This is a genomic window from Bradyrhizobium sp. ISRA430, assembly GCF_029909975.1.
Classification (GTDB): domain Bacteria; phylum Pseudomonadota; class Alphaproteobacteria; order Rhizobiales; family Xanthobacteraceae; genus Bradyrhizobium.
Map to the genome: position 1 here is coordinate 4,072,374 of NZ_CP094516.1, position 115,343 is coordinate 4,187,716.

General features: G+C 63.0%; 94 protein-coding genes and 12 pseudogenes (2 of these 106 cut by a window edge). 46 read left to right on the forward strand and 60 right to left on the reverse strand.

The window, feature by feature from the left end:
• From MTX21_RS19415 to MTX21_RS19420, 3 genes are all read left to right on the forward strand, one after another.
• Positions 1-653 carry the 3' portion of a TIGR01620 family protein gene (locus MTX21_RS19415; RefSeq protein WP_280966360.1) on the forward strand. 376 nt of this gene lie to the left of the window's left edge, so the window shows 653 of its 1,029 coding nt (coding positions 377-1,029); the start codon falls outside the window, past its left edge; the stop codon is at positions 651-653.
• Positions 654-1,119: 466 nt separating this feature from the next.
• Positions 1,120-1,281: a caspase family protein gene (locus tag MTX21_RS40095; RefSeq protein ID WP_348637484.1), complete on the forward strand. Its 162-nt coding sequence runs from the start codon at positions 1,120-1,122 to the stop codon at positions 1,279-1,281.
• A complete protein-coding gene (locus tag MTX21_RS19420) occupies positions 1,278-1,589 on the forward strand; it encodes a hypothetical protein (protein ID WP_280966361.1) in 312 nt (103 codons plus the stop codon). Before MTX21_RS40095 ends, MTX21_RS19420 begins: the two co-directional genes overlap by 4 nt.
• A 105-nt stretch (positions 1,590-1,694) precedes the next feature.
• Here MTX21_RS19420 and MTX21_RS19425 read toward each other — a convergent pair whose 3' ends face one another.
• Positions 1,695-3,266 carry a glycosyltransferase family 39 protein gene (locus MTX21_RS19425; RefSeq protein ID WP_280971104.1) on the reverse strand — a complete coding sequence of 524 codons (1,572 nt, stop codon included), beginning with the start codon at positions 3,264-3,266 and terminating at the stop codon, positions 1,695-1,697.
• Between the two features lie 319 nt (positions 3,267-3,585).
• Here MTX21_RS19425 and MTX21_RS19430 point away from each other — a divergent pair, with 319 nt between their 5' ends.
• From MTX21_RS19430 to MTX21_RS19445, 4 genes are all read left to right on the forward strand, one after another.
• Complete coding sequence (locus MTX21_RS19430; RefSeq protein WP_280966362.1) at positions 3,586-5,319, forward strand: adenylate/guanylate cyclase domain-containing protein; 1,734 nt, start codon at positions 3,586-3,588, stop codon at positions 5,317-5,319.
• A gap of 137 nt (positions 5,320-5,456) precedes the next feature.
• Positions 5,457-6,662, forward strand: coding sequence for a molybdopterin-dependent oxidoreductase (locus MTX21_RS19435; RefSeq protein WP_280966363.1), 1,206 nt, complete (start codon positions 5,457-5,459; stop codon positions 6,660-6,662).
• Positions 6,663-6,674: 12 nt separating this feature from the next.
• Positions 6,675-6,998, forward strand: a complete 324-nt coding sequence (locus MTX21_RS19440) for a cytochrome c (RefSeq protein WP_280966364.1) — start codon at positions 6,675-6,677, stop codon at positions 6,996-6,998.
• A 207-nt stretch (positions 6,999-7,205) separates the two neighbouring features.
• Positions 7,206-7,406, forward strand: a complete 201-nt coding sequence (locus MTX21_RS19445; protein ID WP_027527932.1) for a cold-shock protein — start codon at positions 7,206-7,208, stop codon at positions 7,404-7,406.
• Between the two features lie 171 nt (positions 7,407-7,577).
• Here the strand turns inward: MTX21_RS19445 and MTX21_RS19450 are convergent, their stop codons facing one another.
• A complete protein-coding gene (locus tag MTX21_RS19450) occupies positions 7,578-8,039 on the reverse strand; it encodes an Lrp/AsnC ligand binding domain-containing protein (RefSeq protein WP_280966365.1) in 462 nt (153 codons plus the stop codon).
• Positions 8,040-8,154: 115 nt separating this feature from the next.
• Here MTX21_RS19450 and putA point away from each other — a divergent pair, with 115 nt between their 5' ends.
• From putA to MTX21_RS19465, 3 genes are all read left to right on the forward strand, one after another.
• The gene (gene putA / locus MTX21_RS19455; protein ID WP_280966366.1) at positions 8,155-11,154 is read left to right on the forward strand and encodes a bifunctional proline dehydrogenase/L-glutamate gamma-semialdehyde dehydrogenase PutA; all 3,000 of its coding nucleotides are present in this window, start codon (positions 8,155-8,157) and stop codon (positions 11,152-11,154) included.
• Positions 11,155-11,266: 112 nt separating this feature from the next.
• Positions 11,267-12,472: a CoA transferase gene (locus MTX21_RS19460; RefSeq protein ID WP_280966367.1), complete on the forward strand. Its 1,206-nt coding sequence runs from the start codon at positions 11,267-11,269 to the stop codon at positions 12,470-12,472.
• Between the two features lie 141 nt (positions 12,473-12,613).
• Positions 12,614-13,261 (forward strand): glutathione S-transferase family protein, encoded by a 648-nt coding sequence (locus tag MTX21_RS19465; RefSeq protein ID WP_280966368.1) that lies wholly within the window; start codon positions 12,614-12,616, stop codon positions 13,259-13,261.
• 122 nt (positions 13,262-13,383) lie between these two features.
• Here the strand turns inward: MTX21_RS19465 and MTX21_RS19470 are convergent, their stop codons facing one another.
• Together MTX21_RS19470 and MTX21_RS19475 are read right to left on the reverse strand one after the other, a co-directional pair.
• Positions 13,384-14,934 carry a hypothetical protein gene (locus MTX21_RS19470; protein ID WP_280966369.1) on the reverse strand — a complete coding sequence of 517 codons (1,551 nt, stop codon included), beginning with the start codon at positions 14,932-14,934 and terminating at the stop codon, positions 13,384-13,386.
• Between the two features lie 93 nt (positions 14,935-15,027).
• Positions 15,028-16,071 (reverse strand): hypothetical protein, encoded by a 1,044-nt coding sequence (locus tag MTX21_RS19475; protein WP_280971105.1) that lies wholly within the window; start codon positions 16,069-16,071, stop codon positions 15,028-15,030.
• 291 nt (positions 16,072-16,362) lie between these two features.
• Between MTX21_RS19475 and MTX21_RS19480 the strand changes: the two genes are divergently transcribed.
• Together MTX21_RS19480 and MTX21_RS19485 are read left to right on the forward strand one after the other, a co-directional pair.
• Entirely contained in the window at positions 16,363-16,734 is a 372-nt protein-coding gene (locus tag MTX21_RS19480; RefSeq protein ID WP_280966370.1) for a Crp/Fnr family transcriptional regulator, read from the forward strand.
• Entirely contained in the window at positions 16,731-17,543 is an 813-nt protein-coding gene (locus MTX21_RS19485) for an MBL fold metallo-hydrolase (protein WP_280966371.1), read from the forward strand. The genes MTX21_RS19480 and MTX21_RS19485 overlap by 4 nt, the downstream gene beginning before the upstream one ends.
• Before the next feature lie 225 nt (positions 17,544-17,768).
• On the opposite strand, the gene MTX21_RS19490 is transcribed toward MTX21_RS19485, so the two are convergent.
• The 7 genes from MTX21_RS19490 to MTX21_RS19520 form a co-directional block, all read right to left on the reverse strand.
• A complete protein-coding gene (locus MTX21_RS19490) occupies positions 17,769-18,266 on the reverse strand; it encodes a TPM domain-containing protein (protein ID WP_280966372.1) in 498 nt (165 codons plus the stop codon).
• Between the two features lie 2 nt (positions 18,267-18,268).
• Positions 18,269-19,153, reverse strand: coding sequence for a YgcG family protein (locus MTX21_RS19495; protein ID WP_280971106.1), 885 nt, complete (start codon positions 19,151-19,153; stop codon positions 18,269-18,271).
• A gap of 180 nt (positions 19,154-19,333) precedes the next feature.
• Positions 19,334-19,942 (reverse strand): LemA family protein, encoded by a 609-nt coding sequence (locus tag MTX21_RS19500; protein WP_280966373.1) that lies wholly within the window; start codon positions 19,940-19,942, stop codon positions 19,334-19,336.
• 272 nt (positions 19,943-20,214) lie between these two features.
• The gene (locus tag MTX21_RS19505) at positions 20,215-22,536 is read right to left on the reverse strand and encodes a xanthine dehydrogenase family protein molybdopterin-binding subunit (protein ID WP_280966374.1); all 2,322 of its coding nucleotides are present in this window, start codon (positions 22,534-22,536) and stop codon (positions 20,215-20,217) included.
• Between the two features lie 128 nt (positions 22,537-22,664).
• Entirely contained in the window at positions 22,665-23,747 is a 1,083-nt protein-coding gene (locus tag MTX21_RS19510; protein ID WP_280966375.1) for a trypsin-like peptidase domain-containing protein, read from the reverse strand.
• A gap of 208 nt (positions 23,748-23,955) precedes the next feature.
• On the reverse strand, positions 23,956-24,831 hold the full coding sequence (locus tag MTX21_RS19515; RefSeq protein WP_280966376.1) for a dihydrodipicolinate synthase family protein: 876 nt from the start codon (positions 24,829-24,831) through the stop codon (positions 23,956-23,958).
• A gap of 110 nt (positions 24,832-24,941) precedes the next feature.
• Positions 24,942-25,907, reverse strand: a complete 966-nt coding sequence (locus MTX21_RS19520) for a VOC family protein (protein ID WP_280966377.1) — start codon at positions 25,905-25,907, stop codon at positions 24,942-24,944.
• Positions 25,908-26,112: 205 nt separating this feature from the next.
• Here MTX21_RS19520 and MTX21_RS19525 point away from each other — a divergent pair, with 205 nt between their 5' ends.
• Positions 26,113-26,979: a S1C family serine protease gene (locus MTX21_RS19525; RefSeq protein WP_280966378.1), complete on the forward strand. Its 867-nt coding sequence runs from the start codon at positions 26,113-26,115 to the stop codon at positions 26,977-26,979.
• Complete coding sequence (locus tag MTX21_RS19530; protein WP_280966379.1) at positions 26,976-27,347, forward strand: helix-turn-helix transcriptional regulator; 372 nt, start codon at positions 26,976-26,978, stop codon at positions 27,345-27,347. Before MTX21_RS19525 ends, MTX21_RS19530 begins: the two co-directional genes overlap by 4 nt.
• A gap of 12 nt (positions 27,348-27,359) precedes the next feature.
• Here the strand turns inward: MTX21_RS19530 and MTX21_RS19535 are convergent, their stop codons facing one another.
• The 4 genes from MTX21_RS19535 to MTX21_RS19550 form a co-directional block, all read right to left on the reverse strand.
• Positions 27,360-28,436, reverse strand: coding sequence for a HAMP domain-containing sensor histidine kinase (locus tag MTX21_RS19535; protein WP_280966380.1), 1,077 nt, complete (start codon positions 28,434-28,436; stop codon positions 27,360-27,362).
• The gene (locus MTX21_RS19540; RefSeq protein WP_280966381.1) at positions 28,423-29,115 is read right to left on the reverse strand and encodes a response regulator transcription factor; all 693 of its coding nucleotides are present in this window, start codon (positions 29,113-29,115) and stop codon (positions 28,423-28,425) included. The genes MTX21_RS19535 and MTX21_RS19540 overlap by 14 nt, the downstream gene beginning before the upstream one ends.
• Positions 29,116-29,207: 92 nt before the next feature.
• On the reverse strand, positions 29,208-29,810 hold the full coding sequence (locus MTX21_RS19545; RefSeq protein WP_280966382.1) for a hypothetical protein: 603 nt from the start codon (positions 29,808-29,810) through the stop codon (positions 29,208-29,210).
• 167 nt (positions 29,811-29,977) lie between these two features.
• Positions 29,978-32,314, reverse strand: a complete 2,337-nt coding sequence (locus tag MTX21_RS19550) for a Tex family protein (protein WP_280966383.1) — start codon at positions 32,312-32,314, stop codon at positions 29,978-29,980.
• Positions 32,315-32,613: 299 nt separating this feature from the next.
• Between MTX21_RS19550 and MTX21_RS19555 the strand changes: the two genes are divergently transcribed.
• On the forward strand, positions 32,614-33,729 hold the full coding sequence (locus tag MTX21_RS19555; protein ID WP_280966384.1) for a ring-opening amidohydrolase: 1,116 nt from the start codon (positions 32,614-32,616) through the stop codon (positions 33,727-33,729).
• A gap of 98 nt (positions 33,730-33,827) precedes the next feature.
• On the forward strand, positions 33,828-35,297 hold the full coding sequence (locus MTX21_RS19560; RefSeq protein ID WP_280966385.1) for an amidase: 1,470 nt from the start codon (positions 33,828-33,830) through the stop codon (positions 35,295-35,297).
• 41 nt (positions 35,298-35,338) lie between these two features.
• Here the strand turns inward: MTX21_RS19560 and MTX21_RS19565 are convergent, their stop codons facing one another.
• Complete coding sequence (locus tag MTX21_RS19565; RefSeq protein WP_280966386.1) at positions 35,339-35,656, reverse strand: hypothetical protein; 318 nt, start codon at positions 35,654-35,656, stop codon at positions 35,339-35,341.
• Between the two features lie 147 nt (positions 35,657-35,803).
• Here MTX21_RS19565 and MTX21_RS19570 point away from each other — a divergent pair, with 147 nt between their 5' ends.
• On the forward strand, positions 35,804-36,715 hold the full coding sequence (locus MTX21_RS19570) for a hotdog domain-containing protein (RefSeq protein ID WP_280966387.1): 912 nt from the start codon (positions 35,804-35,806) through the stop codon (positions 36,713-36,715).
• 94 nt (positions 36,716-36,809) lie between these two features.
• Positions 36,810-37,175, forward strand: a complete 366-nt coding sequence (locus MTX21_RS19575; protein WP_280966388.1) for a hypothetical protein — start codon at positions 36,810-36,812, stop codon at positions 37,173-37,175.
• A 109-nt stretch (positions 37,176-37,284) separates the two neighbouring features.
• On the opposite strand, the gene poxB is transcribed toward MTX21_RS19575, so the two are convergent.
• From poxB to MTX21_RS19590, 3 genes are all read right to left on the reverse strand, one after another.
• Positions 37,285-39,021, reverse strand: a complete 1,737-nt coding sequence (poxB, locus tag MTX21_RS19580; RefSeq protein WP_280966389.1) for a ubiquinone-dependent pyruvate dehydrogenase — start codon at positions 39,019-39,021, stop codon at positions 37,285-37,287.
• A gap of 80 nt (positions 39,022-39,101) precedes the next feature.
• The gene (locus tag MTX21_RS19585; RefSeq protein ID WP_280966390.1) at positions 39,102-39,734 is read right to left on the reverse strand and encodes a 2-dehydro-3-deoxy-6-phosphogalactonate aldolase; all 633 of its coding nucleotides are present in this window, start codon (positions 39,732-39,734) and stop codon (positions 39,102-39,104) included.
• Positions 39,735-39,747: 13 nt separating this feature from the next.
• Positions 39,748-40,662 carry a 2-dehydro-3-deoxygalactonokinase gene (locus tag MTX21_RS19590; protein ID WP_280966391.1) on the reverse strand — a complete coding sequence of 305 codons (915 nt, stop codon included), beginning with the start codon at positions 40,660-40,662 and terminating at the stop codon, positions 39,748-39,750.
• Between the two features lie 216 nt (positions 40,663-40,878).
• On the opposite strand from MTX21_RS19590, the gene MTX21_RS19595 reads away from it, so the two are divergent.
• Both MTX21_RS19595 and MTX21_RS19600 read left to right on the forward strand, forming a co-directional pair.
• On the forward strand, positions 40,879-41,976 hold the full coding sequence (locus MTX21_RS19595; RefSeq protein WP_280966392.1) for an LLM class flavin-dependent oxidoreductase: 1,098 nt from the start codon (positions 40,879-40,881) through the stop codon (positions 41,974-41,976).
• Between the two features lie 57 nt (positions 41,977-42,033).
• Positions 42,034-42,588: a flavin reductase family protein gene (locus tag MTX21_RS19600; RefSeq protein WP_280966393.1), complete on the forward strand. Its 555-nt coding sequence runs from the start codon at positions 42,034-42,036 to the stop codon at positions 42,586-42,588.
• Between the two features lie 184 nt (positions 42,589-42,772).
• Here MTX21_RS19600 and MTX21_RS19605 read toward each other — a convergent pair whose 3' ends face one another.
• From MTX21_RS19605 to MTX21_RS19625, 5 genes are all read right to left on the reverse strand, one after another.
• Entirely contained in the window at positions 42,773-44,641 is a 1,869-nt protein-coding gene (locus MTX21_RS19605; protein ID WP_280966394.1) for a sigma-54-dependent Fis family transcriptional regulator, read from the reverse strand.
• Between the two features lie 147 nt (positions 44,642-44,788).
• Entirely contained in the window at positions 44,789-48,094 is a 3,306-nt protein-coding gene (locus MTX21_RS19610) for a carboxyl transferase domain-containing protein (protein WP_280966395.1), read from the reverse strand.
• Positions 48,095-48,106: 12 nt separating this feature from the next.
• On the reverse strand, positions 48,107-49,828 hold the full coding sequence (locus MTX21_RS19615) for an AMP-binding protein (RefSeq protein WP_280966396.1): 1,722 nt from the start codon (positions 49,826-49,828) through the stop codon (positions 48,107-48,109).
• 168 nt (positions 49,829-49,996) lie between these two features.
• Positions 49,997-51,679 carry a cache domain-containing protein gene (locus MTX21_RS19620; protein ID WP_280966397.1) on the reverse strand — a complete coding sequence of 561 codons (1,683 nt, stop codon included), beginning with the start codon at positions 51,677-51,679 and terminating at the stop codon, positions 49,997-49,999.
• Between the two features lie 157 nt (positions 51,680-51,836).
• The gene (locus MTX21_RS19625; protein WP_280966398.1) at positions 51,837-52,436 is read right to left on the reverse strand and encodes a TetR/AcrR family transcriptional regulator; all 600 of its coding nucleotides are present in this window, start codon (positions 52,434-52,436) and stop codon (positions 51,837-51,839) included.
• 195 nt (positions 52,437-52,631) lie between these two features.
• On the opposite strand from MTX21_RS19625, the pseudogene MTX21_RS19630 reads away from it, so the two are divergent.
• Together MTX21_RS19630 and MTX21_RS19635 are read left to right on the forward strand one after the other, a co-directional pair.
• Positions 52,632-53,010, forward strand: a pseudogene (locus MTX21_RS19630) (tautomerase family protein).
• A gap of 113 nt (positions 53,011-53,123) precedes the next feature.
• Positions 53,124-53,477 (forward strand): hypothetical protein, encoded by a 354-nt coding sequence (locus MTX21_RS19635; RefSeq protein WP_280966399.1) that lies wholly within the window; start codon positions 53,124-53,126, stop codon positions 53,475-53,477.
• A 32-nt stretch (positions 53,478-53,509) separates the two neighbouring features.
• Here MTX21_RS19635 and MTX21_RS19640 read toward each other — a convergent pair whose 3' ends face one another.
• A complete protein-coding gene (locus tag MTX21_RS19640; protein ID WP_280971107.1) occupies positions 53,510-54,043 on the reverse strand; it encodes a 2'-5' RNA ligase family protein in 534 nt (177 codons plus the stop codon).
• 281 nt (positions 54,044-54,324) lie between these two features.
• Here MTX21_RS19640 and MTX21_RS19645 point away from each other — a divergent pair, with 281 nt between their 5' ends.
• From MTX21_RS19645 to MTX21_RS19655, 3 genes are all read left to right on the forward strand, one after another.
• A complete protein-coding gene (locus MTX21_RS19645; protein WP_280971400.1) occupies positions 54,325-55,554 on the forward strand; it encodes a tyrosine-type recombinase/integrase in 1,230 nt (409 codons plus the stop codon).
• Entirely contained in the window at positions 55,529-56,200 is a 672-nt protein-coding gene (locus MTX21_RS19650) for a helix-turn-helix domain-containing protein (RefSeq protein ID WP_280966401.1), read from the forward strand. The genes MTX21_RS19645 and MTX21_RS19650 overlap by 26 nt, the downstream gene beginning before the upstream one ends.
• A gap of 445 nt (positions 56,201-56,645) precedes the next feature.
• The gene (locus tag MTX21_RS19655) at positions 56,646-57,134 is read left to right on the forward strand and encodes a hypothetical protein (RefSeq protein ID WP_280966402.1); all 489 of its coding nucleotides are present in this window, start codon (positions 56,646-56,648) and stop codon (positions 57,132-57,134) included.
• A gap of 246 nt (positions 57,135-57,380) precedes the next feature.
• Here the strand turns inward: MTX21_RS19655 and MTX21_RS40100 are convergent.
• Together MTX21_RS40100 and MTX21_RS19660 are read right to left on the reverse strand one after the other, a co-directional pair.
• Positions 57,381-57,557: pseudogene (locus tag MTX21_RS40100) on the reverse strand (transposase); the annotation flags it as partial.
• Complete coding sequence (locus tag MTX21_RS19660; RefSeq protein ID WP_280966403.1) at positions 57,472-59,013, reverse strand: PAS domain S-box protein; 1,542 nt, start codon at positions 59,011-59,013, stop codon at positions 57,472-57,474. The pseudogene MTX21_RS40100 and the gene MTX21_RS19660, both read right to left, overlap by 86 nt.
• A 977-nt stretch (positions 59,014-59,990) precedes the next feature.
• On the opposite strand from MTX21_RS19660, the gene MTX21_RS19665 reads away from it, so the two are divergent.
• The gene (locus MTX21_RS19665) at positions 59,991-60,719 is read left to right on the forward strand and encodes a hypothetical protein (protein WP_280966404.1); all 729 of its coding nucleotides are present in this window, start codon (positions 59,991-59,993) and stop codon (positions 60,717-60,719) included.
• A 23-nt stretch (positions 60,720-60,742) separates the two neighbouring features.
• Here the strand turns inward: MTX21_RS19665 and MTX21_RS19670 are convergent, their stop codons facing one another.
• The gene (locus MTX21_RS19670; RefSeq protein WP_280966405.1) at positions 60,743-60,901 is read right to left on the reverse strand and encodes a hypothetical protein; all 159 of its coding nucleotides are present in this window, start codon (positions 60,899-60,901) and stop codon (positions 60,743-60,745) included.
• A 306-nt stretch (positions 60,902-61,207) separates the two neighbouring features.
• The gene (locus MTX21_RS19675) at positions 61,208-62,797 is read right to left on the reverse strand and encodes a hypothetical protein (RefSeq protein ID WP_280966406.1); all 1,590 of its coding nucleotides are present in this window, start codon (positions 62,795-62,797) and stop codon (positions 61,208-61,210) included.
• A gap of 258 nt (positions 62,798-63,055) precedes the next feature.
• Between MTX21_RS19675 and MTX21_RS19680 the strand changes: the two genes are divergently transcribed.
• Positions 63,056-64,390, forward strand: coding sequence for a hypothetical protein (locus tag MTX21_RS19680; RefSeq protein ID WP_280966407.1), 1,335 nt, complete (start codon positions 63,056-63,058; stop codon positions 64,388-64,390).
• Here MTX21_RS19680 and MTX21_RS19685 read toward each other — a convergent pair.
• From MTX21_RS19685 to MTX21_RS19715, 7 genes and pseudogenes are all read right to left on the reverse strand, one after another.
• Positions 64,387-64,791, reverse strand: coding sequence for a hypothetical protein (locus MTX21_RS19685; RefSeq protein WP_280966408.1), 405 nt, complete (start codon positions 64,789-64,791; stop codon positions 64,387-64,389). The two genes, MTX21_RS19680 and MTX21_RS19685, sit on opposite strands and share 4 nt — an antisense overlap.
• A gap of 447 nt (positions 64,792-65,238) precedes the next feature.
• The gene (locus MTX21_RS19690) at positions 65,239-67,560 is read right to left on the reverse strand and encodes an AAA family ATPase (protein WP_280966409.1); all 2,322 of its coding nucleotides are present in this window, start codon (positions 67,558-67,560) and stop codon (positions 65,239-65,241) included.
• A gap of 238 nt (positions 67,561-67,798) precedes the next feature.
• The gene (locus MTX21_RS19695; RefSeq protein ID WP_280966410.1) at positions 67,799-68,197 is read right to left on the reverse strand and encodes a hypothetical protein; all 399 of its coding nucleotides are present in this window, start codon (positions 68,195-68,197) and stop codon (positions 67,799-67,801) included.
• A gap of 179 nt (positions 68,198-68,376) precedes the next feature.
• Positions 68,377-68,712, reverse strand: a complete 336-nt coding sequence (locus tag MTX21_RS19700; RefSeq protein ID WP_280966411.1) for a hypothetical protein — start codon at positions 68,710-68,712, stop codon at positions 68,377-68,379.
• A 43-nt stretch (positions 68,713-68,755) separates the two neighbouring features.
• Positions 68,756-69,238: a hypothetical protein gene (locus MTX21_RS19705; protein ID WP_280966412.1), complete on the reverse strand. Its 483-nt coding sequence runs from the start codon at positions 69,236-69,238 to the stop codon at positions 68,756-68,758.
• A 736-nt stretch (positions 69,239-69,974) separates the two neighbouring features.
• Entirely contained in the window at positions 69,975-70,235 is a 261-nt protein-coding gene (locus MTX21_RS19710; protein ID WP_280966413.1) for a helix-turn-helix transcriptional regulator, read from the reverse strand.
• Between the two features lie 723 nt (positions 70,236-70,958).
• Positions 70,959-71,260 (reverse strand): annotated as a pseudogene (locus MTX21_RS19715) (daunorubicin C-13 ketoreductase); the annotation flags it as partial.
• 217 nt (positions 71,261-71,477) lie between these two features.
• Between MTX21_RS19715 and MTX21_RS19720 the strand changes: the two are divergent.
• Positions 71,478-72,299 (forward strand): complex I NDUFA9 subunit family protein, encoded by an 822-nt coding sequence (locus tag MTX21_RS19720; protein WP_280966414.1) that lies wholly within the window; start codon positions 71,478-71,480, stop codon positions 72,297-72,299.
• 248 nt (positions 72,300-72,547) lie between these two features.
• Positions 72,548-72,820 (forward strand): hypothetical protein, encoded by a 273-nt coding sequence (locus MTX21_RS19725; RefSeq protein ID WP_280966415.1) that lies wholly within the window; start codon positions 72,548-72,550, stop codon positions 72,818-72,820.
• Positions 72,821-74,015: 1,195 nt separating this feature from the next.
• Here the strand turns inward: MTX21_RS19725 and MTX21_RS19730 are convergent.
• Positions 74,016-74,264: a helix-turn-helix transcriptional regulator gene (locus tag MTX21_RS19730; protein ID WP_280966416.1), complete on the reverse strand. Its 249-nt coding sequence runs from the start codon at positions 74,262-74,264 to the stop codon at positions 74,016-74,018.
• A gap of 1,434 nt (positions 74,265-75,698) precedes the next feature.
• Here MTX21_RS19730 and MTX21_RS19740 point away from each other — a divergent pair.
• Together MTX21_RS19740 and dinB are read left to right on the forward strand one after the other, a co-directional pair.
• Positions 75,699-75,971 (forward strand): annotated as a pseudogene (locus MTX21_RS19740) (hypothetical protein).
• Between the two features lie 101 nt (positions 75,972-76,072).
• A pseudogene (gene dinB, locus MTX21_RS19745) lies at positions 76,073-77,081 on the forward strand (DNA polymerase IV).
• Positions 77,082-77,144: 63 nt separating this feature from the next.
• On the opposite strand, the gene MTX21_RS19750 reads toward dinB, so the two are convergent.
• Positions 77,145-77,612 carry a metallophosphoesterase family protein gene (locus MTX21_RS19750; protein WP_280966417.1) on the reverse strand — a complete coding sequence of 156 codons (468 nt, stop codon included), beginning with the start codon at positions 77,610-77,612 and terminating at the stop codon, positions 77,145-77,147.
• Positions 77,609-78,529 carry a Ku protein gene (locus tag MTX21_RS19755; protein ID WP_280966418.1) on the reverse strand — a complete coding sequence of 307 codons (921 nt, stop codon included), beginning with the start codon at positions 78,527-78,529 and terminating at the stop codon, positions 77,609-77,611. Before MTX21_RS19755 ends, MTX21_RS19750 begins: the two co-directional genes overlap by 4 nt.
• Positions 78,530-78,988: 459 nt before the next feature.
• Here MTX21_RS19755 and MTX21_RS19765 point away from each other — a divergent pair.
• A pseudogene (locus MTX21_RS19765) lies at positions 78,989-79,238 on the forward strand (hypothetical protein); the annotation flags it as partial.
• A gap of 232 nt (positions 79,239-79,470) precedes the next feature.
• Here MTX21_RS19765 and MTX21_RS19770 read toward each other — a convergent pair.
• The 3 genes and pseudogenes from MTX21_RS19770 to MTX21_RS19780 all read right to left on the reverse strand — a co-directional run bounded on the left by MTX21_RS19770 (position 79,471) and on the right by MTX21_RS19780 (position 82,201).
• A pseudogene (locus tag MTX21_RS19770) lies at positions 79,471-79,899 on the reverse strand (dihydroxyacetone kinase subunit DhaK).
• A 1,154-nt stretch (positions 79,900-81,053) separates the two neighbouring features.
• Positions 81,054-81,284, reverse strand: coding sequence for a hypothetical protein (locus MTX21_RS19775; RefSeq protein ID WP_280971187.1), 231 nt, complete (start codon positions 81,282-81,284; stop codon positions 81,054-81,056).
• Positions 81,285-81,841: 557 nt separating this feature from the next.
• Positions 81,842-82,201 carry a hypothetical protein gene (locus tag MTX21_RS19780; protein WP_280966419.1) on the reverse strand — a complete coding sequence of 120 codons (360 nt, stop codon included), beginning with the start codon at positions 82,199-82,201 and terminating at the stop codon, positions 81,842-81,844.
• Positions 82,202-82,417: 216 nt separating this feature from the next.
• On the opposite strand from MTX21_RS19780, the gene MTX21_RS19785 reads away from it, so the two are divergent.
• The 4 genes and pseudogenes from MTX21_RS19785 (at position 82,418) to istB (ending at position 86,228) form a co-directional block, all read left to right on the forward strand.
• Positions 82,418-82,573: a hypothetical protein gene (locus tag MTX21_RS19785; protein WP_280966420.1), complete on the forward strand. Its 156-nt coding sequence runs from the start codon at positions 82,418-82,420 to the stop codon at positions 82,571-82,573.
• Positions 82,574-83,819: 1,246 nt separating this feature from the next.
• Positions 83,820-83,957, forward strand: coding sequence for a hypothetical protein (locus tag MTX21_RS19795; protein WP_280966421.1), 138 nt, complete (start codon positions 83,820-83,822; stop codon positions 83,955-83,957).
• Between the two features lie 118 nt (positions 83,958-84,075).
• Positions 84,076-85,371 (forward strand): IS21 family transposase, encoded by a 1,296-nt coding sequence (gene istA / locus MTX21_RS19800; protein ID WP_280966422.1) that lies wholly within the window; start codon positions 84,076-84,078, stop codon positions 85,369-85,371.
• A 20-nt stretch (positions 85,372-85,391) separates the two neighbouring features.
• Positions 85,392-86,228, forward strand: a pseudogene (gene istB, locus MTX21_RS19805) (IS21-like element helper ATPase IstB).
• 445 nt (positions 86,229-86,673) lie between these two features.
• On the opposite strand, the gene MTX21_RS19810 reads toward istB, so the two are convergent.
• A complete protein-coding gene (locus MTX21_RS19810; protein WP_280966423.1) occupies positions 86,674-87,447 on the reverse strand; it encodes a metallophosphoesterase family protein in 774 nt (257 codons plus the stop codon).
• Positions 87,426-88,409 (reverse strand): hypothetical protein, encoded by a 984-nt coding sequence (locus MTX21_RS19815; RefSeq protein WP_280966424.1) that lies wholly within the window; start codon positions 88,407-88,409, stop codon positions 87,426-87,428. Before MTX21_RS19815 ends, MTX21_RS19810 begins: the two co-directional genes overlap by 22 nt.
• Before the next feature lie 1,153 nt (positions 88,410-89,562).
• Here MTX21_RS19815 and MTX21_RS19820 point away from each other — a divergent pair.
• The 3 genes and pseudogenes from MTX21_RS19820 (at position 89,563) to MTX21_RS19835 (ending at position 91,923) form a co-directional block, all read left to right on the forward strand.
• A pseudogene (locus MTX21_RS19820) lies at positions 89,563-90,087 on the forward strand (SOS response-associated peptidase family protein).
• 834 nt (positions 90,088-90,921) lie between these two features.
• Positions 90,922-91,164: a hypothetical protein gene (locus tag MTX21_RS19830; protein ID WP_280966425.1), complete on the forward strand. Its 243-nt coding sequence runs from the start codon at positions 90,922-90,924 to the stop codon at positions 91,162-91,164.
• A 405-nt stretch (positions 91,165-91,569) separates the two neighbouring features.
• Positions 91,570-91,923, forward strand: coding sequence for a hypothetical protein (locus MTX21_RS19835; RefSeq protein WP_280971108.1), 354 nt, complete (start codon positions 91,570-91,572; stop codon positions 91,921-91,923).
• A 33-nt stretch (positions 91,924-91,956) separates the two neighbouring features.
• On the opposite strand, the gene MTX21_RS19840 is transcribed toward MTX21_RS19835, so the two are convergent.
• The 4 genes from MTX21_RS19840 to MTX21_RS19850 form a co-directional block, all read right to left on the reverse strand.
• Positions 91,957-92,229, reverse strand: a complete 273-nt coding sequence (locus tag MTX21_RS19840; protein WP_280966426.1) for a hypothetical protein — start codon at positions 92,227-92,229, stop codon at positions 91,957-91,959.
• Positions 92,230-92,297: 68 nt separating this feature from the next.
• Complete coding sequence (locus MTX21_RS19845; RefSeq protein WP_280966427.1) at positions 92,298-92,474, reverse strand: DUF3606 domain-containing protein; 177 nt, start codon at positions 92,472-92,474, stop codon at positions 92,298-92,300.
• Between the two features lie 210 nt (positions 92,475-92,684).
• Positions 92,685-92,894, reverse strand: coding sequence for a hypothetical protein (locus MTX21_RS40105; protein WP_341511999.1), 210 nt, complete (start codon positions 92,892-92,894; stop codon positions 92,685-92,687).
• Positions 92,895-94,884: 1,990 nt separating this feature from the next.
• Positions 94,885-95,574, reverse strand: coding sequence for a hypothetical protein (locus MTX21_RS19850; protein ID WP_280971401.1), 690 nt, complete (start codon positions 95,572-95,574; stop codon positions 94,885-94,887).
• Positions 95,575-95,998: 424 nt separating this feature from the next.
• Here MTX21_RS19850 and MTX21_RS19855 point away from each other — a divergent pair, with 424 nt between their 5' ends.
• Positions 95,999-97,417, forward strand: coding sequence for an FAD-binding oxidoreductase (locus MTX21_RS19855; protein WP_280966429.1), 1,419 nt, complete (start codon positions 95,999-96,001; stop codon positions 97,415-97,417).
• 289 nt (positions 97,418-97,706) lie between these two features.
• Here the strand turns inward: MTX21_RS19855 and MTX21_RS19860 are convergent, their stop codons facing one another.
• The 5 genes and pseudogenes from MTX21_RS19860 to MTX21_RS19880 all read right to left on the reverse strand — a co-directional run bounded on the left by MTX21_RS19860 (position 97,707) and on the right by MTX21_RS19880 (position 103,417).
• Positions 97,707-100,829 carry an adenylate/guanylate cyclase domain-containing protein gene (locus MTX21_RS19860; RefSeq protein WP_280966430.1) on the reverse strand — a complete coding sequence of 1,041 codons (3,123 nt, stop codon included), beginning with the start codon at positions 100,827-100,829 and terminating at the stop codon, positions 97,707-97,709.
• Positions 100,830-101,173: 344 nt separating this feature from the next.
• Positions 101,174-101,335 (reverse strand): annotated as a pseudogene (locus MTX21_RS19865) (CBS domain-containing protein); the annotation flags it as partial.
• The gene (locus MTX21_RS19870; protein ID WP_280966432.1) at positions 101,319-101,618 is read right to left on the reverse strand and encodes a CBS domain-containing protein; all 300 of its coding nucleotides are present in this window, start codon (positions 101,616-101,618) and stop codon (positions 101,319-101,321) included. The gene MTX21_RS19870 and the pseudogene MTX21_RS19865, both read right to left, overlap by 17 nt.
• Before the next feature lie 369 nt (positions 101,619-101,987).
• Positions 101,988-102,689, reverse strand: coding sequence for a hypothetical protein (locus MTX21_RS19875; protein WP_280966433.1), 702 nt, complete (start codon positions 102,687-102,689; stop codon positions 101,988-101,990).
• The gene (locus MTX21_RS19880; RefSeq protein ID WP_280966434.1) at positions 102,686-103,417 is read right to left on the reverse strand and encodes a winged helix-turn-helix domain-containing protein; all 732 of its coding nucleotides are present in this window, start codon (positions 103,415-103,417) and stop codon (positions 102,686-102,688) included. Before MTX21_RS19880 ends, MTX21_RS19875 begins: the two co-directional genes overlap by 4 nt.
• 218 nt (positions 103,418-103,635) lie before the next feature.
• Here MTX21_RS19880 and MTX21_RS19885 point away from each other — a divergent pair, with 218 nt between their 5' ends.
• Positions 103,636-104,082 (forward strand): cupin domain-containing protein, encoded by a 447-nt coding sequence (locus MTX21_RS19885; protein WP_280966435.1) that lies wholly within the window; start codon positions 103,636-103,638, stop codon positions 104,080-104,082.
• Between the two features lie 195 nt (positions 104,083-104,277).
• Here the strand turns inward: MTX21_RS19885 and MTX21_RS19890 are convergent, their stop codons facing one another.
• The 3 genes and pseudogenes from MTX21_RS19890 to MTX21_RS19900 all read right to left on the reverse strand — a co-directional run bounded on the left by MTX21_RS19890 (position 104,278) and on the right by MTX21_RS19900 (position 107,035).
• Entirely contained in the window at positions 104,278-105,117 is an 840-nt protein-coding gene (locus MTX21_RS19890) for an ABC transporter substrate-binding protein (RefSeq protein WP_280971109.1), read from the reverse strand.
• A 60-nt stretch (positions 105,118-105,177) separates the two neighbouring features.
• Positions 105,178-106,477 (reverse strand): annotated as a pseudogene (locus tag MTX21_RS19895) (IS256 family transposase).
• A gap of 423 nt (positions 106,478-106,900) precedes the next feature.
• Positions 106,901-107,035, reverse strand: a complete 135-nt coding sequence (locus MTX21_RS19900) for a hypothetical protein (RefSeq protein ID WP_280966436.1) — start codon at positions 107,033-107,035, stop codon at positions 106,901-106,903.
• Between the two features lie 569 nt (positions 107,036-107,604).
• On the opposite strand from MTX21_RS19900, the gene MTX21_RS19905 reads away from it, so the two are divergent.
• Positions 107,605-108,282 (forward strand): protein-L-isoaspartate(D-aspartate) O-methyltransferase, encoded by a 678-nt coding sequence (locus MTX21_RS19905; protein WP_280966437.1) that lies wholly within the window; start codon positions 107,605-107,607, stop codon positions 108,280-108,282.
• Positions 108,283-108,354: 72 nt separating this feature from the next.
• On the opposite strand, the gene rpsU is transcribed toward MTX21_RS19905, so the two are convergent.
• Positions 108,355-108,717 (reverse strand): 30S ribosomal protein S21, encoded by a 363-nt coding sequence (gene rpsU / locus MTX21_RS19910; protein ID WP_280971110.1) that lies wholly within the window; start codon positions 108,715-108,717, stop codon positions 108,355-108,357.
• 352 nt (positions 108,718-109,069) lie between these two features.
• Here rpsU and MTX21_RS19915 point away from each other — a divergent pair, with 352 nt between their 5' ends.
• The gene (locus MTX21_RS19915; protein ID WP_280966438.1) at positions 109,070-109,261 is read left to right on the forward strand and encodes a hypothetical protein; all 192 of its coding nucleotides are present in this window, start codon (positions 109,070-109,072) and stop codon (positions 109,259-109,261) included.
• Between the two features lie 268 nt (positions 109,262-109,529).
• On the opposite strand, the gene MTX21_RS19920 is transcribed toward MTX21_RS19915, so the two are convergent.
• Together MTX21_RS19920 and MTX21_RS19925 are read right to left on the reverse strand one after the other, a co-directional pair.
• Positions 109,530-109,655, reverse strand: coding sequence for a hypothetical protein (locus MTX21_RS19920; RefSeq protein ID WP_280966439.1), 126 nt, complete (start codon positions 109,653-109,655; stop codon positions 109,530-109,532).
• A gap of 516 nt (positions 109,656-110,171) precedes the next feature.
• Positions 110,172-110,993: pseudogene (locus MTX21_RS19925) on the reverse strand (Ku protein).
• A 394-nt stretch (positions 110,994-111,387) separates the two neighbouring features.
• Between MTX21_RS19925 and MTX21_RS19930 the strand changes: the two are divergent.
• On the forward strand, positions 111,388-111,594 hold the full coding sequence (locus MTX21_RS19930) for a hypothetical protein (protein ID WP_280971111.1): 207 nt from the start codon (positions 111,388-111,390) through the stop codon (positions 111,592-111,594).
• 478 nt (positions 111,595-112,072) lie between these two features.
• Here the strand turns inward: MTX21_RS19930 and MTX21_RS19935 are convergent, their stop codons facing one another.
• Complete coding sequence (locus tag MTX21_RS19935; RefSeq protein ID WP_280966440.1) at positions 112,073-112,693, reverse strand: hypothetical protein; 621 nt, start codon at positions 112,691-112,693, stop codon at positions 112,073-112,075.
• A gap of 633 nt (positions 112,694-113,326) precedes the next feature.
• On the opposite strand from MTX21_RS19935, the gene MTX21_RS19940 reads away from it, so the two are divergent.
• Positions 113,327-114,766 carry an acetamidase/formamidase family protein gene (locus MTX21_RS19940; protein WP_280966441.1) on the forward strand — a complete coding sequence of 480 codons (1,440 nt, stop codon included), beginning with the start codon at positions 113,327-113,329 and terminating at the stop codon, positions 114,764-114,766.
• Between the two features lie 259 nt (positions 114,767-115,025).
• A protein-coding gene (locus MTX21_RS19945; protein ID WP_280971402.1) for an SDR family oxidoreductase crosses the window boundary here: on the forward strand, positions 115,026-115,343 show its beginning. The gene runs 750 nt beyond the window's last position; only the first 318 of its 1,068 coding nucleotides appear in the window; its start codon is at positions 115,026-115,028; its stop codon lies off the right edge, out of view.

Genomic DNA, 115,343 nt, shown 5'->3' on the forward strand with positions numbered 1-115,343 from the left:
TCGCCGCGATCGAGAAGTTGCATCAGCGCGCGGCGGCAGTGCTTGCCAGCGACGATCGCAGCGAGAGCCGCGCCATCGTGCAGGACCTGCTCGAGATCGCGCACCAGAACCCGCAACTCGCGCGCGCCCGCGCCGCCCTCCAAAGTCACGCCGGCGAGATCATCGACGGCGCCGACATGATCCGGCTCGCCGAGCGCGAGTTGATGTCGCCGCTGGATGCGGAGGCGCGGCGGCTGGTGTCGTCAGCCGCACAGCGGGTCTCGATCGTGACCGCCGTGAGCCCACGCGCGCTGATCGACGTGCTGTTCGTGTTCGTGGCCTCGCTCCGGCTGATCCGGCAACTTGCCCAGCTCTATGGCGGGCGGCCCGGCGCGCTCGGCATGATCCGCCTCATACGTCACGTCATCGCCCATCTCGCCATCACGGGCGGCATGGCCGCGAGCGACAGCCTGGTGCAGCAGATGCTCGGGCACGGCATCGCGGCAAAACTGTCGCAGCGGCTCGGTGAGGGCGTGCTCAACGGCTTGCTGACCGCGCGGCTGGGATTGGCCGCGATCGACGTCACGCGGCCGCTGCCCTTCGCGGCGCTGCCGCAGCCCAAACTGTCCGACCTCGCCACGGATTTGTTGCGGAAGAAAGAGGATGAGGAGTAACGCGCGGCTCTCGCCGCGCTGCCGCTGCCCCCTCTCCCCTTGTGGCGCCGTGGGTGGATCGCGAACAACAGGCGCAAAAGCTGTTGCCGGAAGGCAATATTCCGCCATTGTAGCCTGTGTTGCAACTACAGATTGGATGGGGTCGGATGGCAGATACCAATTGCGTAACGCCCGAGGGACAATGACGGACTGCTTCGAGGGCACCACGTGAAGCAGGAGGTTCGCGTAGATCTTAGTCGCATGTGCCGGCGTGAACGATCTTGTGCTCGCAATAGTGCAAGCATGGCTCCCTAGAGCCTAGGTAAAGCATATTCCTTGATTGAGGACATGGGGGCATCCGCTTTGAGACTCGGTCTCGACGCGCAACTTCACCTTGAGAGATCAGCGCCTTTCACCTAAGACTATTGTATTTCCGTTCTGGTTGTAGGAGGGGGGCCTACATATGAAGCAACTCGCAGCCTTACTTATGTTGGCAGTCACACTCCAGGTCGTGTCGCCGAGTACGGCAGTAGCCGATAGGCGCGTTGCTCTCGTCGTTGGTAACTCGTCGTACCGTTATATTCCCAGGCTCGACAATCCTGCCAACGATGCCAGGTTAATGGCTGATACGCTGCGCACTCCCCCATGAACCAGATCAGTGAGTACATCACGCGGTTGAAGAATGGGGAGATCGAGGACTTTCGTAATACCCGCGTCCGTATCGCAGACGACTGCATTTTCTATTGCTACGTGGTCGCAGACATTGTTGGTAAACTTGAAATTCACACCAACGGCTGGCGCACAACGTTGAATGGCCGAGGCCGTATCCAAGAGCTAGGTGGCAAGTTTCGGGGAATGGTGGAGGTCATCGAATGGGCAGACCTGCTCGGAGATGCACGCCTCAGGAACCACGCTTTCGTCCACGCGGCTGGACTGCGGTTTGATCGTCATCCGTAACGGATCCAATAGGGACATCAATTAACTAACTATCTGAATATAATTGTGTTTCTTCATGGCACCTTCTCCACAAGGGGAGAAGGGAAGAGGTCGGAGCTTGCCTCGCTAGGCGAGCGCACGCTTCTCGAATTCCGCCGCCAGCACCCGCCACTGGAACAGCGGCGAGTCCTTTTTCGGCGCGAGGTCCGGGGTCCAGCCGGTGAGCTTTTCCAGGGCGTAGGTGTCCATCACGCGGCCGCGCCAGCGGCGCTCGACCTCTGCCAGCGGCTCACGCTTGGCGGGGATCGATTGCCATACTGCCGCATGATTGTCGGGCTCGCGGCCGACATAGATTCCGGCATGGCCTCTGATCCTGTCCATTCCCGGATCGCGAAAGTCCTGGAAACGGCCGCGCTCGTTGATCTCGATCACCGGCACGCGCCCCCTGAACAGCCAGCGCATCATGGCGTAGGTGCGGTAATCCGTGGTTGCGATCCAGGTCGCGCCGGTCTCGTCCAGCGCAGCCTGCGCCCGCGCCGCAACCTGCTCGTAGCCGGCCTCGGCGCCGATCGGATCGATCTTTCCGAGGAAATTCCAGGGCGCGGCGACATAGTAGAGGAACACCAGGACGACGAACGCGATCCCTGAAACGACTGCTGTATTGGCCCAGAACACCGACGACTTGAGCATCTGCGCCGACCAGCGCTCGCGCAACAGCATCGAGAGGTTGATCGCGGCGGCAGCGAAGCCGACCGGCCACATGAACATAGGCCAGGTGTCGCCGACCCTAAGCGTGAACGATTTCACGAGAAAATAGAGGAACGGCACCAGCACCGCGGTCGACAGCAGGATCGCGACCGGCTCGCGCGTGCGATAGCCGCGCCATGCTGCCAGCACCAGGCCCGACAGCACCACCGGCAGCATCACGAAACCGACGAGGCCGAATTGCAGCCCGACATAATCGCCGACGGTGCGCAAGGAGATGCCGTAACTGGCCGTGGCGCGCACGCCCTGGAAGCGGAACGAGGCCCAATCGTGCCCGGCGTTCCAGATCAGCACCGGCGAGAACACGGCGATCGCGATCACCACGGCGAGATAAGGATAAGGGCTGCGCAGCCAGCGCCACCGCCAATCCGGCACCAGCAGAAAGGCGGCGACGGCGGGCGCGAACATGATCGCGGTGAATTTCGACAGCAGCGATAGCCCGGCGAACAGGCCGGCCGCGAGCCACCAGCGGCCGTCACCGCTCTGCGCGAGTCGGACCAGCGACCACATCATCGCCATCGCAAACGGGATCATGGCGACATCGGGCGCAACCTTGGACATCAAGAGCCCGTAATAGAGCGCTGCCTCCGGCATCAGCACCGCGAGCACGATCGCACGCACGTCGTGGGTGACGCGGCGGACGACGTCGAAGAGCAGGAGCTGCGTGACCGCCATCGCGACGATGCCGCCGAAGCGGACGCCGAGCGTGGTGTCGCCGAAGATCGCGGTGCCGAAGCGGATGAACCAGGCGATCATCGGGGGGTGATCGAGGAAGCTCAGCGCGGCTTCCTTTGACCAGGTCCAGTAATAGGCCTCGTCAGTACGCAGCTCGATTGCAGAGGCGTAGACGATGCGCAGCAGCGTCATTGCCGCGATCACGAGCGCGGCCGTGACAAGGGCTCGGCGCGCGGCACCGTCGGGCTTTCCTGTCATGTCGGCGGCCGTCGTCACGGCCGCGCTTTTCCCCGACTTGAGAGGGGGAGTCAATGCGCCGAAGTGGTGCCCTGGATTTCTCGCGCCGGGACGCCGGTTTGTCGGGTGGGCAAAGCGAAGCGCGCCCACCATCACGGAAGCGCCGGAAGGGTGGGCACGGCGCAGGAGCGCCTTTGCCCACCTACGATTCCTGCGCGACGCTTGCCCGGGACGATGGAGTGTGTGGCGGCTTGCCGCGGATGTGATCGGAGAAGCCGTCCCTCGCCGGAATTAAACTCTCCGCTGGCTGTTCTCCTTCATGAACTGATACAACCGCATCATGGCCACCGCTTCCGCACGAATGTCCGAAATGGTCCGCGGCACCAGCCTGCGGCAGGTGCGGCTGGTCTGCGGATTCATCCTTTTCTCTTACGTGGTCAGCCATTTCCTCAACCATGCGCTCGGCAACATCTCGGTCGATGCGATGGAGGCCGGGGTCTACTACCACACGGCCTTCTGGCAGTTCCTGCCGGTCGCCGTCGTGTTCTACACGGCGGCGCTGACGCATATGGGGCTCGGCGTCTACGCGCTGTACCAACGCCGGCAGTTCCGCTGGAAGACCATCGAGCCGCTCCAGCTCGTGCTGGGGTTAAGCATCCCCGCCCTCGTCATGGCGCATGTCATCGGCGTGCGACTCGGGCAGACCCTCTACGGACACCAGAAGCTCTATCCGCAGGAGCTCTATCTGTTCTTCGTCGGGTCATCCAACCGGATCTGGCTGATGACGATCCTGCTCGTGATCGCCTGGGTGCATGGCTGCATCGGAATCTATTTCTGGCTTCGGCTCAAATCGTTCTTCACGCGCGCCGCGCCCTATCTGCTCGCAGCCGCCGTGCTGATCCCGACGCTGGCGCTGCTCGGCGTCTACCAGGGCGGCCGCAGCGTTGCGGCCGATAGCGACGACGGCGAATGGCGCGCGCACAATCTGACCCGGCGCCAGCTCGGCACCGCCGCGGAGGCCGATACGCTCGACCGCATCACCGGCGGCCTTACCGTCAGCTATCTCGGCCTGCTCGGGCTGGTGCTGCTCGGACGCGGGGTGCGCGCCTTGCGCGAGCGACGCGGCGGCATGATCGCGTTGTCCTACGGCAACGGCAAGACGGTGCGCGTGCCCAAGGGGCTCTCCGTGCTGGAAGCAAGCCTGCGCCACAACGTGCCACATGCCAGCGTCTGCGGCGGCCGCGCGCGCTGCTCGACCTGCCGCATCCGCGTCATCGGCGATCATGGCGCCCTGCCCGAGCCGTCGCAGCGCGAGGCGTTCGTGCTCACCCGCGTCGGCACCACCGATCCCTCGATCAGGCTGGCCTGCCAGTTGCGCCCGACGTGCGATCTTTCCTTCTTCCAGCTCTTCACGCCGCACACGCTGGCGGCCAATGCGCAGGCCTCAACGCCGGCACGGATCGGCCAGGAGCGCTATCTCGTCAGCCTGTTCGTCGACATGCGCGGCTCGACGCAGCTCGCCGAGAAGCGGCTGCCGTTCGACACCGTCTTCATCGTCAACCGTTTCCTCGGCGCGGTGTCGCAGGCCGTGATCGAGAACGGCGGCCAGCCGAACCAGTTCGTCGGCGACGGCATGCTGGCTCTGTTCGGGCTCACAGCGGATCCGCAGACCGCCTGCCGCCAGGCGCTGAAGGCCGCCGCCGGAATCGCCGTCCATGTCGACGAGCTCAACGAACTCCTGGGCCACGATCTGCGCCAGCCGATCCGCTTCGGCATCGGCATTCACGGCGGCGAGGTCATCATCGGCGACATCGGCTACCGCGATCACATCGTCTTCACCGCGCTCGGCGACGCCGTCAACGTCGCCGCCCGCCTCCAGGACATGACCAAGACGCTGGCCTGCGAGGCCATCGTCTCGGAGGAGGTCCGCCGCACCGCCGGCCTGCGCGACGATGCGCTGCCGCAGCAGGAGGCGACGATCCGCGGCCGCGACGAGCCGATGACCGTGCGCGTCATCGCGGATGTCAGGCTGTTGGCGGCCCTGGTCGCGGGCGGCGAGCGCATCGCGGCGTAACACCGCGTTGTTGCAGCGCAGCGGCATGGCCCTGCTGCGAAAGCACGAATTGACTTCGCCGCCATCGGTGCAACAGATGATCGCGAGCTTGCGGTGATGACCGCGACCTAAGCGCAAAAATCTCCGGGGGGAGACACATGATCGACAGACGCGATCTGCTCAAAGGAGCAGGCCTTGCCGCGTTGGCGGCAGGCTTCGGCGCAAGCGCTACAAAGGCGCTCGCCGTGGACACCGTCACCCTGCCCTTCGCCAATGGCGAACGGCCGCTGGTGAAATATCCGCAGAAGCGGCCGATGATCGGCCTGACCAGCCGGCCGCCGCAGCTCGAGACGCCGTTCGCAGTCTTCAACGACGGCCCGATCACGCCGAACAACGCGTTCTTCGTCCGCTATCACCTGTCGGAGCTGCCCTACAATCTCGATCCCGACAAGTTCACGCTCGAGGTCAAGGGCAAAGTCGACAAGCCGCTCAAGCTGTCACTGAAGGACATAAGGAAGATGAAGGCGACCGAGGTCGTCGCCGTCAACCAGTGCTCGGGCAACAGCCGCGGCTTCTTCGATCCGCGCGTCGCCGGCGGTCAGCTCGCCAACGGCGCCATGGGCAATGCGCGCTGGCGCGGCGTGCCGCTGAAGACCGTGCTCGAGATGGCGGGCGTGCAGGCCGGCGCCAAGCAGGTCACCTTCAACGGCATGGACGGCCCGACCAGCGACAAGACGCCGGATTTCGTTAAGGCGCTCGATCTCGATCATGCCACTGACGGCGAGGTGATGCTGGCCTACGGCATGAACGGCGAAGACCTACCGTTCCTCAACGGCTTTCCGCTGCGCCTGATCGTGCCCGGCTATTACGGCACCTACTGGGTCAAGCACCTCAACGAGATCACCGTCATCGACAATGTCTATGACGGCTTCTGGATGAAGTCGGCCTATCGCATTCCGGACACGCCGAACAACGCGGTCGAGCCCGGCACCACGCCCAAGGCGACGATCCCGATCAACCGCTTCACCATCCGCTCTTTCATCACCAGCGTGCCCAATGGCGGCAAGCTGAAGGCGGGACGCACGATGCTGCGCGGCATCGCTTTCGACGGCGGCAAGGGCATCAAGGAGGTCGCGGTCTCCACGGACGGCGGCAAGACCTGGACCAACGCGCAGCTCGGCAAGGATCTCGGCAAATATTCCTTCCGCGAATGGAAGCTGCCGGTGAAGCTCGCGGCCGGCTCCTACGACCTCAAGGTTCGCGCAACCGGCAATGGTGGTGAGACGCAGCCGGACACGCCGCGCTGGAACCCGGCAGGCTATTTGCGCAACGTCGTCGAAACCGTTCGCGTGACCGTGGCCTGAAGGAGAATAACCATGCAACGAACTGTTCTCCCCGCCATCGCGCTTGCCGCCGGCCTCGGCTGGCTTGCGACCAGCCCCGCCACGGTGACCGCCGCGCCTGTCAACTACAAAACCCCGGACGAGGTCGCTGCCTTCAAGCCCGGCCCCAATCTCGAGGTCGTCCAGGGCAATTGCACGGCTTGCCACTCGGCCGATTACGTCAACACACAGCCGCCCATGAAGGACAAGAAAGCCTTCTGGCAGGCCGAGGTGACCAAGATGATCAAGGTCTACGGCGCGCCGATCGACGATGCCGACATCGGCAAGATCGTCGACTATCTGGCCGCGACGTATTGACCGGGTCGCGGCACGTGCGGGCCAAATGATCGCTAAACGGGCAAAACCGGCAGAAACGCCGCGAAGTTGAGCGGATTTCGGCAAAATGCTCGTGCGGTTTGAGCTATCAAGCCCGCAACATTCCGCGTATCCTGTTAGGACCGAACCGGCCGGTTGGCGGGGACTGGCGGTTCGTGATCTCGGAGGAAGACCCGCGGAGAAGACGTGATGCCCAAAGGTACGGTCAAGTGGTTCAACCCGACGAAGGGTTATGGATTTATCCAGCCTGCGTCGGGCGGCAAGGATGTGTTCGTGCATATCTCGGCAGTGCAGAAGGCCGGTTTGTCCACGCTCAACGAGGGACAGACGGTGGAATATGAAGAGATCGCAAACCGGGGCAAGACCTCCGCAGAGAACCTCAAAGTATAAGCCCGCCAGCCTTTGCTGCCTCCCGGATGTCTTTCGGGAGTGAGGCCAAGAAAATTTTAGAAGACGGTCAGTGCATTCGACGACAGGCGTTGCGATTGCGCACGGATAGCTATTTTGCCTGCGAAGACCGGTTATTCAACGCCACAGCAATGACAATCGCGACGCCACATGTCAGCCCACCGGCAACGGTGCGTCGCGCTTGATCTCCTCCATCACCGCATAAGTGCGCGTCTCGCGCACACCCGGCATCGACAGCAAGGTCTCGCCGAGGAAGCGCCGATACGCGGTCATGTCGGCAAGGCGAGCCTTCAAGAGATAGTCGAAGCCGCCCGCAACCATGTGACACTCCAAAACCTCGGGTGCGAGCTTCACTGCGCGCGCGAAGCGCTCGAAATTCTCCGGCGTGGTCTTGTCGAGCAACACCTCGACGAACACCAGGAATCCGAGACCGAGCCGATGCGGGTTGAGTCTCGCGCCATAGCCTTCGACAAAGCCCTCGCGCTGCAGCCGCTTCAGCCTCTCGCCGATCGAGGTCGGCGACAGGCCGATGCGTTCGGCGAGCTCGACATTGGCGATGCGACCATCCTCCTGCAAAATCGAGAGAATTTTCCGGTCGATTCGGTCCAGTTCCATATTTTTTACGGCCTGCCGGGCATCAATCTTTATTTCCTAAGGCAAAATGACGTATTTGTCTATCGAACTACGGCAATGAGCGGACTAGCTTGGCTTTCGATCACAGGACCCTGCCATGCCAAACATCCCTCCCCCTTTCGCCGCATCTTATGCGCCCGATGACGCCGATATCGCCGCGCGCCTGCTGCCAGCCGGGCATCTCAGCTCGTCGCAGGAGGCGCGGATCGATCGCACCGCCACCCGGCTGATCGAGGCGATCCGCAAGCGCGACGACCGCCTCGGCGGGGTCGAGGATATGCTGCGCGAGTTCGCGCTCTCGACCAAGGAGGGGCTGGCGCTGATGGTGCTGGCCGAGGCGCTCCTGCGCGTGCCGGACGCGCGCACTGCCGACCAGTTCATCGAGGACAAGCTCGGCGAGGGCGACTTCATCCATCACGAGACCAAGTCCACGGCCTTCCTGGTCAACGCGTCGGCCTGGGCGCTCGGCCTGTCGGCGCGGGTGATCCAGCCCGGCGAGACGCCCGAGGGTACCATCGGCCGACTGGTGAAGCGGCTCGGAGCGCCGGCAGTGCGCGCCGCCACGCGTCAGGCGATGCGGCTGATGGGCAATCATTTCGTACTCGGTGAGACCATCGAACAGGCACTGGAGCGGAGCGGGCCGCGCTCCGGCCACCAGCCGCGCTATTCCTTCGACATGCTTGGCGAGGGCGCGCGCACGGCGGCCGATGCGAAGCGCTATTTCGACGCCTATGCCAGCGCGATCGAAACCATCGGCAAGGCAGCGGGCAACCACTCCCTGCCCGACCGGCCCGGCATCTCCGTCAAGCTCTCGGCGCTGCATCCCCGCTTCGAGGCGATCAGCCGCGACCGCGTGATGCACGAGCTGGTGCCGCTGCTGCTCGATCTCGCGCAGCGCGCCAAGACGTACGACCTCAACTTCACCGTCGACGCCGAGGAAGCCGACCGGCTGGAGCTGTCGCTCGACGTGATCGCGGCAACGCTTGCCGATGCCTCGCTCGCCGGCTGGGACGGCTTCGGGCTCGCCATCCAGGCCTATCAGAAACGCGCGAGCGCGGTGATCGACTACGTCGACGAGCTTGCGCATGCACATGATCGCAAGCTGATGGTGCGGCTGGTCAAGGGCGCTTATTGGGACACCGAGATCAAGCGCGCGCAGGAGCGCGGGCTCGACGGTTATCCCGTGTTCACGCGCAAGGCGATGACGGACTTGAATTTCGTCGCCTGCGCGCGGAAGCTTCTCGCCTTGCGACCGCGCATCTTCCCGCAATTCGCCACCCACAACGCACTGACGGTTGCGACCGTGCTGGCGCTCGCGGGCAAGAGCGGCGGCTTCGAGTTCCAGCGCCTGCACGGCATGGGCGAAGCGCTCTACGAGCAGCTTGCGAAGGATCATCCCGATATCGCCCACCGCACCTATGCGCCGGTCGGCAGCCATCGCGACCTGCTCGCCTATCTGGTGCGGCGATTGCTCGAGAACGGTGCCAACTCCTCCTTCGTGGCGCAAGCCGCTGATTATCGCGTGCCGGTCGCGGCGCTGCTGCAACGTCCGGCCGATGCCATCGCTCGGCCGCAACAGGCTTCGCACCCCAGAATCCCGCTGCCGTGCGACCTGTTCGCGCCGGACCGGCGCAATTCGCGCGGTATCGAGTTCGGCGAGCGCGCCGCACTGGAACGGCTGCTGGCCGACATCAAGGCCGAGACGTTCGACCTTAAGCCGGTCGCCGATGCGACACCCGATCAGGCCAACGCCGCGGTGGCCGCAGCGCGCGCGGGCTTTGCGGCCTGGAGCCGGACGCCTGCGGCTGCCCGCGCGGCCATGCTGGAGCAGGCCGCGCATCTGCTGGAGAGCCGCGGCGCGCATTTCATCGCCCTGCTACAGCGCGAGGGCGGCAAGACCCTCGACGACGCGCTCTCGGAGGTGCGCGAGGCCGCGGACTTCTGCCGCTACTATGCCGCGCAGGGCCGACGACTGTTCGGCGGCGAGACCGCGATGCCGGGCCCGACCGGCGAAAGCAATATGCTGGGCTTGCGCGGCCGCGGCGTGTTCGTGGCGATCTCGCCCTGGAATTTTCCGCTCGCGATCTTCCTCGGCCAGGTCACGGCGGCGCTGATGGCCGGCAACTGCGTGGTGGCCAAGCCGGCCGAGCAGACGCCGCGCATCGCGGTCGAAGCCGTGCGGCTGCTGCACGAGGCCGGTGTCCCCACGAGCGCGCTGCGCCTCGTCACCGGCGACGGCCGCATCGGCGCTGCTTTGACCGCGCATCCCAATATCGCCGGCGTCGTCTTCACCGGTTCGACCGAGGTCGCGCGCGCGATCAACCGGACGCTTGCTGCCAAGGAGGGACCGATCGTGCCGCTGATCGCGGAGACCGGCGGCATCAACGCGATGATCGCGGACGCGACGGCGCTGCCCGAGCAGGTCGCCGACGATGTCGTGACCTCGGCCTTCCGTTCCGCCGGCCAGCGCTGCTCGGCGCTGCGACTGCTGTTCGTGCAGGAGGATGTCGCCGACCGCATGATCGAGATGATCGCCGGCGCGGCGCGCGAGTTGAAGATCGGTGATGCCGGCGATGCCGCAACCCATGTCGGGCCGGTGATCGATCGTGAGGCCAAGCAGCGGCTGGATGCACACATCGCGCGGATGAAGAAGGAAGCGCGGCTGCACTTTGCCGGCACGGCACCGGACGGCTGCTTCGTCGCGCCGCACATCTTCGAGCTCAAAGACGCCGGCCAGCTCGCCGAGGAGGTGTTCGGGCCAATCCTGCACGTCGTACGCTATCCGGCGGAGAAGCTTGGACAGGTGTTGGCTGCGATCGATCGCACCGGCTATGGGCTCACTCTCGGCGTCCATTCGCGCATCGACGATACGGTCGAGGCGATCATCGACCGGGCCCAGGTCGGCAACATCTACGTCAACCGCAACATGATCGGCGCCGTGGTCGGCGTGCAGCCGTTCGGCGGCAACGGGCTGTCAGGAACCGGCCCGAAGGCCGGCGGCCCGCACTACCTCGCGCGCTTCGCGACCGAGCAGACCGTGACCATCAACACCGCCGCGGCCGGCGGCAATGCTGCGTTGCTGGCGGGGGAGGAGTGAGGCTCGCGAGGAGCGTTGCATCCCGCCAGAACATCGGTCTAATGCTTCGCATGATGTGGCCGCGCTAATTCCAGCGCGCGGGAAACAACAAGCGCGAGGGAGCAACGCCGCGATGGAAAAGGGCATTTTTGCGGGCCTGAAGGTTCTGGACTGCGCGAGCTTCATCGCGGCGCCCGCTGCCGCGACCGTGCTGTCGGATTTCGGCGCCGACGTCATCAAGATCGAGCCGCCCGGCGCCGGCGATCCCTACCGCAATCTGCCGAACCTGCCGGGCTATCCCACCGGCGAGCACAATTTCGCCTGGCTGCTGGAGGCCCGCAACAAGAAGAGCATCGCGCTCGACCTCTCCAAACCGGAGGCGCAGGCCGTGCTCTACAAGCTCGTGGAAGAGGCCGACGTCTTCATCACCAACATGCCGCCGCCGGTGCGCACCAAGCTCGGCATCACCTACGATCACCTCGCTCATCTCAACGACCGGCTGATCTACGCCTCCTTCACCGGCTACGGCGAAAAGGGCGAGGAGGCCAACAAGCCGGGCTTCGACAGCAACGCCTATTGGGCGCGCTCCGGCCTGATGGATCTCGTGCGCGCCGACCCCCACACGACGCCGGCCCGCTCGATCGCCGGCATGGGCGATCATCCCTGCGCCATGGCGTTCTACGGCGCCATCGTCACCGCGCTGTATCAGCGCGAGAAGACCGGCAAGGGCTCGCACGTCGCCTCCAACCTGATGGCGAACGGTGTGTGGGCGGCGAGCGTGCTGGCGCAGGCAAAGCTCTGCGGCGCCAAGTTCGGCGAGCGACGGCCGCGCGAACGCGCGCTCAACGCGGTGACCAACCACTATCAGTGCAAGGACGGCCGCTGGATCATCCTGTCGCTTCTGAACGAAGACCGGCAATGGCCGACGCTGGCGCGCTGCATGGGACGCGAGGATCTCATCGACGACCCGCGCTTCGCCACCAGGCCTGATCGCCACGCCCGCTCGGTCGAGCTGATCAAGATTTTCGACGAGGTGTTCGCGACCAGGGATCTTGCGGAATGGCGCAAGATCCTCGATGGCAACGGGCTGGTGTTCGGCGTCGTCGGCATCCTCGACGACATCCCGAACGACAAGCAGATGCTCGACAACGAGGTGCTGGTGCCGTTCGAGAACGACACCATGCTCACCATCAACAGCCCGATCTGGATCGATGGCGCCAAGAAGGTGCAGCCCCGCAAGCCCCCCGCCGTCGGCGAGCACAGTGACGAGATTTTGCGCGGAGCGGGATATGACGAGGCGCAGATCAAGCAGCTAAGATCGTCGGGAGCGGTGGGGTAAGGGCCGGCACGCTGGTGCCCGACGGTAGGAGATAGCGCGCTTCCGCGGACGCATTGCTGGATTGCTTCGCTACGCTCGCAATGACGATGCGGGACGATCTCGATATAATCTCACGACAACATTTTTGGCTCGCGAGGTCCCATGCCCAGCTACCGCCTGCACTACTTCCCCGAGTCCGGCAATAGCTACAAGCTGGCGCTGATGCTGACGCTGTGCGGGGAGACGTTCGAGCCGGTCTGGACCGATTTCGGCGGCGGCGTCACGCGCACGCCGGAATGGCGCAAAACCGTGAACGAGATGGGCGAAATTCCCGTGCTCGAGGTCGACGGTGTGAAGATGACGCAGACTGCGCCTATCCTGCTCGAGCTCGCCGAGCAGCATGGCCGCTTCGGCGGCGAGACCGCGGAGGAGAAGTTCGAGCTGCTCCGCTGGCTGTTCTGGGACAACCACAAGCTCACCGGCTACATGGCGACCTACCGCTTCATGCGGACGTTCATCCCGGACGGCAACCCGCAAGTGCTGAAGCATTTTCAGCGTCGGCTCGACGATTTCCTCGGCATCCTGGAAGGACATCTTCAGCACAACGCCTTCGCGATTGGCGCCAAGCCGACGGTCGCGGATTTTTCGATGATGGCTTATCTGCACTATCCGAGCGACGAGCACGGCTACGATTTCGCCAAGAGCCATCCGGCCATCCACGCCTGGCTCCGCCGCCTCGCTGCACTGCCCGGCTGGAAATCGGCTTACGATTTGCTGCCGGGAAAGCGACTGACGCACTACGCGAAGTGACGACCTCGACTATCGCAGCGCCAGCCAGCCTGCTGGTGTCCGTCATGGAATCGGTTTTCGCCGAATCTCATCTTGCGCATGATCTTCTCGCAAGACCGCTACGCACTCTTCCGGCGGATGCTTCAACGCGGCTTGATGAAACACATGCCGATGCGGCTCGATGCCGAAGCAGCCTGACAGGTGAGACCTTTGGCGCAGGTCCATGACGTAAAACTCTTGTCAGCCGGTCCCGATCCCGCATTTTGCAGGGAACAATGCGCGCCCCAGCCATCCTCATATTCGGTGCCGGCCAACTCACGGCTGCCGCGGGTCTGCGGCCGGCCGGCAAATCCGCGTGAAAAATCGGGACGTTTGTCCTCTGCAAACGCAGTCAGGATGTCGCGGCGGCGGACTTGGTCGCCGACAAAGTGCGGCGAGGCCGGCACGATGCTGGAATTGGATGGCTTGTTCGCGAGCCAATCCACGCCCGGGAAATGGAAGCCGCCGATGCCGCGGGTCTGGTGGCAGCCGGCGCAGGTGACGTCGTTGAGGCGGCGCTGAAAGCCCGCGATCGAGCGGATGTTCTCCATGGCAATGCCGCGCGCGGCTGCCTGCTTCAGCGCGCCGACCACGTCACTGTCAGTGAAGACCGGTTCGCCCTTGTCGTTGCCTTTGCCTTCCCCTTGCATCATGCCGAACTCCGGCTGCAACGCAGAAGCGTCAAGGCCGGCGGGCGTCGGCGCCACCGCGGCCTTGGCCAGGAACTTCTCCGGGATCAGGATCATGCCGCGATCGAATTCGCGAAAGTGATCGGGTTCGAGCAGCCAAGCCTTGAAGTCGCGCCGGAGCGCATCGTCGGCGAGGATCCGGTCGCGGTCGATCTGATTCTCCAGCACCGATTCCTCGAACGATTTCGTCTCGTGATTGTACTTGAAGACCTTCAGGAGATAGTCGGCGCGGAAATCGTGCAGCGTCGATTTGGGCGCGACTGCGATCTGGATGTTGGTCTCGATCCGGTCGAGCATGGCGTCGTAGGGATAGAAGCGACTACCAATCAGTTCCTGCCAGTCGCCATTGCCGAGCCAGCGCCGCGCCACCTCGGCGCAGGTGATGGACTTGCCGTTTGAATCGGTCTGGCGCGCATCCCTCGCCTTCATCACCAGGTTGAGCGTCATCGGCAGGCGCGTCGCCGTCTTAGCCCCATCGGGAATGCTGTCGAAGCGCGCCAGCCGGTAGATCAGGCGGATCTCGCCGCAGGACTCTTGCGACACATAGGCGCGGTCCATGCGGTTGACGATGCCGACCAGCACGAACCGCGTGTCACGGGATTTCAGGACGGCGCGATCGAACAAGTGGACGTCAAAGCCTTCGCCGACGCCGATGGTCTCGGTCGGCGATGCCGCCTTGTGCTGCGCTATATAGCGATCGAATTCCGCATCGATCGCCGGCGGAATGTCCTTGAGCTGCGGCAGCGACGAGAACAGCAGGTCGGTGGTGAGTGGAAAATCCGCGTTCCGCTCCGGCGACAACAGGCGCGAGATCGTCAGCGTGTCGCTCTGATCGAGTTTGCGCAGAACATCAGGATCTGTGATCGCGGTGCCGCGTTCAAGCGGCGCGTTCTCCGCGGCCGAGAGCGAAATGACGCCGGCGAATAAGACGACGGCAGCAACGAGAATTCGCAACGCGCGGCTCATGTCTCCACTAACACCGCGCAAGGACACCTATTCAAGCAAAAAGGCGCTTCACATCGCGGTGAAGCGCCTCTTCGAAAGTCGGATACCGGCGGCTCAGCGCGCGACGATCAGCCCTTTGCTGGTGACGACCACCCAGCGGCCGTCCTGGCGGCGGATCGCATCGACACGGCCGACACCCGGCACGGGATCGCCGGCATACACCTCGTAGAGACCTCCCCGGCCTTCGATCAATGCGCCGCCATTGGCGACGTGGCGCAGCACCCAGCCTTCGACAGTCGGCAGCCTGCCGACCTCAACCTTGGGCGCGGCAGCCGGCGCGGCTGCAGCGGTGGCAACCTGGGTCGACGCGATCGAACCAGTGATATCCTTCGCGGGCGCGGCGGCGGCCTGCGCTGGCGCGGCAGGCGGCGTGGCGCGGAGCTTATCGACGGCCTCGGACAGCTTGGCGAGCTTGGCCATCGGCTCGGCCTGCGCCTTCTCGAGCTTATCGAGGCGGTCGTTGGTCCGGTTGAACTGGCTGACACCCGTTTTCGAGGTGTGCTCGACACTCGCCTTGAGCGCGACGAGATCGGCATCGATCCGGGCGACCGAGCTTTCCAGCGCGCTGGTATCGGCCACCTGTACCTGTGCAGGCGCCGGCGCCGGGGTGGCGGCGAAGTGCATGACGCCGGCAGTCGCCAGCGCGCCGCTGATCGCACCGACGCAGGCAGCGAGCGCGACAATCGCGGCCATCGCCGACAGGCGCCGCTTGCCGCCGGTCTCGCGCGGCTCGTCCGCCTTCACATGCGGAGCGAAATCCTCGCGCTCCCAGGGGCGGTCCGAGGGCGCCATCACGATAAGCTTGCCAGGCTTCGGCCCGGGATTGGTCTCGGCCTTCATCTCGGGCTTTACTTCGGACTTGGGTTCGACCTCCAGTCCGGCGCCGAGCTTCGGCACCACGATCCGGGACGCCTCGACGTTGTCGACAGCAGGCTTTTCCAGATCAGGCTTTTCCCGATCAGGCTTGGGCGGCGCCTCGTGGTCCGGGGCGATCGAGGGGGCCTCGATGCCGGCGGCAGCCTCAACGGCCAGCGGCGCGGCAGCGACATCAAGGACGCCAGCGGATTCGCCCGTGTTCTGGCCGGCCTGTTCGGGCATTGGTTCGCTCACGGCTCAAATACTCCAGTCAAGATTGACCTTTTGGTAACTTTCATTGCTTGCGAAATCCTTACCTTCGGACCCGCTTACCGAAATTTTAGGAACTCATCCGGGGCCGAATTTGGCCCGGAAAGTGGAACCGGCGTGGCAGGCGTCAAACAAATTGTCAGCCGATGCTGCCCTGCGGCAGGCGGGTCGTCCTCCGCCGAACGGCCTGTTTGCCGTACCTTGCTCCCCGGCTAACATGGGATATCCCGCAGCCAGAAGGCCGGGGTGCCGAGGGGAGGCACAATGACGATCGAGAAGTGCATCAACGAGTTTGGTGTCGGTGACGTCATCTTCGAGGAGGGCTCGACGGGCCGCGAGCTGTTCGTCGTCCTCGACGGCCAGGTCGAGATTGCCAAGGTCGCCGGCGCAAGCAAGACCACTATCGTCACTCTCGGCAAGGGCGAGTTCTTCGGCGAGATGGCCGTGATCGACGGCTCGGCGCGCTCGGCGACCGCCATCGCGGCGGCACCGCACACGCGGGTGATGAAGATCAACCATGCCCGCTTCGTCTATCTCGTCAGCCAGCAGCCGGCCTTCGCGCTGATGGTGATGGACGCGCTCTCCAAGCGCCTGCGCGCTTCCAACGCCGTCACCTATCGGACAGCACAATCATGAGCGACCGCAAGCCGATGGCCTTTCCGATCCTGATGAAGAACGACACCTGCTCGCTGATCCAGGCAGCGGAGGACGTGTACCAGATCCGCTTCGCCAACCGGGCCGCCAACGCCTATCTGGTGCGCGGCTCGGCGCGCACCATCCTGATCGACGTCGGGCTCTCCACCAACTATCCGGCGATGGTGGAGTGCCTCGACTTCGTCGGCTGTCCGCCGGAGAAGATCGACATGGTGGTGCTGAGCCACGAGCATCTCGACCATATCGGCGCCGCCTGGCACTTCAACAAGCGCCGCACCTTCATCGCCGCCCACCGCCTCGCCGCCAACAAGATCATGCTGCGCGACGATTTCTCGATGCTGCGCAAGATGTTCAATGAGCCGAACGTACCGATCAACATCGACATCTGGCTCGAGGAAGGCAATCTGATCGACCTCGGCAATTTCCGCCTCAACGTGATGCACACGCCGGGCCACACCTCGGCCTGCATCACGCTGTTCGATCAGGACAAGGGCCTCTTGTTCGCCGCCGACACCTTGATGCCCGGCGGCGTCATGGGCGGCGTGTTCGGCTCCGGCAGCATCGCCGACTACATCCAGTCGCTGGAACGCCTCAAGGGGCTGGATTCGAAGATCCTGCTCTCGGGCCACGGCAGGCTGTCGGATACGCCGCAGGAGGACGTGCGGATTGCGATCGCAAGGTCGCATGGCTTGCTGGAGGACACCGCGCAATTGTTCGACGCGCTCGATGCACGCTCGAATTTCGAGCCGATCATGCAGTCGGTCAGGGATTTGAACAAGCTTGATGATTGACAGCGCGCCGCTGGCACTCCTCAGGAAGAGAACACCCAGACGCTTCCACAATGTCGTCCTGGCGAAAGCCAGGACGACATTGGGTAGAGGTGATCGCGCTGCTTCCCCTCGTCATTGCGGGCGCAGCGAAGCAATCCAGAATCCCGCCGCGGTGACAGTCTGGATTGCTTCGCTGCGCTCGCAATGACGGAACCGACGGTGCGCATCCGTCCACATCACCTCCCATCAGATCACCACCGGCTTGTCCGGCAGCTCGTTCGGATGCGGACCCTGCGGCGGGAAATGCTTCGTCAGCTCCCGCGACACCGCCTCGATGCCGCCGATCGCGCCGCGCTCGAACTGGCCGGATCTGAACTCGGTCTCCATCGCACGGCAGATCTTTTCCCAGCCTTCAGCCCCGACCTTCGCATCGATGCCGCGGTCGGCGACGATCTCGACGTCACGGTCGGCGAGCAGGAGATAGATCAGGACGCCGTTGTTGTGCGCGGTGTCCCAGATCCGCAAATGCGAGAAGACGTCGAGCGCACGCTCGCGTGCCGGCTGGTTGCGGAATAGCGCCGCGCCGTCGAGTGCGCCTTCGACGACGAAACGGACTTGACCGGCGTGACTGGCCTCGCAGCGTTTGATCGCTTGCTCGATGCGCGCGAGCACGTCCGGCGTAAATACCTGCTTCGCACGCCAATGGTGCTGAAGGAGATGCCTGGAGATGCGCCTGATGCTCATGACTACCAGCTCCCCGACGCGCCGCCGCCACCGAAACCGCCGCCCCCGCCGCTGAAGCTGCCGCTGTCGCTGGACGACGAGCCGCTGCTCCAGCCGCCGCCCGAGCCGCTCGACCAGGAGCCGCCGCGCGAAGCACCTGTCCCCGGCCCCGTCGCCATCGGAACGAGATCGGCAATGAAGGCCAGGATGAAGGCAATGGCGCCGACCGCCAGCGCAAGACCGACCGAGCCGACCATGAACCAGGCCAACGCTGCGAGCACGCCGCCGGTCGCGACCGAGCCGAGCAATCTCCCGAGCATCGTGCGCAGGATACCACCGACGAACAGCGAGGCGAACAGGGCGAAGGGAATGACGGGGCCGAAATCGCTGATGTCGCTGCTGAAGCTCGTGTTGCGCGCAGGCGCCGGCAACGGCTCGCCGTCGATCACGCGGAGGATGCGGTCGACGCCGTCGGAGATGCCGCCGGCGAAGTCCCCCGTCCTGAACCTTGGCGTGATGACCTCGTCGATGATCCGCCGCGAGGTAACGTCGGTGAGCGCGCCTTCGAGGCCATAGCCGACCTCGATGCGCAAGTGCCGATCGTTCTTGGCGATGAGCAGGATCGCGCCGTCGTCGACCTTCTTCCGCCCGATCTTCCAGGCGTCCGCAACGCGGATCGAGAACTGCTCGATTGTCTCGGGTTGCGTCGTCGGCACGATCAGGACGGCGATCTGGCTACCTTTCCTTGCCTCGAAATCCCGAAGCTTCCGGTCGAGCGAGGCGATGTCGCCGCTCGACAGCGTGCCGGTCTGGTCGACCACCCGGCCCGTGAGCTGCGGCACGGCAACATCGGCTGCGGCGGTGAAGGCGAAGGTGAGGAAGACGAAAAAGAGCGCAAGAAGGAGGATGCCGTGCGATGAGAGGGCTGAACGAGCGCGCAGCAACCTCGCTGTCATCGCCCGCGAAGGCGGGCGATCCAGTATTCCAGAGACGGTTGTGCTTGAACCGGGAAGCCGCGGCGTACTGGATTCCCCGCTTTCGCGGGGAATGACGGCGGAGGATGTGGCGCGCATCGGAGCCCGAACGCGCTACTTCGACGGCGCAGGTGCTGGGTTAAAGTCCACCTTCGGTGCGGTCGAGATCTCCTTCTCGTTCTCGACCGAGAAGTTCGGCTTGTCCTTGTAGCCGAATGCCATCGCGGTGAGATTGGTCGGGAACGAGCGGATGGTGACGTTGTAGTCCTGCACGGATTTGATGTAGCGGTTGCGCGCCACCGTGATGCGGTTCTCGGTGCCTTCGAGTTGCGACATCAGGTCCTTGAACAAGGCATCCGATTTGAGCTGCGGGTAATTCTCCGTGACCACCAGAAGGCGCGACAACGCGCTGGAGAGCTCGCCCTGGGCCGCTTGGAATTTCTGGAAGGCTGCGGGGTCGTTGAGCACCTCGGGCGTCGCCTGGACGCTGCCGACCTTGGCGCGCGCGTTGGTAACCCCGAGCAGGACGTCCTTCTCCTGCTGGGCAAAGCCCTTCACCGAGTTGACGAGATTGGGCACGAGATCGGAGCGGCGTTGATACTGGTTCACGACCTCCGACCAGTTGGCCTTGATCTGCTCATCCTGGCTCTGGATCGCGTTGTAGCCGCAATTGGTCAGGCTGAGCGAAGCCAGCGCCGCCAGCACTGTCAGGATCTTGCGCATCAAATTTCTCCCGATGGAAACCGGGACAAACTATCAGATGAAGCGCGCGAGGCGCCAGATGTCTTGCGCCAGAGGCGCAAAAGGCAGCCGACTGACGCAAGCCTCTTGCCTATCACCGGCTGGTGCGCGACGCGCTGGAGATGACCGAGCTGCGCGTACTCTCGGCACTCCAGACTGGACAAAATCCCGGCGCAGTATCGTCGCCCTGCGTTCTCCACCGTCGTCCCGGACAAGCGCAGCGAAGTCCGGGACGACGAGTTGATAATGACGAGCTAACCCGCCTTCGCGTCCCTGATCGCCTGCCAGATCTTCTGCGGCGTAAGCGGGGTGTTGAGCTGGGTGATGCCAAGCTCGGCGAGCGCGTCCATCACGCCGTTGGTGACGCAGGGCGGGCCGCCGATGGCGCCGGATTCGCCGCAGCCCTTGGCGCCGAGCGGATTGGTGCGGCAGGGCGCTGAATCGTCCAGCGTCACGACGATCGGCGGAACGTCGTCGGCGCGCGGGATGCAGTAGTCCTGGTAGCTCGCGGTGAGGAGCTGGCCATCCGCATCATAGGACACGCCTTCATAGAGCGCCTGGCCGATGCCCTGCGCGACGCCGCCGTGGATCTGGCCCGTCACCAGCATCGGGTTCACGGCCACGCCGACGTCGTCGACCGTGGTGTAGCGCACGACGCGCGACACGCCGGTCTCGGGGTCGATCTCGACCTCGCAGATATGCGTGCCGTTCGGCCAGCTCGGCCCGTCGACCTCACCTTCCGAATCGACGCTGAGCTTGGCGCCGCCTTCTTTCTCGGCGAGCTCGAACAGGCCGATGCGGCGGTCGGTGCCGACCACGGTGAGCATGCCGCCCTGATATTCGATGTCCTCGACCGACGTCTCGAGCACGTTGGCCGCCTTCTCGCGCGCTTTCTGGATCAGGTCGTTGGAGGAGACGGCGACCGCGGTGCCGCCGACGAACAGAGAACGCGAGCCGACGCTGCCGAAGCCCATCGCAAGATCGGTGTCGCCCTGGACGACGTCGATCTTGTCCATGGGGATGCCGAGCGTGTCGGAGATCATCTGGGTGTAGGTGGTCTGCAGGCCCTGCCCCATTGCCTGGGTGCCGGAATGAAGGATGACGCGGCCCTGCGAGGTCGCATGCAGGCTGACTTTCTCGGTATGCGCGCGACCGCCGGTCCATTCGATGTAGGAGGTGAGTCCGCGACCGTAGAGCAGGCCCTTCTTCTTCGCGGCCCTCTTGCGCGCGGCAAAGCCGTCCCAGTCGGCAAGCTTGGTGGCGCGGTCGAGCATGTGCGCGAAGGCGCCGGAATCATAGACCTGGCCGGCCGCGTTGGTGTAGGGGAGCTGGGCCGGCTTGATGTAGTTCACTTTGCGGATCGCACGCGGATCCATGCCGATCTTTCGGGCGGCAGCGTCAAACAGGCGTTCGACGATGAAGACGGCCTCGGGCCGACCTGCGCCGCGATAGGCGCCGACCGGTGCGGTGTGGGTCATCACCGTCTTCACTTCGAAATGCACCAGCGGCAGGTCGTAGACGCCGGTCTGCACGAAGGGACCGAGCACCAGCGGGATGATGTTGGCCGCCCCCGAGGAATAGGCGCCGGTGCAGCCGATGGACTTGACGCGATAGGCCAGCACCTTGCCCTTCTCATCCAGCGCGAACGACGCGGTCGAGGTGAGGTCGCGGCCATGGGTGCCGCTGACGAACTCGTCGGTGCGGTCGCCGCGCCAGCGGATCTTCTTGTTCAGCTTGGTCGCGGCATAGGCGACGATGCCGTCCTCGGGATAGAGGTTGGTCTTCTGGCCAAAACCGCCGCCGATGTCGCCGACAAGCACGCGCACGCTGTCCTTGGGACGCTTGAGCACGGCTTCCGCCAGCACGTCGCGGGTCGAAGCCGGCGTCTGCGACTGCACGTGCAGCAGGAGGCGTCCGGACGTCTTGTCGATCTCGGCAATGGTCGAGCGCGGCTCCATCGCCGAGGGCACGAGACGCTGGCTGACGATGTCGAGCTCGACCGTGTGCGCGGCCTTCGCGAAGGCCTCGTCGACCTTGGCGGCGTCGCCATAGCTCATTGCGCCGACGATGTTGTCGGGCGCCTCCGGCCACACCACGGGCGCGCCCGGTTTTACGGCTTCGACGGGATCGACCACAGCCGGCTGCACGTCGTACTCGACCACGATCGCTTCGGCCGCGGTCTGGGCCAGTACGCGGGACGACGCAACGACCGCCGCCACCGCCTCGCCGCCGTAGCGCACGACCTCATGGGCGAGCAGGCGACGCGGCGGCACAGTCATCGGCTTGCCGTCGGGGCGCTTGAAGATATTCAGGGTCGGGATGCTGCCGATGTCGTCCTTGATGAGGTCGGCGCCAGTATAAACGGCTGTGACGCCCGGCATTGCCGCCGCGGCGCTGGTGTCGATCGAGACGATCTTGGCGTGAGCATGCGGCGAGCGCAGCACGTGCAGCCACAGCGCGCCATCCTCCGGCTTGTCGTCGATGAACTGTCCCTTCCCGGTAAGCAGTCGCTGGTCTTCCAAACGCTTGACGGGCTGCCCTGCTCCGAAACGCAAATTGCCGGGAAGAATGTTCATTCCGTTGTATTCCTCAAGTCAGATTTGACGGGCGGGTTTTAGCGGATTTCCCCGGCGAGACAACTCGATGAGCCCGATGGGCGCGCGGTGCATGGGCGCCATGCACGGGCGAACATACGATTGGACGGCTAGGATCGGCTGACGTCGACAATGTCAACATTGACGTCGCGCGTTTCGGAGCCGTGCTTGACGGTCAATCGCACCGAGCGTCCCGTCCCGAGCTGCTCGAGCTGGTCCGTAAGATCGGACATCCGGCGCACCGGCTTGCCATCGGCTTCCGTGATGACGTCACCGAGCGCCCCCGTCGTGAAATTCACCCCGCGTATGCCTGCGCGTTCGGCTGGGCTGCCGGGCGACGTGCGAACCACAATCAGCCCCTCGACACCGATGCGTGTGGCGACATCCTCATTCGCCGTGACGATACCAATGCCAGGAGTCGGTACCCGCCCATTCTTGATGAGCTGGGGGACCACCCGATTCACCACATCGATCGGAATGGCAAAGCCAATGCCGGCGTTTGACCCCGACGGGGAGATGATGGCCGAGGTGACGCCGATCAGCCGGCCCGCCGAATCGAGCAATGGTCCGCCCGAATTACCGGGATTGATCGCGGCATCGGTCTGGATCACGTTGGAGATCTCGCGCCCTGCACTAGTTGGCAACCGGCGCTTCAACGCGCTGATGATCCCGCTCGTCATCGATTCATCGAGGCCAAAGGGATTGCCGATGGCAAAGGCCGATTGGCCCACCCTCAGATCGCTCGAGCTGCCGAGTGCCACGGGCGGGGGCAGTTGGCGCACGCTCCTGATGCGGAGCACGGCAAGATCGTAGTTCGGCGCTGTCCCGATCAGGTCGACCTTCGTGACCTCGCCCGATGCGAAGCGAACCGCGACTTCGTTGGCATTCTCGACCACATGATTATTGGTGACGATGTGACCATCATTGTCCCAGACAAATCCAGTGCCGGAGGCGGCGCGCCCTTCCTCTTCCATCAGCGGGCTGGCCGCAGATCTCGCTGCGACCTGAACGACCGATGGAGATACGCGGTCGAAGATTTCGATGCTCGCTCTCTCGGCATCCGAGAGTGGACCGCGTGGCTCAACCGCGCGGGCGACAGGGCTCGTCCATGGCGCAAAATGGATTTTCGTGGCGGTCGCCAGGAGCAACACGATTGCCAATATTGACGCAGCGATTCCGAGGCGACGGTCCATGCCGGCTACCGGAAACAAAATTGAAGATCGTTGAACTCGAGGTGCATCTGAGCCCGCCCAAACGTGGCTCTCGCAGCAACGCTGCAGACGCGCAGAGGTTTCAAGTCCGACCAGGAATTGGGATGGAGCAGTGACCTTTTGTCTCGGGCCCAGTCGTCAGCAATGAATAACTCGGTCGGGTAGCGTAGACGTGTCGCCAGATCACGACCTACGCCAGCTCCCGCAATGCCGTTTCCACAAGCTTGCGCTGCTCGGCATTAAGCGCGGCCTGCGGCGGGATGGGGTCGCCGACGTCGTAGCCCTGGATCGAAAGGCCCGCCTTGATGCAGGCTGCGAGATTGAACCGGGCGAAGGCTTCGTTGATGCGCCACAGCCTGCGCTGGAGCGCCATGGCCTCGTCCCAACGGCCGGCCCTGCAGAGATCGTAGAGCGCGACGCTCTGGCGCGGGATGATGCAGGCCGGGCCCGCCATCCAGCCGACACCACCGATCAGCATCACGGCCGCCGGGATGTGGGCCGAGGCCGAGAACACGCGCAAGCGATTGCCGCAGCGATTCATGATCGATAGCAGCCGGCCGGTGTTGGTCGAGGCATCCTTGATGTAGCCGATGCGCGGGTGCTCGGCGAGGCGCGCGATGACGTCGAGCGTCAGGTCGGAGCGTTGGAATTGCGGATTGGTGTAGATGACGACGGGAATGTCGACGGCATCCGCGATGCTGCGGAAGTAGGATTCGACCTGCGCGTCGGCGAGCGGGAAATAGGCTTCCAGAATCGCGAGGATGCCATCGGCGCCGAGCATCTGATACGCCTTTGCCTGTGCCACCGCATCTGCAGTCGAGGTCGAGGCGACACCGGCCACGACAGGCACGCGGCCCTTCGCGGCCTCGACGGTGGTCTGCACCACAGCGGTACGCTGTGCCGCATTGAGATACGCGAACTCGCCGGTCGATCCCAACGGCGTCAGTCCGTGCACCCCGGTACCGATCAAATCGTCGCAGAGCCTGCCGAGGACATTCGTGCGAACTGTGCCGTCGGCATTAACGGGCGAGACGAGATAGGGAAAGACGCCGTGGAAATCGGGCATGTCAGGGAATGATCCGGCAGATCGGGCATCGCTCGCGCGACACCGGCGGTGCTAACATGACGCCGAAGGGCCGGCAAGCGAACGCCAGCAGCCGTTCGCGCGCGAGCCGGCTATACCTTGATGAGCCGCACCCGTGTGCCCCAGGGATCGATCGCCTCCACGCCATTCGCAAGCGCCGTGACTTGCGCACCACCCTTGCGCAGACGCTCCTCCTGCGCGGCGAGCAGTTCCTGCTTCTCCGTCACCAGCGAGAACCATGCGAGGCCTGTCGCGCTGTCGTCGCGTCGACCGGCGCCCTGGCTCTGCCAGACGTTCATGCCGAGGTGATGGTGATAGCGGCCCGATGACAGGAACGATGCACCGTTGCGGCGGCGGGTCGGGTCGAGCCCGACCGTGCCGTGATAGAAGCTCTCGGCTTTTGCGAGATCGCCGACACGCAAATGCATGTGGCCGATGCGCAGGCCGTCCGGCGCCTTGGCATAGTCGCTGACGCGCGGATTGGTCAGCGACAGCAGATCGGGGATGTTGAGCTCGTCGGTCGCCATCTTCACGCTGCCCTCGCTCCAGTGCCATTGCGAGGGATCGCGGTCGGCATAGACCTCGATGCCGTTGCCTTCGGGATCGTCGAGATAGACGGATTCGCTGACAAGATGATCGGCGAAGCCGGACAGCGGCACGCGACGCGAGGCGGCATGGACCAGCCAGCGCGCCAGATCCTTGCGCGTCGGCATCAGGAAGGCGGTGTGGTAGAGGCCGGCCGAGTTGCGCGGCTCGATCGCGGCGTCGGGACGGGCCTCCAGCACGAGCAGCGGGATTCCGGCGGTGCCGAGTTGAGCCGAGCTCGCCGCGCGCTCCATCACGGTGAGCCCGAGCACGTCGCGGTAGTAATCCGCAACCACATCCAGATTTTTGACCCGCAACGTCACCATGCCGACCCGCATCGGCGTGCGGCTGGCATAGGTCGGTCCGGCGCCCACCGGATTGCCCTCGGCGCGCGCTGCGCCCGCAGCGGCGGCTGCAAGCGACGTCGCACCGGCGAGGTAAAGCAGGGTGCGGCGGGTGAGATCGATGGTCATGGGTTAAGGCTCTCCCTGAAGATCCGTGAGGCCGTCGGCCACAATGTCGGACGGATTGCTACACGGTCCCGTGAACGGGTCCCAATCACAACTGCGTCGACCGGGGCAATACGGGAGACGGCAACGAAGGCCAGTCCTGACCATCCGGCCAGTTTCCGGATCGCCCGCGGCATCCCAGATTGAGGACAACAGACAGGAGTTGTCCATGACCGACGTCACCCCCCTCTCCGCGCTATCGTGCGCGCTCGCGGATGTCGTGGCGCGCTGCACCCCTTCCATCGTCTCCGTGCATTCGCATCGCGCTCGCGCGTCCGGCTTCGTCTGGAAGCCCGGCCTCATCATCACCGCCGACGAGGCGCTGGCGGACGAGGGCGAGGTCGAGATCAGGCTGGCCGACGGCACCGCGGTGGCCGCAACCATCGCCGGCCGCGACCATACGACCGATATCGCCGTGCTCCGCGCCAGCACAGACATTGCCCCGGTCAAGCTCGCCGCCACGGTCCCGGCGCTTGGCGCGCTCTCGATCGTGGTCGCAACCGACCGCGGTGCGCCGTCAGCCAGCCTCGGCCTGGTGTCGGCCGCCGGCCAGGGCTGGCGCAGCCTGCGCGGCGGCGACATCGACGCGCGGATCGAGCTCGACGTTCGCCTGCGTCCGAGCCAGGAGGGCGGGCTCGCGCTGAATGCGGCGGGTGAAGCCTTCGGCATGGCCGTGCTCGGCCCGCGACGCGTGCTGGTGATCCCGACGGCAACGATCGAGCGCGTCGCCACACAGCTCGAGACGCGCGGCCACATCGCCCGCGGATATCTTGGCCTCGGACTCCAGCCGGTGCGGCTCGACGATGGCATCGGTGCGATGGTGATGAATGTCGACAAGGCCGGGCCTTCCGCGGCGGCCGGCATCCGCCAGGGCGACGTGATCGTGGCCGTCAACGATCAAAAGCTCGTTGGGGTGCGCGCGCTGTCGCGGACGCTCGGGCCCGCCAGCGTCGGCGCGGTGGTCGATGTCGCGGTGCGCCGCGGCGGTGAGCCGGTCAACTTCAAGGTCACCGTCGGCGAAAGGCCCGAGGCGTGAGCGACGACATCACGCCGGAGATCGTGCTGGCGCTTGCGATCGACGATCCCGCCCTCGCCGATCGCCTTGCCGCGATCCTCGGTGGCGTCGCGGGACTGCGGCTCGCCGGTCCCGGCGAGCAGGCCACCGCGACCGTGGTCGCGCGCACCGCGCCCGGCATGGCCGACGACTTCGCGCTGACGCAGCGCGAGCTCGCCGTACTGGCGCTGATGGCGGAGGGCGCTTCGAACAAGATGATCGCGCGCCAGCTCGGCATTTCCGTTCACACCGTGAAATTCCATGTCGGCTCGCTGCTCGACAAGCTCGATGCCACCGGCCGCACCGACGCGGTCGCTCATGCAGCGCGCCGCGGCGTGATCAATCTGTAGGCGCATCGGGACCTATTGCGCTGACGGTACCGGGAACTGAAGCTGGATCGTCAGCCCTGGCGTACTGTCGCGCAGTGCAATTTCGGCGCCATGCAGGCGCGCAATCGCGGCAACAAGGCTTAGGCCCAGGCCGTTACCGGGCGTGTAGCGGCTCTGCTCGAGCCTGTAGAAGCGCTTGAAAACGTGGTCGCGTTGGTCCGGCGGAATGCCGGGGCCATCATCGGCAATCGCAATCACCGCACCGCCGCCGGAGTGCCGGCAGGTCACGGTCACCTGTCCACCCGCGCGGCCGTGCTTGATCGCGTTGTCGACGAGATTTGCGATGGCGTCGAACAAGAGGTCGCGATCGCCCGTGACCGACACCTCGCGATCACCGACCAGGCTAAGGCGCGTCGAAACCTGCTCGGCAGCGGCGTCATAGAGTTCGACGACCTCGCCGGCGAGCTCGGCGAGGTTGAGCGCGCGAAAGGCGCTCCTGCGGGCGCGAGTCTCGATCTCGGATATTCGCGTGATCGAAGCGAACATGCCGAGCACGGCGTCGAGATCGGCGATGGTGTCGCCGATCAACGTCGCGTCGGCCTCGCTGTTACGCGGGGTGTGATAGGCCTTTTCCAGCCGGCCGCGCATGCGCGTCAGCGGCGTGCGCAGGTCGTGGGCGACGTTGTCGCTGACCTGCTTGACCTCGCCCATCAGCGTCTCGATGCGATCCAGCATCAGATTGAGGTTCTCCGCGACGCGGTCCCATTCATCATGGCTGCCGCGCAGGGGAATCCGCCGGTCGAGACCGGCGAGCATGATGGCACGACTGGTCGCATTGATCTCTTCGATCCGCCCCACCGTGCGCCGCGTCACCAGCACCGCGGCGAGCCCGGCCAGCACCAGGAGCAGGATCGCGACCGCGATCATTGCGAGCTCGATCATCGCCGTGAAGCCGTCGTGATCGCCGACTTCGCCGAGCCGGCTCCGCACATAGCCGAGCGTTCCGAAATAGACATAGGCCATGATCGCCGCGACGATCAGCCCGAACGCCGCGATCGCGATCAGCGCCAGGCGAAAGGTCGAGGAGCGGAGCGTCTTAGCCAGGAGCACGGAGGCAATATCCGATGCCGCGGATGGTGTGGATCAGCGGATAGGCCTGGCTATCGTCGACCTTGCGGCGGACGCGGCCGACATAGACGTCAATGATATTGGTGGAGGGATCGAAATGCAGGTCCCAGACGTGCTGGAGCAGCATCGCACGGGACACGACGCGGCCCTCGTTACGGACGAGATATTCTAGGAGCTGGAACTCGCGCGGCAGCAGCGGGATCTTCCGGCCGCGGCGGCTGGCGCAGCGCGCAATCAGGTCGATGGCGAGATCGCCGACCCGCAAGATCGTCTCCTTGGCGATGGTCTCGCTGCGGCGGCCGAGCGCCTCGAGCCGCGCCAGCAGTTCGACGAAGGAAAACGGCTTGACGAGATAGTCGTCGCCGCCGGCGCGCAGGCCCCGCACGCGATCGTCGACCTCACCGAGCGCGGAGATGATCAGGAAGGGCGCGGCAACGCCGTCGTCGCGCAACTGCCGCATCACGGTGATGCCGTCGATATCGGGCAGCATGCGGTCGATCGTGATCACCGCATAGTCGCGCGCGGCACCGTGGCTCAGCGCTTCGCGGCCGGTCGCGGCGAGATCGACCTCATAACCCGAGGTCGTCAGCTCCTCGGCGAGCTGGCCTGCGGTTTCCGGGTCGTCCTCGACGACCAGGATGCGGCGGTGACCTCCGGTCATGACGAACTCCGCGCGACGGTCGCCACCAGACTATCCCGGTCTGGGGCTGAGCGGAACTGCCCGGTGGCGATCGCGACAATGGTACGGCGATGTTAGTACAAATAATCCCCGCACACATTGACCCATTGCCAGCCGTAGGGCGTCCAGCTCCTCCGCCAGCAGCCGTCGTCGTAATAGCTGGCGTAGACGAAGGGCGCGCCGAAGAAGGCGAACCGGTGGAAGCGATGATGGCGGAAGAAGAAGGCGTGGCGGCCGATGAAGGGCCTGCCGTGAAATGCCCTGCCGGCGAACCGCGGGCCGAAGGCCGCACGGGTCGCGAACGGCGCACCGGCAAAGCGCGGCCCGATGGCGGCGCGGGCGGCCATCGGCGAACCCGCGAAACGCGCCATCGGCGCACCGGCGAAGCGGGCGCCACCGAAACGAGCTCCGCCCATACCGCCCACTCGCATGCCGCCCCCCATACCGCCGACATGCATGCCGCCACCCATACCACCGACGTGCATGCCACCACCACCGAAATGCCCACCGCCACCAAAGCCGCCATGGCCGCCGCCAAAGCCGCCACCGCCAAAGCCGCCATGGCCGCCACCGCCACCGCCAAAACCGCCGCCGCCGCGCGCGAGAACGGGCGACGCGACCGCCAGCGTCGCAGCAACTGCCGCGGCGACGAGACCTGTGAGAAGCCTGTTGTTCATCGGAAAATCCTCCTAGCAGTGCAGCGGTAGCCTCGCCGCACGAGGAGGATCAGGAGAGGCGAATATGCCGTCTCCATCAAATTACAAATGCGCCAGTTTATGACGCGGAAGTCAGAAACGACGGCCTCTCCCGGTGGTACGGGGCGAGGTTGAGAGCAACGCTCTCCTCACACCGGCTTGCCGCGTCCGCTCTTCTCGGCTGCGCGGCGCAACGCCTCGGCGAGCGCGCCGCCGCCGGAAGACTCCTGCTTGCGCGGCGCCGACGAGGTCATGCGAGCGGTGTTGCGCGAATTGTCGCGCTGCATGCCAGGGGCGTCCTTCTTTGCACCGACCTCGTCGTCGAGACGCAGCGTCAGCGAGATGCGCTTGCGCGCGACCTCGAAATCCAGAACCTTGACCTTGACGATGTCGCCGGGCTTCACCACCTCGCGCGGATCCTTGATGAAGGTTTTCGACATCGCCGAGATGTGCACGAGGCCGTCCTGGTGCACGCCGATGTCGACGAAGGCACCGAAGGCGGCGACGTTGGTCACGGTGCCCTCGAGGATCATGCCTTTCTTCAGATCCTTGATCTCCTCGACGCCGTCCTTGAACACCGCCGCCTTGAATGCCGGGCGCGGGTCGCGGCCGGGCTTCTCCAGTTCGCGCAGGATGTCGGTGACCGTCGGCAGGCCGAAGGTTTCGTCGACATAATCTTTCGGCTTCAGCGTGCGGACAATATCGCTGTTGCCGATCAGCGCCTTGATGTCGCTCTTGGTGGCGCTGAGAATTCTGCGCACCACCGGATAGGCTTCCGGATGCACGCCGGACGCGTCGAGCGGATCCTCGCCGCCGAGAATGCGCAAAAAGCCGGCGCATTGCTCGAATGCCTTCGGCCCGAGCCGCGGGACGTCCTTGAGCGCCTTGCGCGACTTGAACGGGCCATTGGCATCGCGATGCTGCACGATGCTCTGTGCAAGGCCAGCGCCCACGCCCGACACCCGCGCCAGCAGCGGCGCGGAGGCGGTGTTGACGTCGACGCCGACGGCGTTCACGCAGTCTTCGACCACGGCGTCGAGCGACTTGGCGAGCTTGGCCTGGCCGAGGTCGTGCTGATACTGTCCGACGCCGATTGCCTTGGGCTCGATCTTGACCAGCTCGGCGAGCGGATCCTGGAGGCGGCGGGCGATCGAGACCGCACCGCGCAGGGTGACGTCCAGTCCGGGCAGTTCCTGCGAGGCAAAGGCGGAGGCCGAGTAGACCGACGCACCGGCTTCCGACACCACGATCTTGGTCATCTTCAGTTCGGCCAGGCCTTTGACGAGCTCGGTCGCGAGCTTGTCGGTCTCACGCGAGGCGGTGCCGTTGCCGATCGCGATCAGCTCGACGCGATGCTTCAGCGCGAGCCTGCCGAGGGTTGCGAGCGACTCGTTCCACTGCCGCTGCGGCTCGTGCGGGTAGATCGCGGTGGTATCGACCACCTTGCCGGTCGCGTCGATGACGGCGACCTTGACGCCGGTGCGGTAGCCGGGATCCAAGCCCATGGTGACGCGGGTGCCGGCGGGTGCGGCCAGCAGCAGGTCGCGCAGGTTCGAGGCGAATACGCGCACGGCCTCGGTCTCGGCCGCGTTCCACAGCCGCATGCGCAGATCGATGTTGAGATGCACCTGGATCTTGGTGCGCCAGGCCCAGCGCACGGTGTCGATCAGCCAGCGATCGCCCGCGCGCTTCAGGTCGGCGATACCGAACCGCTTCATGATCTTCAGTTCATAGGCGCTCGGCACGCCCGGCGGCGGCGCTTCGGCCTCGGCCTGGATCTGGAGATCGAGGATTTCTTCCTTTTCGCCGCGGAACATCGCGAGGATGCGGTGCGAGGGCAGCTTCGTCAGCGGCTCGGAGAACTCAAAGTAGTCCGCGAATTTTTCGCCCTCGGTCTTCTTGCCCTGGCGCACGGTGGAAGCCATGCGCGCGTTTGTCCACATCTCTTCACGCAAGCTTCCGATCAGGTCGGCGTCCTCGTCGAAGCGCTCGACCAGGATGGCGCGGGCACCGTCGAGCGCGGCGGCAGCATCCGCGACACCCTTCTCGGCGTTTACGTAGGCTTCCGCAACGACCTTCGGATCGTCTCCGGGCTCTGCCATGAGCTGGTTGGCCAGCGGCTCGAGGCCCGCTTCCTTGGCGATCTCGGCCTTGGTGCGGCGCTTCGGCTTGAACGGCAGATAGATGTCTTCGAGGCGCGCCTTGCTGTCGGCGGCGAGGATGGCGGCTTCAAGTGCAGCATCGAGCTTGCCCTGCTCGCGGACCGATTCGAGGATGGCCTTGCGGCGGTCTTCGAGCTCGCGCAGGTAGACGAGACGCTCTTCCAGAGTGCGCAATTGCGTGTCGTCGAGCGCACCGGTCGCTTCCTTGCGGTAGCGGGCGATGAAGGGAACCGTGGCGCCGCCGTCGAGCAGCGTCACCGCCGCCTCGACCTGCTCCGCTCGAACCCCAAGCTCCTGCGCAATCTTCTGGTTGATATTCGCCACGCGAGAATCCCTCTCCAAGCACGCGGCCAGAACCGAACCACCGGCCGCGGGACGCCGCTTATGAACCAATCGAGGTTGATTCATCAAGGTACAGCGCAGAACCGTCGACAGGGGATTTTTTTGTTGCTTTGATGCGATCTCGCCACATTCGTTTGGATGGACGAAGACGGCGCACATACTCCGCTGTCGTCCTGGCTTTCGGCAGGACGAACGTCGGGGATCTTCTCGACATCTTGACAGGCGCCTCTGTTCCGCGGCTGGTTGACTCGCCGGCACCAGAACAGCATGCGAGGACTGCAATGCGCACCACATCGGTTGGCGTCGTTCGGATTGCCACCAAGGGCCCCGGCGACGCCTCCGGCCTCATGACCATGATCGAGTCCGGCGCGATCGATCCGACATCGATCCTGGCGATCCTCGGCAAGACCGAGGGCAATGGCGGCGTCAACGATTTCACGCGGGAATATGCGGTTGCCGCGCTGTGCACGGCGCTGGCGCCCTGTCTCCACCTGTCCCCAGAGGAGGTCGAGCAGCGCATCGCCTTCGTGATGTCCGGCGGTACCGAGGGCGTGCTCAGCCCGCACATCACTGTGTTTACGCGACGCGAAGCCGAGCAAGGAACGGCAGGCGTGTCCAGCAAACGGCTGAGCATCGGCATGGCGCACACGCGGGATTTTCTTCCCGAGGAACTCGGACGCTCCGCGCAGATCGCGGAGACGGCCAAGGCTGTGAAAGCCGCGATGGACGATGCCGGGATCGTCGATCCCACTGATGTGCATTTCGTGCAGATCAAGTGTCCGCTGCTCACCAGCGACCGCATCGAGGCCGCAGGCGCGCGCGGCAACACAACGGCGACGACCAGCGCCTATGGCTCGATGGCCTATTCGCGCGGCGCCTCCGCGCTCGGGGTCGCGGTCGCGCTCGGCGAGATCGCGTCCGAGATCCGTGACGAAGACGTGCTGCGGCGCTACGACCTGTTCTCGTCGGTCGCCTCCACCTCGGCTGGGATCGAGCTGATGCACAACGTCGTCATCGTGCTCGGCAATTCGGCCTCATCGGCGAGCGAGTTCGAGATCGGCCATGCCGTGATGAGCGACGCCATCGACTCCACCGCGGTGATCTCAGCGCTCAACAGCGTGGGACTTGGCATCGCGCCGCAGGCGACCGCGGGCCGCGAGCTCGTCAACATCTTCGCCAAGGCCGAGGCGTCGCCGAACGGCAGCGTACGCGGCTTTCGCCACACCATGCTGGAAGACACCGACATCAGTTCGACCCGCCACGCCCGCGCCGCGGTCGGCGGCCTGATCGGCGGCCTTGCCGGCACCGGCGCGGTCTATGTCTCCGGCGGGGCCGAGCACCAGGGTCCGCCCGGCGGCGGGCCGGTTGCGGTGATCGCGCGGCTCGCGGAAAACTAAGCGCGACGCCAGGGCAGAGGCGCCGCAATTGCGAACATGCCGGAATCAGCGCAGCAGCCCTGCGTGCGGGGTGGCGCCGCATAGAGGGATTGAATCGCATGACTTTGCCGATGAGCTGGAGTGAATGGGCGCAGCACGATGGCATGGCGCTGGCGGCGCGCGTCCGCAACGGTGAGCTGACGCCGAAGGAACTGGCGCGCCAGGCCGCTGCCGGCGTCGCCAAGGTCAATCCGGCGCTGTCCGGCGTGGTCGAGTTGTTCGACGACGTCATCATCGATCCGGCCAAGGACGGTGCCCATCTCTCCGGACCGTTCGCCGGCCTGCCCTTCCTGATGAAGGATCTCGGCCCGACCATGAAGGGCCGGCTCCAGGAGATGGGCTCGCTGTTGATGCGCGGCAATCGCGCGGCGGCAGATACGTTCCTGACCGGCAAGTTTCGCCAGGCGGGACTCAACTTGATCGGACGGACGACGACGCCGGAGTTCGGCGTGTGCAGTTCGGCCGACAATCCGGCGGTCTATGTGACGCGCAATCCCCGGGATACCGACTACACCACCTGCGGCTCGTCAGCGGGCAGCGCCGCGATGGTCGCGGCCGGCGTGGTACCGATCGCGCATGCGACCGATGGCGGCGGCTCGATCCGCATTCCCGCCGGCGTCAACGGCAATATCGGACTCAAGGTTTCGCGAGGCGTGTTCTCGCTCGCGCCGCTGATGTCCGATCTCACCGGGCTCGTCTCGATCCAGGGCTGCCAGTCGCGTTCCGTCCGCGACACCGCCGCCTTCGTCGATCATGCCCGCGGGCCGGCGCCGGGCGAGTTCATGCCGTTCTGGACCACGGCGCAGCCTTACGGCGAAATGATCAAGCGCGATCCGGCAAAGCTCAGGATCGCGCTGTCGCACACCTGGGGCGACTACACCGCGACGCCGCACATCGCCGCCGAACTGGAGAAGGCCGGCCGCTTCCTCGAAGGACTCGGCCATCACGTCGACTACGCGCTGCCCGAGCTCGATTTCCGCGCCGCCTTCGATGCGCAGACGACCTGCTACATCTCCAATTTTGCCGTTGTGATCTCCAACATGCTCGCCACACGTGGGCTGGAGCGGCCGCCGGAGGATCTGGTCGAGCCCGTCAACATCAGGATTTGGGAAGCCGGGCGGCACACGAGCTTCGCCGAGCGGGCGAAGATGCAAGGCGTGTTCAACACGACATCGCGCAGCTTCGGCGCGTTCTTCGAGCAGTGGGACGTCATCCTGACGCCGGTCACCGCGCTGCCGACGCCGAAGGTCGGCACGAAGGAATATCTCACCATCTCCGACAATCCGGACGTACTGGACTGGTTCGGCAATCTCTGGCGCAACTTCGCCTTCACGCCGCTCGCCAATCTCTGCGGCATGCCCGCGATCTCGCTGCCGATGGCCACGCACGAACACGGCTTGCCGCTGGGCATCCAGGCGATCGCCAAGCAGGCCAATGATGGCTTGCTCCTGCAACTCGCCGCCCAGATCGAGCGCGCCATCGACGGCAAGTGGAACGGCGGCAAGAAGCCGAAGGTGCACGTCGGTTAAGCAGGGCGCGATCGCATCGACTTGCGATCGCGCCATCGGCCTCAATTCTTCACGTCGGGGATCGTCTCGGACGGTTGCTGCTGACCCTGCTGATACATGGCGAGCGCCTTGTCGAGCGCTTCGCGCAAGGCCAGCGCCGCGGCCGGGCTGCAGCGCAGATGTGCGGTCTGAACCACGTCGACCCTGACGGCGGCCCCGATCGGCATCAACAGGTTCGCCGCGAGCTCGATCTGGATCGCCCCGTTGTGGTGCCCGAAACAGGATGCGCCGTCGAAATAGATGACCGGAGCGCGCTCGGCGCTGGAGGTCGAAATGGTGACGGGCCCCTGGTTGGTGGCGGGTGTTTCGGGGTCGGCCATGGGCACTCCTGCAGGCAGTGGACAAGCGGAACGGCCAGCATCGGCGCTTGGCCAGCCTCTGTCGAGGCCAAACCGGCCGGCAGACCTGTCCCGCAGCGGCGCGTGCGATGTTTTGCACGACGGGCGCCACTGGTCTAGAACCTCGCCATGTCCACTTCACAGAGCACCGGGCTGCCGTTCGAGGAACTTGCCGAGGCCATCAGGGGCCGCCGCTCCGACTATGGCCACATCAGCGGGCTGCAGCTCGATCGCTTTGCGCCGGGCGAGGCCTGGTCCAGCCTGCCCTACCGCCCGGTCTTCGTCGGCGATACCGAGACCGGCGTGCTGCACGGCGGGGTCGTCACGGCGATGCTGGACGAGAGCTGCGGCATGGCGGTGCAGCTCGCGCTCGACGGCACGCGCGCGATCGCAACGCTTGATCTGCGCATCGACTACCAGAAGCCCGCGACGCCCGGTCTCGACATCAAGGCACATTCGGTCTGCTACCGCACCACCCGCTCGATCGCCTTCGTGCGCTCTACGGCCTATCAGGACTCCGAGGACGATCCGGTCGCAACCGCCACCGCCTGTTTCATGATCGGCGCCAACCGCACCAACATGCTCGCGGACCGAAGAATGGATACGCGCGCCGCCCCGACGCTGGAGGCGCCGGAGGATCCGGCAGGCCCGTTCGCCAATAGCCCATTCGCGCGCTGCCTCGGCATCGGCGTCAGCGACGACGGCACGCTGGTGATGCCGTTCTCGCCAAAGATTATTGGCAACCCTATCCTGCCCGCGATCCATGGTGGCATGACCGGCGCCTTTCTCGAGACCACCGCGATCGTCGGCGTGACGCGCGAGCTCGGCGCTGCCGCACTGCCGAAGCCGATCGGGCTGACGATCAATTACCTGCGCTCCGGCCGCGCGCTCGACAGCTTTGCCAATGTCTCGATCGTGAAGCAGGGACGGCGCATCGTCGCCTTCGAGGCGCGGGCCTGGCAGGACGATCCCGCCAAGCCGATCGCCACAGCCTTTGGCCATTTCATGCTGCGGCCGACGCCTGGGAACGACGAGGAATAGGCATATTTACTTGACGCCCAAGCCTTGACGGCCAAGGCTTGACGGCGAAGGCTTATGCCACAACGATAGCGCGTTCCGCGCGAGAGGTATTGGATTGCGGCATCCGATCGACATCATCGCCATGTTTGCCGCCCTCTGGCTGTTGGCGTCGATGGTGCTCGATGCGCTGACGCCGAAGGAGCTGACGGCGGTCATGATCGGCATTGCGATCGGACCCGCCATCGTCGTCACCGCCGTGTTCTATTATCTGCGTTGTCCGCGCACGGATTTCGCGGTGCTGTTCTCTGCGTTGTGGCTGATCTCGGACATCGCCATCGGCTTCATTTCGCCGATGCCGCTGCCGCACTTCCTGATCGTGCTCGGCTTCGTGCCGGCGCTGCTGGTCGGCCTCGTCCTGCACTGGCAGCGCTTCCAGCGCCGCCACGAGCGGTTCGCTTGGCCTTCGATCAAGCGGGGCTAGAGCATGACCCGGAAAAGTGTGAATCGGTTTTCCCTCGCGACAAACGCGTGGCGTTTGCGCGGAGATCATGCTCAAACAAGAAACTGAAGCGCGATAACTTGATCGCGCTTCAGCGCGGCAACAGGTTCGTCTTCGCGAGATCGAGCACCTCGTCGCCGCGGCCGTTCATCACGGCGCGCAGGACCCACAGGCTGAAACCCTTGATCTGCTCGGGAGTGATGGTCGGCGGCATCGACAGCTCCTGCTTGGCCGTGACGACGTCGAGCAGCGCCGGTCCGTTGTGCGCCAGCATCTCCTGCATCGCGCCAGGGAGATCGCCGGGATCTTCGACCCGGCGGGCAAAGATGCCCATCGCACGCGCCATCGCCGCGAAATCCGGATTCTCCAAATCGACATTGGTGTCGACGAAGCCCGCCGCTTTCATCTCCAGCGCGACGAAGCCAAGCACGCCATTGTTGAAGACGACGACCTTCACCGGCAGCTTCATCTGCGTGAGCGTGATCAGATCGCCCATCAGCATGGTGAAGCCGCCGTCGCCCGACAGTGAGATCACCTGACGGCCGGGCTGCGCCGCCTGCGCGCCGATCGCCTGCGGCATCGCGTTGGCCATCGAGCCGTGCACGAAGGAGCCGATCAGACGACGGCGGCCGTTCATGTTGAGATAGCGCGCGGCCCACACCGTCGGGGTACCGACGTCGGCGGTGAACACCGCATCTTCCGTAGCATGATCGCTGATGACCTTGGCGAGATATTGCGGATGGATGGGCTTGCTGCCCGGGGTCCCCCTGGCGAGCGAGTCGAGTCCTTCGCGCGCCTTCCTGTAATGCGCGATCGCATCGTCGAGATGTTTGCGCTGCGTCTTGGTCTTCAACAGCGGCAGCAGCGCTTCGATGGTGAGCTTGACGTCGCCGACGAGGCCGAGATCGAGCTTGCACCGGCGGCCGAGATTTTCCGGCCTGATATCGACCTGCGCGACCTGGCAGTCGGTCGGAAAGAATTGCTTGTAGGGAAAATCGGTGCCGAGCATCAGCAGGGCGTCGCAAGCGTGCATGGCGGCGTAGCCGGAGGAGAAGCCGATGAAGCCGGTCATGCCGACGTCGTAGGAGTTTTCGTATTCGACGTGCTCCTTGCCGCCGAGGGCATGCACGATCGGGCTCTTCAGGGTCTCGGCGAGCTGCATCAGCGGCGCGTGCGCGCCGGCGCAACCGCGGCCGCAGAACAACGTAATGCGCTCGGCGCCGTTGAGGAGCTCCGCAAGCGCCTTCAGCTCGTCCGCCTTCGGCACGACCTTCGGCGCTGACAGCGCGAGCCCGCGCGTCGCCGATAGCGGCCGCTTCGGCGGCGCACGGAAAGCGACGTCACCCGGTATGGCGACGACCGCGACGCCGCGCAGACCCACCGCCGCACGGATGGCGTTCTCCAGCACGTAAGGAAGCTGGCTCGCGTCCGAGATCAGCTCGCAATAATGGCTGCACTCACGGAACAGATTTTGCGGATGGGTTTCCTGGAAATAGCCGCCGCCGATCTCGGCCGACGGGATCTGCGCCGCGATCGCGAGCACGGGAACGCGGCTGCGATGCGCGTCGAACAGTCCATTGATGAGGTGCAGATTGCCCGGGCCGCAGGAGCCCGCGCACACCGCAAGACTCCCCGTCATCTCGGCTTCGCCGGCGGCGGCGAACGCCGCAACCTCCTCATGCCGGACATGCACCCATTCGATGGTGCCGCGGCGGCGCAGCGCTTCGGTAAGACCGTTCAGACTGTCGCCGACGATTCCGTAGATCCGCTTGACGCCGGCCTGCTCGAGCGTGGCCACGAACAGGTCGGCTACATTGTTGATCGCCATGTCGGTCTCCTGATCTCGCTGATCCCGCAAGATAGGATACGGACCGGCCGTGACGGGATCACGGCTGGTTTATTGCCGGCTCAATCTTTCGGAATCGCCCGATCGTAGGCAATGACCGTCGCCTTGGCCCGAGCCGCGACATCGGCAGCGGTCATGCCGGGCTTGTAGAGGCTGCTGCCGAGCCCGAACGCGGTCACGCCGCCTTTGACATACTCCGCAAAATTCTGGTCGGAGACGCCGCCGACGGCGGCGATCATGACGCCAGCCGGAAGCACGGCGCGGATCGCGGCAATGCCGGACGCGCCGAGCACGCTCGCAGGAAAGAATTTCAGGCTCGATGCGCCCGACCGCGCCGCGAGCAGCGCTTCAGTCGGCGAGAATACGCCGGGCATCGTCACCATGCCGTGCTGATGCGCGCGCCCCAGCACCTGCGTGTCGATATTCGGCGAGACCATCAGCTTGCCGCCGACGTCATCGAGCCGGTCGACGTCTTCGGCCGTCAGCACGGTGCCGGCGCCGATCAGCACGCCGGCGGGCGCGAGCTTCACGGCGCTGGCGATGGAGCGGAACGGATCCGGCGAGTTCAAGGGAATCTCGATCGCGGTGATGCCGGCCTCGATCAGCACGCCGACGATGGCCTCGGTCTCCTCGGGCTTGACGCCGCGCAGGATCGCGACCAGCGGTCGCTTCATCGGCGGAAAGGGAACGCTCATCTCAAGAATCCTTCTACTTCGTCCAGATCGCGGAGGCCGCCATCGACAGGCCGCGACGGACAGCCTCATCCGCATCGATCGGCACCACGTTCACCGACAGCGCATCGAAGGCGAGCCGATACAGCATCGCGAGCCGCCCCGACGCAACCAACATGATGCCACTTTTCGGCACGGCGCCGGAGAGCCCCGCTGCCAACTCGATTCCAATCAAAGTGCCCGACAAGGTCTCGCGCGCCGCCGCCGGCGTGCCCCCGAACAGGAGTTGTCGTGACCGCGCGCCGAATAGCAGGTTGGCGGCGAAGGCCGGCGCCTCGAACGCGGCCGTCACTGCCGACTTGAAGCTCGCGACGTCATCGGCGTCATCGGCGCCGGCGACCGCGAGCGACAGGATCGTCTCGCGCGAGACCGCGCTGAAGAGCTCGCCGGTCATGAAGGTGGAAAAGTGCTCGACCGTGCCGTCCTTCACCCGCACCCATTTCGAATGCGTGCCAGGCATGCAGACCGCCGCCTCACCTGCGGCATCGAAGCCGAGCGCGCCGAGCAATTGGGTCTCCTCGCCGCGCATCACGTCCGGCGCGCCAGCGTCGCGCTGCGCGATGCCCGGCAGGATGCGGATGTCGCGCGCTTCGCCGGGCACCCGCGCGGCCTGCTTCAAGATTGCTGCGAGCGGCGCCGGCGTGTCGACATAGCCGGCTTCGACCCAGCCTTGCCGCGCGCCTGCCATGCCGCAGACCAGAACCGGGAGATGATCGGGCGCCTCGACCGCGGCGAGATGCGATTGCAGCACGGCGGCAAACCCGGCCTTGGCCGCCGCCAGCATGCCCTCGCCACTGCGGCGTTCGGCCAGGACCTGCCCGGCCTGGTTGACCAGCCAAAGCCGGAAGCTGCTGGTGCCCCAATCCACCGCGACATAGGCGGGTTCGTTCATATCGAATCTGTCCTCGTCTCACCGGCAAGACGCCGTCTCGCGACAATGAGACGATCGCTTTGCGTGTTTGCGTCGAGATACCGGCTATTGCGCGGGCAAACCAGTCCTTTCTCGCCGATTTGAACCACTGCCGTGCTGGCACACGGCTTGCTCAAGCTCTGCTACTCGAGTCCATCAACGCGCGCCAAGACGCGTCAACATCAGATGAGGAAACACATGGAGATCGGCTATTTCACGATGCCCTCGCATCCGCCGGAGTGCGGCCTGAAGGAGGGGAACGACTGGGACCTCCAGGTCATGCGCTGGCTCGACGAGCTTGGCTACCAGGAAGCCTGGGTCGGCGAGCACCACACCGCCCCCTGGGAACCCAATCCCACGCCGGACCTCTTGATCGCGCAGGCGCTGATGCAGACCAAGAAGCTGCGCATCGGCCCGGGCGGCTTTCTCCTGCCCTATCACCACCCGGCCGAGCTCGCCAACCGCGTCGCGATGCTCGATCATATGTCCGAGGGCCGGCTCAATTTCGGCGTTGCGGCTTCGGGCCTGCCGAGTGACTGGGCGATGTTCAACGTCGACGGCATGAGCGGACAGAACCGCGACATGACCCGCGAGGCGCTGGAGATCATCTTGAAGCTTTGGACCGAGCCTGCGCCGTTCACCCACAAGGGCAAGTACTGGACGGTGACCAAGCCGGACACGATGTTCGACTTCCTCAAACCCCACATCAAGCCGTTGCAGGCGCCGCATCCGCCGATCGGCGTCGCGGGCCTGTCGAAGAACTCGGACACGCTGAAGCTCGCCGGCGAACGCGGCTTCATCCCGATGAGCCTCAACCTCAACCCGGCCTATGTCGGCAGCCATTGGGATTCGGTCGAGATCGGCGCGGCGAAGACCGGACGCAAGCCGAACCGGCAGGACTGGCGGCTGGTGCGCGAGGTATTCGTCGCCGACACCGACGAGGAGGCCTGGAAGCTCTCGACCGGCGACATGATGGGCCGGATGATGCACGAGTACTTCCTGCCGCTGCTCGGCCATTTCGGCTTCAAGGACTATCTGAAGCACGCACCCGACGTGCCCGACAGCGACGTCACCGTCGAATATTGCGCCAAGCGGAACTGGATCGTCGGCTCGCCCGCGACCGTGGCCGAGAAGATCGAGAAGATCTACGACGAGGTCGGCGGCTTCGGCGTGCTCCTGGTGTTCGGCTTCGACTACAAGCACAAGGCGGAAGCCTGGCACCACTCGCTCTCGCTGCTCAAGAACGAAGTGATGCCGCGCCTGAAGCATCTCGGCTCCGCAAAGAAGGCGGCTTGACCCGCAGCGGGTGCGGCGCGATCGTGCCGCACCCGCCTCAATTTCGGAGATTTCCGCGTGACGGTCGACGCAAAGGATTTCAAGCAGGCGATGCGCCAATGCGCCGGTGCCGTTGCGCTGGTCACAGTGGGGGCCGAGCACGGCAAGCGTACGGGGCTGACGGTGACCTCGGCCTGCTCGCTGTCGGACAATCCGCCCTCGCTGGTCGTCTGCGTCAACCGCAATGCCAGCGCTCATGCGCGGATCCGCGAGGAAGGCGCGTTTGCGATCAACTTCCTGCACGAGGATCACGCGCTGCTGGCGCTGACCTTCAGCGGCCAGAGGGGCGTCAACGGTGACGATCGCTTTGCTTTCGGCGAATGGACGCGCGGCGTGACCGGCGCACCGGTGCTGACGGATGCTGTCGCCGCGTTCGATTGCATGCTGGCGCAGGAATTTGAGACCAGGACGCATTCGATCTTCGTCGGCGAGGTGCGCGGCGTCTCGCATGCGGCGACGGCCACGCCGCTGGTCTATCTGCGCAGCAACTTCCACACGCCGCAGGAAATTCGCGACACGGTCTCGCTCGGCGACCTCGACGCGCGGCATCTGAGCTGGACGGATTTTTCGTAAGGGCCCCACTCTCGCTGCCTTCCCTTCTCCCCTTGTTGTAGGAGAAGGTGGCGCGAAGCGCCGGATGAGGGGTTTCTTTCAGCGTGCGCAGATGGCGAGGTGAATGCGGAAGCAGACCCCTCACATGTCTCGCCGCTATCGCGGCGAGCCACCCTCTCCCACAAGGGGAGAGGGAAGGAAAGCCCTACTGCGCCGTCTCGATCTTCATCGCCTTGATCTTGCGATACAGCGTGGCGCGGCTGAGTTTCAGCGCGCGGGCGGCTTCGGTGACGCGGCCGCCATGCTTGCGCAACGCATCGACAATAGTCGCGCGTTCAGCCGCCGCGAGATCGGGCTCCGCCGCGCGGCCGCCGAATGGCGGCAGGTCGAGATCGGCGTCGGTGATGACGCCGTCCTCCGCCGTGCAGCCGGCAAGCCGTAGCACATGGCGAAGCTGGCGCATGTTGCCTGGGAACGGATATGCCGACAGCAGCGACCAGGCCTCCTCCGACAAGCGGCAATTCGGCGCCTCCTCGCACGCGATCTGGCGGATGACGTCGTCCCTGTCGGCGCGCTCGCGCAGGGCCGGCAGTCGCACCTCCATGCCGCGCAGGCGGAAATAGAGATCGGCGCGGAAGGCACCCTCCTCCGCCATGCAGCCGAGATCGCGATGGGTGGCGCTGATCAGGCGGATGTCGACGGGCACGGGCTTGAGCGCACCGAGCGGCCAGACCTCGCGGTTCTCCAGGACGCGCAGCAGCCGGGTCTGGAGCGCGATCGGCATGTCGCCGATCTCGTCGAGGAACAGCGTGCCGCCGTCGGCCTGCACGATCAGCCCCTTCGATCCCTCGCGCCGCGCGCCGGTGAAGGCGCCGGCCTCGTAGCCGAACAGTTCGGCATCGATCAGGCTCTCCGGCATCGCCGCGCAGTTCAGCGCGACATAGTTGTTGCGCGCGCGGTTGCTCGCCGCGTGAATGGCGCGCGCGAACACGTCCTTGCCGACGCCGGTCTCGCCATGCAGCAGCACCGGCAGATTGTGGTCGCCGATGCTCTTTAGCCGCCTCACGCTCTTGACCAGGCCGGGATCGCCGCCGGCAAGACGACGCAGAGCATCGAACCGGTCGACCGGCCCGTCGCGGCGCGCGGACGACGCACGCGGCGATGACCGCGCGCGCAATGGCGGCGCGACTCGGCCCTGTCCCAACGGACTGCCATCGGCACGACGCAGCGCGACGGTGTCATCCGTTCCGCGCGCGGCGTGATGGTCGAAATTGATGTAGCGCGACAGATCGATGCCGGATGCGATCATGCCGTCGGTGAGGCCCAGCATCGCCCGCGCCGACCGGCAGGCACCGACAATGCGACGGTCGTGGTCATAAGCAAGCAGGCCGCTGCCGCCGTCGCCCGGCACGGTCGTGATCCGGGCGTTGCGGAAATGATCGCGGAAGATCGCACCCTCCATCCGCCGCGTCGCCTCCATCGTTACGGCGAGCGCAAGCTGGTGCGCGGTGCGTTCGAGATCCCTGCGGCAGGAGGTGATGTTGACGGCGCCGGCAAGGCGCCCGGCCTGGTCGAACAGCGGCGCCACGGCGCAGGAGAACATGTGCCATTGCTCGCGAAAGTGCTCGTCGCGATGCACCAGGATCGGCTTCTCCTCGGCAAGCGCGGTGCCGAGGCCGTTAGTGCCTTCAAAGGCTTCGGCAAAATTCGAGCCGGTGTAGATCTTCCAGTCCAGGAACATTTTTGCGTCGGCCTGGCCCGGCAGGCGGCTGAACAGCATGGTCGCGTTCGCGTCAGCCAGATTGACGCAGTAGCCGGCGTCGCGCAGCACGCGGGCGAGATCGTCGAGCTCGGGCGTAAGCAGCCTGATCGTCTCCTCCATCGGCTCTGCGACGTGGCGGACCTCGGCCTCGGTGAGGGTCTGCGGCGGGCCCTGGCGGGCGGGATCGAGCTTGTGGCTGATCAGGCAGCGCCGCCAGGAGTTGGCGATCCGCGAGGAGGCATCGACGTCGGCCACATGGTTGGCGACGGACAAGACACGGGCGACATGGTTCGAGGCCGAAAGGCTGGCCATCGCGGACGTCTCCACCCTGTATTATTGTGCAAAGTCTGGCACCGCGGGCGGGGATGTCAATCGGGAACCGGGAACACGCCCTCGGCGCCGTCATTCCGGGGGGCAGCTCGAAGTGACGACGGCGCGATCAAAATTGCTGCGCTGCCCTCACCACGTATCGATGCAGGGCCGCTTCTTCTCCGTCCGCGGCGGCGGCTTCGGCACGGAGCGCAGGCCCGCCATGATCCAGCGGCGCGTCTCGGCGGGGTCGATGACGTTGTCGATCTCGAACACGGAGGCGATCGAGACCGCCTTGCCGTTGGCGTAGAGCTCGGCGACCTTGTTGCGATAGTAGGTCTCGCGCTCGCTGGCGTCGGCGATCGCCTCCATCTCCTTGCGGAAGCCAAGGCGGACATAGCCCTCTAAGCCCATGCCGCCGAACTCCCCGGTCGGCCAAGCCGCGGTGAAGAAGGAGGCGTGGAAGCCGCCGCCGATCATCGACTGCGCGCCCAGCCCATAGCCCTTGCGCAGCACGATGGCGAACAGCGGCACGGTGAGGCTCGCGCCGGTGACGAACATGCGCGAGACATGGCGCACGATCGCGGTCTTCTCCGCTTCGGGCCCGACCATGAAGCCGGGCGTATCGCAGAGCGAGACGATCGGCAGATCGAAGGCGTCGCAGAGCTGGAGGAAGCGCGCGGCCTTGTCGCCGGCATCGGCATCGATCGCGCCGCCGAGGTGGCGCGGATTGTTGGCAATCATGCCGAACGGCTTGCCCTCGATGCGGATCAGCGCGGTGATCATGCCGACGCCGTAGTCACGGCGCAGTTCCAGCACGGAGTCCGTGTCCGCGATGAGGTCGATCACGCTGCGAATGTCGTAGACGCGCAGGCGGTTCTCCGGGATCGCGCGGCGCAGCAGCCGCTGGTCGGCGGCCTGCCACTCCGTGACTGCGCCCTGGAAGTAGGACAGGTATTTCTGCGCGACCCGCGTCGCCTCCTCTTCGTCCTCGACGAGAATGTCGATGACACCGTTCGGCGCCTGGAATGACACAGGACCGACTTCGGCCGGATGATAGACGCCGAGGCCGCCACCCTCGATCATGGCGGGGCCGCCCATGCCGATCGAGGCGTTCTTCGTCGCGATGATAACGTCGCAGCAGCCAAGCATGGCGGCATTGCCGGCGAAGCAATAGCCGGAGACGATTCCGATCACCGGCACGAGACCGGAGAGCCTTGCGAACTGCACGAAGGACGGGCCGTCGAGGCCGGTCATGCCGAGCCGGTCGGTGTCGCCGGGCCGGCCGCCGCCACCTTCGGCGTAGAACACCAGCGGGACGCGCCAGTCTTCCGCCAGCGTCAGCATGCGGTCGATCTTCTTGTGGTTCATATGGCCCTGCGTGCCCGCGAGCACGGTGTAGTCATAGGCCACGACGATGCAACGCCCGCCCTCGGCGCCGAACTTGTCGGCGTTGACGGTGGCGACGCCCATGATGAGGCCGTCGGCCGGCGTGTTCTTGATGAGATCGTCGAGCTTGCGGCGACGGCGCTGGGCTGCGATGGCGAGGCTGCCATATTCCATGAAGGAGCCGTCATCGACGAGCTGGGCAACGTTCTCGCGCGCGGTACGCTGGTTGGTGTTGCGGCGGCGCTCGACCGAGGCCGGGCGGTTCTCGTCGCGTGTGTTGGCCTGGCGCTCGAGCAGCTCGGCGAGATCGGAGCGGATGTGGTCGAGATCGACATCCGCTTCCGCCGCCGACATATCGGCCGCGACGTCGAGCGGCTCGAGATACATGATCGGCTCGCCGTGCATCAGCGTGACGCCGTCGCCGGCAACGAGCTTCGTGACCCGTCCGCCTTGCTCGGCCATGACCAGATGCTCCATCTTCATGGACTCGATCACGGCGAGCTGTTGGCCCGGGCGGACGATCTCGCCCTCCTTCACCTGGATGGTGACGACCGTGCCCTGCAAGGGCGCCGCGACCATCACGGTGCCTTCGGGCACCTCCTGCGCGATGTGCGCCTCAGTGCCAGGGCCGCCAGCTCGTTCAGTTGCGGCGAAGTAGAGCGGCCTTGCCGCGCCATCGGCCGCTTCCACCAGCTTGCCGATGTTGCGATCGATGAAATCGGTCGCGATGCGGTTGGTCCTGAAATCGGGATGCGCGAGAACCGCCTGGAGGAAAGCGATGTTGGTGATGACGCCGTCGATCCGGAACTCGCGCAGAGCGCGCGTGGCCTTGGCAACAACGTCGTGCCAGGCTTCACCTGACGTATGCACGATGACCTTTGCGAGCAGCGAGTCGAAAGCCGCGCTGGTCTTATACCCGGCATAGCCAAAGCTATCGACACGCACGCCCGGCCCCGACGGCGGCTCGAACACGGCGAGCACGCCGCCGGTCGGATGCGTCGCGCCAGTCTCGTCCAGCGTCTCCATGTTGACGCGAAGCTGCATGGCATGGCCGCGCGGCTTCGGAATCGCTTCTTGCGACAGCCCGAGCGAGGCCAGCGAGGCGCCCGCGGCCGCCGCGAGCTGGGCACGGACGAGGTCGACACCGAGCACTTCCTCGGTGACGGTGTGCTCGACCTGGAGCCGCGGATTGGCCTCGATGAACGCGAAGCTGTCGTCAGCGTTGCCGTCGACCAGGAACTCGAACGTGCCGAGATTGTCGTAAGCGGCAGCGCTCGCGAGCTGCTTCGCCGCCTCGATGATGCGGCCGCGCAGGGGCTCGCTCAGCGAGGGGCTCGGCGCCACCTCGATCAGCTTCTGGTGCCGGCGCTGGACGGTGCATTCGCGCTCCCAGAGATGCGAGATGGCGCCATGGTGGTCGCCGATGATCTGCACCTCGATGTGGCGGGCCTGCCGGATCAGCCGCTCGGCATAGACACCGTCGAAACCGAACGCCGCCTTGGCCTCGGACTGGCAGCGCGCATAGGCCTCCGCGAGATCGGCGGCATTCTCGACGACGCGCATGCCGCGGCCGCCGCCGCCGGCCATGGCCTTGATCACGATCGCCGCATTGCTGCCGAGCGAGGCAAAGAACGCCGAAATCTCCCCCAGCGAGGACGGCCCGCTGGTGCCGGCAATGATCGGCACGCCGCAGCGCTTGGCGAGCTGGCGCGCCGCAACCTTGTCGCCGAACAGCTCGAGCGCCGCGACCTTCGGACCGACAAAGACAACGCCCGCGTCGGCGCACGCCTTGGCGAACGCCGCGTTCTCGCTGAGGAAGCCGTAGCCGGGATGCACGGCGTCGCAGCCGGCCGCTTTGGCCGCATTCACCACGGCTTCGATATCGAGATAGGCCCGCGCGCCGCGACCCGGAATTTCAATCGCCTCGTCCGCGACGCGAACATGCAGCGACAGCGCATCGTCGGCGGGATGGATCGCGACCGTCGCGATACCGGCGTCGGCCGCCGCGCGCGCGATACGGATAGCGATCTCACCGCGATTGGCGATCAGGAGTTTTTTGAACGACATGAGGTCTCTCATTCAGACTGCAGCAGGCAGGTTCGGACTGAGGTCCTGCTTCTTCACCTTGCCCGTCGCGGTCAGGGGCAAGGCTTCGATAATGCGCACCTCCGGAATCTTGTAGACGGCCATCCGCTCGGCGCACCAGGCGCGCAAGTCCTCCGCGGAGATGGTACCGACCGCCTCCGGCTTGAGCTGGATATAGGCCACCGGCACCTGCCCCTTGTCGGGATCATCGCGCCCGACCACACCCGAGCCCAGCACCTTCGGGTGCTGCCCGAGCAGCGCTTCGATCTCCGGCGGGAAGACGCTCATGCCCTTGACCTTCAGCATCTCCTTGCGGCGGCCGAGGAAGTGCAGGAAGCCGTCCTTGTCGATGGTACCGATGTCGCCGGTGCGCAGCCAGCCATCGACCAGCGACTCCGCGGTCGCTTCCGGCTTGTTCCAGTAGCTCTTGAGCAGCGACGGTGTACGCACGCGGATCTCGCCCTCCGCGCCGAGCGGCAGTAGCGCGCTGGTCTCGAAATCGGTGATCTTGAACTCGGCGCCGGGGACCGGCAGCCCGACGAAGATCGGCTGGTTGTTGAGATCGAAATCGTCGTCCTGGAAGCCGGCCGTGAAGGTGTTGGAGGTGTGGGTCTCCGTCATGCCCCAGGCCGCCTCCATCAGGATGGTGCCGGTGAGATCCTTCCAGCGCTTGCGATAGTCGGCGTTGAGCTTCTTGACGAAGGAGACGACGCGCACCTGTCTCAAGGACGACAGGTCGAACTCGCTCCACCGCGGATGGTCCATCAGCTCGACCGCGCCGTCGACCGGCATCGCCGTGATCGTGACCTTGTACTTGTCGATCGCGGCCATGGCGCCGACCGCGTCCCAGCGCGCCAGCAGCACCAGCGTCCCGCCGGAGAACAGTGGGAAAATCAGGCCGAAATTTTCGCCCGCGATCCAGAACTCCGGGAAGAACGACAGGAACACGCTGCTCTCGTCCGACTGGACAGAGATGCCGTAATTAGCGGCGGCCGTGTAGACCATGTCGCGATGGGTATGAACGCACCCCTTCGGCATGCCCGTCGTGCCGCCGGTGTAGTTGAGCGCGGCGACATCATCGAGGCCCGGCGACGGCAGCGGCGTAGGTGCAGACATTGCAGCAAGCGCAGGCAACAGGTCGGTGGCGCCGGGCACCGCCACGCGCGGCGTGCGGATCGAGTCCGGCACAGGGAATGCCGGCGCCGCCGGAACGACATCGGCAAAGCTCGTCACGATGATCTCGCGCAAACGGACTTCGCCCTTCACCTGCTCGACGACGGGCACGAGCTGGTCCAGCGCCACGATCACCTCGGCCTGAGTGTCATTCAACTCGTAGGACAGCTCGAAGGCACGGGACAGCGGACTCACCGGCACGTGGATCGCACCGAGCTTCAGGATGCCGAAGAACACGATGTGGAATTGCGGACAGTTCGGCAGGAACACCGCGACGCGATCGCCCTTGCGCACGCCCTTGGCCTGCAACAGCGCGGCAAAGCGGTCGCTCTGCCGGTCGAGCTCCGCGTAGGTCGTGACGTGACCGTAGAAGATCACCGCGGGCCGCTCCGGGCTGCGCTTCGCCCAGGCGCGCAGATATTCCGTCAGCGGAACTTCGCCGTGCAGATAGTTCGGCGAGCGCGGCATGCCCTTCGGCCAGGCCTTGTCCCACAGGCCGCGCAAGGTGGCGAGGTAGTCGTTCTCGTTGAGGCCTGCGCTCATGACGTCCTTCCCGTGTTGCTTTTCTTTTCGCGAGGGCACGCGCGATGCCGTCGATCGACATCGTTACAGGTCGAGCACGGCAGACTTCATGTCAAGGAAAACAGCGTTTCCGCATCACGGCCGATGCCGTGACGCGGAAAAAGCAACAGGGCGCGCCGAGAGCTTCGGTTATGCCGCGCGCACGCCGGCGACGAAGGCGCTGACCTCGTCCTGGAGCGACTGCAGCTTGTGCGTCAGCCGACCGCTCGATTGCAGCACGAGGCCGGCGGCATGGCCGGTCTCCGACGTCGCGTTGGTCACGCCGGAGATGTTCTGCGAGACCTGGTTGGTGCCGGACGCGGCCTCCTGCACGCTGTGTGCGATCGCCTGCGTGGCAGCACCCTGTTCCTCGACCGCGGCCGCGATCGACGAGGAGATCTCGTTGACCTCCATGATGGTCGCGCGAATGCTCTCGATGTTGCCGACGACCTGATGGGTCTCGGCCTGGATCGCCGAGATCTGCGCGCCGATCTCGTCGGTCGCCTTCGCGGTCTGGCTCGCCAGCGACTTCACCTCGCTCGCGACGACCGCAAAGCCCTTGCCGGCCTCGCCGGCGCGGGCCGCCTCGATCGTGGCGTTGAGTGCGAGCAGGTTGGTCTGCGAGGCGATCTGGTTGATGAGGTCGATGACTTCGCCGATCTTGTGCGCGGCGGCGGCAAGCCCCTGCACGGTGTCGTTGGTGCGCTGGCCGTCGGCGGCCGCCTTGTCGGCGACCTCAGCCGCCTGCGCGACGCGCTGGCTGATCTCGGTGATCGAGGACGACAACTCGCCGGCGGCGGAAGCCACCGTCTGTACGTTGCTCGAGGCCTGCTGGCAGGCGCTCGCGACGAAAGAGGCGCGCTCGCTCGCGCGGTTCGCGGTCTCCGACATGCCCTTGGCGGCCTGCTGCATCTCGCGCGCCTCGTTGAAGACGTCGCGGACGACTGCCTGGACACTCGCCTCGAACCTGCCGGCGAGATCGGCCATCGCCTTGCGCTTCTCGCCGTCGGCCTTGTGCTTCAGCTCCTCCTGCTCGGCGTGCATCCGGCGCACCGCCGAGGCGTTGTCCTTGAACACGGCGAGCGCCTTGGCGAGCCCGCCGACCTCGTCGCGGCGATTGGTGTAAGGCACCTCGAACGCGCTGTCGCCGGATGCAAGACGCTCGGTCAGCGCCGTGATCCCGGCGAGCGGCCGGGTGACGCTGCGGCCGATCACGAAGGACGCGCCGAGCACCAGCACGAGCACCGCAAGGCACACGAGACCGAACGTCATCGCGTTTTGGCGGAAGGTGACGCCTACGTCGTCGAGATAGATGCCGGTGCCGATGATCCAGCCCCAGGGAGCAAAGCCCTTCACGAAGGAAATCTTCGGCACGGGTTGGTCAAAGCCGGGCTTCGGCCAGAGATAGCCGTAGAAGCCCGCGCCCTGCTTGGTCACGACATCGACGAAGCCCATGAACAGCGCATTGCCCGCGGGATCCTTCATCGCGGAGAGGTCCTTGCCGTCGAGCTCGGGCTTGATCGGATGCATGACCATTTTTGGGGTCATGTCGTTGATCCAGAAATACTCGACCTTGTCGTAGCGCAGGCTCTTGATCTCGGCCTGAGCCGCCGCCTGCGCCTGCTCCCGCGTCAGCTTCCCTTCGCTCTCGAGCTTCTGATAGTGCGCCAGGATGCCGTAGCCAACGTCGACCATCTGCTGCGTCTGGGCCTGGCGGTCGGCGACCATCTGCGCGCGCAGGGTCGAGAGCGCGATCGGCGCCAGCGCGATCATGCCGAGAAGACTGATGGCGACGATCAGAACCAGCTTGAAACTGATGCGGGAGAAAATCATCGGGGCTCGCAGGAATTGGCAATGCAGATATGCCAGTTTATCGCGAACGCCTTAGCAAAGAATTAAGCATTCGGATTCGATTGGCGCCCCTAGCGCGCGATGCGAGTCGGCACGGCCCGACATCGCCAGGAGCGGAGATGCGGCATGCCCGGGGCGCCTAGCGCTTGGTCGCACCGAGAACGAGATCGATGGTGTGGGCGGCTATCTTGCGAAGCTGGGCTTCGTCGCCGAAGGCACGTTCGAGCACAGCAAGGCCTCGCGTCACGGTGACGATATGCAATGCTGCAGCCTCGGGCGCACCGCTGAACTCACCGCGCTTGGCGCCGGCCGACAGCGCGTCCTCAACCAGTCCAGTGATGCGCGTCACCAGATCCGCAAAGGTCCGGCGCGCCTCCTCGTCCAGTCCCTCGCCTTCGACCGAGCCAAGCTCCATCAGTCCGCGCGTGGTCGGGCATCCCCGCGGCGGTGTCCCGGACTGGAAGTTGGTGATGGTCAAATCGAAGAAAGCCGTGAGGCGTTTTCGCAAGCTGCCGGTCCCGAGCGCCGCCTGGACGGCGCCAAGGTAATCGCCTGCGTAGCGCTCGTAAGCCCGCAGGAACAGCGCTTCCTTGCTGCCGAAGGCATTGTAGAGACTGCCGCGCTGAACGCCGGCATCGCGCGCGATGTCCGATAGCGACGTGCCGCGCACGCCCTTACGCCAGAACTGATCGAAGGCGATGCGCAGGACATCGTCGTGGTCGAACTCGCGTGGCCTCAAGCATCTCTCCTCTGCTCGACGATATGGTCCCCGTTCGCCGGGGCGACACAAAATATTTGACAGGACGTCAAAAACATGGTTTCTCGACACCGTGTCAAAAACTAATTGGGGCCGATAACTGGTTTCGTCAATGCGCGGAGCCGCCGTGCGGCAAGCGCCGCAACGGTTCAAGCCGGCATGGAAAGGAATGCGCCGATGCCTCTCCTTCACATCTCGCTGCGGGCCGGAAAGCCGCAAAGCTACCGGCAGGCGATTCTCGACAGCCTCTACCGCGCCATGCGCGAGGCGCTCGACGTGCCCGAGGGGCGACGAGTTCATGACCATCACCGAGCTTGAGGCAGCGAACTTCCGCTGCGGCAACGCTTACGGCGTCACGCGGAGCGACAGCGCCGTGCTGATCCAGATCACCGTGTTCGCCACGCGCACCGCCGAGCAGAAGAAGGCGCTGTACCGGCGGATCACGGACCTGCTCGGCGAAAGCCCGGGCATCCGGCCCGAGGACGTGTTCGTGAACGTTCTCGATGCACCGAAGGAGAACTGGTCCGTCGGCCACGGCCTCGCGCAGTTTGCGTGACGGCCATCATCGCAAGACGCCACCGCGACGCGCCCCTTGAGAATTGACCGCTGGAAGGCTCTGATGGCGGAGGTAGACTAAACCCTCCGAAGCCTCGGGACCCCCGAAGCGGCATGACCATGTCGGTCGAGCAATTATGGAGCCTGCCGGAAACCGCCCTCATCGGCGCCTACGCCGAGGCACGCCGCCGCTACGCGGAGAAGAAATTCGAGCGCGACACCCAGCGGGCGCGGCTCGAATGGATGCGCGCAAAGCTGTTCGTCAACACGCCGGGCAACGTCGGTCGATGTCTCGGAAGAGCTGGCGCGCAAGGGCCAGGAGGTGCGCGAGATGACCGCGATCTCGACATGCTGAAGATCGACGTCGACGTGATCGAGACGATGATCCGTCTGCGCGGCGCGCAAGGCGCTCCGCAGGTCCAGGCCGACGAGGCGGTTGAGAAGCCGCCCGAACCGGAGGGGGAGTGACGCCGTGGCGGCGGCGAGACACATCCTTCGAGCTACGGCGGCAATCCCCGTTCTGAAATGATACGCACCGGCGGAAAAGTGAGGCAATCGACGACGTCGAACAGCACTTCGATCTTTCTATCGAACGACCGTGCAAACGCGAGGGCGTCATCGCGCCGTTCATCGGCAATGTCCATGCCGAGCGTGCAGTGCGGTGTCCACGCTTCGGGCCTGTAGTGAGGTCGACAGTACGCGGGATCGATTGCGGCACTGATCGAGCTGTGGATTCGGCTGAGGATGTCGTTGGCGGTCGGCTCCGCCCAGAGCACAAGAGGGCTGCCTTCGAACCAGCGGATACGCCCGAATTCGACGGCAATTTGCGCCTGGCCAGCGACGGCCGTGAGCATCGCATCCCACGCAGTCTTTTCGTCGATTTGGGGCGAGTCGTAGATCGCGAACGTGAAATGCGGTCGGTAGCCGAGCTTGCGCATCGACGGCTCGACCTCGAACGCGCCGACCTGGTCCCACAGGCGCTCAATTTCGAGTGCCGAGTTGTTGTCAGTCCGGATGTTGATCGCCAATGCCACAGGCTCACCCGGCAGGTCGAACAATCAATCGAAGAAGAGGTGAGGCCTAAAAGGCAATGGCGCTCCCTAGGGGACCCCTGTTTCAGCCTTGAGAGGGCTCGGCACGTGCAAACAACGTGTTTGCTGACATTCGCCTGCGCTCGCCTATGCCTTTGTAAATGTGAACTAAAGCAAGGATTCGAGTAGGCTGGCGTTCGCTCGCGTCCACCTGTATAAATACACGTCTACTGGACACCGGCGAGACACTTTCTGTCGATGACGCAAGCTCGGGCTGAATGGCCATGGCAAGACTCATCACGGACGACAAGTGGGACTTGCGGACGCGGTCGCCGCGGCTGAAGCTAGACATGCGGAAGAAGCCCTACTTTGTCTCGATCGGAGAAGGGCTGTCTGTCGGCTATCGGCGCAACAAGACCGCCGGCAAATGGGTATTTCGAAAGGCTGACGGCAAGGGAGGGATGGCAACGAGGGTCATCGGGGTTGCGGATGACTATGAGGAAGCAGACGGTGAACGCGTTCTGACTTACGGGAGGGCCCTGGAAGAGGTCAGGCGGATGGGTACCCATCGCGCCGGTGCCATCCGAGGCTCAATAACGCTCCGGCAGGCATTCAAAGACTATCTTCCCAAGTTGAAGGGCAAAAATGCCCGCAGCGCGCGAACCACGGAGGGACGCGTCGAAAAGCATATCCTTTCGAAGTTGGGCGACACCAAAGTCGCGGATTTGACGAAGACGCAGATGGAGCATTGGCAAGCTTCAATGGTCAGAGAGTCCGAAGACAAGGAAGATGTAAGGAAATCCAAAGATTCTGCCAACCGCGTGCTTTCGATGTTCAAAGCGTTTCTGAATCATGCCTATGACGACAAGAAGAACGGTATCCATAGCGACGAGGCCTGGCGCAGAGTTAAACCGTTTCACAACGTCGGTCGTCCACGCGACATACGCTTTTCACCGGCGGACATGCGCGATCTGATCGAGAACTGCCAAGACGGCAAGCTGCAGGAATTGGTCCAAGCCGGATACGCGACAGGAACTCGCTATGAGGAACTGACGGATGCCAAGATCCGCGACTTCGATGTGAAAGGAAAGACCCTCAAGGTTTCCGGGAAGACCGGCGCGCGGCATGTCATCCTTCAGCCCAGCGCCGTGAAGCTCTTGAAGCGGATTACGGCGAAGCGGTCGCGAGATGACTACATCTTCGTGAAGTCCGACGGATCGAAATGGAAGCCGTCGGACCAGATCCGCAAGATGAAGAAAGCCGTTCTGAAGGCGAAATTGGATCCCAAGGGCTGCTTTTACTTGTTGCGTCACGCGTACATCTCCGAGTCCATCGAAGAGAACGTCCCGTTGAACGTGATCGCTCGAAATTGCGGGACGAGCATCAGAATGATCGAAATTACCTACGCCAAGCTGCTCGCTGACAAGCAGCGAAAGTTTATAGAGCGCGGCGCTCCCAGGCTCCGCCAGCTCAAAAGGACCGCCATTGATGGTCGCCGCAACGCGAGCACCTAACTTGGTACCGAACGGCGCGATACGGCTGAGTGAAGCCTTCGACCGCCTGTGCGCGCGGCTTGACCCCGAATGGGCCTACCTACCCGAACTATGTGTACAATGGGATGAGCGCATCGCCCGAGGCGACGAGGACCTCGGCGGAAATCCGTACCATCATATGCTCGAGATCGAATTCCGTGCGGAGCGAATGCTGCGTTGGGCGCTCTTCGATGGTGAGCTTTGCGCTTGCGTCCATCACTTACATACGGGGGTCGATCTCGAGCTCTACAAGCCAGACTGGTGGCGCATGGGACGGAGTGTCGGCCTCCACAGCGACTATACCGACGACCATATGCTCGGACCAGACTGCCAGCTAGACGGAGTTCCACATCCCATTTTCCTCTCGAAAGAAGCATTCGAGAATTGGCTAGGAACAGAAAAGCAGCTGGCGGTTACGACTCAACGAGCGGCCAGCCACGAAGCCGAGATCGTGCGTGACACTGTCGCATTTTCCCTCGAAGAAATAGCCGAGCGCACTGGATTGTCGAGAAGCACGCTTTACAAGGAAAGGGACGCGAACCGCTTGATTGTCAAGAAATGCGGTGACCGGACCCTCGTGCTCGAGAGTGATCTGGATCGATTCCTGCGAAATTTGCCAAGCTCCTGAGGCAGACGCTTGAACCGCGCGAGCAGGTACCGAGCTTGGCATAAGCTTGGAGGATTTGGTCGAAACCAGCACGCGTCGAGTTTGACCTCGATGCCGTTGAATCTGAAACCTGCGATGAGCTTCGGTAACTGATTTGTGGTTTTGAGCCGCCGCCAGGTCCTTGACGCGGTGATCACCAGGTTGAGCGCCCGCGCTACTGAGAGAAACACCTGATGGCTGACGCCATCCGCCCGACATCATCACCCCGCCGTGAGCACGAACGGGCCAATGTCGCTAACTCCGAGGGTGATCCGAGGGATTGTCGTTTTCGGGGGCCGTTCCGTCCGTTGTGATGAACGGTCCGCATGGTCCCGGTTCGCCACGCAGTTCAGATGCTCCCGGGACGCCTGAGGAAACCCCCAAAGGCACGGGTTTCCTCAGGGACGCGCAACCGTCACGTCGTGGCTTGGGCGGCTTCGTCGATGAAAGCCGCAACTTCGTTCTTGTGTTCGCCCTCATCATTCTGCCGTCCCTCTACTTTATCGGAATAGTCAGTTTCGTGCGTTCAGTTCAGGTGGCTATCGAAGATATGGTCCACGCACGGGGGATGGCTCGGATCCGACACTACTTTGTCGAACGATCGCCGGGAGTGCGATCATACTTGATGCATTCGCCTCACGACGACTACAGAGGCACGCTCGACAGCTTCGGTCTCAGACTAACAGCCTTCCAATCCTTTATGACTACGGCCGGAATGGTGAACGTCATCAGCGTCATTGCTGGCGTGTTCGTAGGCTTGGCAATCAAAGCCACGATCAGCTTGCCACCATGGGCGTTCACGTTAGGCGGTGTCACCGGTTTTGTCGGGAGCGTTTTTATTTGTTGGCGGTATGAGGTGCGGGCTTGGACCAGAGCCGAGCAAAACCTTGCCATCCTTTCCCCGAGTGAAGAATAAGCCCGCGGTGGTGATGTGGACCGATTATGCTTTACTTTGCACCGTAGTGGATCGTCATCGCTTCAATACGTCCGTTGCGAATGAGATATGAGTCCGCGCCATCGTCGATTCGTGCGCGGGAGCTCGACAGGGTACCTCGCCATCGGCATTTGCGTCCGATAGTGGTCGTTGGTTTTCCCGATCTGCTGGTCAAGCAGCGCGGCGGCCGCCTTGACGCCCTCGGAAGAGGCCGTAACTTCAAGTCAGCAAGAGCGAACGGGAGATGCCGTATCGCCGCGCTGTCGACGAGACGGCGCTCGGGGTCTCCAAACTCTCCAAAATGATCTTGAGCTTCTCATCATCGGTCCACCGACGGCGCGGGCCAGTCGCGACAACCTCGAACCGGAGGCAAAGTGAACTGAAACACAGCGCCCCGTGTCTCATTCGCGGCCGCCCAAAGCTGTCCTCCGTGCGCCTCGATGATTGAATTGCAGATGGCTAGGCCCATGCCGGTGCCCGCCGGCTTAGTGGTGTAGAAGGGGTCGAATAGACGGTTGATCATTGTCGGGTCAATCCCCGGGCCGTTATCGCGCACGACGACAAGAATCCCGCCTGAGGCATTCGCGGTCGTGCTGATATGCAGCTCCCGCGGCTCCTCGTCGAGGCTGCACATAGCTTCGATTGCGTTGAGGATCAGGTTGAGAACGACCTGCTGCAGCTGGACGCGATGGCCTTCCATGAGCGGCAAGCCCGTGGCCAGATCTGTCTGCAGCGAAACGCGATGTCTGAGCAGTTCGCTCCGGGCTATGGTGACGACGTTCAGGATCGCATCATTAACGTCAATTGTTTCTTTCCGTGCTGGCGTTTTCTTGATCAAGGCGCGGATCCAATTAATAACCTCGCCGGCTCGATTGCCGTCGGTCACAATGGACGCGAGCGCCCGCTGCGCCGCCGCGACATTCGAAGGTTGAGAGCCTAGCCAGCTCAGTGCGGCCTCCGCGTTGCAAAGCATCGCCACGATCGGCTGGCTTACTTCGTGGGCAATCGAAGCGGTGACCTGTCCCATGGCCGCTGCGCGGTTGGCGTGCGTCAGCTCCGCCTGCATCTCGCGCAGAGTCTCAGCGGCGCGCTTCCGTTCGGTAATATCGCGGCTCAGCGATACGATCAGCCGCTGCCGGCCTTGCTGGAACGCTCGCATGCGGACCTCGACGGGAAACACGGTGCCGTCCTTTCGACGATAGCGTCTCTCCAGCGTTGCAACACCCCCGCCCTTGAGGTGCTGGCGGTGACGCTCCCAAGCCGCTGCATCCAAGTCCAGATCGAAGAAGAACGGCCTCTTCCCAATCAGTTCGTCGCGGCCGTAACCCAAGCTCTCGCAAGCATTTCGGTTCACGTCGAGAACGGTTCCGTCTTCGTCGTGAAGCATGAACGTGTCTGTCGCGTGGTCTACGAAGGTGCGGAAACGGGCCTCGCTCTCGCGCAGCGCCTGTTCGGCGCGCTTGCGCTCCGTGATGTGGCGTCCGACCCCGCGGTAGCCTATGAAGCGCCCCGTCTGGTCAAAAACGGGCAGCCCCGAGACGGACACGTAGCGCTTGCCGCCGTCGGGCGTAGGCCGCGCGAGTTCGAAATCGCGGAACGGCAGATGGGCATCGAGCGTCTCCCGGTGCTGACGCCAGCCCTCTTCATCAGGCTCGAGGTAGGGCACCTCCCAGCGCGTCTTACCAATCTCGGAGACCGGAGCCTCGCTAAGCATCTCAGCGAACTCCTGCCGGATGAAGCGATGCTGCGCGTCGGTTTCCCAGTACACATCAAAGGAGAATTGCACAAGGGTGCGAAAGCGCTCCTCGCTCTCGCGCAACGCCTCTACGATCTCAGAGGGTACTTGAGCCGGATGTTGCATGGCCGACCTTGTTGCCAATGAGCAATGGATACAATCAACTCATTCTTGCGGCAGGTGCCGGGCTGTTGCGCCTTACGAACCCGCGGATAACCCCAGCGGTCGTGGAACGGTTGACCGTCGGTCGATAGCCTCACCTTGCAATATGATCAATCGAAGCTTGTCGCGTCACGAGTATACTTACGTATGCAAAGCTTCTGGAGCATCCGGGCACAGTGAACGGGAGAATCGTCTGGCCCTCAGACATGAGTGTCCGACGGCCGTGCGCCTTGCGCCATGAGCTGCTGTTTCCAGTAAGTCGCTGTTTGACCTAAAGTCGCTCTGCTTCGCGCCTAGCTGGGTCGATGCTGCCGCTGTATGGGCGCTCTCGTCGGGGGCAGATTGGAGTGGCGCTGAAGGTCCATTCTGTCGTGGAGGATGCGCGATTTCGATCGTGCGGTTCGGCCCGGTACATCAAATGACCCTCGCGACGGTGGCGCCGCGAAAGCACAACCCTGGGCGACGGGGCCGCCGCCGCAGCGTAGGCGCCGCGCGCGCCGCCGACAGTCGACCACAATGGCCGTGGGGAAGTGGACTCGCGAAAGGATTCGTTTGGAGGCGCGCGCGGCGGTTTCGCCGCGGCGGCGCCAGCCGTGCCCGCCGCGGTCATCACCGCGGAGGATACGCGCCGAGTTCGACTTCAAGAGAGGCCGCCCAAGGATTAGAATGCCGGAGGACGGCGGCGCCCGTGTGGTCCAGGATTGCGGGCAATCATGCGCGGGACGACAGGAGCAAGGATTGACCGAATGGTGAACTGGATTCGCGGAAATGCCGCTTGCAAATCCCGCAGCAGGCAAGCAGGCATCGGGCTTGCTTGCAAGGCGCAAGGCTTGGCTCAAAAACACCGTCGTCGACAGGGCGACCAGAACTGGGGCTCACGCCCCCGAGGGGTTAGGACGGAAGGACTCACGAGGCCTTGACCTCGCGTACGGGGAGCACACATGGCGACTTCGATACAGTTGGCCCAGGATCTGTCGGCCGCGCTGGGGATTCCGGCCCCGACCGTGATGCATATTCTGGGCGGGCTGCGGTCCGCCGGACTGATTATGTCGCGCGGGCGGGGGCCGAGCGCCACGGCCATGTCCAGCACGGATGCGAGCGCGCTGCTGATCGGAATCGGATCGGGGGCGGCCGCCGCTCACGTCGGGCCGATCACCCGTAGCCTGATGACGATGCCGCTGCGTCACGCCTTGCGCCCAGCAGTGGTCGGCTTCGAGAAGGGGCGCGACCACGAGCATCGGTTCTACCATTTCCTGCAACCGCACTCGTTCGTCGAGGCGCTAAATCTGCTGCTGGATGCGGACGACCAAGCGCCTGAACCCGACGCGGACAACCGCATCCAGGTCAGCCCCTTCGACTGGCTTGATCGGCTGTCTTTGACAATCGGCGCCGACGCCAGCAGATCGAGGGGCTTCGCCGTGATCAGAAGTTCTTCCGCCTCGCGCGAGATCGCCAACATCTACAGCACGTGGACCATCCTGCGGCCGTCCGGGCCGTGGGACCTCGACGTCGCCCGGTTGTTCGGCCCGGAGGGCGGCGCCTTGTCCGCCATGCACGTCGGCGGCAGGGTTCTTCGCGCTGCGATAGGGTCGCTGCGCGAACCGGTGAAGGGCGCCCGGCCACGGCCGGAACGGATCGCGGGGTTCAGCCGGCGCGCGGTGCGCAAGTGAGCGGATCCTCGACCCGGTCGGCCTCATCGACGGAAGAGAATGCCGTCCTTGAGGACGAAGCGTTGATCGGCGCAGCGCCGCACTGCGTGTTCCAGATAGGCGAGAAATTCGTCGTACGGCGCAGCGGGAGCGAGCGCCGCGTAGAGGTCGGCGACGAGCTGGGCGCCGTAACGCTCGACCATCAAGAACACATCCTTCTCCACCCCCTGAGCCGGGGCTTGGGTGGCGCGGCGTCCGGGACTTTCGCATCCGGTGGCGCGGCCATTTCCCAGAGCTCGCGCACGTCCACCGTCCAGCGGCCGTCGGGGCGCTGGATGAGACCGTCGCCAGGCGACAGTTGGACCGCCATGCGCCGTCGCCTGAGCTTCAGCTCCTTCCGGAGCGGCTCGGCGAGGAGATCGTAAATCTGTGCGGGTTGGAGCGCGCGCCTTTCGGCCGCGATCACGCTCCTGACGGCCACCCGGATCGCCTTTCGCCGCTCTGCCCGCCTAACCACGGCGGGCAAACACAGGATGGTACGGATTGAACGACCATGTCTCGCCTGCGCGCACCAGCGCCGGGAACGAGGGCGCGACGCGCGGCAGGACCTCCGCGACATCCACCAGCGCGCGCATATATTTCGGCAGCATCGCCGCGATCTCGTCCGTGCTGGTCGGACCGCGCAAGCTGCAGATGTCGATGGCGTAGACGGCGGTCTCCTCGTCCAGCGACAACCCGCGAGGCCGGTTCTCGTCGACGCCGATGAGTGACCACCAACCCTTATCGTGCCTGAGCTGCGGGTAGTGCCGGGCGGCCGTCATGAAGGGGATGGAGGGCTGGCGCGCCGGCAATGCCGCGCGCAGCGGCTCCGACAATCTCGCCCGCAGTTCAAAGGCCCTGAGGGCACACCGTCGGGCGCTCAGGATCTCGACGAGTTCGCGGCCGAGCGCGCGGTAGTCCATCTGGCCCCGGCGCGACCAGTAGCGCCCCCGGGTATGGCGGGGTACGTGCCGGCGATCTGCCAGCCAGTAGCCGCCGTCCGCCAGCTTGCGCAATTTGGGGTTATCGGCCCTGGCAAGCACCACGTGCGCGTTGTGACGCCGGAAATCGAGCTTCAGCCGTGCCTCGACCGCCGCGTCGTAGATTTCCGTGGGCCCCGCTGGGCGTCCGACCCGCTCGACATATTCGACGGCGTACCCCGAGAATAGATCACGCCGAGCCTTGTCGCGCGCGCGCCTGACTTGGGCCGGGGTGCCCTCGCCGCGGCGCCCAGCATGCGGATTGAGGGATTGCCGCGAGTGATAGCCCACAGCGGGTGCCTTGTCCGGGACCGGCCTCCCCCGCCGCCAGAACAGCCCGTTTGAGAGCTGCTCCAGGTCCGAAGGCGCAGAGCGCTGCAGCGCCTGGCGGGCGTAGGCGCGGCTCAGGCCAGGCCCGTACACCAAGGCCGCGCCGTCGTAGATCTCCATGGCTCCGGCGGGCCGGCCCACGAGCTCGACATATGCGGCGGCGAACGCCGCGAATCTGGCCCGCTCAAGCGCACATCGCGCAGCGGCTTTATCTGCTGGGGTATCAAAGGGCAGGAGCATTGCGAGCCGATCGCGCGTTTCCGGGCTCACCACACTGGCGTCGACGACAGCCGCTCGTGCCGGCGCGAGCAAGTCGGCGGTGCCGCGAAAATCGAGGTCCGACGGCTTGGTTTCGAAGGCCCCGCGGCTCGGTTCGGCAGTCGGGAACAGAAGGCCTGCCGAATCGTCGGATGTGGCCTCGACCGGTGCACAGCGGTGGTCCCGCTTCCAGGCCTTCAGCAGACGTGTGACCGGCGCCTGGCCGCGGCGAAGCAGCGGTCGGAGCTTCGCAACGGTCACGAGCTTCGGATCGTAGCCGCCTGCCGCGCGGGCCAGCGATTCCATCGCGGCGAGCGCCGTCTCGTCGATGGGCCCGAATTGCTGACGGGACGCGGTCAGCGTCGCCGGCGGGTGCGAGTTCGGCCCCGCACGGTCATCTGATTCAACGGGAAATTTTTCCGACGCCGCTCCAGAAACGCAAGGAGAACCGCGCGCCAATTGCGGGCGCCAGTGTCGGAAAATTTCCCTCAACCTATTGATTTCGCTCGGGTTGAGCGCCGCCCGCGGGGGCTTCGTATTTGTCTGTCCAAATTTCCAAGTATCTGACATCACGGAACAATTCCGAATTTTCCGACGACCAGATTCGGCCATTTTCCGACAAACCTACGTAGACCCGCGATTTTTTCCCGCGATCGTACCTAGACCGCGGCCCGCCTCTTTTTCGGAGTCGCGCTGGGCAAGCTCGTAGACACCGCTGTAAATGTCAATACAGATTTGCTACATTGATGTATGGCCACGATCGAAATCGAGAGACCGTACTACACGCGCCCCTATTACATGCGTCGTGAGGGCCGCCTGCGACTGCGCTGGGATTGCAGCGCGCACGCACCGGACGATTTCGAACCCAAGACACAGATCCTCGACCCGAACTGGGAGGTCGCTTTTCGGCAGGGGCGGGAGCTGTATGAGAAGCTGTTGCAGGCCCGGGCGCGCCAGGGTTCGGCGATTGTGCTTGCCAACCATCGGCCCGGCACCCTCGGCGGCCTGTTCGAGGCCCAGAAGAAGCATCCGACCTTCACCAAGCTCGTCACGCCCAGCACCTGCAAGGGTTACGGCAAGCAGCTCGATCGCGACGGAAAACGAATCCTTCGAGTTGAGAGGTTCCGCGGTCTGCGGTTGAGCGAGGTACCGGTCGCCGAACTGACGGTGCCCGCGGCCAAGGCGATCCTGTATGACCTATTCGACCTGGGCCTCGGGGTGTTTGACGTCAAGGGCTACAACAGATGCCGAGAACTGCTGCGCCTGGTGTTCAACAACATGGTTGGCGAGTATGAGGGAGTCCCCCTCGACAATCCTATCAGGCACACCCGGCACCTGCGGGACAAGAACAAGCAGAAGAAGCTCGGCGCCTCGATCTTGCACCTGGCCTATTTCGATTACGGAGCGAGGCTAGAAGGTGTTCCGAATCTTGGGACTGCCGCGCTCGCGACGTTCGAACTTCAGCTGCGCTCGACCGCGGTGCTCGCCCACTGGCTCTGCGAACACTGGAAGCCCACGGGCCGGGACAATCAGGTTTATTTGGTGCGGCCCAAGGTCGGAAACTCCAGGTGGATCGACCTGCACGATGTACGTGGAGAACCTTACTTCCCGGCGCTCGAGGCGCGCGTGGATGCCATAAAGGGTGAACGCAAGTCGGGGATTTTGATCCCGCGGGATGGAACACATGATACGCCGTGGGGGCTGCGGAACGACGGTCAGCTGACTCACGAGTTCTACAGTTTGTTCGACCGGGTCAAAAAGAAGGTCCGACTGCCCGACGCGCTGAAGTGGTCCAGCTTCCGCCGAGGTGGCATCACCGAGTCCGCCGAGGCAGGCTGCACAGAGAACGAATTGATGTGCCTCAGTGGTCATCTCGATCCGCGAACGGCGCGTGTCTACATCACGGAAACGATGCGCATGGTCAGCAATGCGCAGCGCAAGCGGATCGCGCAGCGGACTGAGGTGATCCAAGGACTCATCGCCGCGCACAAGCTCGACAAGCTCCGCGAGGAGCCGGAGTTTCAGCAACTCCTGGAGATCCTCGGCCCCTTCGTCACCAAAGAGATTCAACTCGACGATCTCTAGCCCGAGCCGTGCCGCTGGGCGGCGAACTTCCTAATCTCGATAATGTGCCAGAGGCATTCGATCCTGCCGCCGCTGTGCCGATAGGAAGTGGGAGGCGCGGCCTCCCCGCGCGCGATCGCCTGGCAGAGCTGCCGCGTAGTCGCGAAGTTCATGAACGCAGCGGCCGTCTCGGCCGTCATCTCTTCCGGCCACAGCGGAGGGAAGCGCGCGGGACGGTTTGGCACGTGGACGGGTACGGAGTGCGATGGGGGCTGAACGAGCTGCGCGCCGCGCGTGCGCTTTTGCGCGGGGTGGATGGAAAACGTAGCCTCCGGCTGCGAGCGGCGGACCCGCTTGGGGCTGACGAAGCGCACTTCGTCGGAGCCGAGCTTGTACGCGTCCCCGACCTTGACAATATTCATGCTGAATCCGGTGGCTCGGTTTCGGCCCGCAGAGCCGCCACCCACCTGCCCCGAGCGCGTGCGGGCGAAGGCAGTCGCCCTACCTTCAGGATTCCGCCGCGATCCTTCGAGAGCGGATCCGCTGGCCGTGCGCTGTCGAGTGCGCTCGAGCGTGGTTTGGCGTTGCGCAGAAGGCCTGGGGCGGCAACGCCGCTTTCCGCCAAGGGGACCAAGGATTCACTACTCGGCGTGTTCATCGCTCGTCCGGCGCAGTTTTGCTGGCGGCCTGGCCCGGCCAAGGCGTCGCGCACACAGCTCCGAGCTGCCGCAGGCACTCGGCAACATCCGCGCCGGTGGCTCTGTTCCAAGAGCCCTCGAGCCGCCGCCTCAAGGGCGGGCAGCGCTCGTGCTGTAGCGGCTGCGTGGAGGCGACCGCCGCACCAGCAGCCGGAATGCCTATCGCGCCAATCATATCGGTCCCTCCTCAATGTCGCGGCGCGCGCGAATCATATCGGCCGCGCTAATTCCGTCGATCCGGCTGGATCGCAGGAGCGTCGAGGCGATCGCCTCGAGCGCGGCCCGGTGCTCGAGCAGAGTCGAACGGCATGCTTCGGCAGCCCGCGTGAGCTCGGCGTGCGCCGCGATCCGCACGTCGACATACGAGAGCAGTTCATCCGTGTCCTCGTGCGACGCGAAAAATAGGAGGTGTTTCGGTCCGCCCATCCCGAGCGATCCAACCATGGCTGCAGCAAGGGCGGTCGCTTGCTGCAGGTCGGACCCGCGCGTGCCGCCGGCACCGTGCGACGCCTCGCCGAGCATGATTTCTTCAGCGATGCGGCCAGCGAGCAGCACCTGAAGACGGTGCTGGTAATCCGAATAGGTGCCTGCGAACGGCGGCGCCTTGCTCCTCACCGTCGCCCCGCCCCTGTTCCCCGACCGGACGATCGACGCGCGTACGTCAGCTTCGTGACCGAAATGAACGATCTCCGCCACGACATGGCCTGCCTCATGGACAGCGCAGCGCCGGATTTCCGAGCAGTCGCGGTCCTCCCGATTCACCAGCGCCCGGCGGAGATCGGCGAGCTCGAGCGCGCGGTCGGCGTGGCGCGCGAAGCGCAGGGCGTCGTTCGTGATCCTTTCGACGTCGGCTCCAGTGGAGCCCAACGCGAGCAAGCAGATTTCCTCCAGATCCTCGCCCGCGAGCCGGCCCGCGAGGCGGACGCGAAACATGCGCTCGAGATCGCACGCGTTGGGCAGCCCGATCCGGATGATCCGGTTGAGTCGACCGGACCTCACGATGGCAGGATCGCAACGGGAGAGATCGTTGGATGCTGCTAGATAAATGAGTCCTTCGCGGCCGGCGACGCCGTCGAGATGCGCGATGAAGGCGTTCACGACCTCCACGACGTAGTCGGCGTGGGCGTGGCGGAGCTTGCTGCGGTCCGCGAAGGAATCGATTTCGTCGGTGAAAAGAACGCACGGCGCTTGCGCGCGAGCGGAATCAAAATCGCGCCGCATGGCTCGCAACAGATGGCCGAGATGCCCTTCGTCCGCCGACTGCCACTGGGCCAGCGAGCAGGCCACCAGCGGCAGGCCAGCAGCGTGGGCGAAGGATTCGGCGAACAGCGTCTTCCCGGTGCCCGGCGCGCCAACGAGGCAGGCACCGGGGTCCAGCGCCGACCAGGGAAGCTCTCCGCGCCGCCATGCGTCGAGGTCGCGTATGGTCGAGCGGGCCCATGCAACGGCCTCGTCCATCCCGTGCAGCTCGTCCAAGGAGATGTCCCGTCCGCGTTTGCGTTCCAACTTCTCCGCGGCAAGCCGGCGCAGCTCGGCCAGACACTCGGATGGGCTGCGATCGAACCGGATAGCAACGATCAGGTCGACCAGCGTCACAGGGGCGACAGTCTGGGCGTCGAGCAGCTCGCGGCAGCCCTTTCCGGTCACGATGCGAATCACGCGCCCGATGGTGACCGGATCGAGCGGAAAAGTGAGGCGGATCCGCTGAGACTTTAAAAGGACTTCGGGCAAGTGCGTGTCGGCGTTGGGCGATATCGCAATCAACGGAAGCGCAAGCGACAGCGCCGACAATGCCTCGCTTTCCCGCGCGCTCCTGTCCTTCGGCTGTGGACGCTCCTTGGCCGCGAGATAGATGATGTCATAGTCGTCCCGCTTTCCGGAATTGGAAGCGCCGACCTTCATCACGCGGGTTGTCGCCGGAAAAAGCGTGTCTTGCCAAATGGCGACGGCGCGGTCGAGCATCTCCGGATCGGGCACGTCGATGATGACCACCGGCGCAGACGAGCGGATCGCTTGCCATAGCTCGGGTCTGGAGTCGAACATGCGGGAGACCAGGAGCCGCGCCGCCGCTCTCGCCGGGGTCACCGGATGCGACGGTGGCCGAGGTCGATGCCGGGTAAAGAACGATCCGAATTCCTCGTCCGGCTCCTCTTCCTGAGTCCGCGAGTTTGCTGCGATTGCCTTGTGCACCTCGGCGCGAACGGCCGTCTTTTTGCGAGCCGCGCGCATCGCTTTCTCGGCGGCAACACGCGCCTCCTCTTCAAGCTTCTTGACCAGCAGTTCGTGCTCTCGCGCGGCGGCGACTTCGGCGATGTGGAGGCGATAGCGTAAAGAGGCCCGCCAGTCGGCCCGGTAAGCGGCCAACTCGAGCGAGCCCATAGGTCCGATTGTCGGCGCGGAGGGTGGATGCTGCGGTGATGCCAAGGCTCCGATCTTGGGCAGCGGCCGCGGCCGCACCGGCAGTTCTGGCGCTGTGATGTTCTCTTCACTCATGTTCTCACCACCTGTTCATGATCCCGAGTCGGCTTTTGGGGGAGCGCTTCAGGCACGCGCTGCCGAAACGATCCGGCTCAGTTGCCCATCATCGTTCCTGCGCATCGAACGGACTCCATCGCTCACGCTGGATTCGCGTGCGAAGGGACAACTTCTCGATCAGTATTGAAAGTCCTAGCCGGGCCGCGCCATGCCTCGCCGGGCCACGTCCCGCCACGCCGTGCCCAGCCGTGGCGAACTACTGCGGTTCGAGCTCGACTTCTTCCACGAGAAATCGCCCGTATTCGGGCCTGTGATCGCCAACACCGTATGGTCCCGCGAGCTTGAACAGCTGGATCACGTCAGTGCGGCTCATCATGCTGGAAATGAATGTTGCGCTGAATGTTGCGCTCCAGTCGGGAAAACATGGGCGCGTCCGCACCGTCCGTGATCCCTGAACACGTGCCATTTCGCGATGGAGGAAACGTCCATCTGCCCAGAGTTCCGCCACCGACTTCGGACCGTCATACTGCAGCATGGCTGGACGATCTGCCATGAAAGCGGCCTTCGCGACATGGCCCTTCTTGCGCTTCTTCGCGGCATCGACCAGCACGCGCTTGATGCATTGCGCCGGCAAGCAGGGTTGGCCGTCGAACAACCACAGTCCGCCGTGCCACTCGAGCTCCGCGATGCGTGCGTGGTCCGCTTCGGTCTTGTCGACCTTTGCGGTGATTGCGGCAAGCGCTCTTGTCACCGCATCGCAAGGATCGGCGAGTCGCGCGGAATGCATCAACATTGGACCTAGTCCGACAAGCCTAAGGGCGATATGTTCGACGCTCATGTGTTCACTCCAGCTTCTTCAGGATCGAAAAGTGGTTGGGCATTCGGATTTGGGGGTTCGACATCAGGGATCGGAATGGCTGCGAGCTCGTGGTAGCGGCGCGCGCGCAGCATCGAAGTGACGCCGTCGTGGCACGGCTGACAGAGTGTCGTCAGGTCGCCGTCGATTTCGCAGCCGACACGTTCATACGTCCTGTGATGGGCTTGCAGCGCGTAGCCTCGGGCAGGTGAGTTCGGACAGAGCCGGCACTGGAATCCGGCCGCCTCGAATTCGCGCAGCCGGACGGGATTGCAGCGCCAGGCGGGACTTGTGATGTACTTGCGATAATCCATCTCGCTCTCCTCGGAAATGCACGGTCGTTCGGCTCCTGTCGGCTCACGGCGGACGCTTGCGGCCCTTGTGGGCGAGCCAGCTGTCCGAAAGCGCCGCGCAACGTGCATCGATCTCGCTTCGCCGCTTGAGAGTGGAAGCCATCACGAGAGCCGCAGTCGCGTTTCCGTCCAGGGCGATGCACAAGACGGCGCTCATGGCCAAATCGAGCGGCACGAGTGTCCTGGTGCCGCTCTTTTGAACGCGAAGCGCCACGCCGATAGCCACGGCTGCATCGCCGGCCGCGGCCAGAAACCAGTGTGGTTCTCCGATGATGGCGGACTGCGAGAGGAGGCGCCGAACAACTCGGATATGACGTTCCCTGAATTGTTCGGCGCGAAGCGTTCGCCACCAGGCCAGCGGGTGCGGAAAGGTCAGGACGACCGGAACGTTCCTGCGCGCACGCGCGAACAGGGCGGCTTGCGTTGGAGAGGACCGGGCGTGCCCGGCCGATCGTTTCGGAGGGTTCGGCGAGATACCAACACGCATCGGAGGAGACTCGTGGCATATGATAAATCATATGAGATCGCGCCAGCGGAAGGACTGCCGCCTTTCCGGACGGCGTCCGGTCGCGATCTCGGTTTTCGAAGCCCTGAAGGTCGCGCGCGCGAGGTTTCCAGCCCAAGGACTGGAATGCAGGTGCGAACGTTTTGAAGCCCTGAAAATGCCGCGCTAGCTTTCGGCGGCATCAAGCTCGCGGTCGCAGGCAGCTTAATCCTTTTCAAGGATTCAACTGTACATTCTGACCGGAGCAGTCACTCCCGATGTTGAACCGACTTCGGATGTGCGCCGAAGCGATGGTTAACATTTGCTTAATGTAGCATGACTTGGGGGCAGTTGTCCCGCCTAAGGATGCAGGCGACTATTGCAAGATCGAATTATGGTTAACGCGCCGCCCGTTTCTCCAGCCCAGGTCCGCGCCGCCCGTGCGTGGCTCTTCTGGAGCCAGGGAGATTTGTCCATCAGATCGGGCGTGTCACAGACGTCGATCGCCCGCTTTGAACTCGAACGCTCGGTCCCTCACACCGACACCTTGACCAGCATCCGCAATGCATTCGAGGCGGCGGGGATCGACTTTCGATTTCAGGGAACGGTCGGAACGGGAATTTGCGGTCCGTCCGCTCGCCATTCCAAGCCCAAGAAGCCATAGCGCCGAGCTGCGCCAACGAAACAAACGCGGCGTCCCTTTGAAATACGAGGGTCTCGTTCGCGCGGCGACCGGCGCTCATTTCGTGACGCGCGTCTCGAACAGATCGACCAATCTCACCTCCAGACAGGCTGCGATAGCCTCCAGGGTCTGAAGCGTGGGATTGGAGCGAGCGTTTTCGATCAGCGACACAGCCGTCTGTTCGATTCTCACCTTGGCGGCCAGTTCGTCCTGCGTCCAGCCCTTCGCCTTCCTCAGCCGCCGGACGTTGCGGCCCAGCGCTTTCGCAATCTGCGAGGTCCGAGCGGGAAACCGCTGATCGAATCCTGACCGCCCCATGAGCAGCACGGTCAGACGATCGCGTCAATGCAGTCCATATGATTTATCACATATTTCCGAACGATCTCTAAGGGACAGCCTAAGCAATTGCAAATAGGGTGGATCTAGCACCACCGATGCACGCACACGGGAGCTTGCCGTACGTTGTTTGTGGCCGAGGCGAAATGTGCCTTTCGGCTCGCCGAAGGTTGCTGGCACTCGGTCAGTGCATGGCGCGAATGTTGGAGCGCTCGAGGCCAATTTGGAAAGATGACGATAGAGTACGGGTCCGAACACCTGCACATTGGCTCGACTGCCGCTCTGAAAGCCGGCGCCTCCGACGAAACTCATCTTTCGGTCGTCCATTTCGTCGACGGGCAACTTGCCGTAGAGACGGACGATATGGAGATCGGGCCACAACGCGTCCCAGCTTCGGACTCGAGATCCTGTAGCCACGGCCAGATCAAGAAGGTTTGTCCATGGCGCCTTCTTCCGCAGCAATGCCCGTTTCAGAGGGAATCCCCATCATCGGCCGAGCCTGCGGAGCAATCGCCAAACTAGGCTGAGCGCTGTGGCGCGCTTGAAGCGAACTTCGTCCGCGCGGCCAAGCCCAGGTTAGAAATACACCGGCAGAGGGGCGCTTCATCAGTGCTGCCCCTCAATCCATCTTCCGCGGCGGCAGGCAGGACTCGCATCGCTTGACCTTGGCACTCTCCGCTTCTTCGGCTCGACAGGCTGTGATCTCTAACCAAGAGGAAGCGCAACGCTCGTCAGCTCGCCCAATCTGGCGATGAGGTGATCCTGGGATTCGGGATCGGAGGCCTCACTGGCCGGCTGCTCCTGTCGAAGGTGGTGCCAGTAGCAGCCGCCGCTTACCAAGGCGGCGGCGTCGTCGCTGACCGCCAGCCAGATCTGGGTCCGGTGTCGAGGTCCACCGGGGCTCCCGGGCTGCCCATCTTCGTGCGCGCCCAACCGGGATCCACGGCATTGCTCCAGACCTTCGGCCAATGTCGCGCCAGCGCGAAAGCCAGCGCGACGACATGTAAGATTAACCATTTCTGCTTCGAAAAACTGCCGGGCTCCAGGCTGTAGCGTCAGCTACCGCCACGTGGGATGATGGTGAAGAAGTGTCTGTCGATCCTTAGCAGGCGCGTCGTTAGCTCGCGATAAGCGAACGGCCGCCGCAACTCTTCCTTTGTAATATTGGAAACGATTACTCGCACGTAGCCCACTACGCCTCCACGGCCTCGATGAGGCTTTGCGGTGCGGGCCGCCTCTCGACATCCCGAAACCGGCAAGTCGGTCTTTGGTGAGGGACCGCCCGGCCTGGAGCAAATCCGGGCGGACGTGGACGATGACGGATCGATCAGTGCCACCTTGGCAGACGTATTCGGGGTCGTAAACGCCGTAAGTCTCTACACCGAGCGTCCCAACCGCACGTTCCATGCCGTTCATGTCGATGCCGCCGCCAGGCTCGCGAAGCGTTCGCACGATTTGGGCGTGGCCCGGCTGGTACACGTCTCGGGCATCGGCGCCGATGCCAATTCGTCTTCGCGATATATCCGCAGCCGGGGGCGGGGCGAAGATTCCGTACGCGCCGCATTCCCGATTGCGACCATCATTCGCCCCGCCGTCCTGTTTGGACCCGACGATTCGTTTCTCACTCCTCTGAGCGGACTGCTGCGGAGCTTTCCTGTCTTTCCGGTGTTCGGCCTGGGCCAAACTGTGCTGCAACCGGCCTACGTTGAAGATGTGGCAGAGGCAATCACGCGAGCGTTCGAAGCGAGTTATCCCGCGACCGTTTATGAACTCGCCGGCCCCATGGCTTACTCCTACAAGAGCCTGCTGGAGACAATCAGCAATCATCTCAATCTACGACGCGTTCTGCTTCCCGTGCCGTTTACCGTTTGGCAGATCCTGGCCTCGTGCGCCGAGCTTCTGCCTCAGCCGCCTATCACGCGAAACCAGGTCGAGCTCATGCGGTCAGACAATGTTCCCTCGCCCGGCAGTTCAGGATTCCGCGAACTTGGGATCGATCCGCGCGGAATCGAGGTGATGCTTGCTGGCTCCAGTTTTAGCACCTAGGCAGAAACAGCTCGCGACTCCACTCTTGTCTCGGCGACATGCTGGTGAAGTGGAATTGCCTTCATTTCAATTGGATCCAGCTCATTGGGGCACGGAGTGGCAGTCTCGCCCGGCTCCGGCGTATACATACGTGAATCCGCAATATCCTAAATGCAAATTTGCGCGCTCTAAACTAGGACAGTACAAATTACGCTCGAACCCTACGGGCTTCGGATTGTTAATCAATCAGCCGGCCGTGGAGGACTCCCATGGGAGTTGAGCGTATGCACCGGCCGAAATACTGGCAGATGCGCGCCGAAGAATTCCATGCCAAGGCAGACAACTGCGAGCATCGCCAGACCAAGGACAGCTTACGCAAGGTGGCGCAGGCCTACGACGATTTAGCTCGTCGTGCCCGGCAGATCCGAACCGTCGAAGACCTGGAAGTAGCATCGCCGTGCGGCAAGCAAGTTCGCGCTAGGCCATCCCGCAAGGTACCGATGACCAGTAGGCCATTAGGAGCAAGCTCCGACGAAAGGTAAATCTGGATGCAGTTCGAGGCGGAGCCGTCTCAAAAGGTAAAGGTCGCTCCGTGTCTTGGCTCCGCCGGCGCCCACCTTGGAACTTCTAAACGAGCGCTTCATTTCTCCCGTATGCGGCCCGTGACGAGCGCCAGATCGATGAGGCTGCCGCGGCTGGGGGTTTTAGGGATCGTGAGCCGGGGCCGCCGAGGGTGCAGCATTTCTGATCGGAACAGTGCTGTCCTTCTTTCTTCCCTTGCTGCAAGCTGCCGCTCACACTCAACCACCTCACGCTCCAGTCGCCCACCTCGTCGAGTATAGTCAGATCCGTTTGGTGGACTGTGCGTGCGAACCAGATTGCAACACCCGTGCATCCGCGGGCCTCTCGAGAGAGGCGACACGTCCAGCCTACAGGCGAGCACTTGGCATCGAGCTCGGCAAAACGCGCACTGGCCTCGCTGCGGTGCTCGGATCGACGGAACTTCTCGTTGATCGGTCACGGGAGCACACGAGAGCGGCTTTACTCAGCTTAGTCCGTGCCGGCTCCGAGCGTGCGCGCGATGGCACGAGCCGAGGCGTTCGATGCGGCGCAAGACCGCGTCCCTTATCGGCCGTTTTGTTCGGTTCACGCATTTGTGACGAGCTCCGGTTCCCCCCTACACTTCTTGATTTCCAAAAAATTGCCGGCCGCGACGTCTAGGGTGCCTACGCACCGCGTTAACGGGAAAACGCTCAGCACGGCCCGCGGTCGAAGCCGTTGTCGGTGTTGCCACGCTTCGCGCAGAGCCGCGTTCGCGCGGCCGATGCGAGGCGCTGCGCCGACCTTCGCGCCGACCACGCCGCAGCCAAACCCTCGGGCCGGCACGCCGGCCGCTTTCAAATCCTTGGCCCGCATCGCGGCGCGCCATTGTGGCAATGTGTGCGTCGCCACAAGGATTCGCGCCCCGATCGGAACGCGCGCCGCCGCCCCCGCTCCCGGCGGGAGCCGCGCAGTCCTGCAATCGGACCCGCAACTCCTGTCCAAAGGATTCGATCATACTTTCCAAGGAGTATTCACTCGGCCGCAAAAATGCGCCTTTCTACCGAAGCGCGAACGGTCAGGACGCGCGTGGTCGCGCGCCGACCCATCCGAGAATCACGACGAAGATGCTGGCCAAACCACCGGAAGCGCGCCGGGCCGACGAGCGGCCGCCAAAAGGGCGCGTCGGCGGATGCGTTACCGCGACTTCACTGGCGGCGCAGCGAACAGTGCCGCGACCTCCACATTGAGTGCGAACGCGATCTTGTCTAGCGATTCCAACGTTGGATTTGCGGTCGCAAGCTCGAGAGCGCTGATCAGCGCCTGGCGCAAACGGGTCTCGTCGGCGAGATCGTACTGGGACCATGATCGCTCCAGACGAAGTTGTCGAAGGTTGCGCGCAAGCAAGCGCCTGGTGCGTTCCGGATCTCGCTCTCGCCGCCTCATCCGGCAGGATGATGCATCCCGCTGGCAGGAACAAAACACGCTTTAAAGTGTTAAATACGTCAAGACGTGTCCTGATCACAAGAAACAGCGGCCGCCGGGGTGGCTCGCGGACAACTTCTCGCCTCGCGCCAACGAGAGGCGCCCATCTCCGCCGCGGCCCCCGCGAATCGGGATAGACAGGTACTGGAATCAAATTGTGTCTCGCGATCCCGACATGATGCATCAATCCGACATCGTTCGACCGGCATTCCACCGCGCGCCGAACTCGAGGCGATGATGGCCAACCCATCGTTGACCCAACGTTCCGCTTGTATGGCTCGCCGACTTGCGGAGGGCGAGAGCCTCTCTCGACGCGGCGAACCGCTTGCAAAATGGGTCGCACCGCCTCCGCCGCCTGATCGACGCCGCTCAGAACATCGAGGAAGCAGCGGTCCAAGCTTTTCGACCATCCGGATTTTCGTGCTAAATTGCCCTCGGACTAAGAGGTCGTCGGTGTGGTGCGACCCTGCGCCACTGACCTGTAGGAGACCTCAATCAGGTCACTTCGGCGCGAGTTGCAGTTTCAGGTCCAGCACCCTGATCGCCTTTTGAACAGTTTCAATCGTCGAATTGCCGCCCGGGCGGAAGGATTTGTGAATCGCTTCGCAACGTCGATGCGATCCGCCGCCTGTTCGATGCTCTCAACAACCGAGTTGCCAACCTGCCTTCCGTGCCCGGCATTTTTCCTGACTACCGGCACCGATCATTCGCAATAGTCAGGACGGCCGCGAGATCGCCATGGCGCGATGGGGCATGCCGTCGTCGCAGCGGGCGTTAGTGGACGCAACAAAAAAAGCGAGCCGAGAAGCTCGAGGCCAAGGCAAACCGGTCGACTTCAGGGAATTTCTGCGGGCGGAGCCCGATAGCAGGATCACGATATTCGCAACGTGGCGAGCAAACATTGGAAGCGATGGCTCGGGCCGCACAAACGCTCACCTCGTTCGGCGAGTACGCGGCAAGAAGACGCCGGTCTGGTTCGCACCCAACGAGTCCTGCCCCTTCTCGCCATCGCCCGCCTCTGGACCGACTGGACCAGTGTCCGCAAGGCGAAGACGAAGTTACCGCCGACGTCTTCGGTTTTCTGACTGCGATCCCAATCGTCGAGTTGAAGCGCATCAATCCCAGGGCGATGCCGGCAATCCTTACGACGAGCGAAGAGTACGACGTCTGGCTACGCGCCGCCTGGGACGAGGCCAAAGCGCTGTAGCGCCCTCTGCCGGACGGCACACTCCAGATCGTTGTGAGCGGCGAGAAGGAAGACCCTCCGCGCCTAGCGTTTTGCACAGGCGAACGTGAACATCGGGACGAACCGCAGCTCTCGCAATTTGCTGGCCTGCGCTAACCGACCGGAACGGACCATGGCGTTCTCGGATTCGCCCTGGCAGGAACCATTCAATGCTGATGTTCAAGGAGAAACGGTCCGCGATTCGAACGCTTCGCGGCTGGGTCATCTCGGTGCTGCAGGAGGCTGGCGCCATCCCGCGAGTGCGAGGCGCACGGCTGGATGCAGGATCGCGCCGATCCACACGCACGTGACCGCGTCTTGGAGATCGCGCGGCGGATCCGCCGCCCGGCGCATCGTCGGAGGCGGCCGTGGCCGCGATGGCGGAGGTCCTGAATTCGATCGGCGATACCTGCCCGCAGTGCCCGCCCGCCACCGAAGTCTAACGACGGCGACGTCCTGGCGGGTCTATAATTTGCGAATGGCGAGACCCGATCCGGAGCAAGCCGTCTAGACGGCGCCCTGTCGCAAGATCATCCATATCGACATGGATGCGTTTGCATCGGTTGAACAGCGCGACAACCCAGAGCAGAGCTTCGCGGTAGGCCAGTCGCCGTGGGAGGTTCGGCGCAACGAGGCGTCGTGGCGGCCGCCAGCTACGAAGCCAGGACGTTCGGCGTGCGCTCGGTCACGGCGAAGCGGCAGTGCCCCGATCTGATCTTCGTCAAGCCGCGTTCTACAAGGTCATCAGCCGGCAAATCCGCGAGATCTTCGCCGAACACACGCCAATCATCGAGCCTTTGTCGCTCGACGAGGCCTGTCTCGACGTCACCGAAAACCTTCAGGGCATCCCCTCGCCCGCGACGTGGCACTTCGGATCCGCGAGAAGATCACGGCGGAGACGGGCCTCAACGCTTCGGCCGGCATCAGCTACAACAAATTCCTGTCGAAGCTCGCTTCGGATCACCGGAAGCCGCACGGCGCCACGTTCGTGGAGTCGCTGCCGGTCGGCAAATTCCAAGGCATCGGTCCGGCGACGAGCGCGAAGATGAATGGCCTCGGCATCTTCACCGGAATGAAAATCCGCAACCAGACGCTCGAGTTCATGAATGCCAACTTCGGCAAGTCCGTCGCCTATTACTACTGGATCTCGCGCGGCATCGATGATCGCCCCGTCCGCACCAACCGCATCTGCAAGTCCATCGGCGCCGAGAACACGTTCTCGGCGGACCTCGACGTGATGGCCGCCGAGCTCCGGCCACTGATCGACAAGGTCTGGCGTCACTGTGAGAGCACCGGCAACCAGGGACGGACCGTGACTCTCAAGGTCAAGTTCTTCGATTTCGAGATCATCACTCGGAGCCGGCTCTGTCCCGACGATCGTGTCGAGCCGGGACGATTTGGAGAGTTTGGCGATATCCCTGCTGCAGGCCGAGATACCTTTCCCGAAGTCGGTTCGCCTGCTAGGCGCGTCGCTGTCCTCGCTGCAAACGCAGTGGAACGACGATGTCGAACCACAGCTCGATCTGCCTATCTGGCGCTGCCCTTCGATGTGACTTACAGCCTGGCGGCCGAGATGACGCCGAAAGCTTCGCCTGCTGCACGTGCTGCGGCGCGGCCTATCCGACTTCAAGATCGTGCATGATCGGTTGCAATCCGTCGGGCGTGACCTCGAGGCTCGCAAGCGTGATCGGTAGCTTGAAGCGTCGGCACCCGACACTGCCGGGATTCACGTAGAGTAAGCCGTCGACGTTAGCGATCTTCGGCACGTGGGAGTGGCCGGAAACAATGACGTCAATGCCCTGAGCTACGGGGTCGATTTCCAGACTGTTGAGATCGTGCAGAACGTAGAACAGCCGTCCCGCGAGCCGCACGAACTCGGTTTCGGCAAATTTGGTGGCCCACTCGTCCGTGTCCACGTTCCCTCTGATCGCCGTGACGGGAGCAATTCTTCGCAGCGCGGTGATGATCTCGGGATCACCGATGTCGCCGCCGTGAATGATGTGGTCGACCTGGGCCAGCACGCGAAGAGCCTCCGGCCGAAGTCGACCGTGCGTATCCGAGATGATGCCGATGGTGAAGGTCATCGAAGCGTCCGGTTGAAGCACTTTATCGCGCGTTGGGCCGCGTCTTCCTGATGCACCGCCGCCGGCTTCTTGCCTTGGATCGGCATCAACATCTCTTTCTGGCCCGCCGCCGCCTTGCGCGGCTTCTTGGCGGGCTTTGCTGCTTTCGCCGGCACAGCCTCCCGACCGACGCTCTGCCGCAGCGCCTCCATCAGATCGACCACGTTCTCGCCCTTTGGTCGCTCCTTCGGCCGAATGGTCTTGCCGGCCCGTTTCTGATTGATCAGGTCGATCAGCGCGGCCTCATAGTGGTCTTCGAATTTATCGGGGTCGAACGCGCCCGCCTTCTGGTTCACGATATGCTTGGCGAGATCGAGCATGTCCTTGGTGACCTTCACGTCCTGGATCTCATGGAAATACTCCTGCTCGCTGCGAACCTCATACGGATAGCGCAGCAGAGTGCCGACCAGGCCTTTGTCCATCGGCTCGAGCGCAATGATATGCTCGCGGTTGGTCAGCACCACCCGGCCGATCGCGACCTTGTCCATCTCGCGGATTACGGCAAAGGCGTCGTGGCCGACTTTGCCATCAGGGCGCAGGTGGTAGGGCCGGATCAGATAACGAGGGTCGATGTCGGACTTGTCGACGGATTCGTCGATCTCGATGGTGCGCGTTGATTCCAACGCGATCTCCTCGAGTTCCTCCTTAGTGACCTCGATGAACTGCCCTTCGAGTTCGTATCCTTTCACGATGTCCTCGTTGGTGACCTCGTCACCGGTATCGGCGTCGACCTTCACGTACTTGATCCGGTGACCGGTCGCGCGATTGAGCTGGTTGAACGAGATCTTTTCGGATTCCGATGTCGCTGGGTAGAGAGCCACTGGACAGGTGACGAGCGACAGACGCAAGAAGCCTTTCCAGTTGGCTCTCGGGGCCATGGTACGCAGAACTCCAGCTCGCGGCGGCTCGGATTCAAGAACGAACGGCAGGTCATCGTTCCGACAGCATGGACGCGGCCAAAAGAGGATACTTTTTCACGCCGGCTATCGACTCTTTTGTTCTTATTATGTTCGACCGCGACATGGCGGCTGCTGGCGGAATACTGGCAGGCGCTTCTGGACGACCTCGCGCAGAGAGCAGGTCGGGCCCCTCCGTAGGGGTGCTGCGGCTGAGCCAAATTCCTCAACATATTCTGAGGGTGGGGTGCCGGCGCTGCGCCAGGATCCTGCAGATTCAGAAGGTCGATGCCGTCCGCCTCTATGGTCGAGAGGCGCTCTGGAAGGATGTCAGACGACTTTTGGACAATACCTGCGCGCAGCGGACCGGGCGCCACGAGGAAGACGGCTGCTGGCCTGCGTTTCAAGTGGTCGCCGGCGCGGCCGGAACTGGATGCTGTCATGGCAGCGAAGCATCACCCGATGCCTCTTAGCGGCAGCGACCGCAAGGCGCTCACCAAGGAATTGGAGAGGGCGCGCACGATGACGACGATTCTCGCGGGCCGGGCCGCCGAAGCCGCACCAAAGGCGCGAGGCTCTCATCCGTCAGGCCGACAAGCTGCTCTGCGAATCGTTGAATGAGAGGATGTGGACCGACCAGGGCCGATCGACCCCATCGCCGACCGTCGATCGGGCCATCAACGTCGGTTACGGGGCCACATCCGATCTGACCATGGTCTCACCTTCGCTTTCGTAGATCCGGCGGCTCCACCGCGCAAAAACGCGATCTTCGCGTTGGCGCTTCACAACCGGGGCAAAAGAAATGCCGCGTCCAAGGAACACGGCCAATTTCAGGGAGGAAAGGACCTGGAGCTTGAGTGCACCGTCGCCCAGGCCGACGTCGCGTCCGGGCGGAACGCGATTGCTCGCCGATCATAACGCGATCACCACCTCAACGCGGCGGTACACACGGGATGGTTCGAGAGCGCCGTCGTCTGGGCATCGAGCAAGCTTAATATGAGCGAGCACCCGGCCATGTCGAGCGAGGTGACGTAGCTGCCGACCAGCGAGCGGGCGATGCGCAAGCCGCGTTTCTCGAGCGCCCTGCGCGCCGCGTTGTACATCAGACAAAGCTCGATCGCGGGCATGCCGCCAAATCCGTTGACGAGAAGAAGGCATCAGTGCCTTCGCGCGGGTCGAGATCCTCCGTGATCGCGGTCGTCATCTCGAAGACGATCGCATCGGCTCGCTCCAGGTTGACGACGCCCGGGCTCCCCGCGAATGCCCACTCCGATCTCCATCTCGTCCTCGGCGAGCGAAAAGGTCGGCGTGCCCGTAGCCGGCACCGTGCAACTCGTCGGCCCTATTCCCATCAAGCGTGTCCGCGCATTGACGCGCTCGCCAGAGCGTAACGCAGGTCTTGAGGTCGGCGTCCTTCTCGGCGGCGGCGCCGACGATCTTCTCGACGGTGCGCTCGGCGCGACACCGTTTCGGGACGCCTCAGGCCGGCCTCTGCGGACGAGCGAGCGCAAAGACGCCGCCCGCCGGTTTTTGCTCAATGGGAAAGGTCGGCATCTCAGTCGCAGCGCCGCTCTTTCCGCATTACCATGCGGCCGTTATCGCCCTCCACTCGCGTCGTTACTGTGCGACAGCGCTCGCGGGGACCAACAGTAACGCCACCTGGACTGACGCCGACCGTGGTGTCGCGGTCGTAGCGGTAGCGATCACTTGAGTGGTCCCGGTCACGTCCGACCTGAACGTCGACGCCCTGTGCCATCTGAAGGCCCTGGGCCGCGCTGGCCGGAACGGCGAGCGGGGCCGATAGAGCGGCAGCGGTTATCATGGCTGCTAACGCAATCTTGAACATGGAGCACTTCCCTGATTGTAAGCCTGTGCAACGTCTGCGACGAGCCGGCTCCGATTGCCGCCGCGGGCAATGACGGGTATGGCGGCGTGGGCGCGGCTCGTGCAGGGGTCAACAGTGGCGGGCGCGCGACGTTCCTGTTCTAAGCGCTACCTTGAACCGGAAGAGCTTTCAGCGGCGATTTCAGCCCCCAGCGCGCCGTATTGGCGCGCGGTGCGGCGCGGTCACAAAGCGCGAAAACATGCAGACCGGCTCGCTTACGAAGCCTGGAACTCTGGAACTGTTCCTCGCTTTCGCCGAAGCCGCGGGACTTTCGGCAGCCAGCGCACCGAGGGGATAGGCACGCTCACCGCGTTCGCCTGACGCCATGTTCCGCCCGAAGCCGCGGCGTTCTGAACCTTTCCTCTTGATCGAGGTGGTCCGAATAATCGGCGCGCCCGTTCGGAAAGCGAACCCGGCGGATGTGTCAAGACCCTCGCATCTTGGCGGACAAAGCCCGACTTCCATCCTACCCCCGCGCGGCCCCCTGCGCGACGCCGATGGACCGTAACAGGAGCCGAAACCGAGATAAGCTGATGCGCTGGGGCATGCCAATGCCGCCACGCACAGGAGGCCCGCTAGTCACCATATCTCTCGAAATATCTTATCGCCGTTCTGGGTCCATCAGGCGCCGCCAATCGCTCGGGTGATCGTGCCGCTGCCACCGCAGTTCGGACAGGGCGAGCCGTCGATACGGCCTTCGCCGTGACACTCCGGGCACACGTCTTCGCCAGTACCTGGAGTTCCGGGGAGCGCCTCATCTCCGGGATTGAGCATATTCGGATTGCTCGCTTGCATCTGGGTCTGTGAGCTTGATCCGGCATTTCGAGTATTAGGACCCTTGTTCTTCATCATGCTCGCCTCCTTGCCTTTAATCGAGAACACGCCTTGGCGAGAGAAGTTGCTCGAGCGGCGGGGTGCTACTATGGCGGACTGCTGGCGAGTGCAGGACATACCGTGCCGGTCGGCAGAAGCACTGGATCAAGATGAACAACTGGAGCCATCCCAGGATCAGGCGCGAATTGTGATCCTGCTAAATCACGCGTTCGTTTAGGAGCCAGCCCGTCTTGAGCGGATTGTTGCGTCATGAAACGCAAGTCAAAAGAGATCAGCGCCGGTACATTCCTGCTCTTTGCAGTCGCGCTGCTCGTTTTCACTCTGAGATCTACGAGAGCGCAGGGGCGATAGATCATGATCGAGATAATTCTGATCATGGCGGCGATTGGCATCCTGCTGGTCAGCTCAATCGTCACTGGCTTCGAGGCCAAGGCCGCGCTGGAGCGTCGCCGCCTCAAAGGATGATGCCCGCCACTGTCGACCACACTGCCGGTTGATTTTATCTGGACGAGCGTCATAGGCAATCAGCAAGCCGTCCTCCAATCCAGCGGCCATCCCCGATCTGGGCTCGCACCTCAATTTCGCTGCGCAATCCAGTAGCCTGAACAACGCGCGTTTCCTGAATGGCCACTCCACGTCCCGCGGCCAGAATTGCTCGAGAGCCTGCCTGAGCCGGAGGCGAATTTGTCCTGAACTGTCACCGACGCCCGAACTGCGCCGGAACGTGCTACGTAGCCTCTGAACCTGACCAAATTCGGATGGGTAACTATTCCGTCGGTGATGTCGACGGTGAAATTATAGGTCGCATCGCAAGCGCCTCTTTGCGTCACGAAAATGAGGCTCCAGGAACCGTCGAATGCAGAGCGGGCTTGCGCGACGGAGAGGAGCGCCACCAGGCAGCCCACGGCCGCCACACAAGTGAAAAGCTTTTTCATTGTTTGCTCCTAATTCCGGTGGGATGTCCGCCGCGGGGCCATGAGCAGACCAATGCATCCCACGGCGCTCACCGAGCAATCTGGCAGCGGTGTAGAAGATCAAATAGATGTTCGTGATGACTTTTGCACACCCGCAGACGCAGTGGTTCAGCGCGGCTCGGAGCTACCACAGATCGACAATTTGCGAGGTGATCATGTTGCCGCTTTGATAGAGGTATGCCTCGCCCTGTACGACGTCATACGCCCACCCACGCCAACGGCCGCCCCGTCAAGATCACCTTCGGCGAGATGCGCATGGACGTGCGTGGCATCCTCGTCTATTGCGCCGACTATCGGTGCCGCCATAGCGTTGCGCTGAGGGCTGATCGATAGTCAGACGACGTGCTGCGGCTATCGGATCTTGAGTCGCGGTTCTTGTCAGGCTTGCGGTAGAGGAGGCGCCGAATCCGGCCGGACTTCGATTGGAATACGCCGACAGTGCCAGCTATGGGTTACCTGAAACTCACGACCGAACATCCGTTCGCTGACCGGAAGCGGCAGCCCGCAGGTTGATCGAGTTGGCTGCGGTATCGAGCCCGGCTCAAGACGGTCGCATCCACATCAAGAAAATCAATGCTTCTTTTTTCTACACGGTCAAGGCAAGTGGTGAGGAGTTCAGCGCCGGCACTGGCTCGAGATGCACGAGAGCGGCACATTCGTGCGGCTGACCAAAGCTGGCGCACACGAATAGAAACGGCCCCAGCATAACCCTAAATGCCGGGGCCGTTGGAGGTTTGCTTGGCGGTAATGGGGGCGCCAAGCACCGCGAGACTAGGAAAACACTGCGATTCGTTCTGTTCGCTTTCGAACGAAGGAGGAACACAGTTCGTCAACGTCAGCGCGGGCGACATCGATTCGTAAAATGTGCCCCAATTTCCTATCTTCGGCTCATGCGTATGGCGTACGAGCTCGGTCTGGGGCCGGCGGGGCCTGCGGTACCATGCCGGCTGGAGCAACTCGGGCGATAACCGGCAGCTTCTAGAGGATCGTTCGGGCGATTACCGAGTTTTCCCGGTACACCAAGGGTCTTGGCCCCAGCTCATCATCCCTGATGACCTCAGAGAGCTGGGGTCCTTTTTGTTAGATCGCTGGAGGCAGATTAGGGCAGTCCGCTGACGGTCAGGGATTGCGCGCCGTGGGACGCGGCGGTGCTCTTCTCGAAAATTGAGGGCACCGTTGATTCACATATGTGCTCGCCGGAACCGATGGGCGACCGGAGGAATAGCTATTTGAATTAGGAGAGGCCGATGGTTCAAATCGCGTTCTTGGCCGCTGCAGCCCTAATGACGGCGGCTTGGCTCTATGCTCTGACCAAAGCAATGATTGTCCTGGGCGGTTGGCTGCTATCCTAACAAGAGCGGCCACTCCGCCACTTTGGAGGCAATCTTTGAACGGGCCGCTGCGGGCTGGGCAGCGGTCCTTCATTTTGGATAGGAACGTTCGCGCCGTTGCCAGGTTTTCCCGATGCCCTTAGCCAAGGGCAACCCCGATTGGCCCCAGCTCGTATCTCCCCCTGTCGAGCTGGGGTCTTCTTTTGTTGGCATTACACGCATCCGCGCTTTCGGAGTTTTTCCTAGCGTTGGGTACGCTGGATCTCGAATCGCTCGAGGCGGCCGACGGCCGCCTGACGCTCGTGCTGAGCCAGCCAAATCTCGAAAAGGAACAACACGCCAGCGAGCCCGGCGAGCCCGAAGTAAAGTTTGATCATCGCCAGTGAATGCGCCGCGGGGGCCGATGTTCCTTTGACTGCAGCGCGGAGTGTCGCGCGCCATGGAAAACTGCCCCCTCGGCGTCACGAGGAATTGCCCCTCCTCGGATAGCTGAGGAGAGAGTGAATGAAGCAGGAACGAATCACGGAAGGCTCGCCGTGGAGTGATCCACGGGGGCAGGTGATGAAGACGCCGGATGACGTGGCGGAGATGTTGCGCCTGAGGGCGTGCGGGTGGGGTCTGAAGCGGATTGCGCGGCAGCTGGGCTGCAGCCATCACACGGTGAAGGACTACGTGGCGGCGGGCGGGGTGAAGTCGCCTGAGCGGCCGAAGCGTCTCGACGGCCTTGAGGGTTGGCTGCGCGAGAGGCTCATTCGGCATCGCGGCAATGCCGATGTGGTGCGCCAGGGCCTGTTGGCCGAGAAAGGCGTGACCGTCAGCCGGCGAACGCTGCAACGCGCCGCGCAGCCCTATCGCCAGGCGCTGAAGGCGGAGGCGCTGGCGACGACGCGGTTTGAGACGCCGCCGGGCCGGCAGCTGCAGATCGACTTTGGGGAGCGCCTGGTCGAGATCGGAGGGGCGAAAGTCAAGGCATTCGTGTTCGTGGCAACGCTCGGCCACTCGCGACGGCTCCATGTGCGTGCGTTCCGGGCCGAGAGGCAGGAGCATTGGTTCGCCGGGCTCGAGAGCACATTCACGACCTTCAGCGGTGTGCCGGAGGAAGTGCTGATGGACAATCCTCGGGCGCTTGTCGTGCGCCACGACGCGGTGAGCCAGTCGGTTCAGTTTAACGACAAGCTGATAGCCTTCGCAAAACATTGGGGCTTCCGTCCTCGCGCTTGCGCGCCATATCGGGCGCGCACGAAGGGCAAGACCGAGAACGGCGTCGGCTACGTGAAGAAGAACGCGATCGCCGGTCATTCCTTCCCAAGCTGGGAAGCATTCGAGGCGCATCTCGACAGGTGGGAGCGTGAGGTTGCGAACGTTCGTATCCACGGCACGACCGGAGAGGCGCCGATCATCCGCTTCGCGCGTGACGAGATACATCGGTTGAAGCCGCTCGGCGGGCAGCCGTCGTTCGGATCCTTGCGTGAACTGACCCGTGTCGTCGGCAATGATTGCGCCGTCGAGATCGACACGAACAGCTACTCGGTGCCGTGGCGCCTGATCGGCGAGCGCGTGGCGGTGACGATCGCGGCCGGCGAAGTGCGGATCCGCCATGGATTGCACCAGGTTGCGGTCCACAAGCAATCGGAGGGGCGCCGGCTGCGGATCGTCGACTCCGCTCATCTCGATGGTGTTGCTGGTTGCAATGGCGCGGTCCGCCGAGCGGAGATCGCGGCGGTGCTGGCGCCGTCTCCACCGCCCTCATTGTTACGCCCTCTTGCCGAATGCGAAGCCGTGGTCGGAGGAAGCTTCTGATGGCGCGGGCAAAGAAGATAATGGAAGCAACGGCCGATCCGCTCGATGCCATGCTGGCGCGATTGCAGCTCTCCGGCATCCGCGATCAGCTCGACAGCCTGCTCGACGAGGCGGCGCGCGCGAACCTGTCGGCGCGTGAGACGCTGATCCTGCTGTGCGAGCGCGAGATCGCGCGCAAGGATCATCGCCGCATCGAGTGGCGCTGAAGCTCGCACACTTCCCGGCCGTGAAGGAGCTGGCGGGCTTCGACTTCGAGGCGCAGCCGTCGATCGATCCAAAGCAGATCCGCGACCTGGCCGCGTCACGTTGGATCGCCAACGGCGAACGTGCTGCTGCTCGGACCGCCGGGCGTCGGTAAGACGCATCTGTCGATCGCGCTCGGGCGAGAGGCGATCCTGGCCGGGTACACGGTGCAGTTCACCACCGCGACGACGCTGGTCGCGGGCCTTGCCAAGGCGCATGGCGAACGGCGTCTGGACGAGAAACTTCTCGCGCTCTCGAAGCCAAAGCTACTGATCGTCGACGAGCTCGGCTACCTGCCGCTGGAACCTGACGCGGCACATCTGTTCTTCCAACTGGTCAGCCGGCGCTACGAAACTGGCGCCATGCTGATCACCTCGAACCGCAGTGTTGCCGAATGGGGCGCCGTGTTCGCCGATCCCGTGGTCGCCACCGCGATCCTCGACCGGCTCTTGCACCACAGCCACGTGCTGACGATCCGCGGCGACAGTTACCGGCTCCGCGCCAAGCGCAAGAGCGGCCTCATCCAGCCGCCGCCCGCCGGTGACGGCCCTCCGGTCGGCTCCGCCTCCCTCCGGCCCGTCACCGTCGGAAACAACCTTCAACCGAGATCATAACCCAGATGGTGGGGGCAGTTCTTCATGACGCAAAGGGGGCAGTTCCGGATGGCGTTTGACAATATCGTGGCCTGTAGTAGCGGGGGAGCGCTACTTACGTTCCCCCCGACAGGATTTGCCCCAGTTTCTGATCTCGGTTGCATAGTTTCGGGGCTCTCGCATCTTGCCCGGAGAGCACGGCTGCGATCTTTGGCATGTTTCGCCGGGCGCTCGTCTGGCAAATCCGGAGCATGACCTGAAGTGGATAGCCCTGGGCCACGACGGTCTGGAGCGCCGGATCAAGTCGGAACTCAGGCGCGCGGAGGTGACGCTACGGGGGTCGCCGCGCGTTTGAACGAAGCCATGACTTGATCTGCAGTCGGCTTCGATGGACCGGTAATTGTTGCAGAGCAGTCGGCTTAGGTGTGATCGGTGGGTCGGTCCGGCAGCCCTTATCCCCGTTCACTCACGAACGGCCGAGGAGCTTGCGGCGCCAGCTGTAGTACCGATCACGCCAAAATCCGATACGGTATCCGGCCATGGCGGCTTTCGCTTCCGTCAGAGCGTCATCATACGACACGCGCAGGAACTCGATGGTCAGCAGGACGCTATCGAATAGTGCAAACTCCGCCAATTTCGGTTGAGGCTTGCGCGACGCGTCCAGCGATCCCGGGTTGATGAAATATTCGCGATCGGGATTCAATTTCACGACCCCGTTCGCGGGAAGCTCGCGGATGTCTCCACCCTCCCCGATCTCGAAGATTCTTTGCTGGTGCACATGACCGTAGAAGCAAATCTTGCGACCCGGAAGATCCGCGCGAAGGTGAGCAACGTTCTCCGCGATATGGTGGATGCCGGTCATATACTGCTGCACGTCGCGCACGCCGCCATGAACCAAAACTGCACGATCCTCGACAGGAAGGCTTCGCGGCAGCGAACGGAGGTACTCGACGGTGCCGGGCCGGAGCGAGCGGCGCGTGCGCTTGAGAGCATACATTGCCTTATTCGAGCAGCGCTCAAAACCAAGAATGCCGATGCCGATGAGATCGTGATTGCCCGCGATCGAGACTACCCCGCGCTCGCGCAAGATGGCAGTGCATTCGTCGGAGTCTGCGTTATAGCCAATGATGTCGCCGATACAAAGGAGCCGTTCGGGACCGTAAAGGTCGAGCGCCGTAAGAGCCGCGATCAGGGCCTCGCGATTGCCGTGGATGTCGCCTAGGATGCCGTAGAGAGCCATTGGCGCCACCATGCCATCATCAGTCTGAACAACTTGCGAACCTTCCGCACGAACGCCCGCACGAACACCAATGCAAACGGCGCGGGATCGCTCCACGCGAACACGTTGTAGACGGTTCGCGAGAAGAGGATCGAGGAAACCCAGTCCGCGAGGGTCAACTGCCCTTGCCGCGAAAGCGCGCGATAGGCGTGCCAATCGAGCGGCAGGTAGAGCCAGCGCGTGTCGGTGCGGTAGGAAAGGCGTGGCGGCCGCCTTCCGGCCACGACGTAATTATAGGCGACCTCCATGAGGTTGAGGCCGTTCGCCGCGCCGAGACAATGCCAGAGATTAAATCGCGCATTCACCTCCAGAGCGAAGTGCCGACCGGATAGCGCATCGGTCTTGAAGTCTATTTTGAAGGGGCCTTTCAGAGGTATCTGCTCGGCCAGTCGCCGTCCGAACGCCGCGAGTTCTTCGTCCTCGACCATCTCGATAAACGAGCTCTCGCCCGTGAGCGGCGGCGAGGTCCGCAACTTCCTGCCGACGAAGGAAGCAAGAACCTTGCCCTGCTCGTCGGAGATGCCATGGAATGACCATAGCTGGCGATCATCTCCCCGGATGTATTCCTGGAACACGAGCTGCCCCCGAAGGGGCGCAATGGAAGGATGGGCCATCGCCGCTCCGCCGTTCTCGAAAATGAGGGCCTTGCTGTGGTCGCCGAACAGCCGAACCTGCAGTGGCGAATGGTGCCAATCGGACTTCGAGCGCGGCTTCGCGAGCACCGGACCGACGATCTGGGAAAGCATATCCCAGTCAAGGCTGCGGGGCACGAGAACTCCTCTGGCGCGCGCGAGTTCGTCAAACCGATCCTTCGTCAGCAGCCCGATCGCGACGTCCGGATCGCACAGAAGCAGCAGAAACTTCTCCTGCAAGCGCTCGCGATGCATGCAGATGAGCTCGAGGAAGTAATCCTCGCCATACATCAGAGGAACACGGCGGCCGAGACGGCCCGATAGTCGCTCGCCGGCGTCAAGCAGCGCATCGAGCAGCGCAGTTGGTTCGCTGCGCGGCGGAAGAATGCAGCGGCCGCCGCAATAGCGTGAGGCGAATGTCGGATCATCGCCTTCGCTTGAGGCGACGATCGCCGGAATGCCCGCCATTCCCAGTGGCCGAAGCAAGACGGGGCCTGCCGCCAGCAGAACCGGTGGCCGCTTCGTCGTGATATGGCGATCCCTCACCTCGAGCATGCTGGCCATTGCTCCTGCTCCTGCCCGATCAAGCCGGCCAAAGCGTGTTGACCCGGCCGAGAGACCGCCCGCGCTAGCTGAGAGCGAAACAGCTTAGGAAGATCGTCAGCCAGCAAAGTCCAACTGGCCACGCCGCTTCCGCGCTATAGGACCGCGCGAGGGTAGCGGGAGTGTTGGGCTCGGCTCCAACGATGTTGGTTCGAGATGGGGACGAGCCCCTGGGAACCGGAATTGAACGGCGCTCCTAAAAGATCGTTCTCTAAACCGCCTGAGAGGGTGGGTACGCTCGACGGTTGAGATCGTGATTGCCGCCCATCCGTTTTCCTCCCGGTCTGAACTATGCTCTCAGATTGACAACAGCGCGCAGTCACGATTTCAAACCCCACGCTGTGGCTTAACGTTCGCTCCTCCCGTATGTGGGAGATCGTCGCATACGAAGCTGTGGTCCGCGCTGCGTCGCTACATGGCCGAACGGCGAGCGTGAACTCAAACGTACTTTAAATTATGAGGAGCTTAAATTTAAATTATGAGTTAGTTTTTGACACATATGTCAGCTTTCAGACTGGCGGGGCGCCTGTTTTCCGCAACGTCCAGGTACCACGGACCCGCGCAGCCATTCGAGATAGTAAGCTGATCGATCGAGACAACTGAAACATATTTCGTATTTACTTCGATACGATCAGCGGGGCGAAAAAGTGTTTGATGTCTATCGCAATGATAAATGCGACTTGCTCGTCCTAAGCAAAGGCTCTGCGATACCAGCGCTCAGCTCTAGGCATAAGTGGCGCAAGAGCAGAAAAAGCATTTCCAAAGTCAGCGACGAGATCAGGTTGGCCGTTCAGGGACAAGGGTATTACGTCCGTAGCTTGCGCGTTGATCTAGGTCGGCGTTGTGCAACCTCTACAGCATCACCACCAACCAAGCCGCGATCCCCGCCGCGCACGGGTGGCCCGCCGGTCACCAACATCCGCAATACGTCATCGCCGCACTGGCGCGGCTGGCTCAAGCCCGAGGACCGCTGCTTGGTCCTGCAAACAGCTTTGCAGAGTACGCCCCAGAGCCGAACCCGGAGACCAAGAAAAAGGACGTGGTCTGGTTTGCGCTCAATGAGAATCGCCCGCTGTTTGCGTTCGCAGGCATCTGGACCGAGTTCAAGGGCGACCGAGGTACAAAGTCCAAACCGATCCCGGGACCGCACAATGTCTATGGCTTCCTGACGACAACGCCGAACTCAGTGGTCGCGCCGATCCATCCGAAGGCGATGCCCGTCATCCTGATGACGGATGAGGAACGCGATGTCTGGATGCGAGCGTCGTGGAATGAGGCGAAGGCGCTGCAGCGACCACTAGCGGATGATGTGCTCAAGATCGTGGCGCGCGGGCCGGACAAGGAAGACAAGTCAACCACGATATGAAGAAGTACACTCAGGAACGTCCCTTCCCGGACGCAGAAGCCGCCGCGCGCAAGCTGGTCGAGATCGCCGCCGGCATCGAGCCCGTGCAGGACGCCGCATCCACATCGAAAAGATCAATGCGCCCTTCCTCTGCATGCTGAAGGCCAGCGGCGAGGAGTTCGGCGCCGAGATCAAGTGCGCCGTCGAACGTGGGTGGCTTGACCTGCACGTGAGCGGGACCTTCGTGCGCCTGTTGGCAAAATGATGAGCAAAGAAAGGCCCCAGCTCCGTAGGGGCAATGGGGGGATGAGCTGGGACCAATGCCCTGGGGGGAAGGGCATCGGGAAAACTTGGCAAACGCGCAAATGTTCCTTACCTTTGTGAAGAGCCGGAGGTAGTAGCGTAGAGGGGCCGCCATGGGCCATCGAGCGTCTACACCCGTTCAAGTACTGGTGGAAACGAGCGGAGCAGTTCCGCAGCAAGGCTGACCGCAGCCAAGTCGAGCACGCCAGAGAAGCACTGCACAAGGCGGCTCAAAATTATGAAGAGCTTGCGCGGCGCGCCGAGAAAATCCGCACCGAACAGGACTTAGAGGACCGCCGCCGTCGCGTCATTCAGAACTACGCGATCAGTGGACGATCAGCGCGGGATCATTCGAATTCATGGCAGCAGGAATTTGCCATTTTTCCCGGTTTCCGATCCTAGTATTCTACTTCGAGTTACCTCACTGCCTTCAACTGCATGCGCGCCGGCTTCAGGATCGACTTACACAAGCAGTGATTAGGAACGACGGGATCGTTGACCCGATTGGGAAGAAGCACGGCACCAAATCCGTGCTTTGCCCAGGAGGGGACGGTGTCAAGATCTCTGGTTTCGAAGGACGATCTCGAGCGTATTGCGCTGCAGGAGGTACGCAGTTTTCCCGGCACCGAAAACGTCCTCTCCGTCGAGATCGAATTTGAGGCCGGTGACCGCCCCGGCATAAACTGGAAACTGCATGTAATTGCGCAGGAGGACTGCGATCTCGCGCGCGTGCAGTATGCCGCAAAGACTACGGCTGGCCGGCTGAAACTTCGCTATGAGATCCGTTTGAACTAGCCTCCCGCGGGGTGCTCCGCAACTCGGTCCGCACCCCGCGCCGGTCTGCATACTTATAAACTTGGTCCGTTTCGCCTTCAGCGGCAAGCTTCAATGTGCCGGAAACGAACGCCGCCAATCTCATTCGTATCGATCAAAGATACCGCGCTTGCGGTCCGCGTGTTCTGCGAGCCTGTCCCACTCGGCCGCGAGACGCAGCCAAGCTTCCTTATCCGTTTCGCTCGCGCACTGGGCGGCTAGGTGAAGGCATTCCTCAGGCTTGCCTCTTGAACCTGTCGGCGTCCAATTGGGACACTGCATCTCCTATCGTCGTAACTTGCAACTATCGACAAGAGTTCCGCTTTTCAGAAGGCGGAACACTGGGTCATGATCGGAGTTTTCGTCGCGGTCATCCTGGAGTTGCGTATGCGTCAGTCACCTTCGGTCGTACCGCTCGATCGTGATATCTATCTTGTGCTGGAAGATTTTGGCGCCCGTGCCGGCTGCGCTTGGCGCGAGACCGACGAACAAGACGCCGACTTTGAAACCATCCTCCGCCATCTTCTGTCCGGCCAATACGCCTTTCCGGTGCGGATCATCGCCTTCAATGCGATCGAAGGGTGGTCACGTGACGCAACGTCAGAACTCGCCGACGCGATTGCCCAACGCGCCGCTGATGCGGATGTTGACGTCTCGCCTTCGCTGCAAGCTTTCATCGCTGCCAATGCCACGAGACGGTTTGACGCTCAGCTAACGCTGCCCTTCCGAGGCGCTGCTTGAACTCAGAGTGTTGGTGTGGGTCTCCGGCCCTCATCAGTGGCGCGTCATCTTCGGCTCGCCCTCAACTTCTTCAATGATCCGCTCGACGTCGGGCTCGTCGAAGGGGGCGGTCCTGTTGCACGCGCACGGTTCGCCCGCTCCGCATTGACAGCCGAACTCTGCGCTCCAAGCGCGATTGGGGTGGTTCTCACAAACCCAGCCAAGCTTAGCGACAAGCTTTAGAACTTCGACGATCAGGGCTGACAGCGCAAGTGCCGTCGCGAGATCCAGCAGGAGGAGCAGTGACGCGCGCTCGGCGTCCCTCACGTCAGCCCTCGATATAAAGAACGCGCGGGCTTTGCTCCAAAGACCGCAAGCATACCGCGCGCCTCCGGTTATGCCGACAGCTCTTTCCGAACCGCAGCGGCCGAATTGCCGACCTTATCGACGGCTCTCTGCAGCTCCTCCTTCGAAACACCCAGCTCCTTCGTCCAGTTCTTGACCTCGAAGTCCTCATGCATGTTGATCTTGCTACGGTCTCGCTGGTCCTTTTTCGTGAGGTTGTCGCTCATCTTCCTCCTCCATGGCCTGTATGAGCCGTTCGTCATCGAGAACGTCCAACAGGTCATTGATTGTTTTGTTGCAGTCGCACGGGCCGGGCTCGACGTAGCTTGCGAGAATAGCCTGAGCCTCTTTGACGGCTTGCCTTACGCGATCCGGTTTCATGCCGGCACTCCAGTCACCAAGCAAGAAAACTCGCTTAGAAGCGACGCGTTCCTTTGCTAAGCCCTTTGAACGAGCCAGCCCTTAGCAAACCCTCTGCCGTGATTATCCCGATACTCGATGTCGGCATAGAACTTCGGCTCAACCCAAGTGGCCTTCGGCTTCCTGATCGGCTTCGTCAACTTGGATATCGGGCTAACGACGGTATCGAGCTGCTTGCGGGTTTGGCTGGATACTGTGCGGGACCAACCGGTCCCAACCTTGCCAATCTAGACCAACTCTTTGCCTTACTGCTTGCCGAGATAGAGCGCGGCAACACCGGTCGGGTCCTTGATGAACCCAACCACTGGGACTTTTCCCGGTGTATACGGTTTTGACCTTTACCCAAGCTTCTGTTCGCTCTGAACCTAGATTGTTGCCCCTGCGCCTTCCCACATCACTCTCACCCCGGCGGCGGCCTTTTCGCGAAAATACTTCTTAGTGGAGGCCCACAGAGGTCTACACGCGCGGAATTGCCAGTGACGTCCGAGATATCTCCAAACGAGATACGCCAGACGGTGTTCGGATAGCTGCCGGAGCACACCAAATGCGTTGTATCTGATGCGTAGTTGGCGCAGCGTCTTAGACACTGCTTAGCCAGCGCAACTTGGCGCTCGGGGCAGCTCAGGCCAGTTCTCTTGTCTTCAGCCCTGTTGGCATCGTCCTCGAATAAGCAATCCCGCAACTGCGCACTCCGGGTCAACTCTTTCACACATTGATTGGTCGCCTCATCGAGCTGTGCTTGGGTTGGATTTGTCGATGGGCAATGCTGGGGGATCTGACGTGGGGGCACGTAAGTACGCGTGCGCAGCGGGTGGGCGAGCACCGCGCTTTCTCGGAACTTGCCGCTAGGGCGAGAGGACCCGGCGGACGGTATTCGAGGACTCTCAACGCAGGCGACGGGAACGCATCTGGTCCACAGCGGACCCGTGGTCACGCACCGATTACTTTCTGGCGCACAGCCGGCGGGGCAACAGGCCTGGGCAAACGCGGACGATGATAGCAGCGCATATGCCACAATTTGGATTACCAACTGGAGCTCTCGCATTTCATCCAGCCACTCCGCTCGCGCCCAACGTTATGCGGCCGGCCCCCGAAGTGCCGCGGAGCGCTCAGGGCGCCAATTGCGGGTCCGTCAGTGGAGACTGCTGATAGTACGATCAGCGGCCATTTGCTTGGTCAGTCGCAGCGCCGCTCTCTTTGCTGGATCATGCGGCCATCCCGTTCAACCGTAGTGGTTACCGTGCGACAGCGCTGCCGTGGACCTACAGTGACACCACCAGGGCCCACGCCAACCGTTGTATCGGACTCGTGCCGCCCGCGACGATTCCAATCATAGTCCCTATCGCGGTCACGTCCCACCTGAACATCGACGCCTTGAGCAATCTTGACGCCTTGGGCCGTGGCCGGAGCGATGGTTGGGGCAGTAACCAGCACCGCTGAGGCTGCCGCTAGGGCAAGAGCGATCCTCATCATGTGGAAGTCCTCCTCGGGCTTGACAGAGAGGTGAAACGGACAAGAGCACCGAGGGTTCCTCTGGCCGGGCACGGCGCAACGACACCCTAGCTGTTGCTACGGCCGAAATAAAAGCCTGCGCGGAAATCGCCGTTTGTATTCCCGCACGTTCAGCTATCCCCCGAGCTCCAACATCGACGAGAGATAGAGATATCCGGAAAAACTATGCAATGTCACAACCGGAGGGGGCGGTCGAGCATACGCTTTCGGCTTTGCGTTCAAGAGCTGACGTCCGAATGCAAATGACTACGTAAGAATAAGGGCCCCGACGATTTGCACGTTCGGGGCCCTTCAAGATCCTCGGGCCGGTTACATCCGCCGTGCCTGACGATCTAGATGTCGCTAATTACCGCACCTGATCTTGCATAGCGTGTCGTCGGACCGACATCGATGTGATCACTGTGCTCGAATTCCGCGTTTCGAGCCCAAACCGCTTGCGTCGCGTGGCAATGACCCTCCTGGACAACTCGTACTCCAACTGACGCGCGATCATTCGCGCCCGCGTAGCCTCGGCGATAGTGCGTGGAATACCGGAAGGCATTTCGTTGACGATCAGTCGAGCGACGCTTTCAGGCACGTCTTCGGGGCTGCCGAACCAGCCTCGATTCTGTGCAACGTGCGGAAAGGCTCGGCGCCAGGCGGACAGAACTTCAAGTCATCCTCCTTTCTAGGACCGAACGAAGCCCTTGAAGCTCGGCTCAGGCTTCACGGGGGGTACTTGAAATGCGGTTCAGCGGGCGCCTGGGCCGGCGGCGGAACGTGCTGATCATCGCCGCGCGGCAGGGTCCCGGGCGCCGTGCCGGCGATCACAGCATCCGCGTGGGCGCAAAGCAGCTTGGTTACCAACTCCAATGCCGCTAGCACTCCTACGAGACAAGTCGCGACGAACTTGTCGAGCCCGAGAGCGTCGTAGACGAGCGGGACGGCGCGAGCGGCATGCTCGGAAAGTCGCGCAGCCGAATTGTTGAACTCCGCCCCGACGTCCGTCAGCTTGCCAACCAGACGATCGATTTCGGCAGCCGTTTCTGCGCGCAGCTTCTTGTCAGCGGCGTCCTCCTTGGCGCGTTCAAGATCGGCGAGCTGCTGGTTCATCTCCGTCAATGCAGTCTTGAGGGTCGCGGCACGATCCTGGGCGGCGCGCAGTGAAGCCTCCGCAGCATCAAGGCCGGCATCGTCGCTGCTCAGGGCGCTTTCCTTGGCCTGTCGCGTGGCGAGCCATGGCTTGTTCGCATTCGGCGAGCTTCGTAGTGAGCCGGTCACGGTTGGCCGTTGCGGCGTCAATGTCGCGCTGGATGGTCTTTTCGGGAGTCGATTTAAAAATGCCCATTGCTGATCCTGTCCTTTCGCGATCACGTTACGCGAGGAAAGGACCGCTTTGCAGGGGGCATTTTCCAACGAAATACAACCGGCGTTATGTCCGCTTTTGGGGCCGGAAGCAGTCGGAGGACGAAACGCGGCGAACGTCCGCGATGGGCCACCTCCGGACTCATGCATCGCAGCAATGACGCGCGATGTTCAGGTGGAGACCATCGTCGGCTCCGGCGCCATCGAACTCGACGGTTCTTAGGATCTGTGGGAACGGTTCGAAAGCTGGCTTGTGCGGAGCGGATTTGCCGAGATCAGGGACGCTAGGCGCCCGATACGGCTGCCGCCGACCGTACTTGATCCGAGCGGCCCGGCAGTTTTGGGGGTCCAGTTTAAGCTCCCTTAGTCGATCCAATGAGTATAGATTTTGGACCGGTAGGAGACGAGGAGCATAAGAAATTAGAACTCAAAATATCGGTGTCCTCCGCAATGGCGTGGAAATTGGAGAGTCGTCATGGCCGATGTTCTCGCCCAGCAGCCCGAGTACAGACTGAGTCAAGCGGCAGTCGCGGACCTTCGTACAGCGCTTCGCGGCGCCCTCCTGCAACCCCCCGACGCTGGATACCGCGAAGCGCGCTCGATCTGGAACGGCATGATCGCCAGAGAGCCGGCGCTCATCGCCCGGGTAAGCGGCGCGTCGGACGTTGTCACCTGTGTGAACTTCGCCCGCGAGAACGGACTGCCGCTGTCTATTCGAGGCGGTGGGCACAATATTGCTGGCACCGCGCTCTGCAACCGCGGGCTGATGATCGACATGAGCGTGCGGCGCGGTGTGCGCGTCGACCTCGGCAAACGCATCGTGCGCGCAGAGGGCGGCGCCACCTGGGGGGATGTCGACCACGAGTCGCAGCCCTTCGGCTTGGTGGTTCCGGGCGGCATTGTGTCGAAGACTGGTGTTGCCGGGTTCACGATGGGCGGCGGATTCGGTTGGACCTCCCGCAAGTACGCATATGCCGCGGACAATCTCATTTCCGTCGATATTGTCACCGCAGACGGCGAGCGCCGCCATGCCAGCGAGACCGAGAACGCCGATCTTTTCTGGGCGCTGCGGGGCGGCGGCGGCAATTTTGGCGCGGTCACGTCCTTCGAGTTTCGGGCACATCCACACGGACCGCAGGCGCTATGCGGGATGGTTGTGTACCCGATGGCGCAAGCGCGCGACGTTGCGCATGAGTTTCGTCGGATCACTGCCACGGCGCCGGACGAGTTGTGCTGTTTGCTCATCCTGCGCATTGCCCCGCCCGCGCCATTCCTGCCCGAGGAACTGCACGGCACTCCAATAGCGGCGATTGCCGTATGCTGGACCGGCGATCAGTCCGCCGGACAGGATGCGATGCGTGCGCTCAAGACCTTCGGCAAGCCGGCCGCCGACACGATCACGATGAAGCCGTTCATCGCGCATCAGACCATGCTCGATTCCGGCCAGCCGTTCGGCCGCCGCTATTACTGGAAGTCGGATTTCTTTGCCGACATGAGCGAGCGCCTGATCGATGCGATGGTCGAGCACGCCGAACGTATTACCTCACAGCATTCCGCTGCTCTCTTCATGCACATGGGCGGCGCTCCCGCCCAACTCGATCGCGGGCTCAACGCCGTCGGCTTCCGGACGGCCCAATATGTGTTGAACGTGCAGGCGGCCTGGGAGGATCCGCAGGAGGATAGCCGTCATATCGAGTGGGCGCGCGAATACTGGGCGGCAATCCATCCGTTTTCGAGCGGCACCGCTTACATCAATTTCATGACCGAAGACGAGGGCGACGCCCGCGTGCGCGCCGCCTATGGTGATCGGCTCTACGCGAGGCTCGCCGAGATCAAGGCCAAATTCGATTCGGGAAACCTATTTCACGGCGCACAGAACATCGCGCCGCGATAGACATGCGTCGACACCGTCGAGGCGACCAGGGCGACTGGAGGGATGTGTCGTGCAGGATCACAGGGTCATCGTCACATCATCACCAGGTCCATCACTGAGTAAGCCAGGTGCTGGCGGCCGGCACGAATTGGCCCGTTGGCTGCATCATTAGCTAGTTGCTGCGTGACCGCAGTGGGTTATCCAACACGCTTTCGCTCGGGGCGCCGCGCCCGCAGCTCCCCAAAAACCGACCTGAGTCTTAAGGCATTGCCTTTGACGCGACAGGCCACAAGGCGACATGCTGGCCGATTTACGTCAGTTCGTCGAGCAATGCCTTTGCGGCTCTTAGGTCGGCGGTTTCGAAGCCCTCAGTGAACCAGCCGAACGTTGGAGTGAGCAACGCGCGGGCGTCACTGCGCCGCCCTTGATCGCACCACAGGTGCGCGAAGCTTAGAGCTGCGCGAAGCTCCAGCGACTTGGCGCCCTGCGTGCGGGTTGTTGCTATAGCCTGCGCAAAGCACGCTTCGATCTCAGGGGCCGAAGCGCCCTGGACTCGCAAAAGTTCTCCCTCGATGCGGGTGAGTTCCCCCTCCCACATGTGTTCCTGATTTCTCGCGACGAGGTCCTTCGCCTCGGCAACGACGCGCAGCCCTCGTTCGGCCTGACCTGCCTGCGCATAGGCTGCCGCGAGCATGCAGAGATACCGGGCTTGATACCAACTAACGCCGAGTGCGGTGCGTTCCGCGGCGTTCTGGCACATGAGCGCAATGCCTGCCTCTGCGGCACCCTGCCGGACCATGACCCAGCCGCGAAGGATCAGACCGTTCACGCGCCAATAGCCCAGGCTGTGCCGATCGGCGAGTTCAGCGATCACATCGACATGCGCTCGCACGCCCGGGACATCACCGAGCAGCTCGTCCAAGCCGGCGCCAGCGAAATTGTGGACGTGCGCAGTGAGGTTTGCTTGATCCAACTCCGCGGCGCAGCGGAACGCCGCGGCACTCGCATGACGCGCTTGTTCGGGAAACCCGAGAATCCAGAGGACCAGGGCAAGATAGGTGAGGGCCGAGACTTTCGGGTCGTGAACATAATGCACTGGTTGCGATCGATGCTGACGCGCGTCATACAGGCGCAGGATCGTCTCGAACTCGGACCGCGCCTTGGAAAACGCCCCGGAATGCATGGCCGTGATCCCGGCCAAGCGGTGGCTCGCAAAGCGAACTACCGGATTCGGCAGGCGCTCCGATACCTGTCGTGCCTCGTCGCTCAGTCGCTGCATCATGGGATAGTCGCCGCGCACGAAGTAATAGACAAACTCGCCGCTGAGGGTTGCGACCAGAGGCTCCGCCTCACCGAGACGCTCGCAGAGGACACGTGCCCGGCTGTAGGCGGAACCCGTTTGCGGCGCGGAATAGCCGTGCACGGCGATCAGAGGCGTGCCGAGTGCGATCTGATACGCGAGTTCCCGCCGGTCCCGCTCGGGGCTGTCCGGAAGCGTTAGCAGTGCCTCCAACCCGCGGCTCAGATGCCGGATGGCTTCTAGATTGGCCGAACGTTGGGCGGCGCGCTCGCCGGCTTTCAGCCAATAGCCGATGGCGTGCTCGATCCGGCGTGCTTCCATGAAATGGAAAGCCAGAACTTCCGGCTCGCGCGCAACCCGCTCGGGAAAGCATCGCTCCACTGCTTCGGCAATGCGCGCATGCAGCTGTTGCCGATCGCTGCGCAGAAGCGTGCTGTAGGCGGCGTCCTGCACCAGAGCATGCTTGAATGTGTAAACGGACTCCGGCGGCGTCCCGCGTTGGAACACCAGTTCAGAGGTGACGAGCCGAGCCAATTCGTGCTGCAGCTCCCGCTCGGCTCCGCCGGCGATGGCACTGAGCAACTCATAGGAAAACTCACGGCCTATGGCGGCGCCGGTCTGCGCCACTTGCTTGGCACCTGCACCAAGCCGATCGAGCCGCGCCATGAGGGACGCCTGCAGAGTCGAGGGCTGAGCCAGCGCTGAAATGGATCTGCCCCCGGCGCCGTGGCTATCCCCATAGTCCTCCAATACGGCTTTGGTTAGCTCCTCGACAAAGAGCGGCACGCCATCGGTGCGATCGACGATCTCTTTCACGGCATCTGCGGGCAAAGTCTTGTCGCCCGCAACCCGCCGCACGAGCATTGCGCCCTGGTGCTGGGCCAGACGGCGAAGAGCGAGGAACGTGACGTGCGACCGTCCCGCCCATGGCTGCTGAAACTCAGGTCGGAAGGTGATCAGTAGCAGCATTGGTAGACCCGCCACACGATCGACTACTCGATCCAGTAACTCGCGCGAGCTGGGGTCGATCCAGTGCACGTCCTCGTAGATCATCAAGAGAGGCTGGTGCCGGGTTAAGGCTGCGAGCTGGCGAAGCAGCGCCTCGAATGTCTCCTCCTTCTTTCGCTGCGGATTGAGTTCACTTGGCGTGTACAGATCGCCGGCAGGAATCTGCAGCAATTCGGCCAGTAGAGTCATATCCGCGATTGGCAATGATGTCGGTGCCGGCAGCGTCTCCAGCTTGTGGAACTTGATCTCGGGCGTGTCGTCGCGCTCAAACCCGGCGGCTCGTTCTAGCTGCACGATGGTCGGGTACAGAGCACTGTCCCGGTGATGTGGTGAGCAGAAGTAGCGCAATCGGACGTAAAGCTCATCGGCCAGCCGTTCTTGGAACGCAACGCTCAAGCGTGACTTTCCAATACCCGGTTCGCCCGTGAGTAAGACGACCTGCCCTTTTCCTTCCTTGGCCTGTTTCCAGCGCCGGAGTACCAACTGGATCTCGTCCTCACGGCCGACAAACGAGGTCAGAGTGGCGGCGGAATGCAGAGCCTCGAACCGGCTATCGACCACGCCTTCGCCCCGCACGCGCCACGCGGCCACCGGCGCGGCGAAGCCCTTTAGTTCGCGCTCGCCGAGTCCCTCATAGTCGAAGATTCCGCCCGTCAACCTGTGCGTCCTTGCGTCGATTACCACATCGCCTGGCTCCGCCAAGGCTTGCAGCCGCGCCGCGAGATTCGGTGTCTCGCCCACGACACCGCGCTCGTAAGATTCGCCGGCGCCAACAAGATCGCCTACAACCACAAGGCCTGTGGCGATGCCGACGCGCACCCTTAGAGTCCCGCCCGGCGCAGCCGATACCGGCCGCGGGATTGCCGCAATCTTCAACCCGGCACGGATAGCCCGCTCGGTATCGTCCTCATGCGCTCGTGGGTAGCCGAAGTAGGCCAACACCCCATCGCCCATGTACTTGGCGACGAAGCCATCGAAGCGGCCAACTACCCTCGCAACGTCTTTGTGGTACTCTCCGATCACCTCGCGCAGGTCTTCGGGATCGAGTCGTGATGCAAGCGCGGTTGAGCCGACGAGGTCGCAGAACATGACCGTCAGCTGCCGGCGCTCTGCACCCGCAGACATCAGGCTGCACGTCACCGCCCCCGTGGAAGACCGTGAAAAGGCGCCGTCAGTCAGAGAGGCACCACAATCCCTGCAGAATCCGTTGCCAGCCGGATTCTCGCGACCGCAAGCGCGACATCGCTGACCGAGCGGGACCCCGCAGTGCCCACAGAATCGGTTATCATCACGATTGGCGCTTCCGCAGCTCGGGCATTCCATGGTCGCCCTCCAGCCGGGACGACAGTCTAGACCATTATGCCGACGGCGGCGAGCATCGCTGAACTCGCGCCCCGACCATTGGATGGTCCGGCTTGAGGGTCACAAGCAGACATACGCGAGGGCGACGGCACCGCGCGGTTCGTCCGTCAGCCCCCGGGGCCGTCCTTCATGATGTAGCCCATCAGGTCGTCCACGTTGTGCTCCAAATCCCGGATGATGTTCTTGACGACGTCTCCGATCGAGATCACGCCCACGACCTTACCCGCGTCCAGCACTGGCAGATGGCGAAAGCTACGCTGAGCCATCATTACCCGCGTCCAGCACTGGCAGATGGCGAAAGCTACGCTGAGCCATCATTGCCATGCAGTCCTCCAGCCGATCGTCCGGCTTGACCGTCACCGGGTTGCCCGTCATCACTTGGCCCACCGGCGTCTGCTTCGCATCAAGCCCGGGCAGCAGCACTTTGATGGCGCAGTCACCCTGGGTCACGATACCGACCAGCACGTCGTCGTCGATGACCAGCGCCGACCGGACCCGGTTGTCCGCGCATCTGGCGCAAAGCTTCGACAACCATGTCGCCGGAACGAACATGGATCAGGGCGTCACTCTTCTGGGCCAGAGCGCTTTTTACTGTGCTCATCGATTTCCTCTCGTAGGCCCTGTCCTGCCGGCCTTGATGGTCTGCATTTAAGAATAGTCGAAATATCTTGCGTCGTCAGCACCGCGCGATGTCGCCGGCGAAGCCTGCCACCGATCCCGACAGCGGGATTTTCACCGCCTCGATGGCGTAGCCCTGGTACCCAGGTTCAAGCGGTCTAAGCACTGGCACGGGCTCAAGGGCTGCTATGGGTCAACAGCGTCGGTTTGAGTTTCAGCAGTTGACTTTCGGTCTGCCCCACACTTCGGGCGCAAACAATCGCGAGGGACCAGAACGCGACATCAGCGCCCCACGTCGGCCTACTAAGCCTGCGCCCTTTGGACACTGCTGGCCATCTGCTCTGCCCACGCCGGATTGTGGGCCTTGAGCGGTTCCAGTACGCCGCCGGGCTGCCCTGCAATGCCGGGCATCTGTTGCGCGCAGCGCCGAGCGTCGTCCCACTTTCCAAGCGCCGCATAACAGCAGACGAGCACTTCCTGGCTGGTCCGCCAACTCGGCCGTACCTGTAAAGCGCGCGCTGCGGCCTCCAGAGCCGCTTCCGCGCGTCCGGAGAAGAGCCGTGCCAGCGCAAGAATGTTGAACCAGACGAAATTTTGCGGATCGTAAGGGCTCAGTCGCAGCCCACATTCAAGCGGCGCAATTGCGTCCGCTGCGCGTCCGCTGAACAGGAGAGCCATTCCCAAGACTAGATGACCTAGTGCAAAGCTGGGGCTGATTTCAACCGCTTTTCTGGCGGCGCTAGTTGCCTGCTCGAACTCGCCTGCATACGCACTGACGATCGCAAGCGAGTAATGTGCATAAGGGTTTCGTCCGTCCAGCTGAACGGCGTTCAAAGCCGCTTCCTTGCCCTCATGCAAATCTGCCGCACGATCGTCCGACCAGCCATAGGCAACCAGGCCGGCGCTGACCCGACCGAGCCAGAGATGCCCTTCCGGAAGATCGGGATCGAGATTAGCGGCCTGACGAAATAGCTCTCGGGCTTTCAGATGGTTCTCGTTGGTCACCTGATGAAAATGCCAGGTCCCACGCCGTACGAGTCCCAAGCTGTGATGTTACCGGTGTGTCGAGCCGCTGCTTGCGCGCCTTCCGTTTTGAGCAGCTCCGGTTCAATAGCGCCCGCTACGCGTTCTGCAATTTCGTCTTGAATTGCAAACACCTCGGTCAATTCGAGGTCATAGCGCTCAGCCCAGATATGCTTTGCTGATGTGGCCTCTATCAGCTGTGCAGAAATCCGGATCTTCTGAGCGGACCTGCGGACGCTTCCCTCGATCAAATACTCAATGCCGAGTTCCTGCGCGATCTGCTTTGCGTCAAGCGATTTGTGCTTGTAGGCAAAGCTTGAGTTGCGCGCGATGACGAAAAGCCAGCGAAACCGCGTCAGTGCGGTAATGATATCCTCGGTGATACCATCGGCGAGATATTCTTGCTCCTTTTCGCCACTCAAATTCACGAACGGCAGAACGGCGATGGACGGTCGATCCTCAGCCACGGACGTCTTCGTCTCAGTGGTCCGTTGAATCGGCGCTGTTGCCGGCCCAACGAATCGATAGCCGACGCGTGGAACCGTGGTAATCCAATCTCCCCCTTCTGCAGTAGGCCCGAGTTGCTTTCTCAACGCGGCGATCTGAACCGAAAGGTTGCTCTCTTCGACTGCCGTGTCGCCCCAGGCCGCCTGCATTAATTCGTCTTTTGTCAGCACTCGACCCGGTGAGCCAATCAGAGCCTCAAGCAAACGAAAACCCTTGCTACTGATGGCTACAGGCCGGCCCTCTCGAAGAAGGCTTCCGCGTCGCCTATCAAGGACAAATGGGCCGAAGGCGAAATCTGTAGACATGCCGCGACACTAGCGGATTTTGCAAACTCTCGGAATATTTCGGCTTCGCGTTCAAGACTTTTCGGGCGCTGATGGCAGAATTTACGCGCGTGGATCTATCACCATAGGAGGGCTCGATGACGGTTCTTGAAGCCACCCAGAGCAAGAGCAACGCGATTGCTGCAGCGCATAAAGCCTCTGTCGTGAAGAACGGCGCTGGCTACCGCGCCGAACAAGGCAGCGATTACCAGCCCGGAGTGAGCGCAGAAACAGTGGGCTCACGATCGCTCTGGCTCGGGATGATAACGCTTCCGGCCGGGAAGCGAACGCTTGCACACGTGCACGAGTACCACGAAACTGCGCTCTACATGCTCAGCGGCGACGAAATGGAATTGTGGACCGGCGACCAACTTCAGTATCGCGACATTGTGCGTCCAGGGGATTACATTTTCATCCCCGCAAACATGTTGCACGTTGCGGTGAACCGAGGCGCACAACCGGCCGTGTTCATTGGCTCACGCAACGAAGCGACGGCACAGGAAAGTGTCGTCCTAAGACCTGAGATGGACCGCAAGGTGCCGTAGAAATGTCCACAGGACCCCACTGGATCAAATCTGGCGGGCCGGAGAAAAGCGATGGTCGGCTCAGGGTCAAAATGCGAAGAACCCAGGTTGAGCAGGTCTGGTCCGCTCTGGCTCAATGAGGGGCCTCTTGCAGAAAATGTTCAACTTCGCCGATGGGCTAATAACGGACTCGTGTGCCGCAAAGAATTAGCCCATCTATTCGATAACCTCGTCGGCGGCTGCGAGCAGCGTTGGCGGCACCGTGAGGCCGAGCGTCTTGGCGGTTTTGAGGTTGATGATAAGTGAAAATTTCGACGGTTGCTGTACCCGAAGATCGGCAGGCTTTTCGCCTCTGAGAATGCGATTAATGTAGCTTGTCGCGTCCAGGAACTGGCTGGTCACGTCGATGCCATACGAGAGCAGGCCGCCCGCCGTAGCGAAGAATTTGAAGCCGTAGACGGAAGGTATTCGGTGGGCAGCTGCTAACTTGACGATGAGTTGCCTGTTGGATGATGTGACAGTGTCTCCGGGAATGATCAGGCCGCCGTTCGGGTCGTTCCCTAAAGCCGTCAGAACCGGCTCTATGATCGAGGGATCACTCACCACGACTTTGGTGGTTTCGACGGAGAACTTCGGTGCCGCCTTCTCCGCCGAAAGAGAAATCGCATCGCTGGACGACGAGTTTCCAACCATCACCGACACGCGCTTGACGCCGGGCGCGATCTGCTTGAGCAGATCCACGAACTTCGCCCCTTCCACCGGCTGATTGGTAAAGCCGGTAATATTTCCGCCGGGGCGCGCAAGACTTGCGACGAAACCCGATCCCACCGGGTCAGTGACTGTCGTGAACACAACGGGGACGTTGCGGGTAAGCTCCTGCAAAACTCGCGTAGCCGGGTTCGCATTCGCAAACATCACGTCCGGCGACATTTTGAGCAACTCCGCTGCGGCGGTCCGGGCGCGCTCGGTTTGGCCCCCATACCAGCGGTAGTCGATCCTAATATTGCGGCCTACGGTCCACCCAAGTTCGTTGAGGCGTTCCTCGAACGCCGCGATCCGGGCCTGAGACTCCGGATCTTCAGAGCTATCGCCAAATTTTGGTGACGGCTGGGCCGGTCAGGCGGCGGCGGTTATGGGCTGACGGTCGGTCGGCTTGGCGATGACCTCGATCCCGTCGTTGAATGTCACACCAAGAACGAGTTTTGGCAACTGGTCGGGGCCATCGAGACGGCGCCAGCTTTTCTGTGCGCCCTCGACCAGTTTGAAGACCATGGCGAGCGCGGTCCCGTTCGACAGACACCCCTTCGATCGGATGGTGCGGTGGCGCACGGTGGCGAAGGTGCTTTCGACGGGGTTGGTCGTCCGCAAGTGTTACCAGTGCTCGGCCGGGAAGTCGTAGAACGCGAGCAGCGTGTCTCGATCCTTGCTCAGGCAGTCGGCCGCCTTCTCGTATTTCAGCGCGAAGCTCTCGATGAAGGCGTCGAACGCCAGCTCGGCGGCGACCTTCGTTTCAGCCATCCAGATTTCCTGCAAGCGCGCTTGGCTTTCGGCTGCAGGCTCTTGCAGCTTGGCGAGCACGTTTGCAGTCTTGTGCACCCAGCAGCGCTGCTCGCGCGTTTTCGGCCAGACCTCGCCGGCGGCTTTCCAGAAGCCGAGCGCGCCATCGGCGATGACGAGCCGCGGAGGCACGCCGAGCCCGCGCCCCTTCAGATCAAGCAGCAGATCGCGCCAGTCGTGCGCGCTCTCGCGGGCACCATCGGTGAAGCCGACCAGTTCCTTGCGGCCTTCCGGCGTCGCACCGATCAGCACGAGGATGCACTCCTTTTCGTCCTCGAGCCGCGCCTCCAGATGGATGCCATCGGCCCAGATGTAAACGTAGCGCTTCGCCGACAGATCGCGCTTCTGCCACGCGGTGTGCTCGTCGAGCCAGCCATCCTTCAGGCGACCGATGGCGGATGCCGACAACCCGGCAGCATCCTTGCCGAGCAGCGCAGCCAGCGCCTCCGAGAAGTCGCCAGTCGAGATACCCTTCAAGTAAAGGACCGGCAGCAGCGTCTCGATCGACTTCGAACGGCGCATGTAGGGTGGCAGGATCGACGGAGAGAACCGGATGCGGCCGGGATCGGTGGCGTCCGCCTCGCGATCACGCATACGTGGCTGGCGGATGGCTACGTGGCTGGCGGATGGCGACCGGACCGATACCGGTCATCACCTCGCGCTCCGGCAGGTGACCGTGGCGGACGACGCGCTGGTGGCCGTCCGCGGTCTTCAAATCGGCATGCTTGCCGAGAAAGTCCTCGACCTCGGCCTCGACCGCCTGGGCGAGAAGGGCACGTGCCCCGTTGCGCAAGACTTCTGTGAGTTGATCGGCGACGTTTCCTGGCTGAATCAGCTTGATGATGTTATCTTTCGACACGGCATATCGCTCCTTCGGTGGAGAAGTGGAGGCGTCAAGCACTCCCACGATATGCCGCCTTTCCGATTCCCTCCGTCACCAACTTTCGGCGATAGCTCAGCGCGCCATCCGTTCAACCTCTATGCCGCGAGCCTGCCTGCCGAGGATACGCGGCACCGCGCGCTGGTGGCAGCGCTGGTCGACGATTTCGCCCGGCTCGCCGCGGAGGGCTGAGACGATTGACGGGCGCCCTCGTTGACGCACTCATCCTCATCACGCGCCATGCTCGGAGCGAGCGGGATGCGGACGGCCGACCGCAGGCGATCGTTTGAGGGCGCGATCGAAGCAATCACGTAAAGGAGTAAGCCATGACATTGATCAGCGGCCGCTTCATCGCCCACGAATACGATCTCCCGACAACGCCTCAGATGAAGCTAGCCATCTCTATTTCCTTTTGCCCTCAGCGAAGGTCGGCTGCCATCCCACACCCTTTTGGCTTGGCGCTGCGGCAATGACTTTGATCTTCTTCCTTTTGGGTTTCTTGGCCTCCCGATTGCTTCTTTGTTGACCTTTGGCCATGTCGATCTCCTTGGGGTTGAGGATGACGCAAATTGAAATGCAGGATTGGCCAAATTCGTTGGCGGTGAGCCTCGTGATCAGATCAAGCGTGCAGGCAGCATATTGCCGTCATTGGTGCAGCCAATCTGGATCCCCCGGGCACAGGCGCCGCAGCTGTCAGTGAATTTCCATCTCGGGATATAGGACCAGCTCATTGCGATCCTCCGCTGCCTTCATCAGAGCGTTCCGCGCTGCAGGAGGAGGCGACACGAGCAGCGCGAGCAAAGGAACGGCGCCGGATTGCTGGTAAAACGCCTGCCGACGGCACGGCCGCTGCCGCTCCGCCACGAAGATTTCGGCATGTCCCGCTTTAAGGACAGCTGTCGAGATTGTACAATCTTTCCCGCCCGTTTGAAGGCCTCCCGCTGTCCTCAATGGACCTGCGACGTCTTCAGCGTGTCATGGGCGGCATAGTTCCGCTTGAGGAACCTCTCCGCATTGCCTGCGGGAGGTCGTGACGGGTGGCCAGTTGGTGCAGTAGCCTGGCTAGGCGTGCGCGGGCGTAACGCCATGCGTCGTGAAAGTTGCCAATGCGAGCAGAAGACCTTGAGGCCTTGCGTGAAGAAATGCTCGCGGTCATCGCCGCCAACGCCTATGCGCTGCGTGACACAATTGGCAAGAGTGCCCTTGACGAACGTGTCATGACGGCCATACGCAAAGTGTCGCGGCACGAGTTCGTGCCAGTCGAACTTCAGCCCTACGCGTATGCCAATATTCCGCTTCCAATCGGTTTCGAAAAGACGATCTCGCAGCCATTTATCGTCGCCCTAATGACCGATCTGCTCGACATCAAGGCCGATGATAGCGTTCTCGAAATCGGGACCGGTCTTGGCTATCAGGCCGCCATCCTGGCGCAGCTGGCCCGCAAGGTATACTCCGTCGAAATCATCGAAGAGCTTGGCCAAGAGGCGAGGCGACGGCTCCGACAGCAGGGCTGTAGCAATGTCGAACTCAAGATTGCCAATGGCTATCACGGTTGGTCAGAGCACGCCCCCTTTGACAAGGTGATCGTGACGGCTGCTCCCGATCTCATTCCGCCTCCGCTGATCCACCAATTGAAAGCGGGTGGGAAAATGGTGATACCGGCCGGCCTGCCCAATGTGCAACAGCTCATTCTGGCTGAGAAGCTCGCCAACGGTAGAATGACGATGAAAGAGATTCTGACCGTCCGGTTCTCTCAACTCGAGGGGACTGGATCCGGCTTATAACGATCCCGGTGGCGCACCGTAACGGAGCATGGCCACAATGATCGAGAGCATCAGCGCCGTCACCCTCGCGACCTACGGCACGTCGCTGTTGAGCGCACATTCGCATCCGCTAGCCTTGCCGCGATCTAGCGGCATTGGCACGCGGTCCCGTCCCGTTCTTGCCCCTGGCGGCAGCTTCCTCACCGGAGCGGCGATCAGTCCGTCTCGAATGGCCTGCTTGCGCGCGAGCTTGCGTAGCCGGCGGATGGCTTCCGTTTTCTCTCTCGACGTCCTGTCCGAGGGCTTCTCATAGAAGCGCCTGCGGCGCATCTCCCTGAACACGCCCTCCCGCTGCATTTTTCTCTTGAGGATGCGAAGCGCTTGCTCGACGTCATTGTCTCGAACGAATGCGAGCTCGCGCAGCTCGGCGGGAACTTCCAACTTAGGTTCAGTCATCTTCGTCCCGCCTGTGAAGTTAACAATCATATGACGCATCTTGGCAATTGGACATGGCCTGCCTCGCGCTCTTGCGAAGCCCCCCCGCTAAATTCAGCCAGGTTAGAAATGTTTCGAGAGGCGGCGAGGCTTTTGGTGGTTCCCCTAGAGCGCGAAAATCAATGCGGGTATGCGGCACAGCGCCCTTTGAGGATATTAGACTCGAACGATTTCCGGTCTTGCTTCCGTAAATCGTCACTGGTGAGTTTTACCGGTCAGAGGGTTACTCCGGACAGACTCGACTTGGCCACCCGCTTTCCCATAGGTTTCCCCAAAGACTGCTGCTTTCCAATCACAACAACCGGGGAACGAAATGGCTGAAAGAATCGATCTCGAGGTTACCGGAAAATCGCAGTTCGAAGTCGCCTACGAGATGGCGAGATTCATTCTCATCAATATGGAAGGTCGTCAGGTGAAAAGCATAAAGCGGCAAGAGTTCTTGCATTTGGTAGCTGACTGCATCGAGGCCTTGCGCGGCATCAAGATCAAGGAGATTATCAGCTAAAAAGTTGCTGGCACTCTTGCAGGATCCTTTTGATGGGCCACGGCGACTCAGCGGCATCCGCCAACCGAGGCAGCCTTACTGAGGAGAAATTCCAAGCTGTTTGATGGCGATCTTGGCAATGTACACCGGATCGCGAACGCCAGTCGCAGCGATCTCGATTACGCTTCTTGCGACCATTTCGGCAGCAGGTCGTCGCGGCGATCAACCAAGCTCAGCGAGCGCAGCGCGTGTTTGAACAAACGAGTCAAAATCTCAATTTCATCCTGATCTAGCTTGCCTGTTTGGCGCGCTCATGCTCCGACAGCGCTACCCTGGCGTCTGCGGTCTTGAACGCTTTTTGAGCTTCGCGTTGAGCAGCGGTGGAAATCTTCGGCTGGGGTAAATGATTGATCATCTGCTCCCTCCTTCAAGCGCGAACGGTCCCAGCGCTTAAGCAGTGCGCATCAGGACCGCCAACTTAGTGGGTAGGTTTTCCCCGGCTTAGACTTTTGGGGTGTAGTGCCGCAGGCAGGAATTCGACGCCTGACGAGCCCATTGGTTCCATGTATCTGGGCGCCAAATGGGCGCAAGGGTCTCGTTTGTTGAAGACACAACAGTCAACCTGATCGTTCGTCGATATGAGACTGGTCTTCGCCAGTCAGCCATCAGCGTCGAGCAACGTCCCGATAAGCCTCAGGAGCGCGTGCTGTTCTGGACCATTGGCTCCATCCCGGAGGAATTTACCTATAGGCGTGTAGGATACCTGTCCACCGGAGCTAAGATTCGGCTGATGCTTCACGACCGGCATATTGGAGGCCGGGTCGCGGGCCAGAGACCAGGAGTCGCCGTTGCTGCTTTCGTACAGAACACGTTCAGTCATGGGTGAAACCATTCTTTCAAGTAGCTGTCTCCGAGTAGACGAGGCTGCCAGTTAGGCTGACTTTCGTTGCGGCCCGGCCGCCGGCTTCTTCGGTGCCGTCTCCTTGGCGGCCTTATTGCCCTCGATCGGCATCAGCATTTCCTTCTGCCCGCTCGCGGCCTTCCGCGGCTTCTTGGCGGGCTTGGCGGCCTTCGCCGGCGCGGCTTTCTTGCCGACGCTTCGGCGCAGCGCCTCCATCAGGTCGACGACGTTGCCGATAGAAGCTCCCGGACTTTTGGTTCACGATGTGCTTGGCGAGATCGAGCATGTCCTTCGTGACTTTGACGTCCTGGATCTCGTCGAAATACTCCTCCTCGGAGCGGACTTCATGGAGGTAGCGCGGGAGCGTGCCGACGAGCCCCCTGTCGAGAGGTTCGAGCGCGATGATGTGCTCGCGTTCGTCAGCACCACGCGGCCGATCGCGACTTTGTCCATCTCGCCAACGGTCTCCCGGATCACGGCAAAGGCTTCATGGCCGAGCTTGCCGTCGGGCCACAGATAAAGGGGCGGATTAGATAGCGGGGGTCAATCTCGCTGCGGTCCACGAACTCGTCGATCTCGATGGTGCGCGTGGATTCGAGCGCGACGTTCTCCAGCACCTCCTTCGTCACCTCGATGAACGTGTCCTTGTCGAGCGCGTAGCCCTTGACGATGTCCTCATTGGCGACTTCGGCGCCGGTGTCGGCGTCGACTTTGAAATATCTGATGCGGTGTCTACCGGTTGAGCTGGTTGAACGAAATCTTCTCGCTCTCGGAGGTGGCTGGATAGAGCGCGACCGGACAGGTGACGAGCGATAGACGCAGGAAGCCTTTCCAATTGGCGCGCGGGGCCATTTACGCAGAACTCCGAGTTTGGCCGGGCTTGGATTCAAGACGATCCCGGCGAGCATGGTTCCGACACTAGGCCGGCGGCAACTGACCCGCACGCGGGCTTTGACTCCTTGTTCTCTTTCTGTTCTCATGCCTTCTCCCTTTGAATCGCTGAACCAAAACATGCCCGACATCGAATTCGTCAGGTCTGAGATGGAACGCATGCGGGGTCAGGTAGCCCGCCAAAGGAAGGAGATCCTTCAGCTGCAAAGAGCGGGCATCGCCACTGCGTCAGCCGAAGCGCTGCTTGAGAGGATGCTTGCCAAGATCGATCACCTTTGTGCCCGGCGAGATGAACTGAAGAAAAATCAGCCTGCACGACGAAGGGAAAGGTCTTGGGCGGGCGACGGTGGTGACGATGCAAGAGCTGAGATGGTACGACCCGAGTGACGACAACCCACCCTGGATCAAAACGCTTGCGGAGGTTCGCCATTTGGCTCCGCGAGAGCGCTGGTGCTACCAGCACGTCCAAGCAATCATCGTCGCGATCGATCTCGGCAACCGCGAATTCTTTCTCGATCCGCTCTACAGCATCGGAGGAAAGAGAGGAGACGGCGTCCCCTGAATCTGCTTGAGCGAAGTCGACCGCAGCCGAGTCGATAGCAGCTTAGCGGCCGATATCAGGACGACAGCTTTGCTCCCCGACAGCTCCCCTCGGCATGCACTTTGTCGCTAATTGCCAGCAGTCATGGCGCCTTACGCCCCAGAGCTCAACCCTGCATAGGTTGAGCTCTCGGCACTGATCGTTCAATGACCATTCTATAATGCGTTGGTTTGATCCTCAGAGCGCGACGTCCGGTTTTTAAACGGACGCTGCTCGTCCCTCATGCCATTTCAACATAGGGCCATGTGTGGACGGCTCCGGGTTGGCAAGAAGAATCTTCACTTTGCAGCATTGGTCGGAGCAGCCATGTGTTCGGCCTGTTTACGCGGTACGCATGACCGCTGGCCATAATCAAAACGGCGCCCATTCCTTGGCACTCTCGTGCCGGTGGAGGAGCCGTCCACAGCATCAGTATCGGAACGAGCCCGAAGAACTGTCCCTATGAGGGTGGTAGGCCAAACTCGAAGATCCGGCCGTAGCTAGTAACTGGCGCTCGCGTGCCGGATCGGCGCAGAGCACACCAAAACGCGACTTGGTTCGCAGTCAGAACAGGTCGATCTAGAATATCCTCTAGCGCCTTGATCACGCCAATGGCACGGAAGCCGTTACCACCAATGAAAACGCTTTCGGCATTCGGGGGTAGTGGTGAGCGCACCCAATTGTAGAGCTCCTCTGGCTGAATAGATTGCTGGTCTGATGGCAAACCTGCAGGTCCGCTGTAAACGATTTCGAACCCCTGGCTCTGGAAATAGCGGACGCCCTGCTGATCCATTTCAGCCGAGAACCATGGCGGACTGATTAGTGCAACCCGCGTCACAGCGAGTGCAGCTAGTGCGGTGATCGCCGCCGCGCACGGGATGATGACCGGGATACCTCGCGTGCGGGCTTCTAGACGGGATTTGAGCACCGCGTCATCGGCGGCGCCCCGGACATAGCTGCTGCTGGTGAAGCCAAAAACAATTGCATGCAATGGGGCCATTGCGAGCATCTCCGCGGCGTCATCCACCGCAGGCGGGTCCGCAAAGGCCGGTACCGAGTTATCCGCAATGGTCGGATCCATCGTTCCGCCCGGCACCAAAAGGGACGCGCGCGGCGTGGATCGAAATCCCGTCAGGAGCGAGCGCGTTAAATTCCGTTTCTGGAACTACGTCTGCATGAGGCGTGAGAACGCCAATGCGTGTTTGCCCCCAACCGTCCGGCTGCCACATGGTCGTCTCCTTCGATAGGAAAGTCGGCCGCTCAAGTTACGCTCGACTGCGCCTTACCAAAAGGAGGAGGAGCTGGATCACAAGCTGCGATCGAGGACCGGGCGGCTCAAGTCCGGTCTATCCGGGACACCGGACCTGTGAGGCGTTTCGATCCTCTTTGCCTTAGGGCCCAGGAGCAGGCTTGCCGCGATCTCGTGCGCCCAATCGAAGATCCGATCGCAAGCGGCACATTGCCGACCTGGCAGTGCGCTTCGGCGTAGTCCCAGATCGCCTCGGGGTCCGCGCGAAGAGGCACTTCATTTGAGTGGTAAGACGAGTGATGTGGCGTTAGGACAGTGTGGCTGTCGGATCACATCGCTTGCGGTGAAGCAAGGTTGAGCGTTGAATTCCGCGGGTGGGCCAAGCGAGGCTAGTTTGGCGCGGGCGCAATTCTTGCGGGTGACCAAGCCACCTCCTGCCCGGCTAATTCGAGAGGAGTCACCATCATGTGCGCAGGCGATGATCAAACGTGCCCGCAATTTGAGCTGCATCGACAGAAACTGCTTGAGGACCTCGACGATGAGCGGCGCGCATTCCTCAAGAGCGCATTCGTCGCGGGCGGTGGTGCGGCCGCGTGGGCTGCTAGCGGCACGCTGGCCACTCCGGCATCGGCGCAGACTAAGCCCGGCCAGCCGACCTACCACTACTTGCCGGCCAACTCGGACACGGTGCACTGGGGCTATTTCAGCAAGCTATTAAAGCCTCAGCTCGAAGTGGATTCGGGCGATTACATCACCATCGAGGCCGTGACCCACCACGCCGGCGACGACGTCGAACGTATGGTCAAAGGCGATCCGGGTATTGAGAGCATTTATCTTTGGACCAAGGATAAGAAGGGCGTCAATCGCCGTGGTGCCGGTCCGATCGACGGCAAGCAGCTCGGGCGCGGCGCAGGCGAAGGCTTCGGCGTGCATATCTTGACCGGTCCAGTTTTTGTTCGCGGCGCCGAGCCGGGCGATATCATCGAAGTCCGCATCATGGATGTAAAGCCCCGGCCTTGCGCCAATCCGGCGTACCCGGGCAAGTCATTCGGCAGCAACGCGGCGGCTTGGTGGGGCTTTCATTACAATGATCTGCTCACTGAACCGAAGCCGCGCGAGGTGTGCACGATCTACGAGATCGACACCAGCGGGCAGCAAAACTGGGCACACGCGGTCTATAACTTCCGCTGGGTGCCTCAGGCCGATCCGTATGGTGTCGTGCACAAGATCATCGACTATCCCGGCGTGCCGGTCGACCATTCGATCGTGCAAGAGAACCACAACATCCTCAAAAACGTCCGCATCCCGATCCGACCGCATTTCGGAGTCATGGGCGTGGCGCCAAAAGAAGCCGACATCGTCGATTCTATTCCGCCGAGCTATTTCGGCGGCAACATCGATAATTGGCGTATCGGCAAGGGCGCGACCCTGTACTATCCGGTCGCAGTGCCAGGCGGCTTGTTCTCGGTCGGCGACTCGCACGCCGCGCAAGGCGATTCTGAATTGTGCGGCACCGCCATCGAAATGTCGCTGAACGGGACCTTCCAGCTTATTCTGCACAAGCAGAATTCACTGAGCGGTTCGCTCGCCGGGCTGAATTACCCGCTGCTTGAGACGCAGGACGAATGGGTTCTGCACGGATTCAGCTTCCCCAATTATCTCGCGGAGCTCGGCCCTACGGCGCAGCAGGACATCTACAAGAAATCCTCGATCGACCTCGCGCTAAGGGATGCGTTTCGCAAAATGCGTAGCTTCCTGATGACCAGCAACGGACTGACCGAGGACGAGGCGATTTCGCTCATGTCCATCGGAGTCGACTTCGGCGTCACGCAAGTGGTCGATGGCAATTGGGGCATCCACGCGATCATCAAGAAGAACCTGTTTGCCGGTATGGCGACGGCTTGAAGCTCTAGAACCTATGAAGTGACGGGAAGGTTCAGAGTAGCTCGCGATGAGCACAATCAGTCCGGTCTACCCCGAGCAGCTGACAAACGAGCTGACTCGGTAGCAGGTCTTCGTCGGGCCAGACTCGAACATCAGCCCGCTCACTCACCTCGTCGGCGAGCGCCGAGGAGGTTGTCCGGGATATTCAGGCAGCGCCCCAATGCAGGCGACAAGAGCCTAGGACACCGCTACCATCGTAATGGAAAGGAATCGCGCACACATGGGTGAGCACAAAGAGGCCGTAGTCGTCGGAGCGCTCGGAGTGATCGGACGCTACATCGTCGAGCGGCTGCTCAGGCAAGACGACTGGTCCGTCATCGGCCTGTCGCGCCGTACGGCCGGCGCCGTGCCCCGCTACCGCCACATCAGTGTCGATCTACTAGACCGTGAGGACGTGGCGGCGAAGCTCGCCGACCTGACGGAAGCCACGCACGTCTTCTACGCGGCGTTTCAGCCTGCGGCGGGCGCCGCCGCGGGCTATGCATCGAACATCGCTCCAAACCGCGACATGCTGGTTAACGCCGTGACCGCGATCGAC

What these genes read in the sequence shown, in the direction of transcription:
- MTX21_RS19940 (WP_280966441.1), top strand. Translation starts at nt 113,327, where the DNA reads ATGTGCGCAGGCGATGATCAAACGTGCCCGCAATTTGAGCTGCATCGA.
- istA (WP_280966422.1), top strand. Translation starts at nt 84,076, where the DNA reads ATGAAGCAGGAACGAATCACGGAAGGCTCGCCGTGGAGTGATCCACGG.
- MTX21_RS19540 (WP_280966381.1), bottom strand. Translation starts at nt 29,115, where the DNA reads ATGACCGGAGGTCACCGCCGCATCCTGGTCGTCGAGGACGACCCGGAA.
- MTX21_RS19545 (WP_280966382.1), bottom strand. Translation starts at nt 29,810, where the DNA reads ATGAACAACAGGCTTCTCACAGGTCTCGTCGCCGCGGCAGTTGCTGCG.
- MTX21_RS19620 (WP_280966397.1), bottom strand. Translation starts at nt 51,679, where the DNA reads ATGATTTTCTCCCGCATCAGTTTCAAGCTGGTTCTGATCGTCGCCATC.
- MTX21_RS19705 (WP_280966412.1), bottom strand. Translation starts at nt 69,238, where the DNA reads ATGCGTGTTGGTATCTCGCCGAACCCTCCGAAACGATCGGCCGGGCAC.
- MTX21_RS19515 (WP_280966376.1), bottom strand. Translation starts at nt 24,831, where the DNA reads ATGCCCGATTTCCACGGCGTCTTTCCCTATCTCGTCTCGCCCGTTAAT.
- MTX21_RS19855 (WP_280966429.1), top strand. Translation starts at nt 95,999, where the DNA reads ATGGCCGATGTTCTCGCCCAGCAGCCCGAGTACAGACTGAGTCAAGCG.
- MTX21_RS19615 (WP_280966396.1), bottom strand. Translation starts at nt 49,828, where the DNA reads ATGAGCGCAGGCCTCAACGAGAACGACTACCTCGCCACCTTGCGCGGC.
- MTX21_RS19450 (WP_280966365.1), bottom strand. Translation starts at nt 8,039, where the DNA reads ATGGAACTGGACCGAATCGACCGGAAAATTCTCTCGATTTTGCAGGAG.
- MTX21_RS19860 (WP_280966430.1), bottom strand. Translation starts at nt 100,829, where the DNA reads ATGTCTGCGGGTGCAGAGCGCCGGCAGCTGACGGTCATGTTCTGCGAC.
- MTX21_RS19635 (WP_280966399.1), top strand. Translation starts at nt 53,124, where the DNA reads ATGACCATGTCGGTCGAGCAATTATGGAGCCTGCCGGAAACCGCCCTC.
- MTX21_RS19835 (WP_280971108.1), top strand. Translation starts at nt 91,570, where the DNA reads ATGCGTCAGTCACCTTCGGTCGTACCGCTCGATCGTGATATCTATCTT.
- MTX21_RS19690 (WP_280966409.1), bottom strand. Translation starts at nt 67,560, where the DNA reads ATGAGTGAAGAGAACATCACAGCGCCAGAACTGCCGGTGCGGCCGCGG.
- MTX21_RS19670 (WP_280966405.1), bottom strand. Translation starts at nt 60,901, where the DNA reads ATGGTCGAGCGTTACGGCGCCCAGCTCGTCGCCGACCTCTACGCGGCG.
- MTX21_RS19590 (WP_280966391.1), bottom strand. Translation starts at nt 40,662, where the DNA reads ATGAACGAACCCGCCTATGTCGCGGTGGATTGGGGCACCAGCAGCTTC.
- MTX21_RS19785 (WP_280966420.1), top strand. Translation starts at nt 82,418, where the DNA reads ATGCCTCGCCCTGTACGACGTCATACGCCCACCCACGCCAACGGCCGC.
- MTX21_RS19700 (WP_280966411.1), bottom strand. Translation starts at nt 68,712, where the DNA reads ATGGATTATCGCAAGTACATCACAAGTCCCGCCTGGCGCTGCAATCCC.
- MTX21_RS19710 (WP_280966413.1), bottom strand. Translation starts at nt 70,235, where the DNA reads ATGGGGCGGTCAGGATTCGATCAGCGGTTTCCCGCTCGGACCTCGCAG.
- MTX21_RS40095 (WP_348637484.1), top strand. Translation starts at nt 1,120, where the DNA reads ATGTTGGCAGTCACACTCCAGGTCGTGTCGCCGAGTACGGCAGTAGCC.
- MTX21_RS19465 (WP_280966368.1), top strand. Translation starts at nt 12,614, where the DNA reads ATGCCCAGCTACCGCCTGCACTACTTCCCCGAGTCCGGCAATAGCTAC.
- MTX21_RS19725 (WP_280966415.1), top strand. Translation starts at nt 72,548, where the DNA reads ATGGGAGTTGAGCGTATGCACCGGCCGAAATACTGGCAGATGCGCGCC.
- MTX21_RS19485 (WP_280966371.1), top strand. Translation starts at nt 16,731, where the DNA reads ATGAGCGACCGCAAGCCGATGGCCTTTCCGATCCTGATGAAGAACGAC.
- MTX21_RS19470 (WP_280966369.1), bottom strand. Translation starts at nt 14,934, where the DNA reads ATGAGCCGCGCGTTGCGAATTCTCGTTGCTGCCGTCGTCTTATTCGCC.
- MTX21_RS19750 (WP_280966417.1), bottom strand. Translation starts at nt 77,612, where the DNA reads ATGACCTTCACCATCGGCATCATCTCGGATACGCACGGTCGACTTCGG.
- MTX21_RS19610 (WP_280966395.1), bottom strand. Translation starts at nt 48,094, where the DNA reads ATGTCGTTCAAAAAACTCCTGATCGCCAATCGCGGTGAGATCGCTATC.
- MTX21_RS19915 (WP_280966438.1), top strand. Translation starts at nt 109,070, where the DNA reads ATGGCTGAAAGAATCGATCTCGAGGTTACCGGAAAATCGCAGTTCGAA.
- MTX21_RS19605 (WP_280966394.1), bottom strand. Translation starts at nt 44,641, where the DNA reads ATGGCCAGCCTTTCGGCCTCGAACCATGTCGCCCGTGTCTTGTCCGTC.
- MTX21_RS19445 (WP_027527932.1), top strand. Translation starts at nt 7,206, where the DNA reads ATGCCCAAAGGTACGGTCAAGTGGTTCAACCCGACGAAGGGTTATGGA.
- MTX21_RS19440 (WP_280966364.1), top strand. Translation starts at nt 6,675, where the DNA reads ATGCAACGAACTGTTCTCCCCGCCATCGCGCTTGCCGCCGGCCTCGGC.
- MTX21_RS19660 (WP_280966403.1), bottom strand. Translation starts at nt 59,013, where the DNA reads ATGCAACATCCGGCTCAAGTACCCTCTGAGATCGTAGAGGCGTTGCGC.
- MTX21_RS19525 (WP_280966378.1), top strand. Translation starts at nt 26,113, where the DNA reads ATGACCGACGTCACCCCCCTCTCCGCGCTATCGTGCGCGCTCGCGGAT.
- MTX21_RS19930 (WP_280971111.1), top strand. Translation starts at nt 111,388, where the DNA reads ATGCAAGAGCTGAGATGGTACGACCCGAGTGACGACAACCCACCCTGG.
- MTX21_RS19480 (WP_280966370.1), top strand. Translation starts at nt 16,363, where the DNA reads ATGACGATCGAGAAGTGCATCAACGAGTTTGGTGTCGGTGACGTCATC.
- MTX21_RS19585 (WP_280966390.1), bottom strand. Translation starts at nt 39,734, where the DNA reads ATGAGCGTTCCCTTTCCGCCGATGAAGCGACCGCTGGTCGCGATCCTG.
- MTX21_RS19520 (WP_280966377.1), bottom strand. Translation starts at nt 25,907, where the DNA reads ATGACCATCGATCTCACCCGCCGCACCCTGCTTTACCTCGCCGGTGCG.
- MTX21_RS19755 (WP_280966418.1), bottom strand. Translation starts at nt 78,529, where the DNA reads ATGGCCCCGAGAGCCAACTGGAAAGGCTTCTTGCGTCTGTCGCTCGTC.
- MTX21_RS19920 (WP_280966439.1), bottom strand. Translation starts at nt 109,655, where the DNA reads ATGATCAATCATTTACCCCAGCCGAAGATTTCCACCGCTGCTCAACGC.
- MTX21_RS19555 (WP_280966384.1), top strand. Translation starts at nt 32,614, where the DNA reads ATGCGCACCACATCGGTTGGCGTCGTTCGGATTGCCACCAAGGGCCCC.
- rpsU (WP_280971110.1), bottom strand. Translation starts at nt 108,717, where the DNA reads ATGACTGAACCTAAGTTGGAAGTTCCCGCCGAGCTGCGCGAGCTCGCA.
- MTX21_RS19775 (WP_280971187.1), bottom strand. Translation starts at nt 81,284, where the DNA reads ATGATGAAGAACAAGGGTCCTAATACTCGAAATGCCGGATCAAGCTCA.
- MTX21_RS19510 (WP_280966375.1), bottom strand. Translation starts at nt 23,747, where the DNA reads ATGGACCGTCGCCTCGGAATCGCTGCGTCAATATTGGCAATCGTGTTG.
- MTX21_RS19885 (WP_280966435.1), top strand. Translation starts at nt 103,636, where the DNA reads ATGACGGTTCTTGAAGCCACCCAGAGCAAGAGCAACGCGATTGCTGCA.
- MTX21_RS19665 (WP_280966404.1), top strand. Translation starts at nt 59,991, where the DNA reads ATGGCGACTTCGATACAGTTGGCCCAGGATCTGTCGGCCGCGCTGGGG.
- MTX21_RS19730 (WP_280966416.1), bottom strand. Translation starts at nt 74,264, where the DNA reads ATGAGGCGGCGAGAGCGAGATCCGGAACGCACCAGGCGCTTGCTTGCG.
- MTX21_RS19475 (WP_280971105.1), bottom strand. Translation starts at nt 16,071, where the DNA reads ATGCCCGAACAGGCCGGCCAGAACACGGGCGAATCCGCTGGCGTCCTT.
- MTX21_RS19645 (WP_280971400.1), top strand. Translation starts at nt 54,325, where the DNA reads ATGGCAAGACTCATCACGGACGACAAGTGGGACTTGCGGACGCGGTCG.
- MTX21_RS19810 (WP_280966423.1), bottom strand. Translation starts at nt 87,447, where the DNA reads ATGGCTCTCTACGGCATCCTAGGCGACATCCACGGCAATCGCGAGGCC.
- MTX21_RS19420 (WP_280966361.1), top strand. Translation starts at nt 1,278, where the DNA reads ATGAACCAGATCAGTGAGTACATCACGCGGTTGAAGAATGGGGAGATC.
- MTX21_RS19425 (WP_280971104.1), bottom strand. Translation starts at nt 3,266, where the DNA reads ATGACAGGAAAGCCCGACGGTGCCGCGCGCCGAGCCCTTGTCACGGCC.
- MTX21_RS19500 (WP_280966373.1), bottom strand. Translation starts at nt 19,942, where the DNA reads ATGCGCAAGATCCTGACAGTGCTGGCGGCGCTGGCTTCGCTCAGCCTG.
- MTX21_RS19490 (WP_280966372.1), bottom strand. Translation starts at nt 18,266, where the DNA reads ATGAGCATCAGGCGCATCTCCAGGCATCTCCTTCAGCACCATTGGCGT.
- MTX21_RS19565 (WP_280966386.1), bottom strand. Translation starts at nt 35,656, where the DNA reads ATGGCCGACCCCGAAACACCCGCCACCAACCAGGGGCCCGTCACCATT.
- MTX21_RS19505 (WP_280966374.1), bottom strand. Translation starts at nt 22,536, where the DNA reads ATGAACATTCTTCCCGGCAATTTGCGTTTCGGAGCAGGGCAGCCCGTC.
- MTX21_RS19435 (WP_280966363.1), top strand. Translation starts at nt 5,457, where the DNA reads ATGATCGACAGACGCGATCTGCTCAAAGGAGCAGGCCTTGCCGCGTTG.
- MTX21_RS19685 (WP_280966408.1), bottom strand. Translation starts at nt 64,791, where the DNA reads ATGAATATTGTCAAGGTCGGGGACGCGTACAAGCTCGGCTCCGACGAA.
- MTX21_RS19845 (WP_280966427.1), bottom strand. Translation starts at nt 92,474, where the DNA reads ATGAGCGACAACCTCACGAAAAAGGACCAGCGAGACCGTAGCAAGATC.
- MTX21_RS19595 (WP_280966392.1), top strand. Translation starts at nt 40,879, where the DNA reads ATGGAGATCGGCTATTTCACGATGCCCTCGCATCCGCCGGAGTGCGGC.
- MTX21_RS19560 (WP_280966385.1), top strand. Translation starts at nt 33,828, where the DNA reads ATGACTTTGCCGATGAGCTGGAGTGAATGGGCGCAGCACGATGGCATG.
- MTX21_RS19680 (WP_280966407.1), top strand. Translation starts at nt 63,056, where the DNA reads ATGGCCACGATCGAAATCGAGAGACCGTACTACACGCGCCCCTATTAC.
- MTX21_RS19905 (WP_280966437.1), top strand. Translation starts at nt 107,605, where the DNA reads ATGCGAGCAGAAGACCTTGAGGCCTTGCGTGAAGAAATGCTCGCGGTC.
- poxB (WP_280966389.1), bottom strand. Translation starts at nt 39,021, where the DNA reads ATGGCGATCAACAATGTAGCCGACCTGTTCGTGGCCACGCTCGAGCAG.
- MTX21_RS19815 (WP_280966424.1), bottom strand. Translation starts at nt 88,409, where the DNA reads ATGTATGGCGAGGATTACTTCCTCGAGCTCATCTGCATGCATCGCGAG.
- MTX21_RS19650 (WP_280966401.1), top strand. Translation starts at nt 55,529, where the DNA reads ATGGTCGCCGCAACGCGAGCACCTAACTTGGTACCGAACGGCGCGATA.
- MTX21_RS19430 (WP_280966362.1), top strand. Translation starts at nt 3,586, where the DNA reads ATGGCCACCGCTTCCGCACGAATGTCCGAAATGGTCCGCGGCACCAGC.
- MTX21_RS19780 (WP_280966419.1), bottom strand. Translation starts at nt 82,201, where the DNA reads ATGAAAAAGCTTTTCACTTGTGTGGCGGCCGTGGGCTGCCTGGTGGCG.
- putA (WP_280966366.1), top strand. Translation starts at nt 8,155, where the DNA reads ATGCCAAACATCCCTCCCCCTTTCGCCGCATCTTATGCGCCCGATGAC.
- MTX21_RS19570 (WP_280966387.1), top strand. Translation starts at nt 35,804, where the DNA reads ATGTCCACTTCACAGAGCACCGGGCTGCCGTTCGAGGAACTTGCCGAG.
- MTX21_RS19935 (WP_280966440.1), bottom strand. Translation starts at nt 112,693, where the DNA reads ATGGATCCGACCATTGCGGATAACTCGGTACCGGCCTTTGCGGACCCG.
- MTX21_RS19900 (WP_280966436.1), bottom strand. Translation starts at nt 107,035, where the DNA reads ATGGCCAAAGGTCAACAAAGAAGCAATCGGGAGGCCAAGAAACCCAAA.
- MTX21_RS19870 (WP_280966432.1), bottom strand. Translation starts at nt 101,618, where the DNA reads ATGTTCGTTCCGGCGACATGGTTGTCGAAGCTTTGCGCCAGATGCGCG.
- MTX21_RS19460 (WP_280966367.1), top strand. Translation starts at nt 11,267, where the DNA reads ATGGAAAAGGGCATTTTTGCGGGCCTGAAGGTTCTGGACTGCGCGAGC.